General features: G+C 67.0%; 116 protein-coding genes, 1 tRNA gene and 1 pseudogene (2 of these 118 only partly in view). 78 read left to right on the top strand and 40 right to left on the bottom strand.

Annotated features, from left to right (window positions below; all coding sequences use genetic code 11):
- Both ribA and ATO3_RS13235 read left to right on the top strand, forming a co-directional pair.
- A protein-coding gene (gene ribA / locus ATO3_RS13240; protein WP_408630817.1) for a GTP cyclohydrolase II crosses the window boundary here: on the top strand, window positions 1-725 show its 3' portion. It extends 307 nt beyond the left edge of the window; only the last 725 of its 1,032 coding nucleotides appear in the window; its start codon lies off the left edge, out of view; its stop codon occupies window positions 723-725.
- A 10-nt stretch (window positions 726-735) separates the two neighbouring features.
- Window positions 736-1,230: a L,D-transpeptidase family protein gene (locus ATO3_RS13235; protein WP_088650325.1), complete on the top strand. Its 495-nt coding sequence runs from the start codon at window positions 736-738 to the stop codon at window positions 1,228-1,230.
- A 51-nt stretch (window positions 1,231-1,281) separates the two neighbouring features.
- Here ATO3_RS13235 and ATO3_RS13230 read toward each other — a convergent pair whose 3' ends face one another.
- The 3 genes from ATO3_RS13230 to ATO3_RS13220 all read right to left on the bottom strand — a co-directional run bounded on the left by ATO3_RS13230 (window position 1,282) and on the right by ATO3_RS13220 (window position 4,513).
- A complete protein-coding gene (locus ATO3_RS13230; protein WP_088650324.1) occupies window positions 1,282-1,941 on the bottom strand; it encodes a YggS family pyridoxal phosphate-dependent enzyme in 660 nt (219 codons plus the stop codon).
- Window positions 1,942-2,132: 191 nt separating this feature from the next.
- Window positions 2,133-3,086 (bottom strand): porin, encoded by a 954-nt coding sequence (locus ATO3_RS13225; protein WP_088650323.1) that lies wholly within the window; start codon window positions 3,084-3,086, stop codon window positions 2,133-2,135.
- Window positions 3,087-3,574: 488 nt separating this feature from the next.
- Window positions 3,575-4,513, bottom strand: a complete 939-nt coding sequence (locus tag ATO3_RS13220; RefSeq protein ID WP_088650322.1) for a porin — start codon at window positions 4,511-4,513, stop codon at window positions 3,575-3,577.
- Between the two features lie 395 nt (window positions 4,514-4,908).
- On the opposite strand from ATO3_RS13220, the gene ATO3_RS13215 reads away from it, so the two are divergent.
- The 5 genes from ATO3_RS13215 to ATO3_RS13195 all read left to right on the top strand — a co-directional run bounded on the left by ATO3_RS13215 (window position 4,909) and on the right by ATO3_RS13195 (window position 10,283).
- Window positions 4,909-5,388 (top strand): DUF3576 domain-containing protein, encoded by a 480-nt coding sequence (locus tag ATO3_RS13215; protein ID WP_233152128.1) that lies wholly within the window; start codon window positions 4,909-4,911, stop codon window positions 5,386-5,388.
- A gap of 120 nt (window positions 5,389-5,508) precedes the next feature.
- Window positions 5,509-8,076, top strand: a complete 2,568-nt coding sequence (gene leuS / locus ATO3_RS13210) for a leucine--tRNA ligase (protein WP_088650321.1) — start codon at window positions 5,509-5,511, stop codon at window positions 8,074-8,076.
- On the top strand, window positions 8,063-8,596 hold the full coding sequence (gene lptE, locus ATO3_RS13205; RefSeq protein ID WP_088650320.1) for an LPS assembly lipoprotein LptE: 534 nt from the start codon (window positions 8,063-8,065) through the stop codon (window positions 8,594-8,596). The genes leuS and lptE overlap by 14 nt, the downstream gene beginning before the upstream one ends.
- Window positions 8,593-9,621, top strand: a complete 1,029-nt coding sequence (holA, locus tag ATO3_RS13200) for a DNA polymerase III subunit delta (protein WP_088650319.1) — start codon at window positions 8,593-8,595, stop codon at window positions 9,619-9,621. The genes lptE and holA overlap by 4 nt, the downstream gene beginning before the upstream one ends.
- 74 nt (window positions 9,622-9,695) lie before the next feature.
- On the top strand, window positions 9,696-10,283 hold the full coding sequence (locus tag ATO3_RS13195) for a glutathione S-transferase family protein (protein ID WP_088650318.1): 588 nt from the start codon (window positions 9,696-9,698) through the stop codon (window positions 10,281-10,283).
- A 139-nt stretch (window positions 10,284-10,422) separates the two neighbouring features.
- Here the strand turns inward: ATO3_RS13195 and ATO3_RS13190 are convergent, their stop codons facing one another.
- Entirely contained in the window at window positions 10,423-11,625 is a 1,203-nt protein-coding gene (locus ATO3_RS13190) for a TIGR03862 family flavoprotein (protein WP_088650317.1), read from the bottom strand.
- A gap of 75 nt (window positions 11,626-11,700) precedes the next feature.
- Between ATO3_RS13190 and ATO3_RS13185 the strand changes: the two genes are divergently transcribed.
- Complete coding sequence (locus ATO3_RS13185) at window positions 11,701-11,994, top strand: HNH endonuclease (RefSeq protein WP_088650452.1); 294 nt, start codon at window positions 11,701-11,703, stop codon at window positions 11,992-11,994.
- Between the two features lie 4 nt (window positions 11,995-11,998).
- On the opposite strand, the gene ATO3_RS13180 is transcribed toward ATO3_RS13185, so the two are convergent.
- Window positions 11,999-13,414: a pyridoxal phosphate-dependent decarboxylase family protein gene (locus tag ATO3_RS13180; RefSeq protein WP_088650316.1), complete on the bottom strand. Its 1,416-nt coding sequence runs from the start codon at window positions 13,412-13,414 to the stop codon at window positions 11,999-12,001.
- A 95-nt stretch (window positions 13,415-13,509) separates the two neighbouring features.
- On the opposite strand from ATO3_RS13180, the gene ATO3_RS13175 reads away from it, so the two are divergent.
- The 5 genes from ATO3_RS13175 (at window position 13,510) to ATO3_RS13155 (ending at window position 16,573) form a co-directional block, all read left to right on the top strand.
- Window positions 13,510-14,298 (top strand): exodeoxyribonuclease III, encoded by a 789-nt coding sequence (locus ATO3_RS13175; protein WP_088650315.1) that lies wholly within the window; start codon window positions 13,510-13,512, stop codon window positions 14,296-14,298.
- 209 nt (window positions 14,299-14,507) lie between these two features.
- Window positions 14,508-15,164, top strand: a complete 657-nt coding sequence (locus ATO3_RS13170; RefSeq protein WP_088650314.1) for a sensor histidine kinase — start codon at window positions 14,508-14,510, stop codon at window positions 15,162-15,164.
- An 11-nt stretch (window positions 15,165-15,175) separates the two neighbouring features.
- Window positions 15,176-15,904, top strand: coding sequence for a Crp/Fnr family transcriptional regulator (locus ATO3_RS13165; protein WP_088650313.1), 729 nt, complete (start codon window positions 15,176-15,178; stop codon window positions 15,902-15,904).
- A 29-nt stretch (window positions 15,905-15,933) separates the two neighbouring features.
- Entirely contained in the window at window positions 15,934-16,167 is a 234-nt protein-coding gene (locus ATO3_RS13160; protein WP_088650312.1) for a DUF6894 family protein, read from the top strand.
- A 217-nt stretch (window positions 16,168-16,384) separates the two neighbouring features.
- The gene (locus ATO3_RS13155; RefSeq protein WP_088650311.1) at window positions 16,385-16,573 is read left to right on the top strand and encodes a hypothetical protein; all 189 of its coding nucleotides are present in this window, start codon (window positions 16,385-16,387) and stop codon (window positions 16,571-16,573) included.
- A 252-nt stretch (window positions 16,574-16,825) separates the two neighbouring features.
- Here the strand turns inward: ATO3_RS13155 and ATO3_RS13150 are convergent, their stop codons facing one another.
- A complete protein-coding gene (locus ATO3_RS13150) occupies window positions 16,826-18,115 on the bottom strand; it encodes a PQQ-dependent sugar dehydrogenase (protein ID WP_088650310.1) in 1,290 nt (429 codons plus the stop codon).
- 282 nt (window positions 18,116-18,397) lie between these two features.
- On the opposite strand from ATO3_RS13150, the gene trxA reads away from it, so the two are divergent.
- The 3 genes from trxA to ATO3_RS13135 are packed head-to-tail and all read left to right on the top strand — an operon-like array spanning window position 18,398 to window position 20,175.
- Window positions 18,398-19,318, top strand: coding sequence for a thioredoxin (gene trxA, locus ATO3_RS13145; RefSeq protein WP_088650309.1), 921 nt, complete (start codon window positions 18,398-18,400; stop codon window positions 19,316-19,318).
- Between the two features lie 27 nt (window positions 19,319-19,345).
- The gene (locus tag ATO3_RS13140; protein ID WP_088650308.1) at window positions 19,346-19,993 is read left to right on the top strand and encodes an LON peptidase substrate-binding domain-containing protein; all 648 of its coding nucleotides are present in this window, start codon (window positions 19,346-19,348) and stop codon (window positions 19,991-19,993) included.
- The gene (locus ATO3_RS13135) at window positions 19,990-20,175 is read left to right on the top strand and encodes a Trm112 family protein (protein ID WP_088650307.1); all 186 of its coding nucleotides are present in this window, start codon (window positions 19,990-19,992) and stop codon (window positions 20,173-20,175) included. Before ATO3_RS13140 ends, ATO3_RS13135 begins: the two co-directional genes overlap by 4 nt.
- A gap of 175 nt (window positions 20,176-20,350) precedes the next feature.
- On the opposite strand, the gene ATO3_RS13130 is transcribed toward ATO3_RS13135, so the two are convergent.
- On the bottom strand, window positions 20,351-21,577 hold the full coding sequence (locus ATO3_RS13130; RefSeq protein ID WP_088650306.1) for a UbiH/UbiF/VisC/COQ6 family ubiquinone biosynthesis hydroxylase: 1,227 nt from the start codon (window positions 21,575-21,577) through the stop codon (window positions 20,351-20,353).
- 84 nt (window positions 21,578-21,661) lie between these two features.
- Here ATO3_RS13130 and ATO3_RS13125 point away from each other — a divergent pair, with 84 nt between their 5' ends.
- The 4 genes from ATO3_RS13125 (at window position 21,662) to ATO3_RS13110 (ending at window position 28,704) form a co-directional block, all read left to right on the top strand.
- A complete protein-coding gene (locus ATO3_RS13125) occupies window positions 21,662-22,993 on the top strand; it encodes an amidase (RefSeq protein WP_088650305.1) in 1,332 nt (443 codons plus the stop codon).
- A gap of 160 nt (window positions 22,994-23,153) precedes the next feature.
- On the top strand, window positions 23,154-24,335 hold the full coding sequence (locus ATO3_RS13120) for an aminotransferase class I/II-fold pyridoxal phosphate-dependent enzyme (RefSeq protein ID WP_088650451.1): 1,182 nt from the start codon (window positions 23,154-23,156) through the stop codon (window positions 24,333-24,335).
- A 15-nt stretch (window positions 24,336-24,350) separates the two neighbouring features.
- Entirely contained in the window at window positions 24,351-27,692 is a 3,342-nt protein-coding gene (locus ATO3_RS13115; protein ID WP_088650304.1) for a DNA translocase FtsK, read from the top strand.
- 409 nt (window positions 27,693-28,101) lie between these two features.
- Window positions 28,102-28,704: a LolA family protein gene (locus ATO3_RS13110; protein WP_198963269.1), complete on the top strand. Its 603-nt coding sequence runs from the start codon at window positions 28,102-28,104 to the stop codon at window positions 28,702-28,704.
- 74 nt (window positions 28,705-28,778) lie between these two features.
- Here the strand turns inward: ATO3_RS13110 and ATO3_RS13105 are convergent, their stop codons facing one another.
- Window positions 28,779-29,357 (bottom strand): transglycosylase SLT domain-containing protein, encoded by a 579-nt coding sequence (locus ATO3_RS13105; RefSeq protein ID WP_088650303.1) that lies wholly within the window; start codon window positions 29,355-29,357, stop codon window positions 28,779-28,781.
- Window positions 29,358-29,613: 256 nt separating this feature from the next.
- On the opposite strand from ATO3_RS13105, the gene hspQ reads away from it, so the two are divergent.
- Window positions 29,614-29,940 (top strand): heat shock protein HspQ, encoded by a 327-nt coding sequence (gene hspQ, locus ATO3_RS13100; protein ID WP_088650302.1) that lies wholly within the window; start codon window positions 29,614-29,616, stop codon window positions 29,938-29,940.
- A 110-nt stretch (window positions 29,941-30,050) separates the two neighbouring features.
- Here hspQ and ATO3_RS13095 read toward each other — a convergent pair whose 3' ends face one another.
- The 3 genes from ATO3_RS13095 to ATO3_RS13085 form a co-directional block, all read right to left on the bottom strand.
- The gene (locus ATO3_RS13095; RefSeq protein WP_088650301.1) at window positions 30,051-31,625 is read right to left on the bottom strand and encodes a gamma-glutamyltransferase family protein; all 1,575 of its coding nucleotides are present in this window, start codon (window positions 31,623-31,625) and stop codon (window positions 30,051-30,053) included.
- Between the two features lie 568 nt (window positions 31,626-32,193).
- On the bottom strand, window positions 32,194-32,637 hold the full coding sequence (locus ATO3_RS13090) for an ATP-binding protein (protein ID WP_158217956.1): 444 nt from the start codon (window positions 32,635-32,637) through the stop codon (window positions 32,194-32,196).
- 51 nt (window positions 32,638-32,688) lie between these two features.
- Window positions 32,689-33,027, bottom strand: coding sequence for an STAS domain-containing protein (locus ATO3_RS13085; RefSeq protein ID WP_088650299.1), 339 nt, complete (start codon window positions 33,025-33,027; stop codon window positions 32,689-32,691).
- 311 nt (window positions 33,028-33,338) lie between these two features.
- On the opposite strand from ATO3_RS13085, the gene ATO3_RS13080 reads away from it, so the two are divergent.
- From ATO3_RS13080 to ATO3_RS13055, 6 genes are all read left to right on the top strand, one after another.
- On the top strand, window positions 33,339-33,959 hold the full coding sequence (locus ATO3_RS13080; protein ID WP_088650298.1) for a LysE family translocator: 621 nt from the start codon (window positions 33,339-33,341) through the stop codon (window positions 33,957-33,959).
- Between the two features lie 4 nt (window positions 33,960-33,963).
- Window positions 33,964-34,359, top strand: a complete 396-nt coding sequence (locus tag ATO3_RS13075; protein ID WP_088650297.1) for a GFA family protein — start codon at window positions 33,964-33,966, stop codon at window positions 34,357-34,359.
- 27 nt (window positions 34,360-34,386) lie between these two features.
- Window positions 34,387-36,822, top strand: a complete 2,436-nt coding sequence (locus ATO3_RS13070; protein WP_088650296.1) for a GcvT family protein — start codon at window positions 34,387-34,389, stop codon at window positions 36,820-36,822.
- Between the two features lie 76 nt (window positions 36,823-36,898).
- Entirely contained in the window at window positions 36,899-37,885 is a 987-nt protein-coding gene (gene rarD, locus ATO3_RS13065) for an EamA family transporter RarD (protein WP_088650295.1), read from the top strand.
- A 146-nt stretch (window positions 37,886-38,031) separates the two neighbouring features.
- On the top strand, window positions 38,032-39,465 hold the full coding sequence (locus ATO3_RS13060; protein WP_088650294.1) for a M20 family metallopeptidase: 1,434 nt from the start codon (window positions 38,032-38,034) through the stop codon (window positions 39,463-39,465).
- Window positions 39,466-39,627: 162 nt separating this feature from the next.
- Entirely contained in the window at window positions 39,628-40,272 is a 645-nt protein-coding gene (locus ATO3_RS13055; RefSeq protein WP_088650449.1) for an RluA family pseudouridine synthase, read from the top strand.
- 198 nt (window positions 40,273-40,470) lie between these two features.
- On the opposite strand, the gene ATO3_RS13050 is transcribed toward ATO3_RS13055, so the two are convergent.
- Window positions 40,471-41,910 (bottom strand): aldehyde dehydrogenase family protein, encoded by a 1,440-nt coding sequence (locus ATO3_RS13050; RefSeq protein WP_088650293.1) that lies wholly within the window; start codon window positions 41,908-41,910, stop codon window positions 40,471-40,473.
- Window positions 41,911-42,461: 551 nt separating this feature from the next.
- On the opposite strand from ATO3_RS13050, the gene ATO3_RS13045 reads away from it, so the two are divergent.
- Entirely contained in the window at window positions 42,462-43,115 is a 654-nt protein-coding gene (locus tag ATO3_RS13045) for a peroxiredoxin (RefSeq protein ID WP_088650292.1), read from the top strand.
- A gap of 109 nt (window positions 43,116-43,224) precedes the next feature.
- Here the strand turns inward: ATO3_RS13045 and ATO3_RS13040 are convergent, their stop codons facing one another.
- Window positions 43,225-44,115, bottom strand: a complete 891-nt coding sequence (locus tag ATO3_RS13040; protein ID WP_088650291.1) for an alpha/beta fold hydrolase — start codon at window positions 44,113-44,115, stop codon at window positions 43,225-43,227.
- Window positions 44,116-44,228: 113 nt separating this feature from the next.
- Here ATO3_RS13040 and ATO3_RS13035 point away from each other — a divergent pair, with 113 nt between their 5' ends.
- A complete protein-coding gene (locus ATO3_RS13035; RefSeq protein ID WP_088650448.1) occupies window positions 44,229-45,053 on the top strand; it encodes a M90 family metallopeptidase in 825 nt (274 codons plus the stop codon).
- 361 nt (window positions 45,054-45,414) lie between these two features.
- Window positions 45,415-46,569, top strand: coding sequence for an alpha-D-ribose 1-methylphosphonate 5-triphosphate diphosphatase (locus tag ATO3_RS13030; protein WP_088650290.1), 1,155 nt, complete (start codon window positions 45,415-45,417; stop codon window positions 46,567-46,569).
- Window positions 46,570-46,632: 63 nt separating this feature from the next.
- On the opposite strand, the gene ATO3_RS13025 is transcribed toward ATO3_RS13030, so the two are convergent.
- The gene (locus ATO3_RS13025; protein ID WP_088650289.1) at window positions 46,633-47,556 is read right to left on the bottom strand and encodes a PHP domain-containing protein; all 924 of its coding nucleotides are present in this window, start codon (window positions 47,554-47,556) and stop codon (window positions 46,633-46,635) included.
- A 200-nt stretch (window positions 47,557-47,756) separates the two neighbouring features.
- Here ATO3_RS13025 and ATO3_RS13020 point away from each other — a divergent pair, with 200 nt between their 5' ends.
- The 4 genes from ATO3_RS13020 (at window position 47,757) to ATO3_RS13005 (ending at window position 51,619) form a co-directional block, all read left to right on the top strand.
- Window positions 47,757-48,545, top strand: a complete 789-nt coding sequence (locus ATO3_RS13020; RefSeq protein WP_088650288.1) for an HAD-IIB family hydrolase — start codon at window positions 47,757-47,759, stop codon at window positions 48,543-48,545.
- Between the two features lie 41 nt (window positions 48,546-48,586).
- Window positions 48,587-49,825: a glycosyltransferase family protein gene (locus tag ATO3_RS13015; protein ID WP_088650287.1), complete on the top strand. Its 1,239-nt coding sequence runs from the start codon at window positions 48,587-48,589 to the stop codon at window positions 49,823-49,825.
- Window positions 49,826-50,020: 195 nt separating this feature from the next.
- Window positions 50,021-50,824 carry a transglutaminase-like domain-containing protein gene (locus tag ATO3_RS13010; protein ID WP_088650286.1) on the top strand — a complete coding sequence of 268 codons (804 nt, stop codon included), beginning with the start codon at window positions 50,021-50,023 and terminating at the stop codon, window positions 50,822-50,824.
- A 174-nt stretch (window positions 50,825-50,998) separates the two neighbouring features.
- The gene (locus tag ATO3_RS13005; protein ID WP_088650447.1) at window positions 50,999-51,619 is read left to right on the top strand and encodes a 2OG-Fe(II) oxygenase family protein; all 621 of its coding nucleotides are present in this window, start codon (window positions 50,999-51,001) and stop codon (window positions 51,617-51,619) included.
- A 45-nt stretch (window positions 51,620-51,664) separates the two neighbouring features.
- Here ATO3_RS13005 and ATO3_RS13000 read toward each other — a convergent pair whose 3' ends face one another.
- Together ATO3_RS13000 and ATO3_RS12995 are read right to left on the bottom strand one after the other, a co-directional pair.
- A complete protein-coding gene (locus ATO3_RS13000) occupies window positions 51,665-51,880 on the bottom strand; it encodes a hypothetical protein (protein WP_088650285.1) in 216 nt (71 codons plus the stop codon).
- Window positions 51,881-51,889: 9 nt separating this feature from the next.
- Window positions 51,890-52,612, bottom strand: a complete 723-nt coding sequence (locus ATO3_RS12995; RefSeq protein ID WP_088650284.1) for a M10 family metallopeptidase C-terminal domain-containing protein — start codon at window positions 52,610-52,612, stop codon at window positions 51,890-51,892.
- A 151-nt stretch (window positions 52,613-52,763) separates the two neighbouring features.
- Between ATO3_RS12995 and ATO3_RS12990 the strand changes: the two genes are divergently transcribed.
- The 22 genes from ATO3_RS12990 (at window position 52,764) to rplQ (ending at window position 67,240) form a co-directional block, all read left to right on the top strand.
- Window positions 52,764-53,801 (top strand): succinylglutamate desuccinylase/aspartoacylase family protein, encoded by a 1,038-nt coding sequence (locus ATO3_RS12990; protein ID WP_088650283.1) that lies wholly within the window; start codon window positions 52,764-52,766, stop codon window positions 53,799-53,801.
- 130 nt (window positions 53,802-53,931) lie between these two features.
- Window positions 53,932-54,588: a MarC family protein gene (locus ATO3_RS12985; RefSeq protein WP_088650282.1), complete on the top strand. Its 657-nt coding sequence runs from the start codon at window positions 53,932-53,934 to the stop codon at window positions 54,586-54,588.
- Window positions 54,589-55,036: 448 nt separating this feature from the next.
- Complete coding sequence (locus tag ATO3_RS12980) at window positions 55,037-56,578, top strand: phospholipase D family protein (RefSeq protein WP_088650281.1); 1,542 nt, start codon at window positions 55,037-55,039, stop codon at window positions 56,576-56,578.
- A 206-nt stretch (window positions 56,579-56,784) separates the two neighbouring features.
- The gene (gene rpmC / locus ATO3_RS12975; protein WP_088650280.1) at window positions 56,785-56,985 is read left to right on the top strand and encodes a 50S ribosomal protein L29; all 201 of its coding nucleotides are present in this window, start codon (window positions 56,785-56,787) and stop codon (window positions 56,983-56,985) included.
- Between the two features lie 12 nt (window positions 56,986-56,997).
- Window positions 56,998-57,228: a 30S ribosomal protein S17 gene (rpsQ, locus tag ATO3_RS12970; protein ID WP_088650279.1), complete on the top strand. Its 231-nt coding sequence runs from the start codon at window positions 56,998-57,000 to the stop codon at window positions 57,226-57,228.
- 80 nt (window positions 57,229-57,308) lie between these two features.
- The gene (gene rplN, locus ATO3_RS12965) at window positions 57,309-57,677 is read left to right on the top strand and encodes a 50S ribosomal protein L14 (protein WP_088650278.1); all 369 of its coding nucleotides are present in this window, start codon (window positions 57,309-57,311) and stop codon (window positions 57,675-57,677) included.
- A gap of 1 nt (window position 57,678) precedes the next feature.
- On the top strand, window positions 57,679-57,993 hold the full coding sequence (gene rplX / locus ATO3_RS12960; RefSeq protein WP_088650277.1) for a 50S ribosomal protein L24: 315 nt from the start codon (window positions 57,679-57,681) through the stop codon (window positions 57,991-57,993).
- Window positions 57,986-58,549 (top strand): 50S ribosomal protein L5, encoded by a 564-nt coding sequence (gene rplE / locus ATO3_RS12955; RefSeq protein ID WP_088650276.1) that lies wholly within the window; start codon window positions 57,986-57,988, stop codon window positions 58,547-58,549. The genes rplX and rplE overlap by 8 nt, the downstream gene beginning before the upstream one ends.
- A 16-nt stretch (window positions 58,550-58,565) precedes the next feature.
- Window positions 58,566-58,871 carry a 30S ribosomal protein S14 gene (rpsN, locus tag ATO3_RS12950; protein WP_088650275.1) on the top strand — a complete coding sequence of 102 codons (306 nt, stop codon included), beginning with the start codon at window positions 58,566-58,568 and terminating at the stop codon, window positions 58,869-58,871.
- A gap of 15 nt (window positions 58,872-58,886) precedes the next feature.
- Complete coding sequence (gene rpsH, locus ATO3_RS12945) at window positions 58,887-59,279, top strand: 30S ribosomal protein S8 (RefSeq protein WP_088650274.1); 393 nt, start codon at window positions 58,887-58,889, stop codon at window positions 59,277-59,279.
- A 12-nt stretch (window positions 59,280-59,291) separates the two neighbouring features.
- Window positions 59,292-59,825, top strand: a complete 534-nt coding sequence (gene rplF / locus ATO3_RS12940; protein WP_088650273.1) for a 50S ribosomal protein L6 — start codon at window positions 59,292-59,294, stop codon at window positions 59,823-59,825.
- An 11-nt stretch (window positions 59,826-59,836) separates the two neighbouring features.
- Complete coding sequence (gene rplR, locus ATO3_RS12935) at window positions 59,837-60,196, top strand: 50S ribosomal protein L18 (protein WP_088650272.1); 360 nt, start codon at window positions 59,837-59,839, stop codon at window positions 60,194-60,196.
- Between the two features lie 267 nt (window positions 60,197-60,463).
- Window positions 60,464-61,048, top strand: coding sequence for a 30S ribosomal protein S5 (rpsE, locus tag ATO3_RS12930; protein WP_088650271.1), 585 nt, complete (start codon window positions 60,464-60,466; stop codon window positions 61,046-61,048).
- 5 nt (window positions 61,049-61,053) lie between these two features.
- A complete protein-coding gene (gene rpmD / locus ATO3_RS12925; RefSeq protein WP_088650270.1) occupies window positions 61,054-61,245 on the top strand; it encodes a 50S ribosomal protein L30 in 192 nt (63 codons plus the stop codon).
- Window positions 61,246-61,336: 91 nt separating this feature from the next.
- On the top strand, window positions 61,337-61,645 hold the full coding sequence (locus tag ATO3_RS12920; RefSeq protein ID WP_088650269.1) for an antifreeze protein: 309 nt from the start codon (window positions 61,337-61,339) through the stop codon (window positions 61,643-61,645).
- Between the two features lie 294 nt (window positions 61,646-61,939).
- Window positions 61,940-62,419 carry a 50S ribosomal protein L15 gene (gene rplO / locus ATO3_RS12915; RefSeq protein ID WP_088650268.1) on the top strand — a complete coding sequence of 160 codons (480 nt, stop codon included), beginning with the start codon at window positions 61,940-61,942 and terminating at the stop codon, window positions 62,417-62,419.
- Between the two features lie 121 nt (window positions 62,420-62,540).
- On the top strand, window positions 62,541-63,905 hold the full coding sequence (gene secY, locus ATO3_RS12910) for a preprotein translocase subunit SecY (protein ID WP_088650267.1): 1,365 nt from the start codon (window positions 62,541-62,543) through the stop codon (window positions 63,903-63,905).
- Window positions 63,902-64,546: an adenylate kinase gene (locus ATO3_RS12905; RefSeq protein WP_088650266.1), complete on the top strand. Its 645-nt coding sequence runs from the start codon at window positions 63,902-63,904 to the stop codon at window positions 64,544-64,546. Before secY ends, ATO3_RS12905 begins: the two co-directional genes overlap by 4 nt.
- Before the next feature lie 194 nt (window positions 64,547-64,740).
- Window positions 64,741-65,109, top strand: a complete 369-nt coding sequence (rpsM, locus tag ATO3_RS12900) for a 30S ribosomal protein S13 (protein ID WP_088650265.1) — start codon at window positions 64,741-64,743, stop codon at window positions 65,107-65,109.
- Between the two features lie 14 nt (window positions 65,110-65,123).
- Window positions 65,124-65,513 carry a 30S ribosomal protein S11 gene (rpsK, locus tag ATO3_RS12895; RefSeq protein ID WP_088650264.1) on the top strand — a complete coding sequence of 130 codons (390 nt, stop codon included), beginning with the start codon at window positions 65,124-65,126 and terminating at the stop codon, window positions 65,511-65,513.
- A gap of 116 nt (window positions 65,514-65,629) precedes the next feature.
- A complete protein-coding gene (locus tag ATO3_RS12890) occupies window positions 65,630-66,646 on the top strand; it encodes a DNA-directed RNA polymerase subunit alpha (protein WP_088650263.1) in 1,017 nt (338 codons plus the stop codon).
- 174 nt (window positions 66,647-66,820) lie between these two features.
- Window positions 66,821-67,240 (top strand): 50S ribosomal protein L17, encoded by a 420-nt coding sequence (gene rplQ / locus ATO3_RS12885; RefSeq protein WP_088650262.1) that lies wholly within the window; start codon window positions 66,821-66,823, stop codon window positions 67,238-67,240.
- A gap of 74 nt (window positions 67,241-67,314) precedes the next feature.
- Here rplQ and ATO3_RS12880 read toward each other — a convergent pair whose 3' ends face one another.
- From ATO3_RS12880 to ATO3_RS12870, 3 genes are read right to left on the bottom strand one after another with little or no spacing between them, the layout of a single operon-like run.
- The gene (locus ATO3_RS12880) at window positions 67,315-67,716 is read right to left on the bottom strand and encodes a VOC family protein (RefSeq protein ID WP_088650261.1); all 402 of its coding nucleotides are present in this window, start codon (window positions 67,714-67,716) and stop codon (window positions 67,315-67,317) included.
- Window positions 67,717-67,733: 17 nt separating this feature from the next.
- On the bottom strand, window positions 67,734-68,189 hold the full coding sequence (locus ATO3_RS12875; protein WP_088650260.1) for a host attachment family protein: 456 nt from the start codon (window positions 68,187-68,189) through the stop codon (window positions 67,734-67,736).
- Window positions 68,190-68,202: 13 nt separating this feature from the next.
- On the bottom strand, window positions 68,203-68,442 hold the full coding sequence (locus ATO3_RS12870; RefSeq protein ID WP_088650259.1) for a hypothetical protein: 240 nt from the start codon (window positions 68,440-68,442) through the stop codon (window positions 68,203-68,205).
- A gap of 335 nt (window positions 68,443-68,777) precedes the next feature.
- On the opposite strand from ATO3_RS12870, the gene ATO3_RS12865 reads away from it, so the two are divergent.
- The 10 genes from ATO3_RS12865 (at window position 68,778) to ATO3_RS12820 (ending at window position 79,266) form a co-directional block, all read left to right on the top strand.
- The gene (locus ATO3_RS12865; RefSeq protein WP_088650258.1) at window positions 68,778-70,184 is read left to right on the top strand and encodes a trypsin-like peptidase domain-containing protein; all 1,407 of its coding nucleotides are present in this window, start codon (window positions 68,778-68,780) and stop codon (window positions 70,182-70,184) included.
- A gap of 3 nt (window positions 70,185-70,187) precedes the next feature.
- Window positions 70,188-71,513 carry a replication-associated recombination protein A gene (locus ATO3_RS12860; protein ID WP_088650257.1) on the top strand — a complete coding sequence of 442 codons (1,326 nt, stop codon included), beginning with the start codon at window positions 70,188-70,190 and terminating at the stop codon, window positions 71,511-71,513.
- 31 nt (window positions 71,514-71,544) lie between these two features.
- Entirely contained in the window at window positions 71,545-71,925 is a 381-nt protein-coding gene (crcB, locus tag ATO3_RS12855) for a fluoride efflux transporter CrcB (RefSeq protein WP_088650256.1), read from the top strand.
- Window positions 71,922-72,965, top strand: a complete 1,044-nt coding sequence (locus ATO3_RS12850; RefSeq protein ID WP_088650255.1) for an RluA family pseudouridine synthase — start codon at window positions 71,922-71,924, stop codon at window positions 72,963-72,965. Before crcB ends, ATO3_RS12850 begins: the two co-directional genes overlap by 4 nt.
- Window positions 72,962-73,639, top strand: coding sequence for an HAD-IA family hydrolase (locus ATO3_RS12845; protein ID WP_088650254.1), 678 nt, complete (start codon window positions 72,962-72,964; stop codon window positions 73,637-73,639). The genes ATO3_RS12850 and ATO3_RS12845 overlap by 4 nt, the downstream gene beginning before the upstream one ends.
- Window positions 73,636-74,358: an ATP12 family chaperone protein gene (locus tag ATO3_RS12840; protein WP_088650253.1), complete on the top strand. Its 723-nt coding sequence runs from the start codon at window positions 73,636-73,638 to the stop codon at window positions 74,356-74,358. Before ATO3_RS12845 ends, ATO3_RS12840 begins: the two co-directional genes overlap by 4 nt.
- Window positions 74,359-74,819: 461 nt before the next feature.
- On the top strand, window positions 74,820-75,836 hold the full coding sequence (locus ATO3_RS12835; protein ID WP_088650252.1) for an amino acid ABC transporter substrate-binding protein: 1,017 nt from the start codon (window positions 74,820-74,822) through the stop codon (window positions 75,834-75,836).
- 128 nt (window positions 75,837-75,964) lie between these two features.
- Window positions 75,965-77,185 (top strand): amino acid ABC transporter permease, encoded by a 1,221-nt coding sequence (locus ATO3_RS12830; RefSeq protein ID WP_088650251.1) that lies wholly within the window; start codon window positions 75,965-75,967, stop codon window positions 77,183-77,185.
- Between the two features lie 3 nt (window positions 77,186-77,188).
- The gene (locus ATO3_RS12825; RefSeq protein ID WP_088650250.1) at window positions 77,189-78,487 is read left to right on the top strand and encodes an amino acid ABC transporter permease; all 1,299 of its coding nucleotides are present in this window, start codon (window positions 77,189-77,191) and stop codon (window positions 78,485-78,487) included.
- Between the two features lie 11 nt (window positions 78,488-78,498).
- Window positions 78,499-79,266, top strand: coding sequence for an amino acid ABC transporter ATP-binding protein (locus ATO3_RS12820; protein WP_088650249.1), 768 nt, complete (start codon window positions 78,499-78,501; stop codon window positions 79,264-79,266).
- Between the two features lie 170 nt (window positions 79,267-79,436).
- Here ATO3_RS12820 and ATO3_RS12815 read toward each other — a convergent pair whose 3' ends face one another.
- The 12 genes from ATO3_RS12815 to rpmH form a co-directional block, all read right to left on the bottom strand.
- The gene (locus ATO3_RS12815) at window positions 79,437-79,910 is read right to left on the bottom strand and encodes a SixA phosphatase family protein (protein ID WP_332888701.1); all 474 of its coding nucleotides are present in this window, start codon (window positions 79,908-79,910) and stop codon (window positions 79,437-79,439) included.
- A gap of 17 nt (window positions 79,911-79,927) precedes the next feature.
- A complete protein-coding gene (locus ATO3_RS12810) occupies window positions 79,928-80,578 on the bottom strand; it encodes a ferredoxin (protein WP_088650247.1) in 651 nt (216 codons plus the stop codon).
- Between the two features lie 87 nt (window positions 80,579-80,665).
- Window positions 80,666-81,544 carry an acetylglutamate kinase gene (gene argB / locus ATO3_RS12805; RefSeq protein WP_088650246.1) on the bottom strand — a complete coding sequence of 293 codons (879 nt, stop codon included), beginning with the start codon at window positions 81,542-81,544 and terminating at the stop codon, window positions 80,666-80,668.
- A 98-nt stretch (window positions 81,545-81,642) separates the two neighbouring features.
- Window positions 81,643-82,296 carry a ribosome biogenesis GTP-binding protein YihA/YsxC gene (gene yihA, locus ATO3_RS12800; protein WP_088650245.1) on the bottom strand — a complete coding sequence of 218 codons (654 nt, stop codon included), beginning with the start codon at window positions 82,294-82,296 and terminating at the stop codon, window positions 81,643-81,645.
- On the bottom strand, window positions 82,293-83,024 hold the full coding sequence (locus tag ATO3_RS12795; RefSeq protein ID WP_088650244.1) for an MOSC domain-containing protein: 732 nt from the start codon (window positions 83,022-83,024) through the stop codon (window positions 82,293-82,295). The genes yihA and ATO3_RS12795 overlap by 4 nt, the downstream gene beginning before the upstream one ends.
- Window positions 83,021-84,856 carry a membrane protein insertase YidC gene (gene yidC / locus ATO3_RS12790; protein WP_088650243.1) on the bottom strand — a complete coding sequence of 612 codons (1,836 nt, stop codon included), beginning with the start codon at window positions 84,854-84,856 and terminating at the stop codon, window positions 83,021-83,023. The genes ATO3_RS12795 and yidC overlap by 4 nt, the downstream gene beginning before the upstream one ends.
- Window positions 84,857-84,984: 128 nt before the next feature.
- Window positions 84,985-86,532 carry a putative bifunctional diguanylate cyclase/phosphodiesterase gene (locus ATO3_RS12785; protein ID WP_088650242.1) on the bottom strand — a complete coding sequence of 516 codons (1,548 nt, stop codon included), beginning with the start codon at window positions 86,530-86,532 and terminating at the stop codon, window positions 84,985-84,987.
- A 70-nt stretch (window positions 86,533-86,602) separates the two neighbouring features.
- Complete coding sequence (ttcA, locus tag ATO3_RS12780; RefSeq protein WP_088650241.1) at window positions 86,603-87,484, bottom strand: tRNA 2-thiocytidine(32) synthetase TtcA; 882 nt, start codon at window positions 87,482-87,484, stop codon at window positions 86,603-86,605.
- 186 nt (window positions 87,485-87,670) lie between these two features.
- Complete coding sequence (locus ATO3_RS12775; protein WP_088650240.1) at window positions 87,671-87,913, bottom strand: hypothetical protein; 243 nt, start codon at window positions 87,911-87,913, stop codon at window positions 87,671-87,673.
- A 437-nt stretch (window positions 87,914-88,350) separates the two neighbouring features.
- Window positions 88,351-88,596 carry a membrane protein insertion efficiency factor YidD gene (gene yidD / locus ATO3_RS12770; protein WP_088650239.1) on the bottom strand — a complete coding sequence of 82 codons (246 nt, stop codon included), beginning with the start codon at window positions 88,594-88,596 and terminating at the stop codon, window positions 88,351-88,353.
- 21 nt (window positions 88,597-88,617) lie between these two features.
- Window positions 88,618-88,998, bottom strand: coding sequence for a ribonuclease P protein component (rnpA, locus tag ATO3_RS12765; RefSeq protein ID WP_233152127.1), 381 nt, complete (start codon window positions 88,996-88,998; stop codon window positions 88,618-88,620).
- 74 nt (window positions 88,999-89,072) lie between these two features.
- A complete protein-coding gene (rpmH, locus tag ATO3_RS12760; protein WP_012177012.1) occupies window positions 89,073-89,207 on the bottom strand; it encodes a 50S ribosomal protein L34 in 135 nt (44 codons plus the stop codon).
- A 395-nt stretch (window positions 89,208-89,602) separates the two neighbouring features.
- On the opposite strand from rpmH, the gene ATO3_RS12755 reads away from it, so the two are divergent.
- The 4 genes from ATO3_RS12755 (at window position 89,603) to ATO3_RS12740 (ending at window position 93,477) form a co-directional block, all read left to right on the top strand.
- Complete coding sequence (locus tag ATO3_RS12755; protein ID WP_088650237.1) at window positions 89,603-90,337, top strand: TVP38/TMEM64 family protein; 735 nt, start codon at window positions 89,603-89,605, stop codon at window positions 90,335-90,337.
- A 2-nt stretch (window positions 90,338-90,339) separates the two neighbouring features.
- Window positions 90,340-91,800 carry a dihydrolipoyl dehydrogenase family protein gene (locus tag ATO3_RS12750; RefSeq protein ID WP_088650236.1) on the top strand — a complete coding sequence of 487 codons (1,461 nt, stop codon included), beginning with the start codon at window positions 90,340-90,342 and terminating at the stop codon, window positions 91,798-91,800.
- 19 nt (window positions 91,801-91,819) lie between these two features.
- Entirely contained in the window at window positions 91,820-93,205 is a 1,386-nt protein-coding gene (locus ATO3_RS12745; RefSeq protein ID WP_088650235.1) for a sensor histidine kinase, read from the top strand.
- A gap of 195 nt (window positions 93,206-93,400) precedes the next feature.
- A tRNA-Arg gene (locus tag ATO3_RS12740) sits at window positions 93,401-93,477 on the top strand.
- 401 nt (window positions 93,478-93,878) lie between these two features.
- Here the strand turns inward: ATO3_RS12740 and ATO3_RS29575 are convergent.
- A pseudogene (locus ATO3_RS29575) lies at window positions 93,879-93,971 on the bottom strand (LysR family transcriptional regulator); the annotation flags it as partial.
- Between the two features lie 213 nt (window positions 93,972-94,184).
- Here ATO3_RS29575 and ATO3_RS28830 point away from each other — a divergent pair.
- Complete coding sequence (locus ATO3_RS28830; RefSeq protein WP_158217955.1) at window positions 94,185-94,358, top strand: hypothetical protein; 174 nt, start codon at window positions 94,185-94,187, stop codon at window positions 94,356-94,358.
- A gap of 169 nt (window positions 94,359-94,527) precedes the next feature.
- Here the strand turns inward: ATO3_RS28830 and ATO3_RS12735 are convergent, their stop codons facing one another.
- From ATO3_RS12735 to ATO3_RS12725, 3 genes are all read right to left on the bottom strand, one after another.
- Entirely contained in the window at window positions 94,528-95,796 is a 1,269-nt protein-coding gene (locus ATO3_RS12735) for an ABC transporter permease (protein ID WP_088650234.1), read from the bottom strand.
- Complete coding sequence (locus ATO3_RS12730) at window positions 95,793-96,599, bottom strand: ABC transporter ATP-binding protein (RefSeq protein WP_088650233.1); 807 nt, start codon at window positions 96,597-96,599, stop codon at window positions 95,793-95,795. Before ATO3_RS12730 ends, ATO3_RS12735 begins: the two co-directional genes overlap by 4 nt.
- A 108-nt stretch (window positions 96,600-96,707) precedes the next feature.
- Window positions 96,708-97,709: a taurine ABC transporter substrate-binding protein gene (locus ATO3_RS12725; RefSeq protein WP_088650232.1), complete on the bottom strand. Its 1,002-nt coding sequence runs from the start codon at window positions 97,707-97,709 to the stop codon at window positions 96,708-96,710.
- 422 nt (window positions 97,710-98,131) lie between these two features.
- Between ATO3_RS12725 and ATO3_RS12720 the strand changes: the two genes are divergently transcribed.
- Together ATO3_RS12720 and ATO3_RS12715 are read left to right on the top strand one after the other, a co-directional pair.
- Window positions 98,132-99,523, top strand: a complete 1,392-nt coding sequence (locus tag ATO3_RS12720; protein WP_088650231.1) for an aminotransferase family protein — start codon at window positions 98,132-98,134, stop codon at window positions 99,521-99,523.
- Between the two features lie 73 nt (window positions 99,524-99,596).
- Window positions 99,597-100,187, top strand: a complete 591-nt coding sequence (locus ATO3_RS12715) for a GNAT family N-acetyltransferase (RefSeq protein ID WP_088650230.1) — start codon at window positions 99,597-99,599, stop codon at window positions 100,185-100,187.
- Between the two features lie 97 nt (window positions 100,188-100,284).
- Here ATO3_RS12715 and ATO3_RS12710 read toward each other — a convergent pair whose 3' ends face one another.
- Entirely contained in the window at window positions 100,285-101,316 is a 1,032-nt protein-coding gene (locus ATO3_RS12710) for a permease (RefSeq protein ID WP_088650229.1), read from the bottom strand.
- A complete protein-coding gene (locus tag ATO3_RS12705) occupies window positions 101,309-101,620 on the bottom strand; it encodes an ArsR/SmtB family transcription factor (RefSeq protein WP_088650228.1) in 312 nt (103 codons plus the stop codon). Before ATO3_RS12705 ends, ATO3_RS12710 begins: the two co-directional genes overlap by 8 nt.
- Before the next feature lie 124 nt (window positions 101,621-101,744).
- On the opposite strand from ATO3_RS12705, the gene ATO3_RS12700 reads away from it, so the two are divergent.
- On the top strand, window positions 101,745-103,325 hold the full coding sequence (locus ATO3_RS12700) for a GMC family oxidoreductase (RefSeq protein ID WP_088650446.1): 1,581 nt from the start codon (window positions 101,745-101,747) through the stop codon (window positions 103,323-103,325).
- A 23-nt stretch (window positions 103,326-103,348) separates the two neighbouring features.
- Here the strand turns inward: ATO3_RS12700 and ATO3_RS12695 are convergent, their stop codons facing one another.
- Together ATO3_RS12695 and rpsU are read right to left on the bottom strand one after the other, a co-directional pair.
- On the bottom strand, window positions 103,349-104,416 hold the full coding sequence (locus ATO3_RS12695; RefSeq protein ID WP_088650227.1) for a GAF domain-containing protein: 1,068 nt from the start codon (window positions 104,414-104,416) through the stop codon (window positions 103,349-103,351).
- A 478-nt stretch (window positions 104,417-104,894) separates the two neighbouring features.
- Window positions 104,895-105,101 (bottom strand): 30S ribosomal protein S21, encoded by a 207-nt coding sequence (gene rpsU / locus ATO3_RS12690; protein ID WP_005614280.1) that lies wholly within the window; start codon window positions 105,099-105,101, stop codon window positions 104,895-104,897.
- 159 nt (window positions 105,102-105,260) lie between these two features.
- Between rpsU and ATO3_RS12685 the strand changes: the two genes are divergently transcribed.
- Complete coding sequence (locus tag ATO3_RS12685) at window positions 105,261-105,950, top strand: COQ9 family protein (protein ID WP_088650226.1); 690 nt, start codon at window positions 105,261-105,263, stop codon at window positions 105,948-105,950.
- Between the two features lie 66 nt (window positions 105,951-106,016).
- Complete coding sequence (locus ATO3_RS12680) at window positions 106,017-107,003, top strand: NAD(P)H-quinone oxidoreductase (RefSeq protein ID WP_088650225.1); 987 nt, start codon at window positions 106,017-106,019, stop codon at window positions 107,001-107,003.
- 89 nt (window positions 107,004-107,092) lie between these two features.
- On the opposite strand, the gene ATO3_RS12675 is transcribed toward ATO3_RS12680, so the two are convergent.
- Complete coding sequence (locus tag ATO3_RS12675; protein ID WP_088650224.1) at window positions 107,093-107,950, bottom strand: DUF2189 domain-containing protein; 858 nt, start codon at window positions 107,948-107,950, stop codon at window positions 107,093-107,095.
- A 279-nt stretch (window positions 107,951-108,229) separates the two neighbouring features.
- Between ATO3_RS12675 and ATO3_RS12670 the strand changes: the two genes are divergently transcribed.
- Together ATO3_RS12670 and ATO3_RS12665 are read left to right on the top strand one after the other, a co-directional pair.
- The gene (locus ATO3_RS12670) at window positions 108,230-109,204 is read left to right on the top strand and encodes a quinone oxidoreductase family protein (RefSeq protein WP_088650223.1); all 975 of its coding nucleotides are present in this window, start codon (window positions 108,230-108,232) and stop codon (window positions 109,202-109,204) included.
- A 27-nt stretch (window positions 109,205-109,231) separates the two neighbouring features.
- A protein-coding gene (locus ATO3_RS12665; RefSeq protein ID WP_088650222.1) for a hypothetical protein crosses the window boundary here: on the top strand, window positions 109,232-109,561 show its 5' portion. It continues 165 nt past the right edge of the window; only the first 330 of its 495 coding nucleotides appear in the window; it begins with the start codon at window positions 109,232-109,234; its stop codon lies beyond the right edge, outside the window.

Here is a 109,561-nt window from a genome sequence, read left to right as displayed (position 1 = left end):
CCCTGGTCCTGGCGAAATCGGCGCGGCTGCTGCCCGCCTGTGTCGTGGTGCCGGTGGAGGACGGGACGGCGGTGGCCGCCGCCTTCGGGCTGACGGTGATCGACGTGGAGGGCGCGGGCCCTCACCTGCTCGAACGCTCGCCGCTGCATGACGTGGTCTCGGCCCGATTGCCGATGGAGGTGTCGGAGGCCGGGCGGCTGCATGTGTTCCGACCCGAGGACGGCGGCGAGGAGCATTACGCGATCGAGATCGGTCGCCCGGATCGCAAGAAGCCGGTTCTGGCGCGGCTGCATTCGGCCTGTTTCACCGGGGACCTGATGGGCTCGCTCAAATGCGATTGCGGTCCGCAGCTGCGCGGCGCTCTGGCGATGATGGGCGAGGAGGGGCAGGGGATCCTGCTGTATCTCAACCAGGAGGGGCGGGGGATCGGACTTGCCAACAAGATGCGGGCCTATTCGCTGCAGGACCAGGGCTTTGATACGGTGGAGGCCAACCACCGTCTGGGCTTCGAGGATGACGAGCGCGATTTCCGGCTGGGCGCGGATATCCTGAAGGAGCTCGGCTTCTCCTCGGTCCGGCTGCTGACGAACAACCCGGGCAAGATCGCGATGATGGAAAAGACCGGCATCAAGGTGACCGAGCGCGTGCCGCTGAAGGTGGGCGAGACGCATCACAACCGCGCCTATCTCGCCACCAAGGCGGCGAAGTCGGGGCACCTGTTGTGAGCCTTCGGTCATGAGCCCCGCAGACCTTGTCCTGACGCCCATGGGGCTGCGGTTCCTGGGTCGGCGGCTGCCCTGTTCGATCGGGCGCGGCGGGCTGAGCGGTGACAAGCGCGAGGGCGACGGGGCGACACCGCGCGGCGTGCACCGGGTGGTGGGGATGTATTATCGCCCTGACCGGCTGCCGGCCCCGGTCGACTGGGCGGTGCCCATCGGGCCGCGCGATCTGTGGTCCGATGATGTCGACGATCCGGCGTACAACCACCTGGTCCGCGCGCCCTGGCCCTTCAGCCATGAACGGATGCGGCGGGCCGATCCACTGTACGACATCGTGCTGGTGACAGACTGGAACTGGCCCGATGCGGTGCCGGGGCGGGGCTCGGCGATCTTCCTGCACCAGAGGCGGCGGCCGGGTTATCCGACCGAAGGCTGCGTGGCCTTGCGGCGCGACCACCTGCGCTGGGTGGCGGAGCGGCTGACACCGGGAACGCGGCTGATCGTGCGTTAAGATACTGTAATATATCCGGAAAGAGATCCACTTCCGGATATGGCGTTGGGGTCATCCGGCGGGCGGAACTCGGTCTCCGAAGATGGCGGAGCCGACACGCACATGGGTGGCCCCCAGCGCGATGGCGCTTTCGAAATCCGCGCTCATCCCCATCGACAGGCCGTCGAGCCCGTTGCGTTCGGCGATCTTCGCGAGCAGCGCGAAATGCAGCGCGGGTTCCTCGTCCACCGGCGGAATGCACATCAGCCCGTGGATCGGCAGGTCCAGGTCCCGGCATTCGGCGATGAAGGCATCCGCATCGGCGGGCAGGATGCCGGCCTTCTGCTCCTCCTCGCCGGTGTTCACCTGGATGAAAAGGTCGGGGCAGCTGCCCAGCTCCTGCGCGATGCGGGCGATGCCCTTGGCCAGTTTCGGGCGGTCGACGGAATGGATCGCGTCGGCCAGTTCCATCGCCTGGCGGGTCTTGTTGCTTTGCAGCGGGCCGATCAGGTGCAGTTCGATCCCGTCATAGCGGGTGCGGAAATCCGGCCATTTGCCGGCGGCCTCCTGCACCTTGTTCTCGCCGAAGATGCGGTGGCCCTGCTCCAGCACGGCTTCGACCCGGTCGAGCGGCTGAACCTTCGACACGGCGATCAGTTTCACCGATCCGGGCGTGCGCCCGGCGTCGGCCTCGGCCTTTGCGATACGGTTCTGGATGTCCTCAAGCGCCATTGTCGTCTCCTGTGCCGGATTCGCGGGGACAAAACACCGATAGGGCGGAAAAGGGAAGGGGCCGGCCGTTCGGGGCAGGGGCCGTTGAGGAAAGGCGGTGGGGCGTCGCGCAAGGACGGCGGGGCCGTTGGCCCAAAGAAAAAGGGCGCGCTCGCAAGAGCACGCCCCAATTCGGTGGTCAGGTCAACTTATCAGAAGTTGAACAGGACACCCAGGTCGCCGACCATGTAGCTGTCGTCTTTCGGGCCTTCGGCACCGATGCCGCCCTTGAGCGAGACACCGCCGCCCAGGTCGTGCACGAATGCAACGCCGTAGCCTTCGTCGTCGTCATCGCCGGTACCCGTACCGTAGGATGCGAGGATCGAGGTTGCTGCGCCCACGTCGAAGGAGAGCGACAGACCGTAGACGGTGCCGTCGATGTCCGGTGCGCCAGCTGCCAGGTCCAGATCTTCGTCGCCGACGAACAGGGTGCCCGAGAAGCGGTCGAAGTCAGCACCCAGGGTGAAGACGAGCAGGCTCTGGTCGATTTCGTTTTCACCGTAGGTCAGAGCCGCGGTGAAGTTGTTGAAGGTGTACGAACCACCGATATCCCAGCGGTCGTTGTCCAGAAAGGCTTCCTGGTCGTACGATGCGCCGAAGAAGAAGCCGCCTGCGGTGTACGAAGCGTACACGGCGTTCGAGCCGGAACCGGTCGAGGAGTAGGCGAGGAAGTCATAGTCAACACCGGTGTACTGGCCGGTGAAGGCTTCCAGGCCGGGCTCGAAGCCGTAGTAGTTCGGCATGTTGTCGAACGAACCTGCGACGTTGCCGGCGTCGACGCGGAAGCCGCCGTACTGAACCGAGTAGCGTGCGCCGTTCAGGCTTGCGCTGTTCTGCTCGTTGAACGCCGGGGAGTCGTCAGCCTGCAGACGGACACGAGCCGAGAACTCGACGCCGCCGTCGGTGACGGCCATGCCGTCGATGTTCAGACGGAAGCGCGAGACCAGCGACACGTCGGTGTCGGTCACGTCGCCGTTAATGTCGGTGATCTGACGGTCTTCCTGGTAGCCCAGACCAAAACGGCCGTAGCCGCTGAACGACACCTGTGCTGCGGCCGCGCCGGCCAGCAGGACCAGTGCAGTCGAGGTGAAAAGGGTCTTTTTCATGATGTTCCCTCGGTTTAAGATTTCGCGGCCCAAACGAATGCGGACAGGCACCTGCTTGGGTATGAACACCGTGTCGCTCTTTTGGGGGTCGTTGCACAAGGTAGCGCGTCAGAGCAGCGCCCAATCCCCCCGAAATTGGTGCAAGGATGTCACAGTGATGTCGGGGAGGGGGAAAGGGCGCCAAAGCCCGTCCTGGCAAGGCTCTGACCGTCCTTGCGTCAACTGGGCTGCGGCCTCTGTGACCGCCCGGCGCGAGGGTGTTTCCACCCTGCCCACGCCCGTGCCGGTCAATCCTGGCATCGGCCCTGTCCGACAGATGCCGCCGGCGGGCGCGGGATCCGGGGGAATCGGCATCGTGCGAGGGAGCACGACACTGCCGCGAAATTACCCTTTTCCGGACGCGCGCAGCCGTGGCGCGCGTCCGATGGTCTGACCTCTGTCCGGTTGGTCGCGGCGCCCGGCCTGGGCCGGGCGCCGCGACGTCGGGATCAGAAGTTGAACAGCACGCCGAGGTCGCCGACCGTGCTGGACGAGCCGTTGCGCGGGCCTTCGGAACCGATGCCGCCCTTGAGCGCGACGCCGCCGCCGAGATCGTGCACGAAGCCGACCGCGTAGGCTTCGGTGTCGGCGTCGCCGCTGCCCGAACCGTAGGAGGCCACGATCTGCGTCGCTGTGCCAACATCGAAGCCGGCCGACAGACCGTACACGGTGCCGTCGGTGTCTTCTGCGCCCGGCGCCAGGTTCAGGTCTTCGTCGCCGAGGAAGGCGTTGACGGTGAACCGGTCGAAGTCGGCGGTCAGGACACCGATGAGCAGGCTCTGGTCGTTGTCGTTCTCACCGTAGCCGACGTAGAGGGTGTAGGCATCCGCGAAGGTGTATTGCGCGCTGATGTCCCAGCGGTCGTTGCCGGTGACTTCATCGGGGTCGTACGAGCCACCGACCAGGAAGTTCGGGCCGGTGTAGAACGCGGCCACGGCGTTGGCGCCGGATCCGGTGCTCGAATACTCGAGGAAGTCGTAGTCGACAGCCGCGTATTGCCCGGTGAAGGCTTCGAGGCCCGGCTCGAAGCCGAAGTAGGCGTCAGAGGCGTCGAAGGCACCCGACACGTTGCCGACGTCCAGGCGGAAGCCCTGGTAGATCGCCGAGAAGCGTGCACCGTTCAGCGTGGCGCTGTTTTGCTCGTTGATCTCCGGGTCGTCGTCGGCCTGCAGGCGGACACGGGCGGAGAATTGCACGCCGCCGTCGGTGTAGGCATCGGCGTCGATGTTCAGACGGAAGCGCGAGATCAGCGCCGTGTCTTCGCCGCCGGCGTCACCGTTGGCTTCATTGTAGCCAAGGCCGAAGCGGCCGTAGCCGCTGAAGTTCACTTGGGCAGCCGCTGCGCCAGCAACCAGGATCAGGGCGGACGTCGTGAGTAGCGTTCTCATGATGTGCTCACTTCATGTAACGAGATGATTTCGGTTTTCATACATCCAGGCAGTCAGTTGGCAGCGACGGTCGGTCGCTCGTCCCTGACCGGGTGTGGCGCCGATATCTGCTGACAGCATGTAAATCGCAAGGCATCGGAAACGCATTTTCGAAACCGATGTGTCTTCGACGCAGACATGCAACCACGATTTCGCGAGCGGTTCGTGAGCAAAAGTGTAGTCGGAGAGGACATAACGCTGCGTCACCCCTCTCGAGCTTGGCGACATAATCCGCGGTGGCGGCCTCTGCAATCTGCGGGCGATGAAAAACGGCGGACCTGCGGGGGGCTTGTTGAGCCGGGCGCGCTTCTCTAGAGGTATGTCGGAACGGATCTGGCTTTCGGAAGACGCGGATAATGAGCACGACGAAGATCATTGCAGGCCTCGCCGTGATGGCGCTGCTGGCGGCATGCGGGAACAGCGCGACTCAGTCGGCGGCGACAGAGCCGCCCGTTGACCTGTCCATGGACAGTGACGAACGCCGCAACCAGACCGAAAGCACGATCTGGACGCTCTTCGACCGGCCCGACGTCGAGGCCGAGGTTCAGGTGAACCGCTATCTCTGGTTCGCCTCGCTCGACGTGCTGGATTTCCTGCCCGTGCAGACGGTGGATCCCTTCACCGGCCTGATCGTCACCGGCTACGGCACGCCTCCGGGCGGCGGCGGCACCTATCGCGCCACCGTCCATATCTCGGACCCGGCGCTGGACGCACGGTCGCTGTCGGTGTCGCTGCAGACGCGCGGCGGGGCGGTCAACGCCGCCACCACCCGCGCGATCGAGGATGCCATCCTGTCGCGCGCCCGCCAGCTGCGCCAGGCCGACGGCCGGCTCTAGGCCCGGGCCTTTCCGTTTCTCCGGCGTCAGGCCTCTGGCATCGACCGCCGGTTCGCATTATCAGGACGCCGGGCCGCCCGCAGCCCGGCGTTTCTTACGTTATCCGAGGACCAAGACCGCATGTCGCGATATTCCGCAGCCGAGATCGAGGCCAGATGGCAGGAGGCCTGGGACAAGGCCGATGTCTTCAAGGCCGTCCGCCAGGAGGGCAAGCCCAAGTATTACGTGCTCGAGATGTTCCCCTATCCCTCGGGGCGCATCCACATGGGCCATGTGCGCAACTACACGATGGGCGACGTCATCGCGCGCTACAAGCTGGCGACAGGCCATTCGGTGCTGCACCCGATGGGCTGGGACGCCTTCGGCATGCCGGCCGAGAACGCGGCGATGGCCAGCGGCGGCCACCCGAAGGATTGGACCTACGGCAACATCGCCACGATGAAGGACCAGATGAAGCCACTGGGCCTGTCGATCGACTGGTCCCGCGAATTCGCCACCTGCGATCCCGAATATTACGGCCAGCAGCAGGCGCTGTTCCTCGATTTCCTCGAAGCCGGGCTCGTCTACCGCAAGAACGCCGTGGTGAACTGGGACCCGGTCGACATGACCGTGCTGGCCAATGAACAGGTGATCGACGGCAAGGGCTGGCGCTCGGGCGCGGATGTCGAACGCCGCGAGCTGACGCAATGGTTCTTCAACATCTCCTCGATGGCCGAGGAACTGCTGGACGCCATCGACGGGCTGGACAGCTGGCCGGCCAAGGTCAAGCTGATGCAGCAGAACTGGATCGGCAAGTCGCGCGGCCTGCAATTCGCGTTTCAACGCACCGACGGCGGCGAGATCGAGGTCTATACCACCCGCCCCGACACGCTGATGGGAGCGTCCTTCGTCGGCATCTCGCCCGATCACCCGATTGCCAAGCAGCTTGAGGCCGAGAATCCGGAAGTCGCCGACTTCGTTGCGAAATGCCGCCGCGGTGGCACGACCGAAGAGGCGCTGGAAAAGGCCGAGAAGCTGGGCCTGGATAGCGGTCTGAAGGTCAAGCACCCCCTGAACCCCGACTGGGAACTCCCGGTCTGGATCGCGAACTTCATCCTGATGGATTACGGCACCGGCGCCATCTTCGGCTGCCCGGCCCATGACCAGCGCGACCTCGATTTCTGCCGGAAATACGACCTGCCGGTGAAGGACACCTTCTTCGCGCTCGACAACCCGACGCCGGTCGCGACCGAGGCCTTCGTGCCGCCCAAGACCGAAAAGGTGAAGTGGGTCGACCATTTCGCAGGGCTGGACGAGGCGACCGGGCAGGAGGCGATCGACGCCACCATCGACTTTGCCGAGGCGCAGGGCTGGGGCAAGGGCGTGACCAACTTCCGCCTGCGCGACTGGGGCCTCTCGCGGCAGCGCTACTGGGGCTGCCCGATCCCGGTGGTGCATTGCGACACCTGCGGTGTCGTGCCCGAGAAGAAGGAAAACCTGCCCGTCCAGCTGCCCTATGATGAGGGCAACGGCAAGCCGATCGACTTCTCGATCCCGGGCAACCCGCTGGACCGGCACCCGCACTGGCGCGACGTGGCCTGCCCGAAATGCGGCGCCCCGGCGAAGCGCGAGACGGACACGATGGACACCTTCGTCGACAGCTCCTGGTACTACGCCCGCTTCACCGCGCCGCGCGCTGATACGCCGACGAACATGGCGGATGCCGAGTACTGGATGAACGTCGATCAGTACATCGGCGGAATCGAGCACGCGATTCTGCACCTGCTCTATTCCCGCTTCTTCGCCCGCGCGATGAACGTGACCGGCCACCTGCCCGAAAGCGCGCGCGAACCCTTCGACGCGCTCTTCACACAAGGCATGGTGACCCACGCGATCTACCAATCCGTGGGCGACAACGGCCGCCCGGTCTATCACTATCCCGAGGACGTGGACCTGCGCGACGGCAAGGCCTTCCTCAAGGACGGCGGCGCCGAGGTCGAGATCATCCCCTCGGCCAAGATGTCGAAGTCGAAGAACAACGTGGTCGATCCGCTCAACATCATCTCCTCCTTCGGGGCCGACACGGCGCGCTGGTTCGTGCTCTCCGACAGCCCGCCGGAGCGTGACGTGGAATGGACCGCCTCGGGCGCCGAGGCCGCGTCGAAGCACCTGTCGCGCGTCTGGTCCCTGTCGGTGAAGATTGCCGAGACGGACCCGCAAGGGGGCGGCGAGGGCGACGAGGAGCTGATCCGCGCCACCCACAAGGCGATCTTCGACGTGACCCAGGGCGTCGAAAGCTTCGGCTTCAACGCCGCCATCGCCAAGCTCTACGCCTTCACCAACCTGCTGTCGAAATCGAAGGCCGGGAAAGAGGCGCAGCGCTTTGCCATCATGACGCTCGCGCAGCTCATGGCGCCGATGACCCCGCACCTGTCGGAAGCGATCTGGGAAGCGCAGGGCGGCGAGGGCATGATTGTGACCGCACCCTGGCCGGTGGCCGAGGAAAAATACCTGGTCGAGGATACGGTCACCCTGCCGGTGCAGGTCAACGGCAAGCGCCGGGCCGAGATCCAGGTGGCCAAGGATGCCGACAAGGCGGAGGTCGAGGCGATGGCGCTGGAAATGGATGCCGTGCAGAAGGCGCTGGATGGCGGGACGCCCAAGAAGGTCATCGTCGTGCCCGGCCGTATCGTGAATGTGGTGGTCTGATCGCAGAGCCCTGCTGCTGGCCCTGCCGCTTCTGGCGGCGGGCTGCGGCTTCACGCCGGTCTACGGACCGGACGGGATCGGCACCGCGCTGCAGGGGCAAATCCGCGCGGACGAGCCCGACAGCGAAGAGGCCTACATGCTGGTCCGCCGGCTTGAGGAAAAGCTTGGCCGGCCGGCCAACGCGGCCTATCGCCTGAATTACGACATCACCACGATCGAATCGGGCCAGGCGGTGACCGCCTCGGGCGACATCACCCGCTATAACCTTGTCGGGCGGGTCGATTACGTGCTGGTCCGCGCCTCGGACGGCGCCGTGATGGCGGCCGGCAATGTCGAGAACTTCGCCGGCTATTCCGCCTCGGGCTCCACCGTCGACACGCTGTCGGCGGAACGCGACGCCGTGCGCAGGCTGATGGTGATCCTCGCCGATCAGCTGGTGGCCGAGCTTTATACCTCCGTCGACACCGCGCAGCCGCTGCTGCCGCCGGATCCCACCGCAACCGGGGCCAGCGGCTCGTGAAGCTCTCCGCCCGCGACGCCGAGGCCTTCCTGGCCAAACCCGACGCGGACCGCTCCGGCCTGCTGATCTACGGCCAGGACGGAATGCGCGTCGCGCTGAAGCGCCAGCAGGTGCTGAAGGCGCTGCTGGGCCCCAATGCCGAGGAAGAAATGCGCCTGACCCGCATGCCGGGCGCCGAGCTGCGCAAGGATCCGGCCGCGCTGCTGGATGCGGTCAAGGCCACCGGCTTCTTCCCCGGGCCCAGGTGCGTCTTTGTCGAGGAAACGCCGGACAATGCCCATGTCGCCGTGGCGCAGGCGCTTGAAGACTGGGCGCCGGGCGATGCCTTTGTCCTGGTAACCGCCGGCGCGCTGAAACCGGCGTCGAAACTGCGCAAGCTGTTCGAGGGTCACCGCCGCGCGGTGGTCGCCGCGATCTACGACAACCCGCCCACCCGGGCCGAGATCGAGCGCACCCTGGGCGAGGCCGGTCTGCGCGACATCCCCGCAGACAGTGCCGGCGCGCTTGCGAGCCTCGCGCAGGAGCTCAGCCCCGGGGATTTCGCCAAGACGGTGGAGAAGATCGCGCTTTACAAGCTGGGCGATGCCTCGCCGCTGAGCCTTGAGGATATCGAGGCCTGCGCGCCGCGGTCGACCGAGGCCGGGACCGATACGCTGATCGACATGGTGGCCTCGGGGCAGGGGGGCGAGGTCGGGCCGCTGGTGCGGCGCCTGCAGGGGCAGGGGATCAATGCGGTGACGATCTGCATCACCGCGATGCGCCATTTCCGCATGCTTTATACCGCCGCCGCCGATCCCGGCGGGCCTGCCGCCGGCGTCGGCCGCCTGCGCCCGCCGCTTTACGGGCCGCGCCGCGACAAGGTGGTGCGCCAGGCCCAGGACTGGGGGCCGGACAAGCTGCAGACCGCCCTGACCCTGCTTACCGACACCGATCTTGCCCTCAGATCCGCCGGACAGACCGCCCCGGCCATGGCGGTGATGGAACGCGCGCTGATCCGGCTCGCCATGTTGTCGCGGTCGCGCTAAGCCTGTCGGCGCAAGGGATGACCCGGGCGCGCAGACTGCGGATCCCGGGGCGGCCCGCGAACAGGGAGTGACAGATGATCAAGGTTTATGGCCAGGTGGCCTCGCGCGCGTTCCGGGTGTTGTGGGCACTGGAGGAGATCGGCCTGGAATACGAGCTTGTCGATGCCGGGCCGCAAAGCGACACGGTGCGCGCGGTCTCCGGGCTGGGCAAGATCCCGGCGCTTGAGGTCGACGGCGCGATCCTGACCGATTCGGTGGCGATCATGACCTTCCTTGCCGACCGCCACGGCGCCCTGACCTTCGAGGCGGGCACGGTCGAGCGCGGCCGCCAGGACGGGTTCACCGAGCGGGTGAACGACGAATTCGACGCGCTGCTCTGGATGGCGGCGCGGCACGGGCGGATCCTGCCCAAGGCGCATCGCGTGCCCGAGGTGATCCCCTCGCTGAAATGGGAATTCGGCCGCAACATGGAGCGGCTGGCGGCGGAATTCGAGGGCCCCTACCTGATGGGCGAGACGATGACGATCGCCGACATCCTTCTGGGCCATTGCATCGGCTGGGCGACGCTGGCCGAATTCCCGATCGAGAGCGAGAAGATGCAGGCCTACGGCAAGGCCCTGCGGTCGCGCGATGCATACAAGGCGGTCCGCGCGAAGGCGTAAGGCCGGGCGCGCGCGCCGTGCAAAGCCCACCGTGCAAAGCCCGCCCGCGCCCCGTTCCCGAGGACGCTCCCACCCGCCCACCCCGCGCCTCGCTCCGGCGCGCGGGCGGGCTTTGCTGGGAGGGCTTGCACAGGGGTGCTCAGTCCCGCCCTGACAGCCAGTCCAGTGCGCCCTGTGCCGCCCAGCGGCCCGTGGCCAGGCAGCCGGTCAGCAGGTAACCACCCGTCGGGGCCTCCCAGTCCAGCATCTCGCCCGCGGCGAAGGTGCCGGGCCGGGCGCGCAGCATCAGGTGATCGTCCAGCGCGGCGCGGGTGATCCCCCCGGCGGTGGAGATCGCCTCGTCCATCGGGCGCAGGCTCGCGACCGGGACCTTCAGCGCCTTGATCACGCCGGCCAGCGCCTTCGGGTCCTGCGGCAGGGGCCGGGCGCATTCCATCAGCAGGGCGCGTTTCACCGGGTCGAGCTTCAGCACCTTGCGCAGGTGATTGGCCCAGCTTGCCTTGCCCCGCGGCCGGGCCAGCCGCTGCTCAAGCGCCTGTGCGTCGAGGTCCGGCGCCAGGTCCACCAGCAGCGGCGCGCCTTCGCGCAGGCCCCGGCTGACCGCGTAGATCCCGCCGCCTTCCAGCCCGTGTCGCCCCAGGATCGCCTCGCCGCGTGACACATGCGCTCCGGCGCGCCAGGCCACGCCCTTCACCGGCTGGCCCGTCAGCGGCGCCATATGCGCCGACCAGTCCACGCAGGCCGCCGCGTTGGCGGGGGCGAACGGCGCGACCTGCACGCCGTCTTCCGCGACCACCGGCGCCCAGAGACCATCGGCGCCAAGCCGCGCCCAGCTGGCGCCGCCAAGCGCCAGGATCGTGACATCCGCCGTCACGCGCCGCACCGCCTCGGGCGTGTCGAACAGCGCCGCCGCACCGTCCCAGCCGGTCCAGCGCCAGCGGACATGCGCCTTCACCCCCGCCGCGTCCAGCCGCGCGAGCCACGCGCGCAGCAGGGGCGAGGCCTTCATCGCCACCGGGAAGACCCGCCCGCTGGACCCGGTAAAGAGCGGCTGCCCCAGCCCCTCGGCCCAGGCCATGACCTCTTCCGGCCCGAAGGCGTCCAGCATCGGCGCCAGCCAGGGCGTGGCCTCGGCATAGGCGGCGCGGAAGGGCTCTCGCGCCTCGGCCTTGGTCAGGTTCAGCCCGGATTTGCCGGCCATCAGCAGCTTGCGCCCGATCGAGGGCTTGGCCTCGGCCAGGGTCACATGCAGGCCTGCGCCCGACAGCACCTCGGCCGCCATCAGCCCGGCGGGGCCTCCGCCGATCACGAGGGCGGTCCTGGGGGATGTCGGTCGGGTCATGGCTTGCCTTGGCTGCGGAGCCCTTCATCTATGGGGGATGGCGCGACAGGGAAAGACGTGACGGTGAACGACGCGATGGAGGACCCGATCTGCCCGCTTTGCGGCCGCCCGATCCCGGGAGAGGCCAGGCAGAGCCTGCATCACCTGATCCCGAAGCTGAAGGGCGGCAAGGGCGGGCCGGTCGTGTTGTTGCACCATATCTGCCACCTGGAGATCCACGCGACGCTGACCGAGGCCGAGCTGGCGGCGCAGTACAACTCGGTCGAGGCGCTGCGCGGGCATCCGCGGCTGGCCAAGTTCATCGCCTGGGTGCGCAAGCGGCCGCCGGGGTTCCATTCGAAGGTGCCGGGGCGGAGGCGGAAACGATAGGGCCTCAGGCGATGGCGGCGCGGACGGCATCGATGGCGGCACGGATGTCCGCCCCGGTTGTGCGGTGGTTCACGATGGCGGCGCGCAGGCAGGGGCGGTCCGCGACCTTGCCGGTGGAGAAGACCGCCGTGCCCTCGGTCTGCAGCCGCGCCGCGATGTCGGCCGGATCGGCCTTGCCCGGGTAGAAACAGCAGATGTTCGAGATCACAGGGACGGCGAGTTCAAGCTCGGGCGCCTCCTCGACCAGCTGGCCCATCAGCGCGGCCTGGCGGCAATTGTCGGTGATGGCGCGGCCGAAGGCTTCGGTCCCGTGGGCGGCGAAGGCGGCCCAGGCTTTCAGCGCCAGGAATCCGCGCGACAGGTCCATGCCGTAATCGCAGAACCACAGGTCGCCGCCGGCCAGCCCCTCGGCGCCCGAGGCAAGGTAATCGGGGCGGCTGGTGAAGGCGGCGCGGTGCAGGTCGTGATCCGCGATCAGGCAGGCGCCGCAGGAATAGGGCACGCCGATCCACTTGTGCAGATCCAGCGCGATGCTGTCGGCCCGGCCGATGCCCCGGGCAAGGTCGCGCCAGGGCGCCTCGGCCAGCTGGATCCAGAAGCCGAAGGCGGCGTCGATGTGCAGCCAGATATCCTCGGCCGTGGCCAGATCGGCGAGCGCGTCCAGATCGTCGAAGGCACCGATGCCGACCGATCCGGCGGTGCCGACGATGGCCAGCGGTTCGATCCCCCCGGCCCGGTCGGCGGCGATCCGGGCGCGCAGGGCATCCAGGTCCATGCGGTGACCGGCATCGGTGGGGATATGGGTCAGGCTGTCGGTGCCGTGGCCCAGGATCTCCAGCGCCTTGTCGATGCAGGAATGGCCGCCCTCGGCCACGTAGACCCGGACCGGCGGCAGCCCGGCCAGGCCTGTTTGGCGGATCCCGGCGCCAAACAGCTTCGTGCGCGCCGTGGTCAGCGCCAGGATCGTCGCCTGCGAGGTGCCGCCCGTGAGGATGCCGAAGGCGTCCCCGGCCATGCCGGCGGTGTCGCGCAGGAAGTGGAGCACCGCGCGCTCGACCTCGGCCGCGCCCTGCCAGCGGCCGCCGGTATTGGCGTTCATCGTGGCGGCGACAAGCTCTGCGGCCAGGCCCACGGGCAGGCCGGTGCCATGGACCCAGCCCCAGAAACGGGGATGGGTGTTGCCGGTGGCCTGGGCCATGATCGGGCCGGTCATCCGGTCCAGCACCCCGGGCAAGGGCTGCGCCGTGCCGTCGAGCGCGACAGTCTCGGCGAACCCGGGCGGCACGGGTTGCCAGGGCAGGTCGCGGGCGGCCTGCAGCCGGGCGAGGCAGGCGTCGAGCACGCCGTGCATCGCGGTCGCGAAATCGTCCCAGTCGTCGGGGTCGATATGGTGGCCCTCGTGGCGGGTCTTGTCGCTCATGGGGCTGACTGAAACCGGGGCCGGCGATGCCGTCAAGCCGGTTGGATCGGCCGGTCGCATGCGGTAGGGCAGGGGTGCTTTTCCGGAGACATCCCATGCCCTTCACCATCGCCACCTGGAACATCAACTCGGTCCGCCTGCGCGCGGCGCTTGTCACGCATCTGATGCGCGAGGAGGCGCCGGACGTGCTGTGCCTGCAGGAATGCAAGTCGCCGGTCGAGAAGATCCCCTTCGATATCTTCGAGGCACTCGGCTACCGCCACATGGTGGCGCGCGGACAGAAGGGCTACAACGGCGTGGCCATCCTGTCGAAGCTGCCGATGGAAGACGCGGGCGAGAAGGATTTCGCGAAGCTCGGCCATGCCCGCCACGTGGCGGGCAAGCTGGAGAACGGGGTGACGATCCACAATTTCTACGTCCCCGCGGGCGGCGACAAGCCGGACCGAGAGGTGAACGAGAAGTTCGGGCAGAAGCTGGACTACCTGACCGAGATGCGGGACTGGTTCCGCGCGGAGGCGCCGGAGAAGGCGATCCTGGTGGGCGATCTGAACATCGCCCCGCGCGAGGATGACGTGTGGAATCACAAGCAGCTGCTGAAGGTGGTCAGCCACACCCCGATCGAGGTCGAGCACCTGGCCGAGACCCGGGAGGCCGGGAAATGGGTGGATATCACCCGTCAGGACCTGCCGGAGGGGAACCTCTATTCCTGGTGGTCCTACCGGTCGCCGGACTGGGACGCGGCGGACAAGGGACGGCGGCTGGACCATGTCTGGGCGACGCCCGACATTTCGAACGCGGGCCATTCCAGCCGTATCCTGCGCGCCGCGCGGGGCTGGGACAAACCGTCCGATCACGCGCCGGTCTTCGCGATCTTCGACCTGTGAGACATCGGGTGTCCCACGCGTGGGACACTTTCCGGGTCCAACAATAACAATGGGTTGCGAGGGCGCATTTACCGTTTCTTAGGGATTTCCGCCGATACGTTCGGCGGTTCCACGCGCAAGACATGCCGCGATCCATCATATGTGGGGGACAGCGGCCGCGCGAATCTCCATGCTAAGCGTTAACGCACCAAGCATGGAGGCCCATTTTGATGGATACCCCAACATTCAATACGGATCCATTGCGTGTCGCGGAGATCAGTCACCGCATGAGCAATGGGTTCCAGATGATTCAATCCTATACCCGGCGTCAGCTGGCCGAGTGCCAGGACGACGAGGCCCGGCGCCGCCTGGGCGAGGTGCTGGACCAGATCCGCTCGGTCGCGAGCCAGTCCAAGGCGCTGGCGCGTGCGGATCTGGGGGACCTGGGCGGGTTCCTGGACCTGATGGAGCCGCACTGGGTCAGGCTTGGCGTCGCCGAGGGGATCGGCGTTGTCCTGCGCCGGGACCGAAACACGACGATGCCGCCGCAGATCTCGGAATACGCCGCCCGCATCCTTCTGGAAGCGGTGTCCAACAGTCTGGAACATGCCTTCCCGGACAATCGCACCGGCGAGATTCGCATCGAGGCCACCTTGTCCGAGGACCAGACCTGCCGTTTGCGGGTCGAGGACAATGGCGTGGGGCTGCGGCACAGCGCGTCCCGGCCTGGCCACGGCAGCGGAACGGGGATCGTGCGGTCTCTTGCCGGGGAAATTGGCGGTTCGGCCGTCTGGCAGGACCGCACCGACGGCGGAACCGTGTTAATCGTCGAATTTTCAGTTAATATCCCGGAGTCGATTGCGACGTTGAACAACGCAAATGGCTGAATGGATCGCGAATGCCGAATGTGCTGGCCCGAAAACTGAGCAATGCCGGACCGCTTGGACAGGAAGACGTGAAGCGGCTGGCCGAGGTGGTGTCCGACGATTTCCGCATGGGGCCGCGTGAGGATCTGATCCGGCATGGTGAAGACCCGGAATGCGTCAACCTCGTGCTTAGCGGGATGGTCTGCCGGTACAAGCTGCTTCCCGACGGGCGGCGGGCCATCGTGGCCCTGATGCTGCCGGGCGACATCTGCGATCTCAACGTCGCGATCCTGGGGCGGATGGATCACAGCATCGGAACGCTTACCGATTGCCGGCTGGTAAAGATCCCGCGGGAGACGATCGACGACCTGTTGGACAATTTCCCCCGGATCCGCCGGGCCCTGTTCTGGTCGACGCTGGTGGACGAGGCCATCCTGCGGGAATGGCTTGTGAACATGGGGCGCCGCCGGGCCGAACAGAAGATGGCGCATCTGTTCTGCGAGGTCCATTCGCGTCTGCGGGCGGTCGACGAAATGTACGATTCCCTGCTGCCCCTGACCCAGGACGAGCTGGCCGACATCCTGGGAATATCGACGGTCCATGCGCAGCGCGTGTTGTCGCGGCTGCGCAGCGAGGGGCTGATCAACGTACAGGACAGCCGGGTCGCGATCCCGAACTACGACGCCCTGGAGGCATTCGCGGAATTCGAGGGGGATTACCTTCATCTCCCGCCCCCACGGGCGGATGCACCGGGCGCCTGACTTAATAAAACCCGAAAGGAGGGGCCGACATGACGCTCTTCTACTTCGATATCAAGACCGGTGAAGATTATTACGACGAGGTCGGGACCGACCTTGCGAACCGTGCCGAGGCCCGCCAGGAGGCCCTGGCCGTCCTTGCCCCGATTGCCGGGGAGCAAATGCCGGCGGATGCGAATTATTCGGTCTGCGTCACGGTCCGCGATCAGAACAAGCGCCCGATCTTTCATGCCAGCCTGTCTGTCGTGGAGGACTGGATCGAATAGGCTCGCGCGCGGAGGACAATCAACGTGCGCCCGTGGGCGGGGCGATAAATCATGGACGCCCGTGGGCGGGGCGATGCAGCGGCGCGGGAGCGGGCAAAACCCAGCGGGACCGGCTGACAACCGCCGATACACGGCTCCGTGAAGTGAATCCTTTTGGCACTGCCGACTCACGCCCTAGGCTCAGGGGTGTTGGAGCTTCAAACGAGGGAAATTCCGAATGAAAACCGTTTACTTCGCCGTTGCCGCAATGGGCATCACCCTGGCCGCCTGTTCGCAGCCCGAGCCCGAGCCGGTCTATGTCCAGCCGACCTACGACAAGTTCGGCACGCCGAGCTGCAGCGTGGGGTACGACCTGGCGACGCTGGAATCGGGCGCCCTGGTCTGCGCGCCGCTTCCGCCGGCCTGAGCCTGAGCGGATCGCGTCCTGACGTCACCGCGTGACCGGAGCCCCGGTCGCGCGGATGGTTTCTGACGGCCGGGCGCGCCCGCTGCTCCGGAGACGGGACGGCAACGGACCGGCGACGGGGACGGATCATGATTCCCGGCCCGGTCCATCCGTCGGACCCGGAAAGACAAAACCCCCGGACCTGTCCCGGTCCGGGGGCTTTTCATGTCGCACTACCATGTGATGCGGGGCCGAAGCCCCGGCAGGGCCGCGTCACGCTCCGGTCACGCGCCAGATCACGTCGCCCACGTCATCGGCCATCAGCAGCGACTTGCCGTCCGGCCCCACCACGACGCCGACGGGCCGCCCGTACGAGGTCTGCTCGTCCTCCGACAGGAAGCCCCAGAGGATGTCGCGCGGCACGCCCGAAGGCTTGCCGTCCGAGAAGGGCACGAAGATCAGCTTGTAGCCGCTCAGCGTCGACCGGTTCCACGATCCGTGCTGGCCGATCACCATCCCTTCGCCGAAGCCCGGCAGCGTGCCCTCCGGCATCCAGCACAGGCCCAGCGACGCGGTATGCCCGCCAAGCGCGTAATCGGGCTTGATCGCCCGGGCGACCAGCGCTTCGTCCTGCGGCACGCGGTCGTCCACGATCCCGTCCCAGTAGCAATAGGGCCAGCCGTAGAAACCGTCTTCGACCACCGAGGTCAGGTAATCCGGCGGGGTCTCGTCCCCCAGCCCGTCGCGTTCGTTGACCACGGTCCAGAGCGCGCCGGTCGAAGGCTCCCATGCCATGCCGACCGCGTTGCGCAGGCCCGAGGCGAAGATTTTCGACCCGCCGGTCTGCAGGTCCAGCTCCCAGATGCAGGCGCGGCCTTCCTCGGCCTCCATCCCCTCGTCCCCGATGTTCGACAGCGATCCGACCCCGGCATAAAGCTTCGTGCGGTCGGGTGAGAGCAGCAGGCTGCGGGTCCAGTGGCCGTGCGGCTTGAAATCGATGATCTTTTCGCCCGGGCCGGTCAGCTGGGTGGCGCCGTCCTCGTAGGAAAAGGTGACGATGCCGTCGGTGTTGCCGACGTAGAAGGTGCCGTCCTTCAGGGCCATGCCGAAGGGCTGGTTCTGGCCTTCGACGAAGACATGGCGTTCCTCGGCCACGCCGTCGCCGTCCGGATCGCGCCAGAGCGTGATGCGGTTGGCGCTTTCGCCGATGGCGCGGGCGCGGCGCATGGTGGCCTGGCGGACCTTCTCGATGAAGGTGTCGGGCTCGGTGGTGCGGCCAGTGGCCTCGGCGACCAGCACGTCGCCGTTGGGCAGCACCTCGATCCAGCGCGGATGCAGGAGATCGGTGGCGAAGGCGTTGACCTTCAGCCCCTCGGCCGCCGTCGGCACCTGGCCCGGGGCCCAGCCCTTCGCGGTCGGCATCTTCAGTGTCATGATCCCCTGCTTGCGCGCTTCGGGGATCTTCGGCGCCGTGCCGAAGGCGGCGACGCCGGGCTCGGACATGTGGCGCAGCCGGATCATCGCGCCCCCGACAACCTCGGCAACTCGGGCGTAGAAATCCATGATGGTCCTCTCGATCATTCTGGCCGTCGCGTCAGCGCGGCATCGGAGACCTGTTAACAGGAACGCCGGGGCGGCGTCATCCATCCCGTGGGCGCGGGCGGGTGCGAAGACCGCCCTGAGCACAATTGAGTGGCAGCGCGGGGCCGGCGGCAACGGCAAGGTCCGGCCTGCGCGGACCGCGACGGGGGCAGGGGCCGGCTGCGCGCCCTTCTGTCCAACGCGCCCCTTGGTTTCCGCGGCCGTCACCTTCATATAGGGGGCAAGCGCGAAGGAGATACGCTCATGATGGATTTGATGTCCGGCGCCGAGGGCGCCCCCGCGGACGACCTGATCAAGGAAAGCAGCGAAGCCACCTTCATGGCGGACGTGGTGGAACAGTCGCAGAGTGTTCCGGTGATCGTCGATTTCTGGGCCCCCTGGTGCGGGCCGTGCAAGACGCTGGGGCCCATGCTGGAAAAGGCCGTCACCGCCGCGAAGGGCGCGGTGAAAATGGTCAAGGTCAACGTGGACGAGGCGCAGATGCTCGCCGGGCAGTTGCAGATCCAGTCGATCCCGACGGTCTATGCCTTCTGGCAGGGCCAGCCGGTCGACGGGTTCCAGGGCGCGCTGCCTGGGTCCGAGATCGACGCCTTCGTCGACCGGGTGATCGCGGCCGCGGGTGGCGAGGCGCCGGGCGCCGGGCTTGACGATGCGGTCGAGGCGGCCGAGGCGATGCTGACCGAGGGCGCGGCCGTCGACGCGGCCCAGACCTTCGCGGCCGTGCTCGAGGAAGACCCGGCACATGCCGGCGCCTACGGCGGGCTGGTGCGGGCCCATATCGCGATGGACGATCTCGACCAGGCCGAGGCGATCCTCAACGGCGCCCCGGCCGAGATCTCGCATGCCGCCCCGCTGGAGGCGGCCCACGCCCAGCTGGAACTTGCGCGCCAGGCCGCGGGAGCCGGCCCGCTGGCCGATCTGATGGCGGCGGTCGAGGCGGCACCGGAGGATCACCAGGCGCGGTTCGACCTGGCCCTGGCGCTGCATGCCAACGGCAAGGTCGACGAGGCGGTGGACCAGCTGCTGGAGCTGTTCAAGCGCGACCGCGAGTGGAACGAGGGCGCGGCCAAGGCACAGCTTTTCACCATCTTCGACGCGCTCAAGCCCAACGATCCGGTGGTGCTGAACGGGCGTCGGAAACTGAGCTCGATGATATTTGCCTGACGGGACCAGAGGGCTAACTATCCCCACATGATAAAGCCCGCAGATCTGCCCGAGACGCTACCCGTGTTTCCCCTCCCCGGAGCGCTTTTGCTGCCCCGGTCGCGCCTGCCCCTGCACGTGTTCGAACCGCGCTACCTGCAGATGTTCGAGGATGCGCTGAAAACGCGGGAGCGGCTGATCGGCATGGTCCAGCCCAACCATGTGCCGGGGCGCGAAGGCGGGCCGGGGCTTTACGCCATCGGCTGTGCCGGCCGGGTCACGCAATTCTCCGAAACCGAGGACGGGCGTTACCTGATCACGCTGACCGGCGCGTCGCGCTTCCGGATCCGGCAGGAGGTCCAGGGCTTCACCCCCTACCGCCGCTGCGATGTCAGCTGGGAGGGGTTCGGCCGCGACCTCGGCGAGGCCGAGGAGGACCCCGCCTTCGACCGCGCCGCCTTCCTGGCGTTGCTGGAACGGTTCTTCGCGGCGCAGAAACTGTCGACGGACTGGGACACGCTGAAAGAGGCGGAAGACGAACTGCTGGTCAATTCCCTGTCGATGCTTCTGGACTTCAACCCCGAGGACAAGCAGGCCCTGCTCGAGGCGCCCTCGCTGACGACCCGCCGCGAAACGCTGGTGACCCTGATCGAATTCGCGCTGCGCGGCGGTGCTTCGGAGGAAACCCTGCAATGAGCCGGGGCCACGGCGATGCCGACCGCCACATGCTGGAGGCGTTGGTCTGTCCCCTGACGCAGGCCACGTTGAGCTACGATGCCGCGGCGCAGGAGCTGATTTCCAAGCCCGGCAAACTGGCATTCCCGATCCGCAACGGGATCCCGATCATGCTGGTGGACGAGGCGCGCAAACTCGACTGACAGTGCCGGTGGCACGGTCGGATTGAGTATTTTTGCAAAGATGAAGATTGGAAGACGGCGCCAGGGGGCGGCCCGCCGCTCCGTCCATCCTGCGAGAATGCCGGCAGCGGCGCGGCGTCCCCTGTCTTCATCTTTGTACAAATACTCCAAAGCAACGCGTCAACCGGCGCTGGCCTCAGAGGGGGACCCCCTTCAGCAGCAAGGGGACATCTCCGGCGGTGCCGGCCGCTTCCCGGATCAGGCCGCGGCGCAGGGCGGGCAGGGCGTTGACCAGCCCCATGCCGATCCCGCGGCTCGCGCGGAGCAGGGGGTTGTCGTTGGAAAACAGGCGGTTGAAGGCGTCTGTAGCCAGAGCGAGGCTGACCGTGTCGGCGCGGCGCCACAGCGCGTAGCGGTCCAGTACGTCAGGCGCGCCGATGTCTTCGCCGCGGCGCAGGGCCTCGACCAGGACCTGGGCCAGTGCGCCCACGTCGCGAAAGCCCGCGTTCAGACCCTGGCCCGCGATCGGGTGGACGCCATGGGCCGCGTCACCGACCAGCGCCAGGCGGTCGTCGGTCATGCGGCGAGCCAGCGTCAGGTTGAGCGGATAGGTGAACCGGTCTCCGGCCAGGTCCAGGTCGCCCAGCACATCGCCGAAGCGGGGGGCGAGGGCGGTGAGGTAATCGGCGGGCGACATGGCCTGGATCTCGGCGGCCAGGCGGTCTTCCTCGCTCCAGACGATGGAACAGCGGTTGCCGGTAAGCGGCAGGATCGCCAGCGGCCCCTGCGGCAGGAAGATCTGGCGGGCCACGCCGTTGTGGGGTTTTGCGTGCGACAGCGCACAGACCAGAGCGGTCTGGCCATAGCCCCATTCCACCCGTCCGATGCCCGCGCGCCGGGCGGTGCCGGAGCGGCGGCCGTCGGCGCCGACCAGCAGGCGGCCGGTGAGGGTGCTGCCGTCGGAGAGCGTGATCGAGGCGGCGCCGGGGCTGGTGTCCTGCGCGGTGACTGTCACGCCGTTAAGCATGGTGACGCGCGGCTCGGACGCCATGGCCGACAGGAGCGCGCGGCGCACGTGCCGGTCTTCGACCATGTAGCCCATCGGGCCGTCTTCGGTTTCGGCATGGTCGAAGGCAAGGCCGAAGGGCCCGGGGCCCTGGCCGACCTGGCCGTCCGAGACCTCGATATCCAGGATCGGCTGCGATTGATCCGCCATCGCCTCCCAGGTGCCGAGGGCCTTCAGAAGGCGCTGCGATCCCAGCGCCAGCGCGTAGGAGCGCCCGTCGAAGCCCGCATCGGCAAGCACCGGTTCGGGCAGGGCGTCGATCACCGCGCTGCGCAGCCCGGCCTGGGCCAGGGCAAGGGCCAGTGCGGGGCCGGTCAGCCCGCCGCCGACGATCAGGATATCAAAGTCCGTTTTCATGCTCTGCAATATGGACAGAGCTTCGGGATTGTCCACCGGTCGTGCTGTCGCTACCGTCTCTGCAATGCAGCGAACGGAGTGGACATGTCGGACTGGTTGAGCATGAGCGCGGGGGACCTGGGGCGCGGGATCGGCAAGGGCGAGATCGACCCGGTGGAGCTGACCGAGGCGTTCCTTGAGGCGATCGACGCCTCGGAGCTGCGCGACCGGATCTATGCCCGCGTCACCCATGACCGCGCCCGGGCCGAGGCCGGGGCCGCGCGGGCGCGCGCGCAGGCGGGGCAGCGGCGCTCGGTGCTGGACGGGGTGCCGTTCAGCTGGAAGGACCTGTTCGATACCGCGGGCGTGGCGACGGAATCGGGCACCGCCCTGCTGGCCGACCGGATCCCGGCGCGCGATGCTGTTGTGCTGCAGAACGCGACGGCCATGGGCACGGTCTGCCTGGGCAAGACGCATATGTCCGAACTGGCCTTTTCCGGGCTGGGCTACAACCCGGTCACCGAGACGCCGCCGAATGTGAACGACAAGGATGCCGTGCCGGGCGGGTCGTCTTCGGGGGCGGCGGCCTCGGTGGCCTTTGGCCTCGCGCCGCTGGGCGTCGGGTCGGACACCGGCGGGTCGGTGCGGGTGCCGGCGGCCTGGAACGACCTGGTGGGGCTGAAGACCTCTTCGGGCCGGCTGAGCCTGGAAGGGGTCGTGCCGCTTTGCCTGAGGTTCGACACGGTGGGGCCGCTGTGCCGCACGGTGGAGGACGCGGCGCTGGCGATGGCGGCGATGGCAGGGACCGTGGCGCCCGACCTGCGGGGCGCGAGCCTGTCGGGCGCGCGGATCGGGGTGCTGAAGACGGTGGCGCATGACGATCTGCGCGACGGCCCCGCAGAGGCCTTCGAGATGGCGCGCGCCAGGCTGGAAAAGGCGGGCGCGCGGATGATCCCGCTGGATGTGCCCGAGCTTCTGCCGGCGATGGACCTGTCGCCGGTGCTTTACGCGCCCGAGGCCTATGGGCTGTGGCGCGACGTGATCGAAGCCGCGCCGGAGAAGATGTTCCCGCAGATCCTGGCGCGCTTCCGGGCCGGGGCCGAGGTTTCGGCGCCGGACTACGTGGCCGGCTGGGCGGCGCTGCAGCGCTACCGGATCGCCTGGGATGCCGCGACGGCGGCGCTTGATGCGGTGATCGTGCCCTCGGCGCCGAACCTGCCGCCGAACCTGCAGCGGCTGATCGACGACGAGGATTACTACCGGACGGAGAACCTGCTGACCCTGCGCAACACGCGGATCGGCAACCTGATGGGGCTGTGCGGGCTGACCCTGCCGACGGGCGTGCCGTCCTGCGGCGTTACGCTTCTGGGCCCGCCCGAAGGCGAGGAGGCGCTGCTGCGTCTGGGTGTCGCGGCCGAGGCCGCGCTTCGGGGCTAGGCACCGCCCCGGCGGCCGGTGCCGGGCGCTGGCCGCCGGGCCCGCATGGCCCGAATGCCACATTCGCACCGGATTAACCGCGTTTTTGTGGACGGGGGGCCGGGCGCTGGCTATCCTTCGGGGTAACGGGGCGTGAACGACCCCGACCCGAGGCATGCAGATGAATTTTCCTGAGCGGTTTTCGCAACTGCCGGCATACGCGTTCCCGCGTTTGCGGGCCCTTCTTGATCCCCACGCGCCGGGCGGCGACGTGGTGCACATGACGATTGGGGAACCGAAACACAAGTTTCCCCAATGGGTTACCGATGTGATCATGGAAAATGCCGCAGGGTTCAACGACTATCCCGCCAATGACGGCACGCCCGACCTGCTTGAGGCGATCGCCGGCTGGATCGCGCGGCGCTACGACGTGACGGTCGATCCCGCCACCCAGGTCCTGCCGCTGAACGGCACACGCGAAGGGCTGTACAACGCGGCCATGGCGCTGTGTCCCGAGACGAAGGCCGGCGCGAAACCGGTCGTCCTTGCGCCGAATCCCTTCTACCAGGTCTACATGGTGGCCGCGCTTTCGGTGGGGGCAGAGCCGCGTTTCGTGCCCGCCACGGCCGAGAGCGGGCACCTGCCGGATTTCACCGGCGTCGCCCCGGAGGTGCTGGACCGCACGGCCATCGTCTATATCTGCTCGCCGGCCAATCCGCAGGGCGCCATCGCCTCGCGCGCATACTGGACGACGCTTCTGGGGCTGGCGGAGAAGCATGATTTCAAGGTCTTTGCCGACGAATGCTATTGCGAGATCTACCGCGATGCGCCCCCGGTGGGCGCGCTGCAGGTCGCGCAGGAGATCGGCGCCGATCCCGAGCGGGTGCTGTCGTTCCATTCGCTGTCCAAACGGTCGAACCTGCCGGGTCTGCGCTCGGGCTTCGTGGTCAGCGGGCCCGAGAACATGAAGCGGATGAAGCAGTTGCGGGCCTATGCCGGCGCACCGCTGCCGAACCCGCTGCAGGCGGCCGCGGCCCGGGTCTGGGCGGACGAGGCGCACGTGGCCGAGAACCGCGCCCTCTACCAGGAGAAATTCGCCGTCGCGGACGAGATCTTTGGTAACGTGCCGGGTTACGAGAGCCCGCAAGCCGGGTTCTTCCTGTGGCTGCCGGTCGAGGACGGCGAGGCGGCGGCGCTGAAGGCCTGGACCGAGACCGGCGTGCGGGTTCTGCCCGGCGCCTACCTGTCGCAAACCGTCGATGGCGCCAATCCGGGCGCCGGGTATATTCGCGTCGCCATGGTGGCGCCCAAAGATGACATGCAGCGCGGGCTGATCACGCTACGCGACTGCCTTTTTTCATAAGAACCGAGGTCTGGTATGGCATACAACACCCGCAGTCGCGATCCGCTCCTGGACAGCAACATGCAGGCCGCCATCGAACGGCGCGGCAAGGAGCTGATCGGCATCGTGCTTCTGGGCCTCGGGGTCGCCGCCATGGCGATGATCCTGTCCTACACGCCCGATGACCCGAATTGGATGGTTTCGACCGATGCCGCCGTGCAGAACTGGCTGGGCCGGCCGGGCGCGTCGATCGCGGCGCCGCTGTTCATGGTTGTGGGCTGGGGCGCCCTGGGCTTCGGGGCGATCTTTCTGGCCTGGGGACTGCGGTTCCTGCTGCATATCGGCGAAGAGCGCGCGGTGAGCCGCCTGATCTTCGCGCCGATCGCGGTCGGCGTGCTGTCGGTCTATGCCGCGACGCTGGTGCCCGGCGCGGACTGGCGCGCGACGCACAGCTTCGGGCTGGGCGGGCTGTTCGGCGATACGGCGATGGGCGCGCTGCTGACGCTGCTGCCGATCGGGTCGCACCTGGCGGTGAAGCTGACCGGGCTGTGCATGGGGCTGGTGACGCTGGTCCTGGCCTTCTTCGTGATGGGCTTTACCCGGGCCGAGCTGTCGCGGATCCTGCGGCTGTTCGTGCTGGGGATCGTGATGGGCTACAGCGCGATCCTGTCGGTTCTGGGCAAGGGCGCCAGGGGCGCGTCGGACGCCGCGCGGATGCGCGCCCAGATGCGGGCGCAGCGCCGGGCCGAGGCCGAGGCCGAGGCCCAGGCCGGGGCCTTCGCGGCAGAAGCGGCCGCGGCTCCCCGGGTCTCCACTGCGCCCTCGGTGGCAATCAACCGGTCCATCCCCGCGGCGCCGGCCCGGTACGATGACGCCTATTCCGCGCAGGACGAGATGCCCCCCCTCGCCGCTCCGGCCCCCAATGCCGTCCCCCCGGCGCCGGCCGCGCTGCGCGCCACGCAAGAGCCCCGGGTCGAACCGCAGCCCGAGCGTGGCGGCCTGCTGTCGCGGATGCCCTCGCTGATCCGCCGGGCCGAACCGATCGCGGACGAGATGCCCGATCCGGAGCTGGTCGAAACCTATCCGCCGGACTTTGAAGACGACGAGATCTCGGACGACCGGATCCGCGCCCGCATCGCCGACGCGGTGCGCAGCCGCACCCGGCGGGGGCAGCCCGAGCCCGAGGCGCCGGTGGACGATCCGACCAAGCCGCTGACCCGGGGCAGGGGCCGTGGCCCGCAGCCGCTGATCTTCAAGGCGGCGCCGCCGGTCGCGGCGGCCCCGACGGTGGCCCAGGCGATGTCGGCCGGACAGGACGAGATCGCGCTGCCGCCTGAGCCGCCGCTGTCGCGCCACGTGCCGGCCGCCGCCGGGCTGAAGCCCGAACCGCCGCTTCGGGCCCAGGCGCCTGGCGCGCGCCGGGCCGAGCCCGAGCAGATGGTCGCCCCCGGCTTCGAGGGCGCGCGCGAAGACGAGGCCGCGTTCACCGAGGTGCTGGAAGAGGATTACGGCGACTATATCGAATCGAACGTCACCCCCTACCAGCCGCGCCGCGCCGTGGGTCCCGTTGTGGCGCCCTCGCCCGCGCCCACGCCCAAGCCCGCGCCCATGCCCGAAGGCATGGCGGAGCAGGACGATTTCGGCGGCAGCGACGATCACGACGACGTCGATGCCTACGACGACGCCCACGACAGCCTTGATGACGCCGGTCACGACACGGGCCCCCGCGTGATTCCCCGTGCCGCGCCGATCCCGGTGGCGGAGCCGAAGAAGGTTGTCCAGAACCCGACCCGCAAGGCGCCGCAACCGTCCAAACGTGCCCGGGCCGAGGCCCAGCCAAGCCTCTCCTTCGACGAGCAGGAGCAGAAATACGAGCTGCCGCCGCTCAGCCTGCTGATGAGCCCGGACACGATCCAGCGCCACCACCTGAGCGACGAGGCGCTCGAGGAGAACGCGCGGATGCTGGAGAACGTGCTGGACGATTACGGCGTGAAGGGCGAGATCGTCTCCGTCCGCCCCGGCCCGGTGGTCACCATGTACGAGCTGGAGCCGGCGCCGGGCCTGAAGGCCAGCCGCGTGATCGGCCTGGCCGACGATATCGCGCGGTCGATGTCGGCGCTGTCGGCGCGGGTGTCGACGGTGCCGGGGCGGTCGGTGATCGGGATCGAACTGCCCAACGACAAGCGCGAGATGGTCGTGCTGCGCGAGATCCTCGCCAGCCGCGATTTCGGCGACACGAACATGCGCCTGCCGCTGGCCCTGGGCAAGGACATCGGCGGCGAATCCATGGTGGCCAACCTGGCCAAAATGCCCCACCTGCTGATCGCCGGGACGACGGGGTCGGGCAAGTCGGTGGCGATCAACACGATGATCCTGTCGCTGCTCTACCGCCTGACGCCGGACGAATGCCGGCTGATCATGATCGACCCGAAGATGCTGGAACTGTCGGTCTATGACGGCATCCCGCACCTGCTCTCGCCGGTGGTGACCGACCCCAAGAAGGCGGTTGTCGCGCTGAAATGGACCGTGGGCGAGATGGAAGAGCGCTATCGCAAGATGTCCAAGATGGGCGTGCGCAACATCGACGGCTACAACGGCCGGGTCGAGGATGCGCTGTCCAAGGGCGAGACCTTCTCGCGCACCGTGCAGACCGGCTTTGACGACGAAACCGGCGATCCGGTCTTCGAGACAGAGGAGATCATCCCCGAGAAGATGCCCTATATCGTGGTCATCGTCGACGAGATGGCCGACCTGATGATGGTCGCGGGAAAGGAGATCGAGGCCTGCATCCAGCGCCTGGCGCAGATGGCGCGGGCCTCCGGCATCCACCTGATCATGGCCACGCAGCGCCCCTCGGTCGACGTGATCACCGGCACGATCAAGGCGAACTTCCCCACGCGGATCTCGTTCCAGGTGACCTCGAAGGTCGACAGCCGCACGATCCTGGGCGAGATGGGCGCCGAACAGCTGCTGGGCATGGGCGACATGCTCTACATGGCCGGCGGCGCCAAGATCACGCGCTGCCACGGGCCCTTCGTCTCGGACGAAGAGGTCGAGGACCTGGTGAACCACCTCAAGGCCTACGGCCCGCCGGAATACATGGCCAACGTGCTGGAAGGCCCCGACGAGGAACGCGAAAGCGACATCGACGCGGTGCTGGGCCTGGGCGGCAATACCAACGGCGAGGACGCGCTCTACGATCAGGCGGTGCAGATCGTGATCAAGGACCGCAAGTGCTCGACCTCCTACATCCAGCGCAAGCTGGGCATCGGCTACAACAAGGCCGCGCGCCTGGTCGAGCAGATGGAAGAAGAGAGCCTGGTCTCGCCCGCCAACCACGTGGGCAAGCGCGAGATCCTGGTGCCGGAACAGCAATAGGCGTCGCGCGGGATGGCGCGCCGTTCATCGCCGGCTCCCCTCCCGCCCACCCACCCCGGTGCGCCGGCGATGCCCGGCACAGGCCTGCAAGAGCGTTCCCCCAACCGCGGACCATGCCTGGCAGCGCCACGGTCACAGCCTCGCGCCGTCCCCCTGCTTCTTGGACAAAATACTCCGGACCACCCTCTGCGGCCCTCCGTCCATCCGCAGCAGGGCGCCACCCCCCCCTGTCTTCACCTTTGCCCAAATACCTCAAACGCTCCGCCTCGACCGGCCCCACGCCGGCCATGCTGGCGCGCCCGTCCATCCCCGGCCCGGGGAACACCGCGCCCGTCACCGCGTTTCACATTTCCGCTCACGGTGCCGCGCCGGACTTGGGCCGGACGCCGGAACACATTACATGAGACCCATGCTGAAAAGACGCCATTTCCTCGCCGCCGCTGCGGCCCTCTGCGCCGCCGGCCCCGCCGCGGCCGAGAAGATCTCGCTGCCTGCGCTGTCGGCCTATCTCAACGGGGTAAAGACGGCCCGGGCGCCGTTCACGCAGGTCAGCGACGACGGCTCGCTCGCGACCGGCACACTTTACCTGATGCGGCCGGGCCGCGCGCGGTTCGAATACGACCCGCCGAACGACGCGCTGATGGTCGCGGGGGCGGGGGCGGTGGTGATCGTCGACCCGAAATCCAACCAGCCGGCCGAAAGCTATCCGCTGGACCGGACGCCCCTGTCGATCATCCTGGCGCCCCGGGTGGACCTGGGCCGGGCCAACATGGTGGTGGGCCACAGCTACGATGGCACCGCGACGATCGTCACGGCCCAGGACCCGGAGAACCCCGATTACGGCCGCATCGAGATGATGTTCACGGACGACCCGATCGAACTGCGGAAATGGGTCATCCATGACAGCTCGGGCATGGCGACCACGGTCATCCTGGGCGGGATGGAGACGGGGATGTCACTGTCCTCGGGCCTGTTCTCCACCAGCCGGGCCAGGTCCGGGTCGAATCGCTAGCACCGCCCGGCCCGGCGCCGGGCCTGCGCCTCTTCGGGGGCGCGCGGCTGTCCCATGACAGCCCCGTTCCGGGATCAGCGGCAATCGGCCAGTTGCAACCCGTAGACCGTGGCGCGGCTGTCGACCTCGTTGGCCACACGCATCAGCCAGGCCTTGCTGCGATAGGAGCCGCGGGCATAGCCCGAATGGCCCTCGTGGTAGGCCAGGTACTGGCGCTCGGCATCGTCCAGCGGAATGCCGTTGGTCTTGAGCGTACGGTTGAAATACCAGCCCATGAAATCGGTCGCGTCACGGATCCGGTCGCGCTTGGCGCCGCGATTGCCCGTGACCCGGCGGTATTCGTCCCAGGTGCCGTCCAGCGCCTGACCATAGCCATAGGCCGAGGATTGCCGGCCCACCGGCACCACGCCCAGCACGAATTGATGCGGCGTGCGCGCGTTCGAGATGAACTTGCTCTCCTGGTAGATGGTGGCCATCTGCACATGCACCGGCACACCCCACTTGCGTTCCGCCTTGCGGAAGGCGCGCATGTATTCGGGCCGCTGCGCAATGATGCTGCAGGCGTCGTCGAGATTTGCGGGCGCGGTCTTGTAGCCGGTGCTGCAGGACACCAGCAGAAGAACCACGCCGAGGGCGAGGGGAAACCTGATCATGATCGGACTGCTCGGTCTTTGTTATTGGGGTCATTTTACGCGAATTGGCACAAATGTGGAATCACATTTGCATTGTTCACGGAACCATGCAGAAGGTGCCGGATCGGCCCATATTGGCATATCCCCGCTGGCCCCGGTTTTGATCTTGGTTCCCAGGGGGTTGACTGGTTTTCAACCGAGTGTTTCCCGCAGGTCTCGCGACGTGATTGGACAGAATGGCTTGTCCCCGGTAAAAACGGAAGGTAGGGGCAAAGCGATGTTGAAGACAAAAGCCAAATACCATCTCGGCCAGGTCGTGCGGCACCGAAAGCACCCGTTTCGCGGGGTGATCTTCGACGTCGATCCGGAATTCTCGAACACCGAGGAATGGTACGAATCCATCCCCGAGGACAGCCGGCCCCGGAAGGAACAGCCGTTCTACCACCTGCTGGCCGAGAACGATCAGACCTATTACATCGCCTATGTGTCCGAGCAGAACCTCGTGGCCGATTACTCGGGCGAGCCGGTCGATCACCCGGATATCCCCGACATGTTCGGCCCGTTCCAGGACGGATCCTACCCCCTGCATTTCCAGCTGAACTAAGCCGCCGGACGCGGGCGTAGGGTGGGTTTCCAACCCACCGCCAGCCTGGCAACCGGTGCGCAGGGTGCGGTGGGGTGAAACCCCACCCTACAGCTCTTCGCGGACGCCGCTCAGAAGCCGATCGCGCAGCCGTCCTTGCGGGGGTCGCTGGCCCCTTCAAGCACACCGCTGTCGTGGATGCGGATCGCCTGGGCGCCGCCGATGGGCGCATCGGGGATGATCACCTTGTGCCCCATCTCCGCCAGCTCGGCCCGGACGGCGTCGGAATAGCCGCGTTCGACCTTCATCTCGCCGGCATCCGAGAAGCAGCGCGGCGCGTCGAGCGCGTCCTGCGGATCCATGCCGAAATCCACCATGTTCGTCACCACCCGCGCGTGGCCGTTGGGCTGGTAGGCCCCGCCCATCACGCCGAAGGGCATCTCGACCTTGTCGCCGGTCGCCAGCAGGGCCGGGATGATCGTGTGCATCGGACGGTTGCCGCCTTTCAGCTCGTTCGGGTGGCCTTCTTGCAGCGTGAAGCCGGCGCCGCGGTTCTGGAACAGGATGCCGAACTTTTCGGACGCGATGCCCGAGCCGAAACCGTGGAAGATCGAGTAGATCAGCGACACCGCCATCCGGTCGCGGTCGACCACGGTGATGTAGATCGTGTCCTTGTGGACCGCTTCGGTGATCGGCGCGGCCGCCGCCATGGCGCGTTTCGGGTCGATCAGCGCGGCGAGCTTGTCGGCGGTTTCTTCCGAGATCATGTAATCCAGCCGCGTGGTCTGGTCCGGATCGGCCAGGAAACGGTTGCGCGCATCATAGGCAAGCTTCGCGGCCTCGGCCTCGATATGGGCGCGTTGGGCGCCGAAGGGATCCATCCCGGCGATGTCGAAGCGCGACAGGATGTTGAGCATCAGGATCGCCGTGGCGCCCGTGCCGTTGGGCGGATGCTCGATCAGGTCCTTCGACTTGTAGCGGCCCCGGATCGGCGCATCGCTGCGGTGCGAGACGGCGGCGAAATCCTCCAGCGTGTGGACCCCGCCAGCGGCCTGCAGTGCAGTGACCATGTCTTCGGCCACCTCGCCCTGGTAGAAGGCCTTTGCCCCATCCTTGGCTATGCGGCGCAGCACCTCGGCCTGGCCGGGGGCGTTGAAGACCATGCCGGTGGTCGGCGGCTTGCCGTTCACCAGGAAATGCATCCGCGCGGCGCCGGTCAGCTTGGCCGATTCCCCGGGCCAGTCGAAGGCGACGCGCGGGGCAACCGGAATGCCGGCTTCGGCGTAGTGGATCGCGGGGGAGAGCACGGTGTCGAGGCCCAATTTCCCTTCCGTCTCGGACATGTGGCAGAAGGCGTTGACCGCGCCGGGCACGGTGACCGCATGGGGGCTGTAGAGGGGCACCTCGGGCAGCCCCTCGGCCCGCAGCGCGGCGGCCGAGGCGGCGGCGGGCGCCTGGCCCGAACCGTTGATCGCGGTGACGGGCGCGCCCGGGCGCGAGATAAGGGCGAAGCAATCGCCGCCGATGCCGGTCATCTGGGGTTCGGCGATGCCGAGGATCACGGCGCCGCAGATCGCGGCGTCCATGGCGTTGCCGCCCCGGCGCAGGATGTCCAGCGCGGCCTGCGCGGCCACGGGATGCGAGGTGGCGACCATGCCGTCGGTTGCGAAGACGGCCGATCGGCCGGTTTGGTGAAAGTCGCGCATCTGGCCCGGTCCCTTGCTGTTCTGATCGCGCGGAGACTACGAGCGGAGACCGGGAAAGCCAAGTCGTCCCAATGGTGGACAGCGGGGAAGGGGGGATGTGGGGGAAAGCGTCGGGCTGGCTTGGGAAGTCCTCGGCGTCACGCACTGGGTGGGGGCTGTTGATAACGCGACGCCGAGGGAAGCTCAAAGCAGCTACAGTCGTGTATATGGCGCTGGTTCTGGGCGCGAGTTAGGAGCGAATGGGGCGGTTTTGAGGCGCGGGCCCGGGGCGCGCGACAAGGTGGGGGTCTTGGCCCTCGTCAGCGGTGAAGCCGTGGCGCGGGCCCCGTCCGGCGGAAGGGGGAGGACGGGATCAGTACAGGGCGGGACAGGATCTTGTGGGTCGGGCGAGACCGCGGCTTCAGCGCGCGACGGGCCAGGATATTAGATGCCGGACGCGGCCCGGACCCCGAGGCGTCGCGCGTTTTCAAGGACATGGGGCGCCTCGGGCCTGTGTAAGGGCCAGAGGGGAAACGCGACCGAGGACAGTCTGGCGTTTTGCCGGTCGCCTCCTAAGGCTGCAGGTCCGTCAGGTCGCGGGGTCGGCGGGCCGCAGGTCAAAGGCCACGTGCAGCCGGTTGGTGCCGTCGCGCCGGTCATAGCGGATGTCGCTTGCCATCGCGCGGATCAGCAGCCAGCCGAACCCGCCCTCGGGCAGGCTGTCGCGCGGGCAGGTCAGTTCGGACGAGCGGCCGTGCGGCAGGACCCCCCCGGGCAGCGGATCGCCGTCGTCGGTGATGTCGAACTTCAGCGCCGGGCCCTCGACATGCGCCGACAGCCGGATCTCTCCGCCGTCATGGCGCCGGTAGGCATGTTCGACGATGTTGTTGATGATCTCGGCCAGCGCGATCTCCACCATGCCGGCGCGTTCGGGCGAAAGACGCTCGGCCAGGTCGGCGCGCAGCTGCCGCATGATCCGCGACAGCGCGGCGCGCGTTCCGGTCTCCGTCGCCTCGCTTGTCAGGGACAGCATCGGACCGGATCCGCCCATCTCAACCCGTCTTTCCCAGGATTGGGTCATCTGTCACCTCGCCTGTGCGTCCAGCGCCTCTCCCAGCGTGGGGTAGAGGGTGAAGACCGTGTCCATCCGCGTCAGCCGGAAGACCTTGTCGACGGTCGGGGTCAGCCCGGCCAGGTCCAGCCGGCGATCGGGGTCCAGCTGTTTCATCGCGGCGACGATGGCGCCCAGCCCGCTGCTGTCGATGAAGGCGACCTGGCTGAGGTCCAGCACCACCCGGTTCGGCCCGCCCACCGTGGCGGCGCGCATGTCGTCCTTGAACCGGATGGCCAGCGCGGCGTCGATCCTTTCGCTCAGGACGGTCACGATCCTGGTGTCCTCGGCGTCGGATGTGGTCAGCGTCATGCCATGCCTCCGCGGTCGCATGTTCCGGCACGAAGGCTAGAACCGAATCGTTACCATCCTGTATATCTTCCCGCCTTCGCAGCCCGCTTGCACACGCGCCGAAGGCGCGCCTCCCCTGGCCCGCCCCGCAGGGGCGCCTCCCCGGGCGTCCCGCAGGGGCGCAACGACCCGACCGGAGGGAGGGGAAATTTCCTTTGGCATTTCGCAGACCGCACGGCATGGTGCCGCCCTATGCGCAGGACACTTCCCTTTCGCCCAGATTTCACGCCGCCGGGGTCCGCCACCGGCATCAGCCCCGCTGCCCGGACCGCATGAGCTTCGAGGCCTGGACCGTCTTCGCGCTGTTCTGGGTGGTCTTCGTGACCACGCCGGGCCCGAACGCGGTGAACTGCATCCAGAACGGCATGACCCTGGGCTTTCGCCGCGCCTTCGTCGGCGTGCTGGCGATCCTCACCCAGGCCGCGGCCTTCCTGACGCTTTCCGCCCTTGGTGTCACCGCGCTGATCGCCGCCTCGCCCACGGGGTTCTTCATCGCCAAGCTGACAGGCGCCGGGTTCCTGGTCTGGACCGGCATCCGCAACTGGCGCCGCGCGGGCGATCCCGCACCGGTGGATCCGCGCCCGTCGTCCCATGTCTACCTGCATGCGCTCGCCACCGCGACGATCAACCCCAAAAGCGTCGCCGGCTACCTTGCCGCCTTCTCGGCCTTCGTGCAGCCCGACGTGCCCATCCGCGACCAGATGGCGGTGATCGTGCCCACCGCGCTGACGCTGACCACGCTCAGTTATTCCGGCTTCACCCTGCTGGGCGTGCTCATGGGGCGCTCGGCGCTGGCGGCGGTCTTCAATGCCTGGGTGCGGCGGCTCCTGGCGCTTTGTTTCATCGTCTACGGGGTGCTGCTGGGCTTTGCCGCCACCCCCATGAAAGGTTGATTCCATGTCCGACAGCACGATCACCGGCGCCTGCCTCTGCCGCGCCACCACCTTCGAGATCACCGGCGACCTGTCGCCCGGCACGCTGTGCCATTGCGGCCAGTGCCGGCGCCAGACCAGCCATGTCTACAGCTCGACCCATATCCCGCAGGCCAGCCTGCGCCTGACCCGCGACGACCGGCTGGCCTGGTACCAGGCCAGTCCCATGGCGCGGCGCGGCTTCTGTTCGGCCTGCGGATCGGTGCTGTTCTGGGATCCCTTCGACGAGGATCGCATCTCGGTCTCGCTTGGTGCCCTGGACGCGCCGCATCCGGGCCGGGTGGTCAAACATATCTTCACCGCCGACACGGGCGGCTACTACCCGATCGACGACAGCCTGGAGCGTGCCGATGGCGACTGAGATCCGCAGCAGCGGGGGCCCTGCCCGATGACGCTGCCTGCCCATGCCCGTGCGGTCGTCATCGGCGGCGGTGTCGTCGGCTGTTCCGTCGCCTATCACCTGGCCCGGCGCGGCTGGACCGACGTGGTGCTGCTGGAACGCAAACGCCTGACCTCGGGCACCACATGGCATGCGGCCGGCCTGATCGCCCAGCTGCGCGCCAGCGCCAACATGACCCGACTGGCCAAGTACAGCCAGGAGCTTTACGGCAGCCTCGAGGAGGAGACGGGCCTGGCCACCGGCTTCCGCCGCACCGGATCGATCACCGCCGCGCTGACCGATGCGCGGCTGGAAGAGCTGCGCCGCTCTGCCGCCATGGCCCGCGCCTTCGGCGTGGAGGTCGAGGAGATCTCGGTCTCCGACATCGGCGAGCGCTATCCGCACCTGAACCTCGACGGGGTGACCGGCGGGGTCTGGCTGCCGAAGGACGGGCAGGGGGATCCGGCCAATATCGCGCTGGCGCTGGCCAGGGGCGCGCGCCAGCGGGGCGCGGCGATCATCGAACATGCCAAGGTCACGGGCCTCGGCCGCCAGGGCCGCCGCGTGCGCTGGGTCACGGTCGAAACCCCGGACGGCCCCCAGCGCATCACCTGCGATCACGTGATCAACTGCGCCGGCATGTGGGCGCGCGAGGTCGGGCGGATGGCGGGCACCAACGTGCCGCTGCAGGCCTGCGAACATTTCTACGTGGTGACCGAGGCGATCCCCGGCCTGAAGGACCTGCCGGTGCTGCGGGTGCCCGACGAATGCGCCTATTACAAGGAGGACGCGGGCAAGATCCTGCTGGGCGCCTTCGAGCCGGTGGCCAAACCCTGGGGCCCGCCGCCCGAGAGCTTCGAATTCGACCAGCTGCCCGAGGATGTCGACCATTTCGAGCCGATCCTCGAACAGGCCATCAACCGCCTGCCGGTGCTGGCCGAGACCGGGATCCACACCTTCTTCAACGGTCCCGAAAGCTTTACCCCCGACGATGCCTATCACCTGGGCCGCGCGCCCGAGATGGACAATGTCTGGGTCGCGGCCGGGTTCAACTCTGTCGGGATCCAGTCCGCCGGCGGTGCCGGCATGGCGCTGGCCGCCTGGATGGACCTGGGCGAAAAGCCCTTCGACCTGGGCGACGTCGACATCGCGCGGATGGAGCCGTTCCAGGGCAACGCCCGCTACCTCAGGGCCCGCGCGACCGAAACGCTCGGGCTGCTCTATGCCGATCATTTCCCCTACCGGCAGAAGGCCACGGCGCGGGGCGTGCGGCGCTCGCCCCTGCACGGGGCGCTGGCCGAACGCGGCGCGGTCTTCGGCGAATTCGCGGGCTGGGAACGCGCCAACTGGTTCGCCCGGCCGGGGCAGGCGGCGGAATACGACTATGCCTGGGGGCGGCAGAGCTTCTTCGACAACGTCGCGCAGGAGCTTCACGCGGTGCGGACCGGCGTGGGGATGTACGATATGTCCTCCTTCGGCAAGCTGCGGGTCGAGGGCCCGGATGCCGAGGCCTTCCTGAACCGGATCTGCGGCGCCGAGATGACCGTACCCGTGGGTAAGATCGTTTATTCACAAATGCTTAACCATTCCGGCGGGATCGAGGCCGATGTCACCGTCACCCGCCTGTCCCAGACCGCCTTCCTTGTCGTGACCCCGGCGGCCACGCGGCTGGCGGACGAGACGCGGATGCGCCGCCTGCTGGGCGATGCGCGCGTGGTGATCACCGATGTCACCGCCGGCGAGGCTGTGCTGGCGGTCATGGGGCCGGGCGCGCGCGCGTTGCTGCAGGCGGTCTCGCCCAACGACTTTTCCAACGCGGTCAATCCCTTCGGCACGGCGCAGCAGATCGAGATCGGCATGGGGCTGGCCCGCGCGCACCGGGTCTCCTACGTGGGCGAGTTGGGGTGGGAGCTCTATGTCTCCGCCGACATGGCGGCACATGTGTTCGAGGTGCTGATGGAGGCGGGGGCGGATCACGACCTGACGCTTTGCGGGCTGCACATGATGGATTGCGCGCGGCTCGAAAAGGGGTTCCGGCATTTCGGCCACGACATCACCGCCGAGGATCACGTGCTGGAGGCCGGGCTGGGCTTTGCCGTGAAGACCGCCAAGCCCGATTTCATCGGCCGCGACGCGGTGCTGCGCAAGCGCGACGAGGGGCTGAACCGGCGGCTGCTGCAATTCCGCCTGACGGATCCAGAGCCGCTGCTGTATCACAACGAACCGATCCTGCGGGATGGCGAGATCGTCGGCCACCTGACCTCGGGCGCCTATGGCCATACGCTGGGCGGCGCCGTGGGGCTGGGATATGTGCCCTGCCAGGACGAAGACGCGGCGGCGCTGCTGGCCTCGGGCTACGAGATCGATGTGGCGGGCAGCCGGGTCCGGGCCGAGGCGACGCTGAAACCCTTCCTCGATCCCGGCGGAGACCGGTTGCGCGGCTGACCGAAGGGCGTATGACGGGCCCCAGGCTCCGGGCGGCTCAGGCGCGCCTCGGACGAGGGGACGGCGAGCGCGGCGGATGACAGCAGACAGGGCAACGGACCAGGCATTGGATCAGGCGACGGGCGGGGCGTCGGGCCAGGCCGTGGACCAGACGGCGGGCCGGGGCGGAGACCGGACGGGCACCCGGACGGGCGACGCGCCTCTGGGGTTCGTCTATGCCGTTCTGGCCTATCTGTGCTGGGGCGTCCTGCCTTTGTACGTGAAGGCGGTCGAACACATGAGCCCGGCCGAAGTCGTGGCCCATCGCTGCCTCTGGGCGGTGCCTGTCGCGGGCGCGGTGCTGTGGTGGACGGGGCGGACCTCGGATCTCTGGGCGGCGCTGCGGCGGCCAAGGCAGCTTGGCATGGCGGCGGTGACGGCGGCCCTGGTCACCACGAACTGGGGGATCTACGTCTGGGCGGTCTTCGCCGACCGCGCGGTGGATGCGGCGCTGGGTTATTACATCAATCCGCTCTTCAACATCCTTCTTGGCGCCCTGCTGCTGGGCGAACGGCTGACCCGGCTGCAGATCGGGGCCGTCGCGCTGGCCGGGCTGGCGGTGGTGGTGCTGGCCGTCGGGCTGGGCCGGCTGCCGATCGTGCCGCTGGGCATCGTGTTCAGCTGGGGCGCCTATGCCTATTTCAAGAAACAGCTTCCGATCGGCCCGAACCAGGGCTTCCTGCTCGAGGTGCTGCTGATCTCCGGCCCGGCGCTGGCGCTGGTCCTAGTCCTTGCGGCCCGGGGCGAGGGGCATTTCGGCACCAACGTCCCCGACACGCTGCTGCTGATGCTGGGCGGCGTGCTGACGGCGACGCCGCTGATGCTTTATGCCAATGGGGCCAAGCTGCTGCGGCTCTCGACCATCGGGATCCTGCAATACATCACGCCGACGATGATCTTCCTCGTCGCCGTCTTCATCTTCGGCGAACCGGTGGGCACTGCCCGCGCCATCGCCCTGCCGATGATCTGGGTGGCGCTGGCGCTCTACACGACCTCGCTGTTCCGCGAGACGTCGCGGCGCTGAGCGCCCGCGCCTTCCAGCGCCCCCGCCCCCCCGCGGTCCCGCATCGTCGTTGCGTCTGCGACCAGGGTAGCCGTTGCGCCCGCCGCGGCAGGGAGTACTTTGTGGCGATCAACCTCATGACCGCCCCAGAAGAAGGACATTCCGCCATGACCGGACCCGCCAATGAACATGCCATCTGGCCCCTGGTGGAGGCGGCCGCGCCCCGGCTGGTGGACCTGTCGCACCGGGTCTGGGCCACGCCCGAGACCTGCTATGCCGAGCGCCAGTCCGTCGCCGCCCATGCCGAGGAGCTCCGCGCCCAGGGCTTCGAGGTGACCGAGGCCCCCGCCGGCATCCCCACCGCCGTCATCGGCGAGGCCGGCCACGGCGGGCCGGTGATCGCCTTCCTGGGCGAATTCGACGCGCTGGCGGGCCTCAGCCAGCAGGCCGACCTGCCCGAGCAGCGGCCCGTGATCGACGGCGCCAACGGCCATGGCTGCGGGCACAACCTGCTGGGCTCGGCCTCGATGCTGGCCGCCGTCGCCCTGCGCGACTGGCTGGAGCAGACCGGCACACCGGGCACGGTGCGCTACTACGGCTGCCCGGCCGAAGAGGGCGGCGCGGGCAAGACCTTCATGGTGCGCGACGGGCTGTTTTCCGACGTGGACATCGCGATCACATGGCATCCGCATTGCATGCCGGTGGTGCTGCGCGGCTCGTCGCTGGCCAACACGCGGGTGGATTTCACCTTCGAAGGCCGCGCCGCCCATGCCGCGGGCGCCCCGCATCTGGGCCGGTCGGCTCTGGACGCGATGGAGCTGATGAACGTCGGGGTGAACTACCTGCGCGAACACATGCCCGACAGCGCGCGGCTGCATTACGCGATCATCGACGGCGGGGGGATTTCGCCCAACGTGGTGCAGGCGCGGGCCAAGGTGCGGTATGTCGTGCGGTCGGACACGGTGCCCGAGATGATGAGCCTGCTGGACCGCGTCGGCAAGGTGGCGCAGGGCGCGGCGCTGATGACCGAAACGCAGGTCACGCAGGAGGTGCTGGCGGCGGTGTCGAACCTGCTGCCCAACGATCCCCTCTGCGCGGCGATGCAGGCCAACCTCGACGCGCTGGGGCCGGTGCCCTTCGACGCGGCGGATCGCGACTATGCCGCGCGGTTCCAGGCGACGATGTCGCCGGAGGACATCGCCGACAGCTACCGCAGCCTTGGCGTGACCCAGGCGGAGCCCAAGGTGCTGGCCGATTTCGTGGCCGGAGCCGAGACCCCGGTGCGCGACCTGGGCGGGTCGACCGACGTGGCCGATGTCAGCTGGGTCGTGCCGACGGTGCAGCTGATGGATGCGACGGCGGCGATCGGCACGCAGCTGCATTCCTGGCAGATGACCGCCCAGGGCAAGAGCGCACCGGCGGCCAAGGGCATGATCCATGCCGCCCAGGTCATGGCGATGACGGGCATGGACGCGGTGCTGGACCCGGATCTGCGCGCCCGCGCCTGGGCCGACCTGCGCGCGCGCGGCGGGGCCGAAGGCTATGTCTGCCCGCTGACGCCGGATGCCGAGCCGCCGGTCCGGGCGATGGCCGCGGAATGAGGCCCGGGCAGCCGGGCTGATTGCCGGTCGGGTACTCCGCCGAAACGGGGTGCCCCGGTCAGCGATGTCCCCCGCCGCCCCACCGCGACGATCCGACCGCAGGGCGGATCGGCGCAACCGCTGCCCTTGCCCCGCGGGGCGCTGGCCGCTATGGCCGCCGGCATGAGCGACTACAATCCCCCGGACACGCCCCTCGACATCCTGCATGACGATCACGAGCTTCTCGTGGTCGACAAGCCGGAGGGGCTGCTCTCGGTCCCCGGCAAGGGCGAGCACCTGGCCGATTGCCTGTTGTCGCGCGTGCAGGCGGCCTTCCCCGAGGCGCGGCTGGTCCACCGGCTGGATCGCGACACCTCGGGCGTGATGATCTTCGGCCGCACGCCCCATGCGCAACGCCACCTGGGCCTGCAGTTCGAGAAGCGCCAGACGAAGAAGACCTATGTCGCACGGGTCCACGGACGGCTGGAGCCGAAGACCGGCACCGTCGACCTGCCGCTGATCGTCGACTGGCCCAACCGGCCGAAGCAGATGGTCTGCCACGAAACCGGCAAGGCCGCCGTGACCGATTGGCGCGTGCAGCGCTACGGAGACGACGAGACGCGGGTCAAGCTGATGCCCCAGACCGGGCGGTCGCACCAGCTGCGCGTCCACATGCTGGCGATGGGCCATCCGATCCTGGGCGATCCCTTCTATGCCGAGGGTCCGGCGCTGGAGGCGCCGCGCATGATGCTGCATGCCGAGGAGCTGCGGGTGAAACACCCCGACGGAGGCCGCAGCATGAGCTTTCGGGCCAAGGCGCCGTTCTGACGGCTGGTGCCGTCCGGCTGGAGACCGGCCCGCGCCGGGCGTGCCTTCCGTGGCGTTGCCAGTTGGCATTCGGCCGGGCCGCTCACCTTGATATCAGCGCATTAGGGCCGCCGCCATAGGCCGGGGGCAGGCATCGGGGAGGCGGGGGCGGTCGTCTCCGCCCCGGCCTGTCTGTATCTGTGGCGCGGTTTCCCCCCGTTACTCGGCGGCCCAGCCCGAGACGGCCTTGATCTCGAGGAAATCCTCGATCCCGTAGGCGCCGCCCTCGCGGCCGTTGCCCGAGCGTTTCATCCCGCCAAAGGGCGAGCCCGCGCCGCGCGACTTGCCGTTGATCTCGACCATGCCCGAGCGCAGCTGGCGCGCGATCCGGTTGGTGCGGGCGCCGTCGGTGGACTGGATGTAGTTGGTCAGGCCGTAGACCGTGTCATTGGCCATGGCCACGGCCTCTTCCTCGGTCTCGAAGGGGATGATCGACAGGACCGGGCCAAAGATCTCTTCGCGCGCGATGGTCATGTCGTTGGTCACATCGGCAAAGACCGTGGGCTTCACGAAGAACCCCTTGTTCAGCCCGTCGGGCCGCCCGGTGCCGCCGGTGGTCAGCCGCGCACCCTCGTCGATGCCCTTCTGGATCAGGTCCTGGATCTTGCCCCATTGGGTGGCATTGACCACCGGGCCCATGTGGCGGCCCTCCTGCGCGGCGGGGCCCACGGTGATCTTGCTGGCAATCTCGGTCGCGGTCTCGACGGCGGCATCGTAGATGTCGCGCTGGACGAACATCCGCGAGGGCGCGTTGCAGCTTTGGCCCGAGTTGTTCATCATGTGCAGCACGCCGCGCTTCACCGCCGTCTCGTCGGCATCGGCGAAGATCAGGTTGGCGCCCTTGCCGCCCAGCTCCAGGTGGACCTTCTTGACGGTGTCGGCGGCGTTCTTCGAGATCGCGCTGCCCGCCCGGGTGGAGCCGGTGAAGCTGACCATGTCCACGTCGGGATGGCCCGAGAGCCGCGTGCCGACGCCCGCCCCGTCCCCGTTCACCAGGTTGAAGACGCCGGGCGGGAAGCCCGCGTCATGCACCATCTGGGCGAAGAGCATCGCGTTCAGCGGGCTTTCCTCGGAGGGTTTCAGCACCATGGTGCAGCCCGCGACGACGGCGGCGCCGAACTTCAGGGTGATCTGGTTCTCGGGCCAGTTCCAGGGCGTGATCAGGGCGCAGACGCCGACCGCCTCGAAGATGATCCGGTCGTTCGGGTCATGGTCGCCCAGCGGGCGTTCAAAGCTGAAGCCCTTGGCGGCGTTGATGAAATTGGTCAGGTGGCTGACCCCGGCCATCACCTGCTGCTGGCGCGCGAGGTCGATCGGCGCGCCCATCTCCATCGAAGTTGCCTGCGCCAGCTCTTCCAGGCGGCTCTTGTAGACCTCGAGCAGCTTTTCGAGCAGCGCGATGCGCTCGGCCGCGGGGGAGGTCATCCAGCCGGGCAGGGCAGCCCTGGCGGCGGCCACGGCGGCATGCGCATCGGCGTCCCCGCCCAGCGAGATCACCGCGCAGGGCTCTTCGGTCGACGGGTCGATGACCTGGTGATCCCGCCCGGCGACGGGATCGACCCATTGCCCATTGATGTAGAACTGACGCTTCTCGATCATGACTTGCATTCCCCTCAGGTGACAGATCCGGATCCCTGGCTGATGGCTCTGGGCGCCGTCGCGCGCACTCTGTCACCGGCCCGTGCCGGGAACAAGGTGAATGCTGTGCGCGCGGCGGGATGCGGCTTTGCGCCGGAGCGGCGGGGGAGGCGGAGCTGGATTTTATTATGAATTACAGCTGCTTGTGGCATGGCGGGTCGAGGGTCTCCCCCGGGCGTGAGCCGCCGCGGCCGGGAGCGCGTGCCGCGCCGGGGGGCGTGAGTGCGGGGCTGCCCGGGCCAACCCGTGACGGACAGGGCGAGCCGTGTTGCGGTGCCGTCGCGACACCTTGTCGCCCGGCGCCGGGACGGCTGGCTGACCGGGGCACATTCCGTTACCCGAATATCAGGAGAGAGACCCCGCCGCCCCCGGAGACCGCGATCGCCTCTTGTCATTCGAGCCGGGGTGGCGGAAGTCTTCCCTTGTGAACGGACCCGCGGCGGCGCCGGCTGCCTCGGGGCATTGACCCGGGGCGGTTGCGGCCGCCTCTTCGTATCGGAAAGGAGCCTGTGATGGGCCTGCGTATCAACGACACCGTCCCGAATTTCACCGCCGAGACCGACCAGGGCACGATCACCTTCCACGACTGGATCGGTGACAGCTGGGCGATCCTGTTCTCGCATCCGAAGGATTTCACCCCGGTCTGCACCACCGAATTCGGCGCCGTGGCGCAGCTGGCCGACGAATGGGCCAAGCGCGGCACCAAGGTGATCGGCGTATCGGTCGATGGCGTCGAGGAGCACAAGGGCTGGAAGGGCGACATCGCCACCGTGGCCGGGACCGAGGCGGGATTCCCGATCATCGCGGACACCGACCTGGCCGTGTCGAAGGCCTTCGACATGCTTCCCGCGGAAGCCTACCTGCCCGACGGCCGCACCCCGGCGGACACGGCGACGGTGCGCTCGGTCTACATCATCTCGCCGGACAAGAAGCTGCAGCTGACCATGACCTACCCGATGTCGGTGGGCCGGAACTTTGCCGAGGTGCTGCGCGCGCTGGACGGGCTGCAGCGGACCTGGGGCCAGCCGCTGGCGGTGCCGGCGAACTGGGAAACCGGGCAGGACGTGATCGTGGCGCTGTCGCTGGACGACGCCGCGGCCGAGGCGAAATACGGCAAGCTGGACAAGAAGCTGCCCTATCTGCGCTTCGCGAAGAACCCGGGCTGAGGCCCGGCGGACCGCATCGCCAGGGCGATGCGGCCGAGGTGTTTCGGATCGCTGACGCGATCCGACCGGGGCGGGGGGCTGCGCCCCCCCCCCCCCCCCGCCAAAGCGTCTATCCCCGGCGCAGGCCCTGCCGGTCGAGAAAGCCGAGGATCGCACCTGCCATCGGCCCGACCACGCCCGGATCGAGGTGAAAGTGGTGATCGCCCGGCATCTCGATCCGCTCGTAGTCGCGCACCAGCGCCTGGCCCAGCTCTGCCAGCTCGGCCGCGGTGGGACGTCGGGCGAGGATTCCCTCCGCCGCCCAGATGTTCAGCACCGGGCAGCGGATCGCGCGGAGCACGTGTTCGACCTGCGCCCGCGTCAGTTTCACCGCCGAACTTGCAAAGAGCCGGTTGTCGGCGCGCATCCGGACCTCTGCCCCGGTGATGCGCAGGGCACGGTCGGCCAGCGCCTCGGAGGTCTGGCGGGAATTGCCCTGGGCGCAGCGGCGGTCGACATAATCGGCGCGGGTGGGAAAGCGGCGCTGCGGGCGGGTGAGCGCCTTGCGGGTCTGGTCGATGAAGGCCGACAGGGTGCGGACCACGTCGTCGTCCGACGGCTCGGGCACAAGCGAATCGAGAGAGACCAGCGCGCGCACCCGCTCGGGCCGCGCGGCGGCGTAGAGGGCGGAGATATTGGCGCCCCGGGAATGGCCGAGCAGCACCGCGCTGTCCCAGCCGAGCCGGTCGAGCAGCGCGTCGATCTGGGGCAGGTCGTCCCAGATGTTGTAGGTCGCATGGGCGGCTCGGTGGTCACTGTGGCCCTGGCCGGAGAGATCCAGTGCCACCACCCGGCAGCCGTCCAGGCGCGGCGCGAGGGCCGCGAAACTGTCGGCATGATCCATCCAGCCGTGCAGCGCCAGCACGGGCAGCCCGTCCGGAGGCCCCCAGAGCCGCCCCGAATAGGTCAGCCCGTCGAGGGTCCAGCTGTCGTCGCGCGGTGGGATGGGAACGGTCGGCATCTGCTGTTTCTCCGGGGTCTTCGGGACGGGACATAGCGCATCTCGCCCCCGAAGCTGAAGCGGGCTATCGAAGGGGACCGGGAAGACCGACAGCTGCGATGGAGGAGGCCGGCATGGCATATGTGGTACTGGTGCTGGCGGTGGCGGGCGGCCTTTGGCTGGCCTGGCGCGTCCGGCAGAGGCGGCAGCGGCAGGCGGACCTGCTGGCCAGCCCGCTGTCGCAGGCCGAGCGTGAGATCGTGGTCCGCGAGGTGCCCTTGGTGCGGCGCCTGCCGGAGGCGTTGCAGGCGCGGCTGGAGGGGCGGATCAACCGGTTCCTCGACCAGGTGGATTTCGTCGGATGCAACGGGCTGGAGGTGACCGAGGAGATGCGCCTGTCGATCGCCGCGCAGGCCTGCCTGCTGATCGCCAACAATGACCTCTGGTACGACAACCTGACCAGCGTGCTGATCTACCCCGGCGCGTTCAAATCGCGCCAGGCCCGGCGCAGCGGCTATGTCGTGACCGAGCGGGAGGTGGTGCGCAGCGGAGAGAGCTGGATGCGGGGGCCGGTGATCCTGTCCTGGGCGCATGCGCATCTTGGCGCGGCGAACGATCATGACGGGCACAACGTGGTGTTCCATGAATTCGCGCATCAGCTGGATGACCTGTCGGGACGGACCGACGGGGTGCCGGCGCTGGACACGGCGGAGGATGTCATGGCCTGGCGCAGGACATTCGCGGCCGCGCAGGAGCGGCATGCGCGGGCCGTGGGCGCGGGACAGAGGACGGTGATCGATGCGTATGGTGCGGAGGGGCCGCAGGAGTTCTTTGCCGTGGCGGTGGAGGCGTTTCTTGAAACACCGGGGGCTTTGAAGCGGGCGGAGCCGGAGGTCTATGCGCGGCTGGCGGAGCTTCTCGGGCTGGAGCCGGTGGAATGGGCGGCGCAGGGGCGCTAGGACGGCCGGTTGTCGCGCGGGTCGAGGGCGGGGGAGCCTCCGGCGGGAGGTATTTGGGCCAAGAAGAAGACAGGGCGCGGCACGCCTGGGGCGGATCGGGGCGCGGCCTGGAGCGATGGCGGGCGGGCGCGGGAGGATCGGGCCGGGGGTCTTGTGGCGGGGTCGGGAGCCTCCGGCGGGAGGTATTTGGGCAAAGATGAAGACAGGGCGCGGCGCGCCGGCCCAATGTGGTCACGGGGCGGCGCGCGCGGTCCGGCGGTGGTTTCGTGGAGGTTTTGTGACAAGGTGACGGAGCGGCTGGTCAAGACGCGAGGCTTGTGTCAGAGGCCTGGACACCAGGTTCTTGCGGAGCACGAGAGAGATGTTCGACGCCACCGATGCCCCCGAATACCGGCTGACCGATGCGCGGATCGTGACCGCCGATGCGGTGATCCATGGCTCTGTCATCGTGGCCGACGGGCGGATCGCCCGGATCGGCGCGCCGGATGAGCCGGGGATCGGGCTGGGCGGGGATTACCTGATCCCGGGGCTTGTCGACCTGCATACGGATCACGTCGAGACCCATGTCTTTCCGCGCAACGGCGTGACCTGGGCGCCCGAACCGGCGCTGGCCGCCCATGACGGGGTGGTCGTGGCCGGGGGCGTGACCACGGTGTTCGATTCGCTCTGTGTCGGCGCGGCGATGCACAACGCGGCGCGGCGGGAGCTGTTGCTGCCGCTGATCGAGGCGCTGGAGGCGGCCCGCGCCGAGGGGCGGTTCCGGGCCGAGCATCTGCTGCACCTGCGCTGCGAGGTCTGCGATCCGGCGACGGTGGAGCTGGTGGACCGTGTGATCGGATCGCCCTCGGTGCGGCTGGTGTCGGTGATGGACCATGCGCCGGGGGACCGGCAGGTTCTGGACGTGGAGAGCTGGGTGCAGGAGACGGCGCGCGACATGAAGGTGCCGATGGACGAGGCCCGCGCGCTGACCGAGGAGCTGATCGCGCGGTCGAAGCGGGTGAGCCCGGAGGTGCGGGCGCATGTCATGGCGGCGGCAAGGGCGCGGGGCATCCCGGTGATGAGCCATGACGACCGCAGCGAGGCGCACGTGGAAGAGGCGCAGGCGCAGGGTGTGACGGTGTCGGAATTCCCGGTGACGCGCGAGGCGGCCATGAAGGCGCGGGAGCTGGGCCAGGCCGTGGTCATGGGGGCGCCGAACTTCGTGCGGGGCGGGTCGCAATCGGGCAATATCTCGGTGCGCGAGCTGCTGGAGCACGGGCTGGTGGATGCGCTGGCCTCGGATTACGTGCCGGGCAGCCTGCTGACGGCCGCTTTTGCCATCGCCGAGGACGATGGGCTGGGGATCGGGTTGCCGGAGGCGGTTGCCATGGTCTCGCGCCGCCCGGCGGAGATCGCTGGGCTGGAGGATCGGGGGACGATCGCGCGGGAGATGCGGGCCGATCTGGTGCGGGTGCGGCGGTCGGCCGGGCACAACCACGTGGGCGCGGTCTGGCGCGAAGGGCGGCGGGTGTTCTGACGTCCGGGCGGGGGGCGAGAAAATTCGTCGAATTTTCTGGCCGTGTCCCGCCGTCGCGATGGTTCAGCCCGGGTAGACCGGGTTCGTCCAGGCGCGCTTGCCGGCGCGGTCGATCACCGACAGCCGCAGGAAGGGCGAGCCCTGGCAGCGGCCCAGCGGCACCTCGGTCCGGGTCATGCTGTCGCCATGCACCGCCACGGCGGCCGAACCGATCCCCTGCACGATGACCGAGGCCACGGCCGAGCTTTCGACCACCACGCGGCCGTCTTCCCAGCCGACGTTGTGGATCAGCGGCCCCTGGCTGGAATAATGGTGCCCCGCCTTCAGCGCCTCGACCAGCGCGTCGGGGTCGTTTTCCTGCGCCTTCACCATGACCCATCCGCCGAAATGGTCGGGTTCCGAGAAATGCGCATCGTCGGTGGCGCAGAGGTCCAGCCGCCGCCCCTCGGTCAGCAGCTGATCCAGGGTGTAGAACCCGTGCGGCCGGTCGCAGCCCATCGCGCAGCCGTGGTTGTAGACCTCGACCGCATGCGCCGCCTCGATCGAGCGGGCGTCTTCGGTCGTGAGCCCCGACCATTCCGGATGCGCCACGGCGACGAAGGCTCCGGCGGCGCGAGCGCGCGCGGCGATCTCGGGGCCGGTTTCCTGCCCCTCGACCGGGCGGAAACCGGGGGCGTTGCCGGGCGCGAAATCCGCGGGCAGGCCCACGGCCAGGATATGCCAGAGCTCGCCATTCTGCATCGCGCCGGAATGCAGCTCGGCCCCCGGGATCGTGGTGAAGCGGTTGGTCCGGTAGGCTGTCGTATCGGTGATCGGGTAATCGAACTGGCCGATGAAGTGATCCGTCAGAGAGATGAAATCGTAGCCCTCGGCGGCATAGCGGCGGCAGACCTCTTCCGGGGACAGCACGCCGTCGGAGCGGGTCGAATGCGTGTGCAGGTTGCCGCGCCAGAACGTGCCGGGGGCGGCGAACATCGCGTCGGTCATGGGGCTCTCCTTGCTGGTCCGGCCCGACTGATCCGGCCTGTCTTCATCCGGTCAGTCTCTGACCTGCTGCGATGACAGGATCATGACAGGCGCGCCGCTGGCAAGCCGCGACGACGCGGCGGCCCGGGATGGCTTTGCGTTCCGGGCTGGCATGGATAAGCTTTTGCGCAACCGAAGCAAAACAGGCGCCCCGGCCCGACATGACCGTTCCTGCAATGATCTTCACCGACCTCGACGGCACGCTGCTGGATCACGAGACCTATGACTGGTCGCCGGCCGCGCCGTTGCTGGGCCGGCTGACCGCGGCGGGCATCCCGGTCTGCCTGGCCAGTTCCAAGACCGCGGCCGAGATGGTGCCGCTGCGCGCCGCGATGGGGCTGAGCGCCGCGCCGCTGATCTGCGAGAACGGGGCAGGGATCGTACCCGGCGGCGAAGCGACCGCGACCGGGGCGGACCGGTCGGCCTATGCCAGGTTGCGCGCGGCGCTTCAGGCGCTGCCCGTGGAGCTGAGGCAGGGGTTCGAGGGCTTCGGCGACATGGGGCCGGCGCGCATCGCCGAGGTCACGGGGCTGACCCCGCAGGCCGCCGAGGCCGCCGCCACCCGCGCCTTTTCCGAGCCGGGGCTCTGGACGGGAACCCAAGGAGAGCTGGCCGCGTTTCTCGATCTGCTGGCCGGGCAGGGTGTCACCGGGCGGCGGGGCGGGCGGTTCCTCACGCTCAGCTTCGGCGGCACCAAGGCGGACCGGATGGAGGAGATCGCCATGCACTACGGTCATCCCCCCACCATCGCGCTGGGTGACGCGCCCAACGACCGCGAGATGCTCGAAGCCGCCGGCCATGGCATCGTCATCGCCAACCCGCACGGCGCGCCGCTGCCCGAATTGCGGGGCGAGGCCGAGGGTCGCATTCGCCGCAGCACGGAGACGGGCCCGAACGGTTGGAGCATCGAGGTCTCTCGCCTAGTGTCGGACCTGGACATCGCGATCTGACAGACCGCATTCCCTAGCACCCCAGATCAAGGATCGCGCCCGTGGCAGACTTTCACCAGAACGGCAACATCGCCACGCTTCACAACCTGCGCTCCGTCAGCTCCGAGGCGATGACGCAGGAGCTGACCAATTTCGCCCGGACGCGGCGGATCTCGCTGATCCTGCCCTCGCTCTATTCCGAGCTGGAGGCCGACGCGCTGAACAACATCGTCGAGGAGCTGGCGCAGGTGCCCTATCTGCACCGGATCATCATCGGGCTCGATCGGGCGAACCGCGACCAATATGCCTATGCGCTGGAGTATTTCTCGCGCCTGCCGCAGGAGCATGTGGTCATCTGGAACGACAGCCCGCGACAAAAGGCGATCATGGGGCGGCTGGAGGCGATGGGGCTGAACCCGGCGGAGCCGGGCAAGGGCAAGAACGTCTGGACCTGCATGGGCTACCTGATGGCCTGCCAGGACAGCGCGGTGATGGCCATTCATGATTGCGACATCGTCACCTATCACCGGGACATGCTGGCCCGGCTGGTCTATCCGGTGACGAACCCGAATTTCCCCTACCAGCTGTCCAAGGGGTATTACCCGCGCATCGGCGGCGGAAAGCTGAACGGGCGGGTCACGCGGCTGCTGGTCAGCCCGCTGCTGATCGCGCTGCAGAAGGTGATAGGCAGCCGCGATTACATCGACTACCTGCGCAGCTTCCGCTACCCGCTGTCGGGCGAATTCGCGATGCGGACCACGGTGCTGCCCGATCTGCGGATCCCCTCGGACTGGGGGCTGGAGATCGGCGTATTGTCCGAGGCCTGGCGCAACCTGGCGCGGAAATCGGTCTGCCAGGTGGAGATCTCGGACGCCTATGACCACAAGCACCAGGAGCTGAGCCAGGAGGATGCGGCCGCCGGCCTCAACCGGATGTCGACGGATATCTGCAAGGCGATCTTCCGCAAGCTGGCCGCCGATGGCACGGTCTTTACGCCGAACGTGTTCCGCACGCTGAAGGCCACCTATTACCGCTCTGCGCTGGACCTGCTGGAAAGCTATTACAACGACGCCGCGATGAACGGGCTGAACATCGACAGGCACAAGGAAGAGCAGTCGATCGAGCTGTTCGCCGACAACATCATCAAGGCCGGCGATACTTTCCTGACCTTTCCCTCGGAAACCCCCTTCATCGCCACGTGGAGCCGGGTGCATGCCGCCGATCCCGACCTGATGCGCGACATGCTGATGGCGGTGGCGGCGGATTACGAGGATATCACCGGCGGACCGTCCAAGGGCTGAGGCGCCGCCGGGTCCGGAGCCGGGCCGGCACCGGTCCGGCGACGGGGCCCCGCGCCGGAAAACCCGGCATCCGGCGATGCGCAGCGCGCACATCCGGAATTTCCGGCCCGGTGCAGGGACTCCGCCGGCCTGCCGTGCTACGCAGGGGCGCGCGGCTGGCCGATTCCGGCCCCGCGAGACGGAAGGCAGCGCGCCATGCGATTGCGACTGGGCTGCCGGATGCGGTTCCGACTGCCGGCGGACACCCCGATGATCCTGATGCTGAGGGTCCACCCGTCGCGCGACGGCGACGTGGTCCTGGCCGACGATCTCGCCACCCGGCCCGCCGTGCCGGTGGAGCCCTATGTCGACGGCTACGGCAACCGCTGTGCCCGGGTGCTGGCGCCCGCCGGGCGGTTCGAGGTCGCGACCTTCGGTCTTTTCCACGACGCGGGCCTCTCCGACCCGGTCGGCCGGGACGCCCGGCAGCAGCCCGTGCAGGACCTGCCGTCAGAGGTGCTGACCTATCTCCTGCCCAGCCGCTATTGCGAGACGGAGCTGGTCTCGGACTTTGCCTGGGCGCATTTCGACGCGCTTCCTCCGGGCTGGGACAGGGTGCAGGGGATCTGCGATTTCGTGCATGATCACATCACCTTCGGCTACCGGCATTCCCGCGCCACCCGCACCGCCGCCGAGGCCCTGGCCGAGGGTGTCGGCGTCTGTCGCGATTACACGCATCTGGCCATCGCGCTCTGCCGCAGCCTGAACATCCCGGCGCGCTACTGCACCGGCTACATCAGCGACGTGGGCCAGCCGCCGCCCTATCCGCCGATGGATTTCGCGGCCTGGATGGAGGTCTGGCTGGGCGACCGCTGGTGGGTGTTCGATCCGCGCAACAACGACACGCGCTTCGGCCGGGTGCTGATCGCCCGGGGGCGCGACGCGGCCGATGTGCCGCTGACCCATTCCTTCGGGCAGCATGAGCTGACGGATTTCCTTGTCTGGATCTCGGAAGGCTGAGGGCAGCGAGCGGTGGGGTGAAACCCCACCCTACGGGGCCATTGCGGCGGTGGCTTTGGGGGCCGAAAGGCCGCGCTGGCGGCCTGCGGGGCGTGGTGGGGCAAGCCCCACCCTACGGGGCGGCCGATACGCATCATGCTGGCGCCAGCCTGCGGACCGCGCTATGCCGCGCCCATGTCCCAGATCGAATCCCTCTTCGCCACCCGCCTCTACCGCGCCGCGCTGTCCGAGCACGGCACGCCCATCGATCCGTCCGAGCTTGAGAACTCCTGCCTGGTCATCGCCGAGGATGACGAGGCCGGACAGGAATGGTGCGAGGGAAACGGCTACCCCGGCTACACCTCCTATGCCTCGCTGACCGACCTGCCCTGGCGCTTCCCGATCTTCGCCGAGCTGGTGAAGGTCCTGGACGCCCATGTCGCCGCCTTCGCCGAGGACCTGGAATTCGACCTCGACGGGCGCGAGCTGAAGCTGGAGGACATCTGGATCAACATCCTGCCCGAGGGCGGGATCCACACCAGCCACATCCACCCGCATTCGGTGATCTCGGGCACCACCTATGTCGCGATGCCCGAAGGCGCCAGCGCGCTGAAGCTGGAAGACCCGCGCAGCCAGATGATGATGGCCGCCCCGGTCCGCAAGAAGGACGCCCGGCGCGAGCTGCAGAGCTTCGTCTATGTCCGGCCCAGGGTCGGCGACGTGCTGCTCTGGGAAAGCTGGCTGCGCCACGAGGTGCCGATGAACATGTCCGAGGACGAACGGATCTCGGTCAGCTTCAACTACAGCTGGAGCTGAGCCCGGCAGGCGGACGGCGCGCCGGACCCGGCGCGCCACCCGGGATCAGGCGAAGACGATATCGTCGATAAACATGACGGCCCCGCTGCCGTTGTCGTCGGGATCGGCGTCGGTTCCGCCCGAGGCGAAGAACAACACCTCGTCCACGTCGCCGAAGATCTCCTGGTCCAGCTCGATGAATTGCCGCGTGGCGTGCTGGGTGACATAGCTGCTTGACCCCACCAGCTCGCCCTCGTCATAGGCCTCGATCCGCACGGTCATGTCGTCGTTCTACGCCGAGCCGATATAGAGCGAGTCGATCCCGAAATTGGTGTCGCGCGAAATGCCGGGATTTCCGGTGATATAGCCATAGATCACGTTGTCGCCGGATTGCGGGACAAAGCTGTGGTCCGGGAAATAGTCCGCAAACTCATCCGTCTCCATCAACCAGAAGTCGGTCCAGGTGTAGCCAAGGTAACCCTCGGGCAGCGGATCGGAGTGATTGACGGGATCAAGCTCGGTCGGGGCGTTCTCCAGCTCTTCGAAATCCACCACCACGACGGGTTCGGGCGGTTCTTCGGCGAAGATGAAATCCCCGGCCGTGATCTGGCCCCTGGTCACGTAGTCCAGGGTCAGCTCGTGCCCGTCGGCCAGGATCATGACGCTCCCGGATTGCTGCAGGACCGTGATCCCCTCAATCGATGTGATGCCAAGTGCGGAGACGTCGATCCGGTCGGCGCCGATCTCGAAATCGCGCACCACGGTGTTGCTTGAAAACGTGTCGGTAATCTCGATCACGTCATTGCCGCGGCCGGTGAACAAGATGTTCGTGCTTTGCGGATCGAGCACCGAAATCGTGTCGTCGCCGCGGCCGGCGAAGACGCGGTTGACGCCGCCGGTCAGTTCGATCCGGTCGTTGCCGAAAAATCCGAAGACGTAGTCGTTGAAGGATGTGCCGGTGATGAAATCCGCGCCGAAACTGCCTAGGCGAAGGGGCGTGCTGGTTACTCTCATATGAAAATTCAATCCGCGAGGAATGGCATTTATGAAAGGGTTTCTCAAGTAAGGGATATTTTCACTTTCTCCGGACATCTTGCAGCCCATCCCGGGCAGACCTATTCAGATGCGCGACCCTTGTCCGAGCATGCCCCCAGGAGCTCAGCCCATGTCGACCCGCCCCGCCTTTCAGATCGGTTCCACCCGGGTCCCCCCCGGCAGCCAGCGCACCGTGGAACTGCCGGTCAGCATGTTTTCCGACCACACGCCGGTGACCATGTCGGTCCACGTGGTCCATGGCCGGTCGCCGGGGCCGACGATGTTCGTCAGCGCCGCGATCCACGGGGACGAGATCATCGGCGTCGAGATCGCGCGCCGCCTGTTGCGCAGCCCGCAGCTGGACCGGATCGCCGGTACGCTGATGGTGGTGCCGATCGTCAACACCTTCGGGTTCCTCAACCATTCCCGCTACCTGCCTGACCGGCGCGACCTGAACCGCTGCTTCCCGGGCTCTGAAACCGGGTCCCTGGCCGGGCGGCTGGCACATATCTTCATGACCGAGATCGTGGCGCGCGCCGATCTCGGCATCGACCTGCATTCCGCCGCCATCCACCGCGAGAACATGCCCCAGATCCGCGTCTCGCCCGGCAAGCCCGGGACGATGGTCCATGCCGATGCCTTCGGCGCCCCGGTCGTCATCCGCTCGAAGCTGCGCGACGGCTCGCTCCGGAAGGAGGCGCAGCGCCATGGCGTCGACATCCTGCTGTACGAGGCGGGCGAGGGGCTGCGGTTCGACGAACAATCCGCGCGGGTCGGCGTGGCCGGGATCCTGCGGGTAATGCATTCGCTGGGGATGATCCCCCAGGACGGCGTGCCGCTGGCCGAGGCGGTGCCGGTCAAGGCCTCCGTGACCGCCTGGGAACGCTCGCCCGCCGGCGGGCTGCTGCGCGCCTTCAAGGCAACCGGCGAGATGGTCGAGCAGGGCGAGTTGCTGGCGATGATCTCGGACCCCTTCGGCGAGGTCGAGGAAGAGGTCCGCGCCGAGGAATCCGGGCTGATCATCGGCCGCACCAACCTGCCGCTGGTCAACGAGGGCGACGCGCTGTTCCACATCGCCCAGATTTCGGCCGAGGAGGAAAGCCGCATCGAGAGCCTCACCAACCAGCTCGACGGGGCGTCGATGTTCGACGAGGACGAGATCATCTGAGGCGCTCCCGCCGCGCCGGGCCGCGAAGGCGGGGCCCGGGCGGATTTGGCCTTGAAACACGGGCGGCCGGGCCCTCAGGGTGGCGCGACGGGCCCCCGGCCGGGCCGGGACCAAAAGACAGGAGCAACCGATGGAACTGACGACGCTTTGGCGGGACTTCATCACCATGTTCGTGGTGATCGACCCGATCGGGTCGATCCCGGTCTTCCTCTTCGCCGCCGCCTCGGTGCCGCAGCACCTGCACCGGAAATTCGCGATCCGCGGGGTGCTGATCGCGGGGCTCGTGCTGATGGCCTTCCTGGTCGGCGGGCAGTTTCTGCTCGAAGGGCTGGGCCTGCGCCTGGGGGCGTTCCAGGTGGCGGGGGGCCTTGTGCTCTTCCTGTTCGCGATGACGATGATCTTCGGCGAAAGCAAACCCGAGGTCGAGATCGCCGAGGCCGAGCGCGAGGAGGCCGAGAAGACCATCGGCACCGGCGTCATGGCGCTTGCCGTCTTCCCGCTGGCGATGCCTTCGATCGCCTCGCCGGGCGCGATGCTGGCGGTGGTGATCCTGACCGACAACCACCACGTCTCGGTCCCGCAGCAGGCGCTGACGGCGGCGCTTCTGGTGCTGGTGCTCTGCATCACCCTGGGCTTCCTGCTGGCGGCCTCGAAGATCCAGAGAATGATCGGCGAAGGCGGGGTCAGCGTGATCAGCCGGGTCATGGGGATGATCCTCGCCACGATCGCCGTGGATTCGGTCCTCACGGGCCTCGACGTGCTGGGCGTGCTGACGATGATGGAATGATGTCCCACGCGTGGGACACCCTCCGCCCCCAGCAAGATCAAGGACTTGCAGAGACGGATTAACCAATCCGAAAGCTTTGCCCGCCCTGCCATCCAGGCCGGCACACCCTCTCGCGCTCGCCTCTCTCGCGGTCCCCCGGTCTTCTTCTTGGCCCAAATACCTCCCGCCGGAGGCTCCCGCCCTCTCCGCCGCCGCCACGGCCGGACCGGCTCGCCCCTCCGGCCCCGCCAGGGCGGCACCACCTTCGCCCCCGGCGCGCCACGCCCCTGTCTTCACCTTTGTCCAAATACTCCTGCCCCACGCCCACGGCCCGCATCGCCTCCGGGACAGGGCGCCATTTCCCTCGAAGGGCTTGGAGACCCGCCCCGGATGTGGTGAACTCCGCTCAAACCCGCCGGATCCCGGGCCCGCCCGCACGGTGGGCGACCTGGCGTGGTGAAGGCTCCCGATGACGTTCCTGAAGACTCTCCTGACGATCCTGGTGCTCTGCGCGGTGATCGTGTTCGGCTTGAAACTCCTGTTTCCCCTGCCCGAGGAGACCTTCGCCGAGGCCACCGAGCGCCTGCCCGCCGCGCCCGACAGTCCGCTGGGCCGCGCCATCCTGCCCGCGCTGGAGCGTCACCCGGACCAGAGCGGGATCCGACCGCTGGCCGACGGGCGCGCGGCCTTTGCCGCCCGGGTGATCCTGGCGCGGCAGGCGGTGTCCTCGATCGACGCGCAATATTACATCTGGCAGGACGACACGACCGGGCTGATGCTGCTGGAGGAGCTGCGCGCCGCGGCGGAGCGGGGCGTGCGCGTGCGGCTTCTGGTGGATGACAACGGCATCCCGGGCATGGACGCTCTGATGGCCGAGCTCGATGCCCTGCCCACGGCCCAGGTACGGATCTTCAACCCGTTCACCCTGCGCAGCCCCAAGCTTGCCTCTTATGCCTTCGACTTCCGCCGCCTGAACCGGCGGATGCACAACAAGTCGATGACCGTGGACGGCGTGGCCACGGTGCTGGGCGGGCGCAACATCGGGGACATCTACTTCGCCTACGGCGAGGGGACGCATTACTTCGACGTCGATGCCATTGCGGTCGGGCCGGTGGTCGACGACGTGGCGGACAGCTTCGACGATTACTGGAACAGCGGATCCGCCTATGCCGCCGGGAAGATCCTCGCGCCCGCGGGCGTGCCGCAGATCGCGCAGCTGGCCGGGCTGGCGCGGGACTCGGCGCTGGGCGCGGGCTATCGCGAGGCGATCCGCGAGGCGGTGCTGACCCGGCAGATCGAGGATCACTCCCTGATCTTCGAATGGGGCGACGCGGTGCTTTACGTTGACGATCCCGCCAAGGGGCTGGGCCAGGCGAGCGACGACGACCTGGTGGTCGAGGACCTGATCGCCATGGCGGAGGCGACGGAGACCTCGCTGGACCTGGTGTCGGCCTATTTCATCCCCGGCCCGCGCGGCGCCGAGGTGCTGGAGGGACTGGCGGAGAGTGGCGTCCGGGTCCGGGTGCTGACCAACTCGCTGGAGGCGACGGACGTGATGCCGGTCCATGCCGGCTACATGAAATACCGGCAGGGGCTGGCGGACAGCGGCGTGGAGCTGCTGGAGCTGCGGGCGATGCGGGAGGAGGCTGTGGAGCGCTCGCTGCCGGAGATCCTGGCCGGCTCGGCCTCGGGGCTGCATGCGAAGGTCTTCGGCTTCGACGGCGCGCGGGTCTTCATCGGGTCCTACAACCTCGACCCGCGCTCGGCCCGGCTGAACACCGAGATGGGCGTGCTGGTGGACAGCCCCGAGATGGCGGCCTCGCTTTCGGACCAGCTGGAGCGGATGGAGATGTATTACCGGGTGGAGCCGGACGGGGACGGCGGGCTGGTCTGGATCGAGGAGACGGAGGGCGGGGAGACCGTCACCTACGACGACGATCCGAAGACCAGCGGGTTCCAGCGGTTCATGGCCCGGGTGGTCGGCTGGCTGCCGGTGGAATGGATGCTCTAGGATATGCCGCGGGGTGCAGGGTCGTTACGACGCCCTGTCACGCCCCGTCACGCCCCTGAACCCCCGTCATCCCGCCGGAAACGGCCATTCGGGGTTGCCATGCGGTCCCCGGGCGCGTAAAGGGGCCGCTCATCCACGAACTCCACGGGAATCAGGGTGACCCAATGCTTTGGGGCCTGCCCGTGATGTTGAAAGGAACATAGGCGATGAACGCCCAGGAACTGCGTAACAAGACGCCGGATCAGCTTCGTGAGGATCTGGTGAATCTCAAGAAAGAGGCCTTCAACCTGCGTTTCCAGCAGGCGACCGGCCAGCTCGAGACCACGGCCCGCATCCGCACCGTCAAGCGTGACGTTGCCCGCGTGCTGACGATCTTGAACGAAAAAGCCAAAGAAGCAGCGGAATAAGGAGCCGACCTGATGCCCAAACGTATCCTGCGCGGCACCGTGACCAGCGACGCCAACGAACAGACCGTCACCGTTTCCGTCGAACGCCGCTTCACGCACCCGGTTCTGAAAAAGACCATCCGTAAGTCCAAGAAGTACCGGGCTCACGACGAGAAGAACACCTTCAAGAAGGGTGACACGGTCCGCATCATCGAATGCGCGCCGAAGTCGAAGACCAAACGCTGGGAAGTGATCGAGGCGTAAACCGTCTCGGGCACAGCCCGGTTTGAACGAAACCCTGGGGGACTTAACCAGAACAGCCCCCACAGGTCGGGAGAAACCAAATGATCCAGATGCAGACCAATCTGGATGTTGCTGACAATTCCGGTGCCCGGAAAGTTCAGTGCATCAAGGTCTTGGGCGGATCCAAGCGGAAGTATGCCTCTGTTGGCGACATCATCGTGGTGTCCGTCAAGGAGGCCATTCCGCGTGGCCGTGTGAAGAAAGGTGACGTCCGAAAGGCCGTCGTCGTTCGCACCGCCAAGGAAGTCCGCCGTGAGGACGGCACCGCGATCCGCTTCGATCGCAACGCCGCCGTCATCCTCAACAACAACAACGAGCCCGTCGGCACCCGTATCTTCGGGCCGGTGGTTCGTGAGCTGCGCGCGAAGAACTTCATGAAGATCATCTCGCTCGCTCCGGAGGTGCTCTGATATGGCAGCCAAGCTGAAGAAGGGCGACAAGGTCGTCGTGCTCGCCGGCAAGGACAAGGGCAAGGAAGGCACCATCACTTCCGTTGACCCCAAGGCCGGCAAGGCCGTTGTCGACGGCATCAACATCGCCATCCGCCACACCCGTCAGTCGCAGACAAGCCAGGGCGGTCGCATCCCCCAGGCGACGCCGATCGATCTGTCGAACCTGGCATTCCTGGACGCCAACGGCAAACCCACCCGCGTCGGTTTCAAGACCACCGACGACGGCAAGAAGGTGCGGTTCGCCAAGACCACCGGAGACGTGATCGATGCTTGATACCGCCGGTTACACCCCCCGCCTGCGTTCCGTCTACGCCGACACGATCCGTCCGGCGATGAAGGAAGAATTCGGCTACAAGAACGACATGATGATCCCCAGGCTGGAGAAGATCGTTCTGAACATCGGCTGTGGCGCCGAAGCCGTGAAGGACAGCAAGAAGGCCAAGTCGGCTCAGGATGACCTGACGCTGATCGCCGGTCAGAAGGCCGTTGTCACCAAGGCCAAGAAGTCGATCGCCGGCTTCCGTGTCCGCGAGGACATGCCGCTGGGTGCGAAGGTTACCCTGCGCGGCGACCGGATGTACGAATTCCTCGATCGTCTGATCACCATCGCGCTGCCGCGCGTCCGCGACTTCCGCGGCGTGTCGGGCAAGAGCTTCGATGGCCGCGGGAACTATGCGATGGGCATGAAAGAGCACATCGTGTTCCCCGAGATCGATTTCGACAAGGTCGACGAGACCTGGGGCCTCGACATCGTGATCGCCACCACCGCGAAGACCGACGCAGAAGCCAAGGCGCTGTTGAAGCATTTCAACATGCCCTTCAACAGCTGAGCCAGGGAGAGACATCATGGCTAAGAAAAGCATGATCGAACGCGAGAAGAAGCGTCAGCACCTGGTGGAGAAGTACGCCGCCAAGCGTGCCGAGCTGAAAGAGGTCGCGAACGATGAATCCAAGCCGATGGAAGAGCGCTTCAAGGCGCGTCTGAAGCTTGCAAAACTGCCGCGCAACAGCTCGCCCACCCGGCTGCACAACCGCTGCCAGCTGACGGGCCGTCCGCACGCATATTACCGTAAACTCAAGATCAGCCGGATCGCGCTGCGGGAACTGGGCTCCTTTGGCCAGATCCCCGGTCTGGTGAAATCGAGCTGGTAAGGAGGGTTTAGGAACATGAACGATCCTATCGGCGATATGCTCACCCGGATCCGGAACGCACAGATGCGCCGCCGGTCGACGGTGATGACGCCCGCGTCCAAGCTGCGGGCCTGGGTCCTCGACGTGCTCAAGGACGAAGGCTACATCCGTGGCTACGAGAAGGTGACCGGCGAGAACGGCCACCCGGCAATTGAAATCAGCCTGAAGTACTACGAAGGCGAACCGGTGATCCGCGAACTTCAGCGCGTGTCCAAGCCGGGTCGTCGCGTGTACCTGGGTGTCAGCGACGTTCCGCAGGTCCGCCAGGGCCTCGGTATTTCCGTCGTGTCGACCTCCAAGGGCGTGATGTCGGATGCAAACGCACGCGCGGCCAATGTTGGCGGCGAAGTGCTTTGCACCGTATTCTAAGGAGGCTTCAACATGTCTCGTATTGGTAAGAGGCCCGTCGAACTGCCCAGCGGCGTGGAAGCCAAGGTCAGCGGCCAGACCATCGAAGTGAAGGGCCCCAAGGGCACCCGCAGCTTCACCGCCACGGATGACGTGGCGCTGGTCGTGGACGAGGGCGCCGTCAAGGTGGAGCCGCGCGGCAAGTCCAAGCGCGCCCGCCAGCAGTGGGGCATGTCGCGCACCATGGTTCAGAACCTGGTGACCGGCGTGACCGACGGCTTCAAGAAAGAGCTCGAGATCAACGGCGTGGGTTACCGCGCCGCGATGCAGGGCACCACGCTGAAGCTGAACCTCGGCCTGTCGCACGACGTGGATTATCAGGCGCCCGAAGGCGTCACGATTGCCGCGCCGAAGCCGACCGAGATCGTGATCGAAGGCATTGATGAACAACGTGTTGGTCAGGTTGCCGCCGAGATCCGCGCCTGGCGCGCGCCCGAGCCCTACAAGGGCAAAGGGATCAAGTACAAGGACGAGTATATCTTCCGCAAGGAAGGCAAGAAGAAGTAAGGACGCGAGAAATGGCAAACAGCAAACGGACCCTGTTCCTGAAGCGCCGTCTGCGCGTTCGGAACAAGCTGCGCAAGACCAACGCCGGACGGCTGCGGTTGAGCGTGCACCGGTCGAACAAGAACATCAGCGTGCAGCTGATCGACGACGTCGCCGGCAAGACCCTGGCCGCAGCCTCGACCCTGGAAAAGGATCTTGGGCTGATCGGCAAGAACAACGTCGAAGCGGCCACCAAGGTCGGCTCCCTGATCGCCGAGCGCGCGAAGGCGGCTGGCGTGGCGGAAGCGTATTTCGACCGCGGTGGCTTCCTGTACCACGGCAAGGTGAAGGCTCTGGCCGACGCCGCGCGTGAAGGTGGCCTGAAGATCTGAGGCAGCGGTGGGTTGAAAAACCCACCCTACCCGGACCCCCGGCGCCGGGGCTACGTTCCGCCGCCGACACAGATGTAGGGTGGGTTTCCAACCCACCGTCACGACCTCGGCCGCCGGCCCCGGCATCGGGATCCGGCGGAAGATGTGAAGACGGGACCGGCCCCATTGGGCGACCGACCCGTCTCGATGACCGGGGCGCCCTGTCGCAAGGCGGCGCACTGCGGTCGGATCACTTGGCGCCCGGGCGCCGGCTTGAAAGGATGCCTAATGGCAGAACATAACGAACGTCGCGGCCGTGGCCGCAACCGTGACCGGGACGAAGCCCCGGAATTCGCCGATCGCCTGGTCGCGATCAACCGCGTGTCGAAGACCGTCAAGGGCGGTAAGCGCTTCGGTTTCGCCGCGCTCGTCGTCGTCGGCGACCAGAAGGGCCGCGTCGGCTTTGGCAAGGGCAAGGCCAAGGAGGTCCCCGAGGCCATCCGCAAGGCCACCGAGCAGGCCAAGCGCAACATGATCCGCGTGCCGCTGCGCGAAGGCCGCACGCTGCACCATGACATGTACGGCCGCTGGGGCGCCGGCAAGGTGACCATGCGCACCGCACCGGAAGGGACCGGGATCATCGCAGGTGGTCCGATGCGTGCCGTCTTCGAAATGCTCGGCGTCAAGGACGTCGTGTCGAAGTCGTTGGGCTCGCAGAACCCCTACAACATGATCCGCGCCACGCTGGACGGCCTCAAGAAAGAGCAGTCGCCCCGCAACGTGGCCGCCCGCCGCGGCAAGAAGGTTTCGGACATCCTGCCGAAGCGTGACGAAGCCCCGGCCGAGCAAAGCCAAGTCGCCGAGGAGGCCTGAACCACATGGCAAAGACCATCGTCGTCAAGCAGGTCGGTTCGCCGATCCGCCGCCCCGCCAAGCAGCGCCAGACGCTGATCGGCCTCGGGCTGAACAAGATGCACAAGACCCGCGAGCTGGAAGACACGCCGTCCATCCGCGGCATGGTGAATTCGATCCCGCACCTCGTGGAGATCGTGGAAGAGCGTGACGCGTAACCGCGTTACGCAACGTCTTCCTTAACTTCGAGAAACGTCCCGCCTATCACGGCGGGACGTTTTTTTTATTTCAAACCAGGATATTGCCACGATGATCGGAATGCTTCCCATGATGTTCGCCGTCCAGGCCTGGCAGGACACCGCCTTTGCCTACGGCCGCATGTACCTTTCCGCCCAGGAGGTCATTCATCGCCGTACCATGCAGATGGCCTTTGGCCGGATGGGCCCGGAGGAAGCCGCAAGGATGGTGTTCGAAAAGCCCGCCGCCCTTGCCGCCTCCTTCGAGCGCGCCGCCCGCGCCACCGCCGCCGGGCGCGATCCGCTGAGCGTGGCCCTGGCCGCGGTGCAGCCGATCGGCGCCAAGACCGTGGCCAACGCGCGGCGCCTGCGCAAAACCTGATCCACAGGACCTGACGTCCCCCCGCAGGACCTGATGCAAGGTGCCCGGGCCGATCGGCGCAGGCACGGGGCGTCACCGGCCAGACGCCGACGGCCCAGAGGGCCGCGCGCGCGGGGGAGGGGCCGGGGATCGTCCTTCGTCCACCGGAGGAACGCGGCGGGTTCCCTTGCAAAGCCTGCCCGCAGGGTCTATACGCGCGCGGTGGTCTCGTACGAGATCCGGAATCATAAACCAAGAAACGCCGTGGCTGGCCCCAGATCGCTTCGGGGGTCACATCCGGCAAGGAGAAGCGACATGAAACTTAACGATCTGCGCGACAATCCCGGCGCAACCAAATCCCGCAAGCGCATCGGTCGTGGCCCCGGTTCGGGCTACGGCAAGACCGGTGGCCGCGGCATCAAGGGTCAGAAATCGCGTTCGGGTGTGGCCATTAACGGCTACGAGGGCGGCCAGATGCCGATCTACCAGCGTCTGCCCAAGCGCGGCTTCACCAAGCCGAACCGCAAGCAGTTCGCCGTCGTCAACCTGGGCCTGATCCAGAAATTCGTCGACGCAGGCAAGATCGACGCCGGTTCGCCGGTGACCGAGGACGTGCTGGTCGACTCCGGCCTCGTCCGCCGCAAGCTGGACGGTGTCCGCGTCCTGGCAAAGGGCGATTTCACGGCCAAGCTGGACCTGCAGGTGACCGGCGCATCGAAATCGGCCGTTTCGGCCGTTGAAGGTGCCGGCGGATCGATCACCGTTGCGGCAGCCCCGGCCCCCGCGGCCGAGTAAGCGCCAAGTAACGGGTTGTGAGCGGCCCGGGCGCCGCTTACATCTGCGCATGACCTTTTGACGCCGCCCGGGCCCAGATGTGCCCTCGGGGCGGCGTCCCCACTTAAGAAAGAGCCGGTTCATGGTATCAGCAGCGGAACAGATGGCGGCCAACACGAGCTGGGCCGCGCTTGGCAAAGCCACCGACCTGCGAAACCGCATCCTCTTCACGCTCGGTCTTCTGATCGTCTACCGCCTTGGCACCTATATTCCCGTTCCCGGCATCGACGGTGCCGCGCTGCGCGAATTCATGGAAAGCGCCGGGCAGGGGATCGGCGGCATGGTCTCCATGTTCACCGGCGGCGCGCTGGGACGGATGGGGATCTTCGCCCTGGGCATCATGCCCTACATTTCGGCCTCGATCATCGTGCAGCTTCTGGCCTCGATGGTGCCCCAGCTGGAACAGCTGAAGAAAGAGGGCGAGCAGGGCCGCAAGAAGATCAACCAGTACACCCGTTACGGCACCGTGGCCCTGGCCATTGCGCAGGCCTATGGCCTGGCGGTCTCGCTGGAAAGCGGCGACATGGTGACCGATCCGGGGCTGTATTTCCGGCTGGCCTGTGTGATCACTCTGGTTGGCGGCACCATGTTCCTGATGTGGCTGGGCGAACAGATCACGGCGCGCGGCGTCGGCAACGGCATCTCGCTGATCATCTTCGTCGGCATCATCGCGGAAATCCCGGCCGCCTTGGCGCAATTCCTGGCCTCGGGCCGGTCGGGCGCGATCAGCCCGGCGGTCATCATCGGCGCCATCATCATGGTTGTCGTGACGATCATGCTGGTGGTGTTCCTGGAACGCGCTTTGCGCAAGATCCACATCCAGTACCCGCGCCGCCAGGTCGGCATGAAGGTCTATGACGGCGGGTCCTCGCACCTGCCGATCAAGGTGAACCCGGCGGGCGTCATCCCGGCGATCTTCGCCAGCTCGCTGCTGCTGCTTCCCGTGACCATCTCGACCTTCAGCCAGGGCGCGGCGCAGGGCCCGATGATGTCCTGGCTGCTGGCCAACTTCGGCCCGGGTCGTCCGCTCTATCTGGCGTTCTTCACGGTGATGATCGTGTTCTTCGCCTATTTCTACACGTTCAACGTGTCGTTCAAGACGGATGACGTGGCGGAGAACCTGAAGAACCAGAACGGCTTTGTCCCCGGTATCCGCCCCGGCAAGAAGACCGAGGAATACCTGGATTACGTGGTGACCCGCATTCTCGTGCTCGGCTCCGGCTACCTGGCCGCGATCTGTCTTCTGCCCGAGATCCTGCGCGGACAGTTCGCCATTCCGTTCTATTTCGGGGGGACGTCGGTCCTGATCGTCGTGACCGTCACGATGGACACGATCCAGCAGGTCCAGAGCCACCTGCTTGCGCATCAGTACGAGGGACTGATCGAGAAATCGCAGCTGCGTGGCAAATCGAAGAAACGTGGCAAGCGGAGCCCGGCACGTAAATGAATATCATCCTTCTCGGCCCCCCGGGGGCCGGCAAGGGGACGCAGGCGCGTCACCTTGTCGAAACGCGCGACATGATCCAGCTGTCCACGGGCGACATGCTGCGGGACGCCAAGGAAAGCGGTACCGAGATGGGCCAGCGCGTGGCCGAGGTCATGGCCCGCGGCGAGCTGGTGACAGACGAGATCGTGATCGGCCTGATCCACGAGAAGATCATCGCCGGCGGCGGCACCGGTTTCATCTTCGACGGTTTCCCCCGGACGCTGGCCCAGGCCGACGCCCTGGGCGAGCTGCTGGAGGCGACCGGCCAGGAGCTGACCGCCGTGATCGAGATGGCGGTGGACGACGATGCCCTGGTGGCGCGGATCACCGCGCGGTCGACCTGTGCGAATTGCGGTGAGGTCTACAACGACAACACCAAGCCTGTTCCCGCGGATGGCAAATGCGCCAAATGCGGCGGGACCGAGTTCAAGCGCCGGGCCGACGACAACGAGGAAAGCCTACGCACGCGGCTGATGGAATATTACAAGAAGACCTCGCCCCTGATCGGCTATTACTACGCCAAGGGCGACCTGACCCGGATCGACGGACTGGGCGATATCGACACTGTAAAGACGGCGATCGCGAATATTCTTGACAAATAGTTCAGGCAAGGGTTGACCCGTTTCCCGAATGCCCCTATCCACCACCGTCGCTTCATGGAATCGACGACAGGAGACGGTATTCCCAACTCCTGACCACCTCGACAAAATGCCAGGCCAGGACCGAACGGTCCGTGGCCTTGCGTTGTGAAAAAAGGGCCTGGAGCTACGGGCTCGCAACGAAAGGACATATACACGTGGCACGTATTGCCGGCGTCAACATCCCGACTGCAAAGCGGGTGCCTATCGCCCTCACCTACATCACCGGAATCGGCAACACCTCGGCCAAGGCCATTTGTGAAGCCGTCGGCATCGACCCCACCCGCCGGGTGAACGAGCTGTCGGATGCCGAGGTTCTGCAGATCCGCGAACATATCGACGCCAACTTCACCGTCGAAGGCGATCTGCGCCGCGAAGTTCAGATGAACATCAAGCGCCTGATGGACCTGGGCTGCTACCGTGGTCTGCGCCATCGCCGCAACCTCCCCGTGCGCGGTCAGCGCACCCATACGAACGCACGCACGCGCAAGGGCCCTGCCAAGCCCATCGCCGGCAAGAAGAAGTAAGGGGAGGCTGAGCAATGGCACGCGATAAAACCCGCGGGAAGCGCAAGGTTTCCAAGAACATCGCCGCAGGCGTGGCGCATGTGAACTCGTCGTTCAACAACACCAAGATCCTGATCTCGGACGTGCAGGGCAACGCCATTTCGTGGTCGTCGGCCGGCACCATGGGCTTCAAGGGGTCGCGGAAGTCGACCCCCTACGCCGCGCAGATGGCCGCCGAAGACGCCGGCCGCAAGGCTCAGGAACACGGCGTGAAGACGCTTGAAGTCGAAGTCCAGGGCCCCGGTTCGGGCCGTGAGTCGGCGCTGCGCGCGCTGGCCGCCGTCGGCTTCAACATCACGTCCATCCGCGACGTGACGCCGATCGCACACAACGGCTGCCGCCCTCCGAAGCGTCGCCGCGTCTGATCGCAGCAGGTTAACGACTGGGGGCCGGGCCATAGCTCGGCCCCCGTCAGTCATTCGTAATCCTCGGGACGCTCGCCACATCGGGTCAGGCAGGCGAGCAAGCATGGAGGGACTGCATGATCCATAAGAATTGGGCCGAATTGATCAAGCCGACGCAGCTTGACGTCAAGCCGGGCAACGATCCGGCGCGCCGCGCCACCGTCGTCGCCGAACCGCTGGAGCGCGGCTTTGGCCTGACGCTGGGCAACGCATTGCGCCGCATCCTGCTGTCCTCGCTGCAGGGCGGGGCCATCACCTCGGTGCAGATCGACAACGTGCTGCACGAATTCTCGTCGGTGGCCGGTGTCCGCGAAGATGTGACCGATATCGTGCTGAACCTCAAGGGTGTGGCACTGCGCATGGAAGTCGAAGGGCCCAAGCGCCTGTCGATCTCCGCCAAGGGGCCGATGGTCGTGACCGCCGGCCAGATTTCGGAAAGTGCCGGGATCGAGGTGCTGAACCCGTCCCACGTGATCTGCCACCTGGACGACGGTGCCGACCTGTACATGGAACTGACGGTCAACACCGGCAAGGGCTATGTGTCGGCCGACAAGAACAAGCCGGAAGACGCGCCCATCGGGCTGATTCCGATCGACGCGATCTATTCGCCGGTCAAGAAGGTGTCGTATGACGTGCAGCCGACCCGCGAGGGCCAGGTGCTGGATTACGACAAGCTGACGATGAAGATCGAAACCGACGGCTCGATCACGCCGGATGACGCCGTGGCCTTCGCCGCGCGGATCCTGCAGGACCAGCTGTCGATCTTCGTGAACTTCGACGAGCCGGAATCGGCTGGCCGCCAGGACGAGGACGACGGGCTGGAATTCAACCCGCTGCTCCTGAAAAAGGTGGACGAGCTGGAACTGTCGGTGCGGTCGGCGAACTGCCTGAAGAACGACAACATCGTTTATATCGGCGACCTGATCCAGAAGACCGAAGCCGAGATGCTGCGCACCCCGAACTTCGGCCGCAAGTCGCTGAACGAGATCAAGGAAGTGCTGTCCGGCATGGGCCTGCACCTTGGCATGGATGTCGAGGACTGGCCGCCCGACAACATCGAGGATCTTGCCAAGAAATACGAAGACGCATTCTGAGGTAGTGGTGGGGTAGAACCCCACCCTACACCAGCTGCGTAGCGTGGGTTTTCAACCCACCGCTTCGGAGAAATGCCCGGATCATGCCGGGGACAACAGGGCGCACAGCCCCAAGGAGAGGGCCCCGCAACGCATGGGGCTCCGGACAAAGCATAAACCGTAAGGAGAAACGACATGCGTCACGCCCGCGGATACCGCCGCCTCAACCGCACGCACGAGCACCGCAAGGCGCTCTTTTCGAACATGGCCGGCTCGCTGATCGAGCACGAGCAGATCAAGACGACCCTGCCGAAAGCCAAGGAACTGCGCCCGATCGTGGAAAAGCTCATCACGCTCGCCAAGCGCGGTGATGTGCATGCCCGCCGCCAGGCGGCCGCGCAGCTGAAGCAGGACAAGGACGTCGCGAAGCTCTTCGAGATCCTCGGCCCCCGCTACAAGGACCGCGCCGGTGGCTACTGCCGCGTCCTGAAGGCCGGCTTCCGTTATGGTGACATGGCCCCGATGGCGATCATCGAATTCGTCGACCGCGACGTCGATGCCAAGGGTGCCGCCGACAAGGCGCGCGAAGTCGAGGCCGAAGGCGCCGACGACTGATCCCGGATCACCGGACCAGATACAAAAAAACCCCCGCTCAGGCGGGGGTTTTTCGTTTTTGGGGGGTGGGAGGCTCAGGCCGCGCGGCTTTCCACGGCTTCATGTTCCGTCACATGCAGCAGGCTGCCGTCGGGATCGCGAAGGAACATCCGGCGCTGGCCCCAGCTTTCGGTGCGCGGCGGCTGTATCACGTCCGCGCCCAGGGCGACCGCCCGGGCATAGACCGAATCCACGTTCTCAACCTCGATCGTCTGGTCGCCGATCCCGGCGCCCATGTCATCCCCGGCATCAAGCTGCGCCATCGGCGCGCAGCCCGGCTCGAGCGTGACGACCCAACCCGTATCCAAAGCGCAGTCCAGCCCGAACAGCGCCTCGTAGAAGGCCGTTCTTTCGGGCCTCAACGCGGCCCCTCCGCAGAGCGGGGTGGTGTCGAGCGGCGATGCCGCGGTCACGGGGGTTTGGATGGGGTTGGTCATGGTCAGTCTCCTCGCGGTCAGGCGGCTTCGAGTTCTGCCTTGATGATGGATTCGATCTTGTCGATCGGATGGTTGGTCAGGGTCTTGGGAATCTCGGCGATCACCCGGTCGGCGACTTCCTTGTGCAGGTCATCCCGCAGGGCCCCCAGAACCTGGGGCGAGGCCACGAGGATCAGCCGGTCAAAGGCGCCCTTGTGGGCCAGCGCGTAAAGCTTGTCGGACAGGTCCTTGGCGAACCGTTCCTTGGCCAGTTCGTGCCAGTCGGTGTCGTCCATGGCCGAGCGCTGGTTCACGCCGGTGTCGTTCATGCGCCCGGGGCGATTCGCGGATTGCTCGCGGTCCGACGGGTTTTCCTGTTCCTCTTCATCGAAGACGTCGAGGTTGGGATTGTCGTGGTCGGTGAGGTTCTTGAGGAACAGCGCCTTTTCGCTGTCCGTCACCACCACCCAGGTGCCGTGCTTGATGCGTGTCATCGCTCTCCCCTTCTCAGGATCCGCTTTTGTCGCCGGTGCCGTGCAAACCACCCAGGTTGCCTTCGCCCTTCTCGTCGGACTTGGTCACCCGGGTCGATCCGTCGCCCTTCTCGGCGCGCTTGAGCAGATCGCGGGTGCCGACCTTGCGTTCGAGGTTGCCGCCGGCCCGTCCCTGCTGCGAGGGGGTGTCCGCATCGTCGAGGAATTCGCGCGTTTCCTTCACGCCGTCCTTGGATCTTAAACGCTCGGCCATAAGAGCCTCCTTCGTCGTTTCTTGACGGGTCAACGCATCGATCGGGGCCGCTGTTCCATCCGGGCCGGTCACGGCGGGGTGATGCTGTGGGAAAAGTCAAGAGAAAGACGCACGTCCCCGAGATTTCGGGGAGAGTGTGGGCGGCTTGCAATTGGGCGCCGCGGGAAACATATCTCGGCCATGACCCGCTCCCCGATCCGTGCTCAGATCCTCGCCCCGGACCCCGTGCCGAGCCCTGTCGGGGACTGCGCCGGGTCGTCCGCAGCGGCGCGCGGCCATCCGGCGGGTCCCGCCATCACCAGACCACTTCAGAGCAGTAATTCGAGCCTCGTCCCATGATCCGATCCCGCCTGTCCCGCCTTGCCGGTCTTTCCCTTGCCGCCCTTGTCCTGGCTTTTCCGGGGGCGGGCGGCGCCGAAACCAGGGTGCCGGTCTCGCAGGCCGAGATTTCGCTGGGCTTCGCGCCGGTGGTGAAACAGGCGGCGCCGGCGGTGGTGAACATCTATGCGCGGATCGTCACGCAAGGATCGGCCAGCCCGTTCCGCGGCGATCCCTTCTTCGAGGATTTCTTTCGCGGCTTCGGCCAGTCGCGGCCCAGGGTGCAGAATTCCCTGGGGTCCGGCGTGATCCTGTCCGACGACGGGATCGTCGTGTCGAACTACCACGTGGTGGGCCAGGCGACCGAGATCCGCGTCGTGCTGAACGACCGGCGGGAATTCAGCGCACGCGTCCTGCTGGGCGACCGCGAATCGGACATCGCTATCCTGAAGCTGGACGGGGTGGAGGACCTGCCCTCGCTAAGCCTGCGCGACAGCGACCATGTCGAGGTCGGCGAGCTGGTGCTGGCCATCGGCAACCCCTTCGGCGTGGGCCAGACCGTCAGCAGCGGCATCGTCTCGGGGCTGGCCCGTTCGGGGACGGCCACGGGCAATGCGCGGGGCTATTTCATCCAGACCGATGCGCCGATCAACCCGGGCAATTCCGGCGGCGCGCTGATCGACGTGAACGGCGACCTGATCGGGATCAACACGTCGATCCTGACGCGCTCGGGCGGGTCCAATGGGATCGGCTTTGCCATTCCGGCCAATCTCGTGCGGGAATTCGTGCATCAGGCGCGGGCCGGCAACGACAGTTTCGAACAGCCCTGGGCCGGGGTCTCGGGTCAGGACGTGGACGGCGATCTTGCGGCTTCGCTGGGTCTGGACGTGCCCGAAGGCATCCTGATCGCCGATCTGCATCCGAAAAGCCCGCTGGCCGAGGCCGGGCTTGAGGTCGGCGACGTGATCACCGACGTGGACGGGCAGCCGGTGAATTCAGGGCAGGAGATGCTGTTTCGCATGTCCGTGACCGGCATCGGCGAGCGGGCCGAGGTGACCGCCTGGCAGGGCGGCAAGGAGCGCCGTTTCGACGTCGCCCTGATCCCCGCGCCCGAGGATCCGCCGCGCGAGGCACAGGTGCTGGACGAGCGCACCGTGCTGCCTGGGCTGCAGGTGGCGCGGGCCAACCCGGCGGTGATCGCGGAACACGGGCTGTCGCTGAACACCGAGGGTATCGTTGTGACGGACCCGGGGCAAAGCGGGCTGCGCGCCGGGCTGCGGCAGGGCGACGTTCTGCTTGCCGTCAACGGTGTCGAGATGGAGGCGCCCGCGGACGTGGCCGCGATGCTGGCCGATCCGGGCCGACGGCTGGTGATCGACCTGGGGCGCGAGGGGCGGCGCCTGACCCTGCGGTTCCGGTTGTAGCCCGTGGCCGATCTGTTCTCGCGCAATGAGGGCGACGGCCCGCCGCGGCCCGAACCGCACCGCCCTCTGGCCGACCGGCTGCGGCCGCAGGCCCTGGGCGAGGTGATCGGGCAGGAACAGGTGCTGGGCCCCGACGCGCCGCTGGGCGTGATGCTGGCGGCCGGATCGCTGTCGTCGTTGATCTTCTGGGGGCCGCCGGGGGTGGGCAAGACCACCATCGCGCGGCTGCTGGCCGAACAGACGGACATGCATTTCGTCCAGATCTCGGCGATCTTCTCGGGCGTGCCCGAGCTGCGGAAGGTGTTCGACCAGGCCAGGATCCGGCGCGGCAACGGCAAGGGGACGCTGCTGTTCGTCGACGAGATCCACCGCTTCAACAAGGCGCAGCAGGACGGGTTCCTGCCACATATGGAGGACGGGACGATCCTGCTGGTCGGGGCCACGACCGAGAACCCGTCTTTCGAGCTGAACGCCGCGTTGCTGTCCCGGGCGCAGGTGCTGATCCTGACGCGGCTGACCGACGATGATCTTCAAAGGCTGATCGAACGGGCCGAGGCCGAGATGGGCCGGCAATTGCCGCTGGACCAACGCGCGCGCGAGTCCTTGCGCGAGATGGCCGATGGCGACGGGCGCGCTCTGCTGAACCTGGTGGAGCAGATCGCCGCCTGGGAGGTGGATGCGCCGCTGACGCCCGAGCAGCTGTCCGCGCGTCTGATGCGGCGGGCGGCGCAATACGACAAGTCGGGCGACGCGCATTACAACCTGATCTCGGCGCTGCACAAGGCGGTGCGCGGGTCGGACCCGGATGCCGCCATGTACTGGCTGGCGCGGATGCTGACGGGGGGCGAGGATCCGCGCTACCTGGCCCGGCGCATCGTGCGCATGGCCTGGGAGGATATCGGCCTGGCCGATCCGCAGGCCTTTACCGTGACGCTGCAGGCGTGGGAGACCTATGAACGCATGGGCTCGCCCGAGGGCGAGCTGGCGCTGGGGCAGGCGGTGGCCTATCTGGCGCTCGCGCCGAAATCCAACGCCGGGTACAAGGCGTTCAAGGCGGCGATGGCCCACGCCAAGAAGACCGGTTCGGCCCCGCCGCCGATGCATATCCTGAACGCGCCCACCGACCTGATGCGGCAGCAGGGCTATGGCGCGGGCTACGACTATGATCACGATGCCGAAGATGGCTTTTCGGGGCAGGATTACTTTCCCGAGGGCATGGACCGGCCGGCGTTCTACAAGCCGGTCGAACGCGGCTTCGAGAGGGAGTTGGGCAAGCGGCTGGAGTATTTCGAGAAGCTGCGGGCGAAGCGGCAGCAGGGGAGCGGTTGACTCCGCCCCGCTTAGGCGCAAGGGAAGCGCCATGATCGGAACAGTTCTTCAGGTAGCCCTTGGCGGGGCCATCGGCGCGTCGGCGCGGTATCTGACAGGGGTCGCCATCTTCAAGGCGATGGGCCCCATGGCGATGCCGCTTGGCGTGCTGACGGTGAATATCGTCGGCTCGGCGCTGATGGGCGTCTTCGCGGCGCTCGCGGCGATGCGCGGGCTTACCCATCTTGGCCCCTTCGTGATGACGGGAATCCTGGGCGGGTTCACCACCTTCTCGGCCTTCTCGCTTGAGACGATCACCCTGATCGAACGCGGGCAGACGGGGACGGCGGCGCTATATGTGACGCTGTCGGTGGTCTGCTCCGTCGGGGGGCTGTTCCTGGCAATGAGCGCGGCACGGATGGTATTGTCATGAGCGGTGTGCAGAACGTGACCGTCGAGGCGGGCGAAGGCGACCAGCGGCTGGACCGCTGGCTGAAGCGGCGGTTTCCGCAGGTCAGCCAGGGCCGGATCGAGAAGATGTGCCGCAAGGGCGAACTGCGCGTGGATGGCGGGCGGGTGAAGGCCTCGACCCGGGTGGAAGAGGGCCAGCAGGTCCGCATCCCGCCGCTGCCCGAGGGGCAGGCGCCGCCACCGGACACGGGGCCGAAGATTTCGGATGCGGATGCGAAGATGATGCAGGCGGCGGTGATCTACCGCGACGACCACATCATCGCGCTGAACAAGCCGCCGGGGCTGGCGGTGCAGGGCGGGTCGGGCACGGTGCGGCACGTGGACGGTTTGGCCGGCGCGCTGCGCTTCGGCTATGACGAGGATCCGCGGCTGGTGCACCGGCTGGACAAGGATACCTCGGGCGTCCTGATCATGGCGCGCACGCGGGCGGTGGCGGCGGGGCTGACCGCCGCCTTCCGGCATCGCGAAACGCGCAAGATCTACTGGGCCGTCGTGGCCGGCGTGCCGCATCCCCGGATGGGCACGATCAAGACCGGCCTGGTGAAGGCCGGCGGTCACGGCCCGAAGGGCGAGGGCGAGAAGATGCGCGTCGTCCTGCCCGACGAGATCCACGACACGCCCGGTGCCAAGCGGTCGATCACCGATTACGCCGTGCTGGAGAATGCCGCGCAGCGCGCCGCCTGGGTGGCGCTGGTGCCGATCACCGGGCGCACGCACCAGCTGCGCGCGCATATGGCCGAGATCGGGCATCCGATCGTGGGCGATGGAAAATATGGCGGGTCGGGGCAGGAGAACCTTGGCGATGGCTGGGGCGCGCAGCTGGGCGGGGATATCTCGCGCAAGCTGCACCTGCATGCCCGCGCGCTGGTGCTGGAGCATCCGGTGACCAAGCGGAGGCTGCACCTGGTGGCGCAGCTGCCCGAGCACATGGCGCGGACCTGGACCACCTTCCAGTGGGACCCGGCCGAGGTGCCGGAGGACCCGTTCGAGGACGAGGCATGAGCGACCTGAAACTGGTGATCTTCGATGTCGACGGCACGCTCGTCGACAGCCAGGCGGCGATCGTCGGCGCCATGCACGCAGCCTTCGAGGCGGTGAACCTGCCCGCGCCGGAACGCGCGGTGCTGCTGTCGATCGTGGGCCTCTCGCTGGATCAAGCGATGAGCCGGCTGGCGCCCGCGCTGGATCCGGCCGGCCACGCGCGGATGGTCGAGGCCTACAAGGACGCCTATCACAGCCATCGCGTGGCGACGGGGGCGGCGTCTATGCCTCTGTATCCCGGCGCGCTGGAGGTGCTGCAGGAGTTGACCGCGATCGACGAGGTGCTGCTGGGCGTGGCCACGGGCAAATCGCGGCGGGGCCTGGATGCGATGATCGAGGTGCACGGGCTGGAGCGGTATTTCGTGACCCGGCAGGTGGCGGATGACCATCCCAGCAAACCGCATCCTTCGATGATCCTGACTGCCATGGCGGACACCGGCGTCGACCGCGACGCCACGGTGATGGTCGGCGATACCGAGTTCGACATGGAGATGGCCGCCGCCGCCGGGGTGACCGGGCTGGGCGTCAGCTGGGGCTATCACCCGCCGCACCTGCTGACGGCGGCGCACACGGTGCTGGACCGGTTCGATCAGCTTCCGGCCCGGCTGCGGACGATCTGGAAGGAGCCGGCATGAGCGAATGGGCGATGAAACGCTTCTGGACCAATGTGACGGTCGAAGGGGCAAAGGACGGGCACCGGGTGCTGCTGGACGGGCGGCGCGTGAAGACGCCGGCGAAGACGGACCTGGTGCTGCCCACCGAAGGCCTGGCGCAGGCGGTGGCCGGCGAATGGGCCGCACAGGAGGGCAAGGTGGACCCGATGTCCATGCCCTGCACGCGTTCGGCCAATTCGGCGATCGACCGGGTCGCGCCGCAGCGGACGGAGGTGGCCGCGATGCTGGCGGCCTATGGCGACAGCGATCTGCTGTGCTACCGCGCCGATGCCCCCGAGGAGCTGATCGCGCGGCAGGCCGGGCACTGGGACCCGGTGCTGGACTGGGCCGAAGAGGCTCTGGACGCCCGGCTGGAGACCCGCACCGGCGTGATGCACGTCCCGCAGGACGGCACCGCGCTGGCGGCGCTGGAGCGTCGGGTGCACGATTTCGGGCCGTTTCACCTCGCGGCGTTTCACGATCTCGTTGGTCTGACGGGGTCCCTGGTGCTGGGGTTCGCCGCCGCATCGGATTGGCGCCGGGCGGAAGAGATCTGGACCCTGTCGCGGGTCGACGAGGACTGGCAGGCCGAGCAATGGGGCGTCGACGAGGAAGCCGCCGAGCTGGCCGAGCGCAAGCGGCAGGAGTTCCTGCATGCCAAGCGGTTCTTCGATCTGGCCGGTCCCTCGGGCGTGATCTGAGCGCCGCTGCCGCTGCCGCCGTGCTCCTGGCCATGGGCCGCCCGGCCTGACAGGCAAAGGACTATTCCAGTTTTCCCGCCCGGCAGGCCGCGGGACGGGGCCGCGCGCCGGACCGGGCATGGCACGTTCTCAGGGCACCGCCCGGGGCGGGGGCATGACGGGGCCTGCGGCGTCGCCATCCCGCGTTCCCGCCCTGTTCCAATCTGCCATTTTCAGCCCCGCGCCAACGACCCCTGTCAGCGGGCAAGCGTCCGGGAAAGGTGCAAAAAGCTTCATCTTACGCATGGGCAGGTGCCTTCTAACTAGGCGGATGGGCTTGATCCGCCCTTGACCTGCCAGCTTGAATCCGAACACACTTGCCTCGCCGATAGGCTAAATCCTGCCTGTCGCACGACCGCCGGCTGCTTGAAGCAGCTGGACTGCACGCCCATGAATGGGCGGCTCATCAGGAAGAGGTAAAGATGAAAAAAACCGTATTCTTTGGCGCGCTGACCGTCGCCGGCATCGCAGCCGGCGCAGCTTCGGCCGCGACGCTGGATGACGTTAAGGCACGCGGCACGCTGAACTGCGGCGTCACGACCGGCCTGGTCGGTTTCGCGGCCCCCGACGCCAACGGCGAATGGCAGGGTTTTGATGTTGCTGTCTGCCGCGCTGTCGCAGCAGCGGTCCTTGGCGATGGCAGTGCCGTCGAATTTGTCCCCACCACCGGCAAGACCCGCTTCACCGCACTTGCGTCCGGCGAGATCGACATGCTGGCCCGGAACACCACCTGGACCTTCTCGCGCGATGTCGACCTGAAGTTCGAATTCACCGGCGTGAACTATTACGACGGTCAGGGCTTCATGATCCCGAAAGAGCTGGGCGTAAGCTCGGCCAAGGATCTGGACGGGGCCACCGTCTGCATCCAGACCGGCACCACGACCGAGCTGAACCTGGCCGATTTCTTCCGGTCCAACAACATCGGCTACGAACCCGTGCCGATCGAAACCAACGCGGAAGCGCAGCAGCAGTACCTGGCCGGTGCCTGTGACGTCTACACCACCGACGCATCGGGCCTTGCCGCCACGCGCGCCACGTTCGAAGCGCCCGGCGATCACGTGATCCTGCCGGAAATCATCTCGAAAGAGCCGCTGGGCCCGCTGGTTCGCCATGGCGACCCGGAATGGGGTGACATCGTCCGCTGGACCCTCAACGCGCTGATCGCCGCGGAAGAGCTGGGTATCTCCTCGACCAACATCGAAGAGCTGGCAGCCGGCACCAACAACCCGGAAATCAACCGGATCCTCGGCACCGAGGGCACCCTGGGCGAGATGATGGGCCTGGACGCCGACTGGGCCAAGCGCGCCATCGCCGTGGGCGGCAACTACGGCGAGATCTTCGCCAAGAACATCGGCGAGTCGACCCCGATCGGGCTGGCGCGCGGTCTGAACGCACAGTGGACCGAGGGCGGGCTGCTCTACTCGCCGCCGTTCCGGTAACACTCTGACAGCGAAGGGCGCAGAAAAATCTGCGCCCTTTTGCTTTGTGACCAAATAGATCCGGATCGCGTGGAGCAGGGACAAACCTTGCCCGAGGGGAAATCCGGATTGCCACGGGGACATCCAAAATGACAACTATTACTGATCCGCCGAAGGAGCAGTTTCGTCTATCGATGCTGCTCAGCGACACGCGGTATCGTTCACTTACATTCCAGGGCATCGCGCTGCTTCTGCTGATCGTCGCGATCGCCTACCTGTCCAGCAACCTGATCCGCAATCTCGAGGCGGCGGGGCTGAACATTTCCTACGAATTCCTCGGCAACCCGTCGGGCTATGACATCAACCAGACGCTGATTCCCTATGACAGCCAGTCGCCGCACATGCGCGCGGCCTGGGTCGGGATCCTGAACACGCTGCTGGTGTCCTTCCTGGCCTGTGCCACCGCGACGATCTTCGGCGTCGTTGCCGGTGTTCTGCGGCTGTCGAACAACTGGCTGATCAGCAAGCTGATGGCCGTCTATGTCGAGATCTTCCGGAACATTCCGGTGCTGATCTGGATCATCATCATCTTCACCATCATGACGGCCGTGCTGCCCGGCGCGCGGTCCTACCTGGGTGAGGACCCCGAGGCGAAGATGCTTCTGGGCATGTTCGCATTCACGAACCGCGGCATCTATGTCCCCGCGCCGATCTGGGGGCCCGGGTCGATGGTGGTGGTGGTCGTGTTCCTGGCGTCGGTCGTGGGCGTCTTCGCCTATCGCCGCTATGCTACCAAGCTGCTTTACGCGACGGGCAAGCTGCTGCCGACGGGCTGGCCTTCGCTGCTGATCCTGATCGTGCCGACGGTTCTGATGTTCTTCATCATGGGGCGGCCGATCACGCTGGACATGCCGGACCCGCTGGCCAACCGTTTCAACCTGCGCGGCGGCCTGCAGATCGGCGCGCCGCTGATCGCGCTGTGGTTCGCGCTGGCGATCTATACCGGTGCCTTCATCGCGGAAAACGTCCGCGCCGGGATCCAGGCGATCTCTCGCGGGCAGAGCGAGGCGGCCGCCTCGCTGGGCCTGCGTCCGGGGCGGATCATGAACCTGGTCATCCTGCCTCAGGCGCTGCGGATCATCATCCCGCCGCTGATCTCGAACTACCTCAACATCACCAAGAACAGCTCGCTCGCCATTGCCGTCGGCTATGCCGATATCACGGCCACGCTGGGCGGCATCACGCTGAACCAGACCGGCCGCGCGATCGAATGTGTGCTGCTGATGATGCTGTTCTACCTGACGATCTCGCTGGCGATCTCGGCCGTCATGAACGTCTACAACAATTCCGTCAAACTGAAGGAGCGCTGAGCCATGTCCGATGCACACGCACACAGCATTGCCTTCGTCCGGATGGAGACGCTCCCGGAATCGCCGCCGCCGGCGCGCCAGACCGGGATGCCGAAATGGCTGCGCGACAACCTGTTCTCGGGCTGGGCCAACACGTTGCTGACCCTTGTCGGGATCTGGGCGATCTACACGATCCTCTCGGGCGTCCTGCCGTGGATCCTGAACGGTGTCTGGAACGCCTCCAGCCTGACGGAATGCCGCGAGATCCTGGCCGGCCAGACCGGCGCCTGCTTTGCGGTTCTGAAGGACCGCTGGCACCAGCTGCTGTTCGGGTTCCAGTACCCGTCCGAGCTGTACTGGCGTCCGATCCTGGCCTTCTTCATGATGCTGGTGGCCATCGCTCCGGTGCTGTTCTTCGATCTGCCGCGCAAGCTGCTGATCTTCACCGCGCTGTTTCCCTTCATCGCCTACTACCTGATCTGGGGCGGGCCGCTGGCCACGCCGCTGGTGGCGCTGGCAGGCTGCGCAGCGGCCTACGTGGTCTTTGACCGCTACGGCAAGGAAAGCTTTGCCGCCGGGTTCCTCGGCGGGGTGGCCGTGGCGCTGGTGGTCTGGATCATCGGCGGGATCGTCGTGGGGATGGTCGCGTCCGAGACACCATGGATGACCGCCGTGCCTTCGCGCGATCTGGGCGGCTTCATGCTGAACATGATGCTGGGGGTGACCTGCGTGTCGCTGTCGATCCCGCTGGGCATCGTGCTGGCGCTGGGGCGCCAGTCGGACATGCCGCTGATCAAGGGGATCTGCGTCGTTTTCATCGAGTTCATCCGCGGCGTGCCGCTGATCACGCTGCTGTTCGTGGCCTCGGTGATGCTGGCGTATTTCTTCCCCCCCGACAGCACCGTCGACCTGTTCCTGCGGGTGGTGATCATGATCACCATGTTCTCCTCGGCCTATATCGCCGAGGTGATCCGGGGCGGGCTCGCCGCGCTGCCGAAGGGCCAGTACGAGGCGGCCGACAGCCTTGGTCTGGATTACCCGCAGGCGATGCGGCTGATCATCCTGCCGCAGGCGCTGAAGATCTCGATCCCGGGCATCGTCAACGTCGCCGTCGGGCTCTTCAAGGACACCACGCTGGTCTCGGTCATCTCGATGTTCGACCTGATCGGCATGATCCGCGGCCCGATCCTGGCCTCGACCGAATGGAACGGCGTCTACTGGGAGCTCCTGGGCTTCGCCGCCTGCCTGTTCTTCGTCGTCTGTTACGGTATTTCTCAATATTCCCAGTGGCTTGAGCGTCGCCTCGCCACGGATCACCGGTAAGGAGACCGGATATGGCAAACGCACCTCAACTGCAGGTCTCGGACGAAATCGCCATCGAGATCAGCAAAATGAACAAGTGGTACGGGACCTTCCACGTGCTGCGCGACATCGACCTGACGGTCTACCGAGGCGAGCGGATCGTCATCGCGGGCCCGTCGGGCTCGGGCAAGTCGACCCTGATCCGCTGCATCAACCGGCTGGAGGAACACCAGCAGGGGCGGATCATGGTGGACGGGACCGAACTGTCGTCGGATCTGAAGAACATCGACAAGATCCGGTCCGAGGTTGGCATGGTGTTCCAGCACTTCAACCTGTTCCCGCATCTGACGATCCTGGAAAACTGCACGCTGGCCCCGATCTGGGTGCGCAAGACGCCCAAGCGCGAGGCCGAGGAAACGGCGATGCATTTCCTGGAGAAGGTGAAGATCCCCGAGCAGGCCAACAAGTATCCCGGCCAGCTCTCGGGCGGTCAGCAGCAGCGGGTGGCGATCGCGCGCTCGCTCTGCATGAAGCCGCGGATCATGCTGTTTGATGAACCGACCTCGGCCCTGGATCCGGAGATGATCAAGGAGGTGCTCGACACCATGGTGTCGCTGGCCGAGGAGGGGATGACCATGATCTGCGTGACCCACGAGATGGGCTTTGCGCGGCAGGTGGCGAACCGTGTGATCTTCATGGACCAGGGGCAGATCGTGGAACAGAACGAGCCAGAGGAGTTCTTCAACAACCCGAAATCCCCGCGGACGCAGCTGTTCCTCAGCCAGATCCTGGGGCACTGATCCTTCGGGATTTTTCCTGCCTATCAACGAGCGGCCGGGCCTTTTGGTCCGGCCGTTTGCGTTTGCGGATGGGGCGGGCCGTGCCTGCCCTAACCTCCCGCCCGTCGCCATTGTCGCTCGGACCAATGGCGCGATAATGGCGACCCCCGCGTCGGGCAGGCACGCGGCGCTCAGTCCGTCAGTTCGCGCGGGATGACGAAATCGATGACCTGGCCCGTGTTCCAGGCCACGTCGGCCCAGCCGGGCACGTCGAAGCTGGCGACCAGCGTGGCGCCGGTGGGATAATCGCCGAAGCGGTCGTGATCCGGCGCGGTCTGCACCAGCCGGTCGGCGAACTCTGCGATGCCGGGATTGTGCCCGATCATCAGCACGCAGCGCCCGGTGGCCTTCTGCAGCACCTGCAGCATCGCGCCCGGCTCGGCATGATAAAGCGCGGGCACCGCCGGTGCGGGCAGCCCCAGTTCGAGCCCCTGGCAGGTCAGCTGCGCGCGGGTGGCGGACGAGCAGAGGATCTGGTCGGGCACGTGGTCATGGCCGCGCAGCCAGTCGCCCAGGGCGCGGGCCGAGCGTTTGCCGCGCTTGTTCAGCGGGCGGTTGTGATCGGCCATGGCCGGTTCGGCCCAGCTTGATTTTGCGTGACGCATGAGGATGAGAATGCAGGTCATGTGGGATGGAAGGCGGCCATGTGATGAGCGGATTGGGCGGGGTCGCGGCCGAAGGCCTGGCTGACCGGGCAGGCCCGGCGGGCGATGCAACCCCGGGTGAGGCAGTCCTGCCCGGCTTCGCTGTCGAGAAAGCCGTGGCAGGCGGGAACGTCGTAAGGCCGGTCCGCCGACAGCGCGCCAACCGGGCAGGCGGTGGCACAGGGCTGATCGGGGCAGGTGAGGCAGGGGCTTTGACCGAGCGCGGCGGGCACGGGGATATGCCCGGGCAGCGTCAGCGCGCCGCGGTAGGAGATCATCAGCCCCGCCGTGTCATGCACGAGCATCCCCGTCGGGCTGGGCCAGGCGCGGCCCGAGGCCCTGGCCCAGGCGATGAAGGGCGCGTAGGGCGGCCCTCCGAACGGGAAATCGGCGGTTGCGCCGAAACGGCTGGCCAGCGCGGTCATCACGCGGGTCGAATAGCGGTCGACCGGGTCGGGGGCGCCGTCGCGCCCTTCCGGTGCCTGTCGCAGGATGTCCCAGAAGGCGGGGCCGGTGCCCAGCAGGATGCGGGTGGCCGGCGCGTCAGGCGGCGCGTCGGCGATATGCTCCGCGCCCATGACCATCAGGCCCAGGCCCTCGGCCGCGGTTTCGATCGCGGCGTAGCTCATCGGGCCGTGTCCGGCCCGGGGCAGGGAAGTGGCGGGGCGAGGGTGTCCGTAGCCATGACGCAACGCTTACCCGCGGCCCGCCGAAACTCAAGCCTGCGCGGGGCGGACCGGGCGAATGAGCGTGCCGGCCCCGTGTTCCGTGAAGAGTTCCAGCAACACCGCGTTGGGCGCGCGCCCGTCCAAGATCACGACCGCGCGCACCCCGCCCGCGATCGCGTCCAGAGCGGTCTCGGTCTTGGGGATCATGCCGCCGGCGATGACGCCGTCGCGGGTGAGCTTGCCGATCTCTTCGGGGGTGAGTTCCGTGATCACGGTGCCCGAGCCGTCCTTGACGCCCGACACGTCGGTCAGCAGCAGCAGGCGGTCGGCGTTCAGCGCGGCGGCCACGGCACCGGCGGCGGTGTCGCCGTTGATGTTGAAGGTTTCGCCCTCGCGCCCCGCGCCCAGCGGCGCGATCACGGGGATCATGTTCTGGGCGAAGAGCGTGGTCAGCACCTTGGTGTTCAACTCGGCCGGTTCGCCGACAAAGCCCAGCACGGGATCGGCCGGATCGCAGGTGATCAGGTTGGCATCCTTGCCCGAAAGGCCCACGGCCATGCCGCCCTGCCGGTTGATCGCCTGCACGATGCGCTTGTTGACGACACCGGCGAGCACCATCTCGACCACCTTGATCGTCTCGGCATCGGTGACCCGCTTGCCGTTGACGAATTCAGAGGTCACCCCCAGCTTGCCCAGCATCTCGTTGATCATCGGGCCGCCGCCATGGACGATCACCGGGTTCACGCCGACCTGGCTGAGCAGCACGACATCGCGGGCAAAGCTTTCCATCGCCTCGTCGCTTCCCATGGCGTGGCCGCCCAGCTTGATGACGACGGTCGCGTTCTCGTAGCGCTGCAGGTAGGGCAGCGCGTTCGACAGCGTGCGGGCGGTGGCGATCCAGTCGCCGGTCTGGGGTTGTGTCTTCATGGGGCGGTCCTCCGCCGGAGGTTATCGGGAAAGCTGCGCGGGCGCGCAAGCCGGTATCATGGGAATGCCCCGGGGGGCGTGGCCTAAGGGGGCCGGGATCATTCGAGCGTGGCGATGATCGATCGGAGCGTCGAGATGCCTTCGCCCTTTTCCGAGCTGGTCAGCACCAGTTCGGGATAGGCGGCGGGATGCGGCGACAGCTTTTGCCGAACCTGGGCGAGGGTCCGCTCGTGATCCCAGGCCTTCACCTTGTCGGCCTTGGTCAGCACCACCTGGAAGGGCACGGCGGCCTTGTCCAGCAGGGTCATGATCTCTTCGTCGACGGCCTTGATACCATGCCGGAAGTCGATCAGCACGAAGGCCCGGCGCAGGGTCTGGCGGCCCGAGAGATAGGATTTCAGCAGGCGCTGCCATTTCTCGACGACCGGCAGCGGCGCGTTTGCAAAGCCGTAGCCGGGCAGGTCGACAAGATAGATGTCGGGCCCTTGGGTGAAATAGTTGATTTCCTGCGTGCGGCCCGGCGTGTTCGAGGCGCGCGCGAGCCCCTTGGTCCCGGTCAGCGCGTTGATCAGCGAGGATTTCCCGACGTTCGAGCGCCCGGCAAAGCAGACCTCGACCCGGTCGGCGGGCGGCAGGCCGTCCATGGCGACGACGCCTTTGACGAATTCGGATTCGCCGGCAAACAGCTTGCGCGCGCGTTCGGCGGTGGCGGGATCGGGATCCTCGGCCATGGGGAAGGGCAGGGTGGTCATGACAGCGGGTCTCCGACCGAAACGGTGCCGGGGGTGGCGACCTTGAAGTAGACACCGAAATCGCGCGTCGACCAATGGTCGCCGAGCAGCTTCAGCATGGCCACGTCGCGTTCGCCGGTCGCCGGGTTGGCGTCGGGCGCGCGGCAGCGTCCGATGGGCTCCACCGGGATCAGCCGGGCGCTGCCCAGGGTGATGTCGCCGTCCAGCAGGTCGCGCTCGGCCCAGGGATCGAGCCCGTCGAGCCAGAGGTTGATGCGGAAGCGGCGCATGTCGATCTCCTGGCCGGCGGCCTTGCTCAGTTCGCGGAGCGAGGCGAGGTTGCCGATGGAGACCGAGGGGAAATCCATGTCCGTCATGCCCTGCCGCGGCGCGCGCACCAGCCGGGCAGGGCCGGGGCGGTTGTCGGGCCAGAGATCGCCCAGCCAGGCGGAGAGCTCGGGGCCACCTGAAACAGGGTCCAGTGCCAGCGGCGGACGGTCGGGATGTGAAAGGTCGATGAGGGAACCGTTGGTGCGGGCTGATACCGCCGCCAGGCGCGGGCCGGAGGCCACCTGCAGGAAGTTCCGGCGCGGCTGCCAGGCGTCGGTGTCTTCGGCCGCGTCGTTCAGAAAGGCCCAGGCGCGGTCACCTTCGACCGCGCCCTCGGGGCTCAGCTCGACCGACTGGCAGGCTTCCGATCCGATTCCCTTGATCGGATGCCGCCAGATATGGGCGAGCCGCGCCGTCACTTGGTTTCGTCGGATTTGGGCGTTTTCTTGAAGCCCGACTTGATGTTGCCGAACACGTCCGGTGTGTACCCCTGGCTGCGCATGATCAGGTACTGTTGGGTGAAGGTGATCATGTTGTTCGAGATCCAGTAGATCACCAGCCCGCTCGCGAAGGAGCCCAGCATGAACATGAAGACCCAGGGCATCCAGGCGAAGATCATCTGTTGCGTCGGGTCGGCCGGGGCCGGGTTCAGCTTCTGCTGAAGCCACATCGAGACACCCAGGCAGAGCGGCAGGATGCCGATCAGGATGGTCGCCATCAGCGTCCCTGCCTCGGGGCCCGCCCAGGGCATCAGCCCGAACAGGTTCATGATCGAGGTCGGATCCGGCGCCGACAGGTCGCGGAACGGTCCGAACCAGGGCTGCTGGCGCAGTTCGATCGTGACGAAGATCACCTTGTAGAGCGAGAAGAAGATCGGGATCTGCAGAAGGATCGGCAGGCAGCCCGCGGCGGGGTTCACCTTTTCCTTCTTGTAGAGTTCCATCATGCCCTGCTGCAGTTTCTGACGGTCGTCGCCGGCGGCTTCCTTCAGCTTCTCCATCTCGGGCTGCAGTTCCTTCATCTTCGCCATCGAGATGTAGGACTTGTAGGCCAGCGGGAAGAGAAGCGCCTTGAGCAGCAGCGTCAGGCCGATGATCGACCAGCCCATGTTGCCGATCAGGTTGTGGATGTTGTGCAGCAGCCAGAAGATCGGCTTTGTCAGGAAGAAGAACCAGCCCCAGTCGATCGAGTCGATGAACCGGTCGATGCCCTGTTCCTGGTAGCCGCGGATGGTTTCCCATTCCTTCGCGCCCGAGAACAGCTGCGTGGTGACGCCGGTGCTTTGGCCGTCGGACAGGGTCTGCGTCGGCAGCACGGTTTCGGTCTGGTAGATGTCGCGGCGGCCGTCGTACTTGGCCACCGACTTGAAGGCGCTGCCCGGTTCGGGGATCAGCGTCGACATCCAGTAGTGGTCGGTGAAGCCGATCCAGCCGTTTTCGGTCACGCGGGTGACCTCGGCCTGGGCGCCTTCTGCGGGATCGACCTCGAAATCGGGCATGTCGTCATAGTCGATTTCGGTCAGCTCGCCATCGGCCATCGAGATGACGCCCTCGTGGACGATCCAGAAATTCTTGAGGTTCTGCGGCTCGCCATGACGCGCGAGCACGCCGAAGGGGGCGAGGCTGACGGTGCCGGCGCCGGTGTTCTCGACCTCCTGGGAGACCGTGAACATGTAGTGGTCGTCGACCTCGATGATGCGGCGGAAGGTCAGGCCGTTGCCGTTGTCCCACACAAGCGTGATCGGGCTTTCGGTCGTCAGCTCATCGCCGCTTTCCAGCGTCCATTCGGTGTTGGCGCCGGGCACGTCGTCCAGGGTCAGACCCTGGCCCGGGGCCCAGCCGTACAGCGCGTAATAGGGCGCGGGCGTGCCGACGGGCGACAGGACGGTGACCTTCTCGGGATCGTCCAGAGAGACCTGATAATCCTTCAGCTGCAGCGCGTCGATGCGCCCGCCCAGCAGCGAAATGCTGCCTTCCAGCCGGGGCGTATCGATCTGGACGCGCGGGGCGTCGGCGATCGCGGTTGCCGTTTCGGCCGCAGTGGTTCCGGCGGGTGTGCCGGTGGCATCGGGCGCCACAGAGGGCGCCGTTGCGACGCCGTCACCGGCGTCGAGAGGGCGGGTATCGCTGGTCTCGGGCGCCTCGGCGACCTGCTCTTCAGGCGGCGGTGGCGGGAACAGCAAAAACCACACCAGGATCACCACGAAGCTCAGGCCCGTGGCCAGAAGCAGGTTCTTGTTCTGATCGTCCATGAGGGACCGGCACCTTTCCTGCGGAAAACGACAGGGCAGGTTCAACAGAGTGCGGCCTGAAAGGTCAAGGCGAAACCGGGCGAAACCGGGCGCGATGGCGCGCGGAATCTGGTCACATCCGGCGTGAGTCAGCCGGTATGCCGGCCGATCTGGGGCGTATCCTGCAGCTTGGCGGCATGGGCTGCGATCCAGTCCAGCGTCTGGTCGAAGGGCATCGGCCGCGCGATCCCGTAGCCCTGGACGTGGTCACAGCCCAGCTGTGCCAGCAGCGCGTGCTCGCCCACCGTCTCGACCCCCTCGGCCAGGGTTTCCAGCCGGAGACGTTCGGCCATGGTCAGGATCGCGGCGATCATCTGTTGCTGCTTGGGGTCGCGATCGGCCTTGGCCACGAAGCTGCGGTCGATCTTGATGCAGGAGACCTGGAACCGGCGCAGCGACGAGATCGAGGCATGGCCGGTGCCGAAATCGTCCAGGTCGATGCGGCAGCCGATGCTGGAAAGCCCTGCGATATTTCGCGAAATCACGTCGTCGAGCGTATCGGAGACGACGGTTTCCAGGATCTCGATGCTCAGCCGCTCCGGCGTCAGGTCGAAGCGGTCGAGCTCCCACCGGATCTTGTCGACGAGGCGGGGATTGCGCAGTTCGGAGTGGCTGGCGTTGATGCCGACGCGCGGGATGTCACAGCCGGCGGCGTCCCAGGCCTTCAGCGCAGTGAGCGCGTTGAAGAGCATCACCTCGCCCAGGCGTTCGAGAAGGCCGGCCTCTTCGAGGACGGGCAGGAAGGTATTGGGCGCGATCGTGCCGTGCAACGGGTGCAGCCAGCGGGCCAGCGCCTCGAACCCGGTGATCCTGCCGGTGTCGGTGGAAATCTGCGGCTGGAACCACGGCTGGATCTGGCCGTTCTCCAGCGCTGCCGCGGCTTCTTCGCGCAGATCGCTGCGGGTCTGGTTGCGGCGGTGCATGTCCGCCGAATAGGCGCGAATCGTCGAGGGGCCGACGCCCTGCGCCTCGATCAGGGCGGCGGCGGCGGCGCCCTGCCATTCGCCCGCGCGGCCCGAGGGCGCCCGGCTGCGCGGGCAGAAACCGACGCAGGCGGTCATCTGAAGCCCGGTGCCATCCACGGCGATAGGTTCCTCGACCGCCGATTGCAGGCGCCCGGCCAGCTGTATGCAAAGTTCGAGGTCAAGCTGGCGCACCGGGGACAGGCAGATCGCGAAGCGGCTGTCGCCCAGCCGGGCCACGGTGTCGCCGTTGCGCAGGGTGGCCACCAGCCGTTCGCCGGTGCGCGCCATCACCAGGTCGCCGGTGGCCTGACCGTTGCGTTCCACCACCTGGCGGTAATCGTCGATTTCGATCATGTAGCAGGCCGAGCGCAGGCCGGTGACTTCGGTTTCCTCGTGGATCTGTTCGAGAATCGCCTCGAACCCGTCGCGCAGGGGCAGGCCGGTGACCCCGTCGCGGGCCGAGCCGGCACGCCCGGACCAGGAGCCGACAACGCCGGTCATGGCATAGAGAACCGGCAGGCCGAGCGCCACGAGGATCAGCGCGGTTTCCCCGGCGATCCAGTAGGCTGCCAGCGTGACCGCGGGCAGGAAGGCCAGGATCGGCGGGCCTGTCACGACAGACAGGAATCGCCCGCGATACGTGTCGAACGGTTTCGTGTCCCGGAGTGCCATGGCCGCCCTTTGCTTCGTCGTGCCGTTGTTCGTCTCGGCACAGGCTAGGGCGTAATTTGGTAGTGACAGGTTAACGCAAGCGCGGAACTTGCACCGAATTTTCGGAATCCTGCGTGGGTTGTGGCGAAAGGTCGCGGCTTAACCCCATGAAATCGAAGAGCTTCGGATCCAGCAGATGCGAGGGCCGTGCATTCATCAGCGAGCGGAACATCACCTGGCGGCGGCCGGGGCTGTTCTTTTCCCATCCGTCGAGGATCTGCTTGACCTGCTGGCGCTGCAGCCCGTCCTGGCTGCCGCAGAGGTCGCAGGGGATGATCGGGTAGTCCATCGCGCGCGCGAATTTCTCGCAATCGGCCTCGGCCACGAAGGCCAGCGGGCGATAGACGAAAAGGTCGCCTTCCTCGTTCAGCAGCTTCGGCGGCATGGTCGCGAGGCGCCCGCCGTGGAAGAGGTTCATGAAGAAGGTCTCGAGGATATCGTCGCGATGATGGCCCAGCACCACGGCGGAGCAGCCCTCTTCCCGCGCGATGCGGTAGAGATTGCCGCGGCGCAGGCGCGAGCAGAGCGCGCAGAAGGTGCGGCCCTGCGGGATCTTGTCCATGACGACGGAATAGGTGTCCTGGTATTCGATCCGGTGCGGGACCTGCATCTTTTCCAGGAATTCGGGCAGGACCGTCGCCGGGAAGCCGGGCTGGCCCTGGTCGAGGTTGCAGGCCAGGATCTCGACCGGCAGCAGACCGCGCCATTGCAGTTCATGCAGGGCGGCCAGCAGGGTATAGCTGTCCTTGCCCCCCGAGAGGCAGACCAGCCATTTGGCGCCGCGTTCGATCATGCCGTATTGCTCGATCGCCTCGCGGGTCTGGCGGACGATGCGCTTGCGCAGCTTCTTGAACTCCGTCGAGGAGGGCGCGCCGGCAAACAGCGGATGGATATCGTCGGGGGTGTCGAACATGGGTCGCGTTTACGCCTTTGCCGGCGCTCCGGCAAGCGTCGGCGCGTGTGTGCAGGCGCCTGGGCGGGCCGCGGCGGACGGGATCGCCCCCGGAGCCGCTCCCGCCCACCCACCCCGCGTCTCCGGGGGCGATCCGCGGGCGGTGGCATGGAGAGGCCCGGCCGGGGTGACCGGCCGGGCCCAGGGTCAGCGAAAGCGGGCGAAATGGCTGGGCGGCGTGCGCACCGGGGGCAGTCCGATGTCACGCCGCAAATGGTTGCTCAGCCCCTTCGGCTCGGGCCGCCGCCGCCGCGGCGTCCGCCCAGGTGGCGCGTTCAGTCGCGCACCGATGGCGGCCAGCAGCACACGGGCCAGCCCGTGGGTGCGGATGATGGCGGCCAGCGCCTTGTCGAGGTCTTCTGCGGGCGTGAAATTCTGCGTATGGGTCATGTGTTCGTCCGGCCGCGCAAAGACGGACCGGTCCCTATGATCAGAGATGGAATGGAGACAGCCGAAGACACGCGCGCAAACGCGCGGAGGCAACGGACATGTCGGGTTGAGATGGTCGGGTTCTGCTATCCGGACGGATCGGGAGACAGCGCGTCAGGCGACCGTCCGGTCGGGGGTCGGATGATTACGAGGCTGAATAGCCGCAGGTCATCGATCGCACCCCGGGGCGTGTTTGACGGTAGAATACGTTCATGCAGCCCCTCCCTTCATTGCAGATGTGGTGCGATGGGACGCGCAATAGCTCAAGTTGACGTTACTGCCAAGCAAGGATTTCCGGACCCGTAGGAAATTGCACATATGTGCCGATCGGTCGGGCCGTGCCGAACGACTGTTCAGGCAGGACAGGTGCCGGGCCCGGGTTGCCGGACGGCGCCGGGTCAGCGCCGGGGCCGGTCGTCCTTCGGCGCGGGCACCGGATCGTAGCCCGATCCGCCGAAGGGGTGGCAGCGGGCGATCCGGCGGAATGCAAGCCAGCTGCCGCGCAGGGCGCCGTGCCGTTCCAGCGCCTCCATCGCATAGGCCGAGCAGGTCGGCTGGTACCGGCAGTTGAAGCCGACCCAGGGCGAGAGCAGCAGGCGGTAGGCCCGGACAGGGAGGGAGATCACGAAGGCGGCGGGGCTCATGACCGGTTCACCCTTGGCGGATCATGGCTGATGCGGCGGTTTGCGGGTCGCGTGGATGCGGCGCAACGCCTCGGAGAGGTCGGATGTCAGGGCCTCGAAGGGGCGGTCGGCGGTGACGCCCGCGCGGCCCACGAGCACGTAATCCCAGCCCGGAAGGCCCTCGGCGGGCAGTAGGGCGCGCGCGATCTCGCGCAGGCGGCGCTTGGCGCGGTTGCGGGCGACGGCGTTGCCGACCTTCTTGGAACAGGTGAAGCCCACGCGAATGCCCTCCGCTTCGCCGGGGGCGCGGCGGCGGGCCTGCAGGTGAAAGCCGGGCATGGCTTGCCGGCGGGCACGGGCGGCCCGCAGGAAATCGGCGCGCTTGTTCAGCACGCTGAGCTTTTCAGAAGTCCGGGTGGTCATGGTGTCCGCAGGCGCTGCCCCGGGACCTGCAAGGTCGTCGGGACGCTGCGCGGCCGCGGACATGACCCCGCGCCTTACGCGCTGAGCGACTTGCGGCCGCGGGCGCGGCGTGCGTTCAGGATCTTGCGGCCGGCCTTGGTGGCCATGCGGGCGCGGAAACCGTGGCGCCGCTTGCGGACCAGGTTCGAGGGTTGAAAGGTGCGTTTCATCGCTCCGTCTCTCCGTTGTCACTTGTACGGTCGGGTACGGGGCGCGAGTCGCCCTCCCGTCTGTTCATCGAAGACCGCGCTTTAAAAGGGCTTGGCGCCGAAGTCAAACCCGAAGAAGAGGGGTCGTGGCGGAAAAACACCCCCGTCCCGGGTGGGGCGCGGCCGGAAAGACACGGTTCCGCCGCCTCACGCCGGGCGAGCCGGGGCCGCTTGATTGCGGTTTTGCACCGATCCCGGGGCGTTCGCCAGCCGGACGTCGCCGCCCAAGGCGCCAGCGGGCGGGGGCCGTGTCCAGTCACCGGACATCAAGGCCGCGTGATTTCGCTGTTCGGCACCGCGCGGCCGCCGCATGTTTGCCGGGAACGAAGCCGAGGTCGCAAGGGGCGGACAGACGCATGGCACAGGCAACACGCGGCACGGCGCGCCACCGCAAACATCTTCTTCCCCTGGTCGTGCTGGCGGCCATGGCGGTGGCTGGATGGGCGCTGCTGGGCGATGCGCTGACATTCGATACCCTGCGCGACAACCGCGACTGGCTGCTGGCCTTCCGGGACGAGAATTACCTGGGGCTCGCGCTGGCCTTCGTGGGGATCTATGTCGCCATCGTCACCTTCTCGCTGCCCGGCGCTTCGGTGGCCTCGGTCACCGGTGGGTTCCTGTTCGGCCTTGCCGCCGGCACGGCGCTGAACGTCACGGCGGCGACGATCGGCGCCTCGCTTCTGTTCCTGGCGGTGCGCTGGGGATTTGGCGCGGCGCTGACCGCGCGGATCGATGCCTCCGAGGGGCGGATCCGGTCGCTCCGCGAGGAGCTGAAGGTCAACGAATGGAGCGTGATGTTCCTGCTGCGTCTCGTGCCGGCGGTGCCGTTTTTCGTGGCCAACCTGTTGCCGGCGCTGGTGGGCGTTCAATTCCGGACCTTTTTCGTCGCCACCGCGTTAGGCATCATTCCCGGCGCGCTCGTTTACACCTGGATCGGCGTCGGGCTGGGCGAGGTGTTCGACCGGGGCGAAGACCCGGATCTGTCGCTGTTGTGGGAGCCGCATGTCATCGGCCCGATCCTGGGGCTGGCCGTGCTGGCGGCGCTGCCGATGGGGGTGCGCGCGGTCCGGGGTAGAAGGAGAAAGACATGAGCATGGACCGGATCGAGACGGATATTCTGGTGATCGGCGCGGGCTCGGGCGGGCTGTCGGTGGCGGCGGGCGCGGTGCAAATGGGCGCGCGGGTCGTGCTGGTCGAGGGCGGCGAGATGGGCGGCGATTGCCTGAACGCGGGCTGCGTGCCGTCGAAGGCGCTGATCGCGGCGGCCGGGGCCGCCTGGGCCCCGAGCAGGGCCGGGGCCTTCGGGGTCACGGCGCAGGTGCCACAGGTCGATTACGCCGCGGTAATGGCCCATGTGCAAGATGTGATCTCGACCATCGCGCCGGTCGACAGCCAGGACCGGTTCGAGGGGCTGGGCGTGCGGGTGATCCGCGCCTGGGCCCGGTTCACCGGCCCGCGCGAGGTCGAGGCGGGCGGTCACGTGATCCGGGCGCGGCGGATCGTCATCGCCACCGGAAGCCGGCCCGTGGTGCCGCCGATCCCCGGGCTGGACGATGTGGACTATCTGACGAACGAGACGCTGTGGGACCTGAGGGAGCGGCCGGGGCACCTGATGATCGTCGGCGGCGGGCCGATCGGGATCGAGATGGCGCAGGCGCATCGGCGGCTGGGCTGCGAGGTCACGGTGGTCGACGGCTCGCGGGCGCTGGGGCGCGAGGATCCGGAGATGTCGGAGCTGGTGCTGGCACGCCTGCGCGAGGAGGGCGTCGTGCTGCGCGAGGGCGTCTCTGTCAGCCGAGTGGCGCGCTCTCAGGCCTCGGGCGAGGCCGGCTCGCAAGGGCCGGACGAGCCGGGCCGCGGGATTACCCTGACGCTGGACGACGGCAGCACTGTCACCGGAACGCATCTGCTGATCGCCACGGGGCGCAAGGTGGTGACCGACGGGCTCGGGCTTGAGGCCGCGGGCGTGCGCACGGGTGAAACCGGGATCGTGACCGATGCCGCCCTGCGCACCAGCAACCGCCGCGTCTATGCCATCGGCGATGCGGCCGGCGGGGCGCAGTTCACCCATCTTGCCGGCTACCACGGGGCGACGATCATCCGGCCGATGCTGTTCGGCCTGCCCGCCAAGGCCCGCACCGATCATATCCCGCGGGTCACCTATGCCGATCCCGAACTGGCCCAGGTCGGCCTGACCGAGGCCGAGGCGCGCGAGATCCACGGCAGCCGGCTGGAGGTCGCGCGGTTCGACTTTGCCGACAACGACAGGGCGATCGCCAGCCGTCGTCCGGAGGGGCTGATCAAGGCCATGGTGGTGCGCGGCAGGCCCGTCGGCGTGTCCATCGTGGGGGCCGATGCGGGGGAACATGCCAACCTCTGGGCGCTGGTCCTTGCCAACCGCCTGAAGATGAGCCAGATTTCCGCGATGGTTTCGCCCTATCCGACAGTCGGAGAGGTTTCAAAACGCGTGGCGGGGGCCTATTTCTCCCCGAAGCTGTTTGACAGCGATATCGTGAAACGCGTGGTGGGGCTGGTCCAGCGATGGGTGCCCTGACGCAATCTGGACGGACGGCATGCTCAACACCCTCTCGGGACGGTTCCTGGCGCTGACCACGATCTTCGTGATGTTGGCCGAGGTGCTGATCTTCGTGCCCTCGGTGGCGCGGTTCCGGGTGGATTACCTGACCGACCGTCTGGAACGCGCGCAGATCGCCTCGCTGGCGCTGCTGGCCGACGACATGCTGTCGACCGAGCTTGAACGTGAGCTGCTGGAGAACGCCGAGGTCTACAACGTTGTCCTGCGCCGGGACGAGGTGCGCCAGCTGGTGCTGTCCTCGCCCATCCCCGAGCCGATCAGCGCCACCTACGACATGCGCGAGACCAGCGCCGTGGTGCTGATCCGGGACGCGCTGTCGCGGCTTTTCACGACGGGCAGCCAGGTGATCCGCGTGATCGGCGCGCCGGTGCGCGATGCCGGGCTGCTGATCGAGGTCACGATGGAAACCGGGCCGCTGCGAGATGCGATGCTGGAGTTCGGGCTGCGGATCCTGATCCTGTCGGCGGTGATCTCGGCGTTCACGGCGCTGCTGCTGTTCGGTGCCGTCCGCGTCGTGCTGGTCCGCCCGATCGAGGGTGTCGTGGACTACATGCGGCGCTATGCTGCCGCGCCCGAGGACGCGCGCGGCATCATCACGCCCCGTGCCAAGGTGCGGGAGCTGCGCGAGGCCGAGGAGGCGCTACAGAAGATGCAGACCGAGCTGACCCACGCGCTGCGCCAGAAGGAGCGGCTGGCCCAGCTGGGCGCGGCGGTGGCGAAGGTGAGCCATGACCTCCGCAACATCCTGGCCAGCGCGCAGCTGTTCACCGACCGGATCGAGATGTCGGAAGACCCCGTGGTGACGCGCATGGCGCCGAAGCTGGTCGGCTCGATCACGCGGGCGGTGTCGCTGTGCGAAAGCACGCTGGCCTTCGGCCGCGCCGAAGAGCCGGCGCCGACGCTGAACATGATCGCCCTGGCCGACGTGGTCGACGACGTGGTGGCAAGCGAGACGCTGGCCGCAGAAGAGGCCGAGATCACCTTCGAAAACGACGTGCCGCCGGCGCTGCGGGTGCGGGCGGATCCGGAACAGCTTTACCGGGTGCTGCTGAACATCGCGCGCAATTCGTGGCAGGCGATCGCGGCGACACGGGTGCCGGGTGTGGTGCGGATTTCGGCCGCCGAGGACGACCGGAGCTGGCGAATCGAGGTGTCGGACACCGGTCCGGGGCTGCCGCCGAAGGCCAGGGATCACCTGTTCACGCCGTTCCAGGGCGGGGCGCGCAAGGGCGGTTCGGGCCTGGGCCTGGCCATCGCGGCCGAGCTGGTGCGCGGCCATGGCGGCGCTCTGTCGCTGGTCTCCACCGGGCCCGAGGGCACGGTCTTCTTGATTTCCCTGCCGAAGGGCGACGGCGGCCTCTGACGCGCGTCCCCTGACCGCGCGCCCGCCATGCCGCCCGGCCCGCGCTGGTCTGTCCTCGGGGCCGGCGCAGGGCTTTGAAATGGGAAAAACCCTTTCTGTTTAGAGGCTTGAGATGCGGCGGGGTGGGTGGCTAAAGTTTTTTCACCTTTTCGGCTTGCAATGCCCCGCCACCAAAGATAGATCGCACCCCACAGTGGTCCGATAGCTCAGCTGGATAGAGTACTTGACTACGAATCAAGGGGTCGGGGGTTCGAATCCTCCTCGGACCGCCACTGTGCCTTCAAATAGCTAGATAGTTTTGAGGTCTGGGTAGCTTACCCGCCTTTGGTGCCGCCATGTTGCTCGCGCTTGGACGCGACGCGGCGATCACGGCGACACAAGCATTCTACAGCAGGACGCTGCAGGTTTTTCCGCCTTGGTGTGGGTGGATCACCGACCGGGCCCAATGCTGGCGTTCTCTTCGTGCTTTGTTTTCGTCGCGAAGGGGGCAGCGGGGGGCATTCACGGTGTTTCGGCAGGATGCCTCCCATGCGGAACCTGCTGCCGTTTCGAGCCTGTCCCGACCGTCTGATTCCGGTACGCCTGGGCGTTAGCCATGCGAATACTTTTCGATAGCGGATCGGTCCGCCTCGGCAACCTGGAAGGCCCATGATCGAAATGCTTCGACCTTCGGCACGTGGAGTTCGTCGCTCGCACCTACGAAGCCATGGTGACGCGCTGCGGCTTCAAAGGCCCTTAGGGCATTGAGAGGTGGCAGTCTTGGCATGTCCAAGGCTCATTTTTCCTGACCCTATGGGTGCAAAAGCTTGGTTTGCCCGGAAGTCTTTGCTCGCGGTATCACTCCGTCAAGTCAGCAAACGTGGGAAAACGGCTATGTTGACCGGCCTGCTTGAGAATAATCTGTCGGTCAGGCGAATGTTGGACGCGTTGGCGCCGCGCAGAAAACTCGTCCATCGGTCCGGGGGGGGGGAAGCCTGACGTGCAGCTTCGAAATGACCTGGAGCGTCTTGCGCTATGCGCCCCGCACCTGCTGTCCGATATCGGGTTTGAGCGCGACGCGAAGGCTTGTTCGGGCGAAAAGGTGGTGTGGTGCCGGGGCACGCTTCGCGTGATCATCTTCGTGACCAGCCACACGGCCTCCGTTCAGCTCTGAACTTTCTTCAAGCATGGGACGGCGAGAGGTAACTTGTCTCCACATTCCGTCTTCTCGTGGCCTTCAAAGACCCGACATTCGGAGACACTGCGCAGCATCGGTCGATATGGGCTCTGCGCCGTCATGCGGCGGCGCGGCAGAAGGCGCTGGCGCGGGTCACGCCACGGGATCAGCCCTTGCCTTTCCAGGGGACCAGCAGCCGCTCGGCCCACCGCATCAGGATGTCGATGCCGAAGCCGATGACACCGATGAGGATGATGCCCATCAGCACGATGTCGGTGTTCTGGAACTTCGAGGCGACCATGATCATCATGCCCGCGCCCTTCTCGGCGGCGACCAGTTCGGCGGCCACGACGGTGCCCCAGCAGACGCCCATGGCGACCCGCGCGCCGGTAAAGATCTCGGGCAGTGAATTCGGCACGATGACGTAGCGCATGATCTGCGCCTTGCTGGCTCCCAGCGAATAAGCGGCATGGACCTTCGAGATCTTCACGCCCGACACGCCGGCGCGGGCGGCGATGGCCATGATCCAGAGCGCGGCCAGGAACAGCAGGATGATCTTGCCGCCTTCGCCGATCCCGGCCCAGATGATCACCAGCGGGATCAGCGCCAGCGGCGGAACGGGGCGCATGAATTCCACGATCGGATCGAACCAGCCGCGGAACCAGTCGGACAGGCCCATGGCATAGCCCAGCGGAATCCCCACCAGCGCGCCGCAGACAAAGCCCAGCACGACACGCATCAGAGAATAGCCCAGGTGTTCCCACAGGGTGGAGCCGCGAAAGCCCTCCCTGGCGATCTCGACGATCCGGTCGACGACGGCCTCGGGCGGCGGCAGCCAGATCGGCTCCATCTGCCAGCCCTTCTTTGGCTCGAAGTTCAGCGTGCCCTTGGGAGACATGCCGACCCGGCCATAAGGGGTTTCGACACTGGTTCCGGGCGAGATCGGCTCGCCGTTGACCGCGACGACCACAGCGCCCTCGTCGCGGCCCAGCTCGTCATTGCGGTCCACCCGGATCAGGCCCGACCGCCAGACGCCCACCGTGGCGGCGTCGTTCCTGGCCCAGCCCTCGCCGGGCTCGACCTGCGGCTCATCGACCTCCTGATCGATCGGGTGGACGAGGACCGTGACCGTGGCGGTATCGCTTTGCCCGTCCGGTGTTTCGGCCGTGTAGTCAAAGGTGGCGACGCCCTCGAACGGCCCCGGCGCATGCATGAACCGCGGCAGCCAGTCGGACCCGGTGAAGGCGGCCCAGAGGACGAAGATCGTGACGACGGAAATGACGCTCGCCGCGCGGTCCGGCCGCACGGTGCTTTCGTCGCCGAAGGTCACCGTCTTGAGCGAGGTATAATCGCTCTGGATGGCGCGCTTGCGGATCTGGTGGACGATGACATAGGCGCCGACGAAGATCGCGACGTAGATCAGCAGGGGGATCATGCGCCGGCCTCCGTGCGGCCCATGATTTCCTCTTCCATGTCCCAGATCATGTTCAGGATCTCTTCGCGGCGGGGGCCGAATTCGGGGTGCGTCTTGACCTCGCGCAGGTCGGCGCCGACGCCGAGATCGGCAAAGGGCAGGCGGTATTCGCGGTGGATCCGGCCCGGGCGCGGGGCCATGACCAGCAGGCGTTCGCCCAGCAGCAGGGCTTCCTCGACCGAGTGGGTGATCAGGATGATGGTCTTGCCGGTCTCCTTCCAGAGCTTCAGCACCAGCGCCTGCATCTTCTCGCGGGTCAGAGCGTCCAGCGCGCCCAGCGGTTCGTCCATCAGGATGACATCGGGATCGTTGGCCAGGCAGCGCGCCAGGGCCACGCGCTGCTGCATGCCGCCGGACAGTTCATAGACCGCCTTTTCCTTGAAATCGCCCAGCCCCACGACCTCCAGCAGGTGATCGACGATCTGTGCCTTCTCGGCCCGGGGCATGTGCTTCATCGAGGGGCCGAAGCCCACGTTTTCGCGCACCGACATCCATTCGAACAAGGCGCCCTGCTGGAACACCATGCCCCGTTCGGCGGCAGGCCCCGTGACCCGGTGGCCGTTCATGACGATCTGCCCCTCGGTCGGCGCAAGGAAGCCGGCCACGATGTTGAGAAGCGTGGTCTTGCCGCAGCCCGAGGGACCGAGCACGCTGAGCAGCTCTCCGGCCTGCAACTCGAGCGAGACATCCTTCAGTGCCTGCACCGCGCCGCCGTTGGGGAGGTTGAACCGCATGGAGAGGTTTTCGATGCTGAGCCCGTTCATCACGTCCCCAAAACTTTTGAAGAAAGTTTTGCCAAAAGTCTCAATGAGACTTTTGACGCCGGTGGGGGCCGGAGCGCGATGGCCCGGCCCCCGTCCAGTCCCGTCCAGTCACATGCCGTGCGCGGACGTCAGCGGCCCCGTGTTCACGGCATTCTCGTAGCTGCCCAGGGCGGAATCGATCGACCCGGCCTCGACAAAGACTTCGGCCACGCCCTTCATGAAATCCTGGCTGCCGCCGCCAAGCCATTTGTCCGACAGCTGCGTGTCGACGTCGGGGAAGACGAAGGTCGAGATCGTTTCGGATGTCGCATCCTCGTCCATGCCGGCGTCCTTGGCGATCACGGGCAGCATCTCGGCCTCGTGCTCGCCGGAATTCCACATCGCGTTGGCATCCGCCGTCACCTTCAGGAAGCTCGCCACCAGGTCGCTGTTCTCGGCCACCCATCCGGCGGGGCCCGAGGTCACGTCGAAGACGAGGATCCCCAGCTCTTCCTTCTCGGCGCCGGTCAGCAGCACGTTGCCGTGTTCCTTCATGCGGCGCAGCGATCCGCCCCAGCCGCAGGCCATGTCGACCGAGCCCTGCGCGATCGCGGCGGCACCGTCGGGCGGCGCCATGTCGACGATTTCAAGGCTGTCGAGCGGCACGCCGAAATGGTCCATCTGCTTGAGAAAGCCGTAATGCGCCGCGGTGCCCAGCGGCACGGCGACCTTCTTGCCTTCCAGCTCGTCGGCGCTGCTCTTGTCGATTTCCAGATCCGAGCGCACGACGCAATTGTCATTGTCGGAATAGCTGACGGCCACGTCCAGCACCTGCAGGTCCTGGCCCGCGCTGGCGGCCACCACAAAGGGCGGCACGCCCTGGCTGACCGACAGCTGCACGTCGCCCGAAGCCATCGCCGCGCTCATCGCGGTGCCGGTATCAAAGCTGACCCAGTTGACGGTCACGCCCATCTCTTCGTCGTAGGTGCCCATCTGCTTGGCGTATTGGAACGGCATCGGCCATTCGAGGAAATAGCCCACCGTGATTTCATCGGCGGCGAAGGCCGGGCTGGCCCCGGCCAGAAGTGCGAGGGCCGCTGCGGCGCCCTTGAGGCTGCGCGTCGTGCTCAATGTTCTTCTCCCGTGTTGTCCGCCGTGTTCGGCAGGTGTTGTGGGCGGCCGCGGCGCCGGGGCGCCCGTCCGCGAGGCGGGGGCCGGACCCCCAATTCGGACCGATCCGAGCCGATATTGCCTAATGGATCAACAATTTTTCTGCCGGTTTTTGGGCGGTGGCCACGGCGCCAGGGTCCTTGCTTCTGGTGGTCCCGCGCCGCGGTGGCGCCGAGGGTGCCCTGTAAGTCTTTGTGATGTATTTGTTTTGCAGAAAGATCCTGTGTTGGGCGCCGACCCATCCCCATCATCTGGACCTAGCGGAGCCTGTCGACTGGCCCTATATGTCGCCGAAAAAACAGGATCCATCTGACATCTGTATTACACTCGCGCAGGCGGGCGTTTGGCCTGCGGCCATTTTCAGCACAATGAGGATAAGCGCCATGGACGGCAAGTTTACGGAAAACGACATTTCCCACATCGTGTCGGCCGACAAGGCCCATGTCTGGCATCACCTGAGCCAGCACAAACCCTACGAGACGAACGATCCGCGCATCATCGTCGAAGGCCGCGGCATGTCCGTGTGGGATCATGCGGGGCGCGAGTTCCTCGACGCCGTGTCGGGCGCGGTCTGGACAGTGAATGTGGGCTATGGCCGCGAGCGGATCGCCGATGCGGTGCGCGACCAGATCCTGAAGATGAACTATTTCGCGGGCTCCATGGGCACCGTGCCCGGCGCTGTCTTCTCGGAAATGCTGATCGACAAGATGCCGGGGATGAACCGCGTCTACTACTGCAACTCCGGGTCCGAGGCCAACGAGAAGGCCTTCAAGATGATCCGGCAGATCGCGCACAAGAAATACGGTGGCACCAAGCACAAGATCCTCTACCGCGAGCGCGATTACCACGGCACCACCATCGGCGCCCTGTCGGCCGGCGGCCAGGACGAGCGCAACGCGCAATACGGCCCCTTCGCGCCCGGCTTTGTCCGCGTGCCCCATTGCCTCGAATACCGCCGCCACGAACAGGAGGGCGCCCCGGTCGAGAATTACGGTCTCTGGGCGGCCGAGCAGATCGAGAAGGTGATCCTGGCCGAGGGCCCCGACACCGTCGGCGGCCTCTGCCTTGAACCGGTGACCGCCGGTGGCGGCGTGATCACCCCGCCGGAGGGCTACTGGCAGAAGGTGCAGGAGATCTGCGACAAGTACGGCGTGCTGCTGCATATCGACGAGGTCGTCTGCGGCGTGGGCCGGACCGGCGAATGGTTCGGTTACCAGCATTACGGTGTGAAGCCCGATTTCGTGACCATGGCCAAGGGCCTGGCCTCGGGCTATGCCGCCATCGCCGCGCTGGTCACCACCGAGGAGGTCTTTGATGCTTTCAAGGACAATGCCGACGATCCGCTGAACTACTTCCGCGATATCTCCACTTTCGGCGGCTGCACGGCCGGCCCGGCGGCGGCGATCGAGAACATGAACATCATCATCGAGGAAGACCTGCTGGCCAACACCACGGCCATGGGCGCCCGGATGATGGAGAACCTCGCCGCGCTGCAGGAGAAGCACGCGGTGATCGGCGACGTGCGCGGCAAGGGCCTGTTCTGCGGCGCCGAGCTGGTGGCGGATCGTACCACCAAGGAGCCGGTGGCCGAGAAGCTGGCCCAGGCGGTGACGGCAGATTGCATGGCCAACGGCGTGATCATCGGCGTGACCAACCGCTCGGTGCCGGGCTACAACAACACGCTGTGCTTCTCGCCTGCGCTGATCGCCACGGCGGACGACATCGACCGGATCACCGACGCGGTCGATGGCGCGCTGGGGCGGGTCTTCGGGTAGGGGGCTCTGCCCCCGTCCTCCTGCGGAGGACTCCCCCGGAGGTATTTTGACCAAGAAGAAGCAGGGGGCGTGGATGTTTGCTGAACCTGTCACGCTGAAGGGGCGGAGCGTTGCCTTGGTGCCGCTCGCGATGTCCCACGCGGAAGAGCTGGCCGAGGCGGCGGCGGATGGCGAACTGCACCGGCTTTGGTATACCGCCGTGCCCTCGCCGGAGGGGGTTCCGGCCGAGATCGAGCGGCGCCTGGGGTTGATGGCGAAGGAGAGCATGGCGCCCTTTGCGATCCTCGACGCCGATGGCCGGGCGGTGGGCATGACCACCTACATGAATATCGATGCGGTGAACAGGCGGGTCGAGATCGGTTCCACCTGGTACCGCAAGAGCGTGCAGCGGTCGCCACTGAATACCGAGTGCAAGCGGATGCTGCTGGGCCATGCCTTCGAGGTGTTGAACTGCATCGCGGTGGAGTTCCGGACCCATCGCATGAATGTCCAGAGCCGGCGGGCCATCGAGCGGCTGGGCGCGCAGCTGGACGGGGTCCTGAGGGCGCATTCGGTGCTGCCCAATGGCACGATCCGGGACACGGCGGTCTACTCGATCACGGCGGCGGAATGGCCGACGGTGCGCGCCCATCTCGACTGGCAGCTTGAGAAACCCAGGGCCTGAGGTGCAACCGGCACGCGCGCCCTGGCGCGCGTGCCGGGCCCAACGGGACGCCCCGCATCTGGGATGCGGGGCGGACGGGCGGGAGTATTCGGGCCGGTCAGATCACCAGCGAGAACAGGATCCCCGACAGGATCGCGCCCAGGATGCCAAGCCCGAGGTAGGCCGCGAAGACCCGCGGTTTGACCAGCGACCAGACCGCCGCCATAGCCGGGATCGAGCTGACCGCGCCGGCCACCATGAAGGCCATGGCGGACCCCGCGCTCATCCCCTGTTCCATCAGCCCGGCCAGAAGCGGCGGCGCCACGTAGGAGTTCAGGTAGGCGGGCATGCCCACCAACGCCGCGATGCCGATCGGCACGATGCCCTCGCCACCGACCACGCCGGCGATCAGCTCGGCCGGCACGTAATGCACCAGCAGCGCCTCCAGCGTGTAGGCGAAGGCCAGCCACTTCAGCAGGAACAGCCCGTTGGTCAGCAGCTCGCTCCGAAACGTCTCGCGCCGTTTCACCTCGGTCCAGAAGGACCAGACCGGCTTGCCGTTCAGCTTCGGCCCGCCGCAGCAGCCCGAGCGCTGGTAGACTTTCAGCGGGGACTCGAAGGCCCCGGCGCCCAGCATCGCCTTCACCGCGAAGCCGCCGAACAGGCCCAGCCCCACCGCGGCCACCGCCTTGGCGATGGCAAAGGGCCACCCCAAGGCCGCCGCCGTGATCAGCAGCGTCGGCGGGTCGATCAGCGGCGACGACAGCCAGAAAGCCATGACCGCCGACAGCGGCGCGCCAAGCGCCAGCAGACCGGCGATGAAGGGGATCACCTGGCAGGAACAGAAGGGCGCCAGCCCGCCGAACACCGCGGCCAGGAAGATCATACGCGTCTCTCGCCCCTCGAAGGCGCGCGCCACCATGACCTCGGCCCCCGTGGCCTTCAGGTAGGCCAGCAGCAGCACGGCCACCACGATATAGGGCAGGGTGTCCAGCAGCGCCCGGGCCGCGAAACCGGCGGTAAAGCCCAGGTTGCCGGGATCCAGCACCGCCACCCCGGCGAGGATGTAGAGGATGAACGCCCAGGGGGACTTCACGAAATCCGTGACCGCGCGCCACGGGACCCCCGGGCTTTGTGTCGTGTCAGACATCGTTTGCCGCCTTTCGTGTCATGTCGGCGCAGCATTCGCTGAGAATGAACCGCGCCAACTGGTCCAGGGTGTCAAGTTTCGCCCGGTTGATCGTCGTCCGGCCCGCCTTCTCCTGGCTCACCACCCCGCCCGCGGCGAGGAACTTCAGGTGATGCGCCAGCGTCGAGGGCGCCATGCCCGTACGCTCCTGGATCTCGCCCACGCTCAGCCCCGGGGCGCCGGCGCGCACCAGCGTGCGCAGCACCTGCAATCGCGCCTCGGACCCCATGGCCGAAAAGCCCTGGGCCGCTTCTTCCCATTCCATGCGACTCACCTTGCAATAAACTATAAAACTAGTTTTATGGATTCAAGCCGCGCCGCGCAAGCAAAATTGCCATATTGTGCCCCCGGTTCGCCTTGCTACGCTCGCCCCGAGCGGAGGGATGGACATGGAATACGACTATATCATCGTCGGTGCGGGCAGCGCCGGCTGCGTGCTGGCCAAGCGGCTGGGCGAGGCCGGGCACAGCGTGCTGCTGCTCGAGGCCGGCAAGCGCGACAATTACCACTGGATCCACATCCCCGTCGGCTACCTCTACTGCATCGGCAATCCCCGCACCGACTGGCTGTTCAGGACCGAGGCGGAGGCCGGTCTGAACGGCCGCTCGCTGCTATATCCGCGGGGCAAGACGCTGGGCGGCTGTTCCTCGATCAATGGCATGCTTTACCTGCGCGGACAGGCTGCGGATTACGACGGCTGGCGGCAGATGGGCCTGCCCGGCTGGGGCTGGGACGACGTGCTGCCCTATTTCAAACGGTCCGAGGATTACGTCGACGGCGCCTCCGAGATGCACGGCGCGGGCGGCGAATGGCGGGTGGAGAACCAGCGCCTGCACTGGGACGTGCTCGATCACTGGTCCGAGGCGGCGCAGGCCTGGGGGCTGCCGGCCACGACCGATTTCAACACCGGCGACAACGAGGGCGTGGGATATTTCCGCGTGAACCAGCGCAACGGCTGGCGGATGAACACCGCCAAGGCCTTTCTGCGCACCAGCAAGGCCGCAAGGCTGAAGGTCGAGACCGAGGCGCAGGTGCACCGGCTGATCCTGGATGGCGCCCGCGCGGTGGGCGTGGCCTATGACCTGGGCGGCACGAAGAAAGAGGCGCGGGCGCGGGCCGAGGTGATCCTGTCGGCCGGGGCCATCGGCACGCCGCAGATCCTGCAGCTGTCGGGGATCGGCCCGGGGGACCTGCTGCAGCGCCACGGGATCGGGGTCGCGCGCGACATGCCCGCCATCGGCGCCAACCTGCAGGATCACCTGCAACTGCGCTGCGCCTGGAAGCTGACCGGCGTGAAGACGCTGAATACCCTGGCCGGCACGCTGTTCGGCAAGGCGAAGATCGGCCTGGAATACGCGCTGACCCGGTCGGGGCCGATGTCGATGTCGCCCTCGCAGCTGGGCGCCTTTTCGAAATCCCGGCCGGACCTGGCAACGCCGGACCTTGAGTATCACGTGCAGCCGCTGTCGCTCGATGCCTTCGGCGGAGAGCTCGACCGCTTCGACGCGATCACCGCCAGTGTCTGCAACCTGCGCCCCGAAAGCCGCGGCGTGGTCGAGATCGCCTCGCCCGATCCGAAGGCTGCGCCGCGCATCGCGCCGAACTACCTGTCGACCGAGGGCGACCGCCAGGTGGCCGTGGCCGCGATCCGGCAGGCGCGGGCGATCATGGCCCAGGCCCCGATGGCCCGTTACGCGCCGGAAGAAACCAAGCCGGGCATCGCCTCGGACGACGCGAAGGACCTGGTGAAGGCCGCCGGCGACGTGGGCACGACGATCTTCCACCCCGTCGGCACCGTGCGCATGGGCCCCGGGGACGACGCGCCGCTGGATGCGCAGCTGCGGATGCGCGGGGTGCAGGGGCTGCGGGTTGTGGATGCCTCGATCATGCCGTTGATCACCAGCGGGAACACCAATTCTCCGACGATCATGATCGCCGAGCGCGCCGCCGACATGATCCTGCAGGGTTGAGAGGCCCGAGGGTCAGACCCGGATCAGATCGCCGCCCGCGCCGTCGGAATGAAGACATCCGCCTGCTGCGGATCGGTCCGGGCGCAGAGGTAGCCGTTGATCGCAATCGCCATCATGCTCAGCACCGAGCCATAGGACGGATCCGAGCGTTTCGAGATCGGGCTCGTCGCGGTGAATTCAAGTGTGCCGAAAGTCAGCCCGTTGGTCACGATCGGCGCGCCGAAATAGGCCAGCGGCGGCCGGCCAAAGAGATCCCGGCGCAGGGGTTCGCAGCTCATTGCCGTGTCGGGCATGCAGATCTGGCGGTCCGTGGCGAGAATGTCCGCAGTGTAGCGCTGGCTGATCTCGATATCTGCCAACGGCTCGTTTGTGGGCGCCGACTTGCTGGCCGCGATGACCCGTGCCCGCCCGCCGGAGACCTGGGTCAGGATGCCGTAATCGACCTTCAGCGCCGCGCAGCCCGCATTCAGCACCGACCGGAACCGGGCCGAGGGCGACAGTCCGGGCGTCGCCATCGCCTGAAAGATCGCCTCGCGCTGGAAATTGTGAAGCCGCTCGCGCTCCAGCCGCAGGCGCAGCATCGACAATTCCGCGGATTGATCGCTGACCAGCAGCCTCTGCCGCATCTCGCGCGAGATCAGCGTGGCATAATCCTTCAGCGCCTCGATGTCCCCCTCGGACCAGTCGAAGGGCGTCTTGTTCGCCACGCAGAGCACCCCGATCATCCGCGAATCGGCGCTTAGCACCGGGACGCAGAGAAAGGCGAGGCACTGGCTGTTCTGCACCAGAGGCAGCGCGCCAAGCTCGGTCTGCATCCGCGAATCCGACAGCACAAGCGGCCGCTGGCTGCGCCGGAGGGCATCCATCAGATGCGCGCCGAAAGCGATCGTTTCCTCGTAGGTTTCGGGGTTGGGCAGGCCATGGGTGCTGATCGAATTCTGCCCGGGCCTCTGCAGGTCGGGCAACACCAGGATCGCCACCGGCATCTGCATCCGTCGGGCCACCAGGGCCACCAGATCGTCGAACATCACGGCCTGCGTGTCCTTCGGCCGGGCGCCGCGGCCCGGGGTCAGTATCGTGGACTGCTGCATGGGCCGTGGGTCCTCTACCAAGGGTCCGATCTATTAACCAAATAGGCGAAACTGGTTAGCAATGTGTTAACGGTGCCTCGACGTCAGTCGTCGCCGGGCCAGGGTCCCGACACCTGCGACAGCCTCGACGCCGCAGTATCGCAAGGTCCGGCGGTCAGCGGACCATGTGGGACTGTCGGATTTCGCTCAGTGTACAGATGTTTGTGGGATTCGGTCACGCGAAATCGGCGGGATTTCTCGTTTGGGTTGATCTGGCCGAATGGGGCGGGACCGGTTTGCGCGGGGCGCTCGCCCGCGCGATGCGATCCGGCCGGGCGGGGCCGGGGACGCGAAGCGCCCGGTTTCCTGAAGAAGACGCGGACCCCCGGATACGACAAACCCCCGTGGCTTGCGCCCGGGGGTCGTCAACTTCGGTGTCGGACAATCCGACCGTGGCGTCATCAAGACGTGCCAGGAAGTGGCTTCGAAGGAAGAGGCCTCAGAGGAGCCCTTCGCGCTGCGCCTTCTTACGCGCGAGCTTGCGCGCACGGCGGATCGCTTCTGCCTTCTCGCGCGCTTTCTTCTCGGACGGTTTCTCGAAATGTTGCTTGAGCTTCATCTCGCGGAACACGCCTTCGCGCTGAAGTTTCTTCTTCAGGGCACGGAGCGCCTGGTCGACATTGTTGTCGCGAACACTGACCTGCATGTGGTTGTCACCACCTTTCTGGTAAAAGTTGCAAGGAAGAATTGCAGGAGGCTGCGCTATAGCAAACCCTCACCCCGCTTGTCCACCCCCCGGCAGGGATTGGGACAAACGCGGCAGATGCCCTATATTGAGATACGACACTCACATCGGAGAGCGCCCATGACAACGCCTTATGACGACATCAAGTCGAAAATCCTGGACGCCGCCCTGATCCACGTGGCCTTTGACGGCTGGACCGATGCCACGTTCCGGGCGGCCGTGGCCGATGCGGGGGTGGAGCCCGCTCTGGCCCGTGCCGTGCTGCCGCGCGGCCCCGTCGATCTGGCCCTGGCCTATCACCAGCGCGGCGACCAGCAGATGCTGCAGAAGATTCGCGCCATGGACCTGAGCGAGATGAAGTTCCGCGACAAGGTCATCGCCGCCGTCCGCGCCCGGATCGAGGTCGGCGACAAGGAGGCCGTGCGCCGGGGCATGACGCTGTTCGCGCTGCCGCAACATGCCGCCGACGGGGCCAAGGCGCTTTGGGCGACGGCGGACCTGATCTGGGACACGCTGGGCGACACGTCGGAAGACGTGAACTGGTACACCAAGCGCGCCTCGCTGTCGGCGGTGCTGTCCTCGACGGTGCTGTACTGGCTGGGCGATGACAGCGAAGGCTATGAAAAGACGTGGGATTTCCTGGATCGTCGCATCAACGACGTGATGCAGGTCGAAAAGCTGAAGGCCCAGATCAACGACAATCCGCTGCTGAAGCCGCTGATGACCGGGCCGAACTGGCTGGGCAAGCAGATCCGCGCGCCCATGCGCAAGCCGCGGACCGACTGGCCGATGGGGGCAAGCGGATCCTGAGCCTTTCGGCTTGCGCTTCGGCGCCCCGGCGGCGACAGCTGTGCCCAGCCGAACCAGGAGAACCCAATGACTGAAACGATGCGCGCCGTCGAGATATCCGCACCCGGCGGGCCCGAGGTGCTGCAGCTGACCGACCGGCCCGTGCCACGGCCCGGGCATGGCCAGGTGGTGATCAAGGTCGCCTATGCCGGGGTGAACCGCCCCGATGCGCTGCAACGCGCCGGATCCTACAATCCGCCTCCGGGCGCCAGCGATCTGCCGGGGCTCGAAGCCTCGGGCGAGGTCGTGGCGCTGGGTGACGGCGTGACCGAGGTGGCGATCGGCGACCAGGTCTGCGCCCTGCTGCCCGGCGGCGGATACGCGGAATACGTGGCGACACCGGCGGCCCATTGCCTGCCCGTGCCCGAGGGGCTTGGCCTGAAAGAGGCCGCCTGCCTGCCCGAGACCTTCTTTACCGTCTGGTCCAACGTCTTCTCGCGCGGGGGGCTGCGCGCAGGCGAGCGGTTTCTCGTCCATGGCGGGTCGTCGGGCATCGGCACGACGGCAATACAGCTGGCCAGGATCTTCGGCGCGCGGGTCTTCGCCACCGCCGGTTCGGCCGAAAAGTGCAAGGCCTGCATGGCGCTTGGCGCGGAACGGGCGATCAACTACCGCGACGAGGATTTCGTCGAGGTCCTGCGCGCCGAGGGCGGCGCGGACCTGATCCTGGACATGGTCGGCGGCGACTACCTGCCCCGCAACGTCAAGGCGCTGGCCGACGAGGGGCGCCTGGTTCAGATCGCCTTCCTTCAGGGTCCGAAGGTGGAGCTGAACTTTGCGCAGGTGATGATGCGGCGGCTGACGATCACCGGATCGACCCTGCGTCCGCAAAGCGATCTGGCCAAGGCCCGCATCGCCGAGGACCTGCGCGCCCATGTCTGGCCGTTGCTCGATTCCGGGCGCATCGCCCCCGTGATGGACAGCGAGTTCCCCTTCGCCGAAGCCGCGAAGGCGCACGAGCGCATGGAAGGCTCGGGCCATATCGGCAAGATCGTCCTGAACGTGGCGGGTTGACGACCGGCGCGGCCCGCGCAACACCCCACCCTGCACAAGAAAGGGCCGCATCCCCGGATGCGGCCCTTTTTCCGTTCGGTCCCGGCAGGTTACCCCACGGCCCGGCGATAGAGGTGCCAGGTGGAATGCCCCAGCAGCGGCAGCACCACCACCAGCCCCAGCAGGAAGGGGATCGAGCCCAGAACCAGCAGGGTGATCACGATGGCGCCCCAACCCAGGATCACGCCCGGGTTCTGCTGCGTCACCCGGATCGAGGTCACGACCGCCACCGGCAGACCGACCTTCCGGTCCAGCAGCAGCGGGAAGGAGACCACGCTGATCGCCAGAACGACGAAGGCCAGGACCGCGCCCGCGACCACGCCGATCACGACCATCTTCCACCCGGCCCATGTGGTGAAGGCGGCGGTCAGGAAGGCGCCGATCGAGGCCGGCGGCTCGGGCCCCAGCGTTGCGCCGTAGATCTGGGCCGCCAGCAGCATCCAGACCAGCATCGTCCCGGCAAGGTAAAGCCCCAGGACCGCGATCGCCCCGAAGGAGGGTGCGCGCATCACGGCAAAGGCGTCGCTCCACCGCGGGTCCAGGCCCTGTTCGCGCCGCCGGCTCATCTCTTCCAGCCCGACGGCGGCCACCGGCCCCAGCAGGGCAAAGCCGGTGATCAGCGGCACGATCAGCGGGATCAGCCCGGCGTTGAAGCTCATGGCGATCAGCGTGATCCCGATCAGCGGATAGACCGCCACCAGGGTCAGCGCATCCGCCCGAAGCGCGGTCATGTCCTCCCATCCCGCCTGCAACGCATGCCGGATGTCGTCCCGCGTCAGCAGCTGCACCCGGGGCGGGCTGTCGTCGAGATGGCCGCCAAGCTCGCCGGCCGTGTCAGCCAGGTGCGATCCGGTGGCGCCGACAGCCTGGGCGGTCCAGCTAAGCGGGTTTCCGATTGTATTGGTCATGTCCTCCCCCTTTCCGCCGAAGTGCTTCGACCCGACGATAAAGATCGTCGCGGCAGGGGTTCGGTCGCCGGTCAGAACACCGTACCGGGGCCGAACCGCCCCGCGACACTGCCTAAATCATACCATGGATCTCGCCACATGGCTCTCACGATCTGCTGAGACGGGTCATGGACTATCGGCCGGATATGCGCATGATCGGGCCGGACAGGGACCGGCGAGGGGGCGGCATCCGCCCCGCGGCCGGACCGGCAGCAAAAACCAAGGCAACGGAGGCGAGACATGGCCCTGACCGCGATCATCGAAGAGCACGGCGGCTCGGACAAGCTGAAGCTGGTGGATCTCGAGGTGGGAGAGCCCGGCCCGGGCGAGATCCGCATCGCGCACAAGGCCTGCGGGCTGAACTTCATCGACATCTACCAGCGCTCCGGCCTTTACCCGATGGAATTGCCCCATGCGCTGGGGATGGAGGCCGCGGGCGTGATCGAGGCGGTGGGCGAGGGTGTGACACACCTCAGGCCCGGCGACCGCGCCGCCTATGCCGCCATGCCGCCCGGCGCCTATACCGAAGCCCGGGTGATGCCCGCAGCCCAGCTCTGCCCGCTGCCCGAGGCGATCTCGTTCGACGAGGGCGCGGCGATGATGCTGCAGGGGATGACGGTGGAATACCTCTTCCACCGCACCACGCCGCTGAAGGCCGGGGACACGGTGCTGTTCCACGCCGCCGCCGGCGGTGTCGGGCTGATCGCCTGCCAATGGGCGAAATCCGAAGGCATCCACTTGATCGGCACCGCCGGCAGCGACGAGAAATGCCAGCTCGCGCTCGATCACGGGGCCGAGCATTGCATCAACTATTCGACCGAGGATTTCACCGCCCGGGTGAAGGAGCTGACGGATGGCAAGGGCGTCGACGTGGTGATGGATTCGGTGGGCAAGGACACCTTCATGGGCTCTCTGGACTGCCTGAAGCCGCTGGGGATGATGATCTCATTCGGCAATGCCACGGGGCCGGTCGATGCCTTCAACCTCGGGATCCTGGCGCAGAAGGGCTCGATCAAGGTCACGCGGCCGACGCTGTTCGCCCATACCGCCGATCCGGCCACCTGTCAGGAGATGGCAAGGCACCTGTTCGACAAGGTCGCCTCGGGTGCGGTGAAGATCCGCATCGACCAGCGCTTCCCGCTGGCCGAGGTGGCCAAGGCGCATGACGCGCTGGAAGCCCGCAAGACCACCGGCTCGACGATCCTCGAACTGTGAAGGCCCCGAATTTGTGAAGGAAAGCGCATGAGACATCTCGCATTCGGCGCGGCGCTGCTCGCCCTCGGGCTTGCGGCCCTGCCCGCAAAGGCCGACCTGGTCGATCAGGGCTATTGCAATGGCTGGAACGTCATGGTGGACACGGACCTGGGCAATGGCTGCCTGATCCAGACCGCACGCGACGGCAAGTCGCTGACCCGGATCGGCTATGACGCGGTGAAAAAGCAGGGCTACATCGCCGTGTTCGAACCCGATTGGACACGCCTGCGCGAAGGCCAGGCCTATCCGCTGGTCTTCGACCTCGACGGTACGCGCTACCCGGCGGTGGCCACTGGGCTGCAGCTGGGGCGGGTGCAT

The organism is Marinibacterium profundimaris (assembly GCF_002210095.1).
In the GTDB taxonomy this organism is placed as follows: domain Bacteria; phylum Pseudomonadota; class Alphaproteobacteria; order Rhodobacterales; family Rhodobacteraceae; genus Marinibacterium; species Marinibacterium profundimaris.
Note: the sequence above shows the minus strand (reverse complement) of the source record. Positions and strands in the feature narration are given on the sequence as shown.

Excerpts from the sequence above, each read along its gene's own strand:
- ATO3_RS13230 (WP_088650324.1), bottom strand. The coding sequence starts at position 1,941 with ATGGCGCTTGAGGACATCCAGAACCGTATCGCAAAGGCCGAGGCCGAC.
- rplF (WP_088650273.1), top strand. The coding sequence starts at position 59,292 with ATGTCTCGTATTGGTAAGAGGCCCGTCGAACTGCCCAGCGGCGTGGAA.
- ttcA (WP_088650241.1), bottom strand. The coding sequence starts at position 87,484 with ATGTTCGACACCCCCGACGATATCCATCCGCTGTTTGCCGGCGCGCCC.
- rpmC (WP_088650280.1), top strand. The coding sequence starts at position 56,785 with ATGAACGCCCAGGAACTGCGTAACAAGACGCCGGATCAGCTTCGTGAG.
- argB (WP_088650246.1), bottom strand. The coding sequence starts at position 81,544 with ATGAAGACACAACCCCAGACCGGCGACTGGATCGCCACCGCCCGCACG.
- ATO3_RS12845 (WP_088650254.1), top strand. The coding sequence starts at position 72,962 with ATGAGCGACCTGAAACTGGTGATCTTCGATGTCGACGGCACGCTCGTC.
- ATO3_RS12755 (WP_088650237.1), top strand. The coding sequence starts at position 89,603 with ATGGCACAGGCAACACGCGGCACGGCGCGCCACCGCAAACATCTTCTT.
- ATO3_RS12875 (WP_088650260.1), bottom strand. The coding sequence starts at position 68,189 with ATGACACGCATCAAGCACGGCACCTGGGTGGTGGTGACGGACAGCGAA.
- ATO3_RS13000 (WP_088650285.1), bottom strand. The coding sequence starts at position 51,880 with ATGACCGTGCGGATCGAGGCCTATGACGAGGGCGAGCTGGTGGGGTCA.
- ATO3_RS13105 (WP_088650303.1), bottom strand. The coding sequence starts at position 29,357 with ATGATCAGGTTTCCCCTCGCCCTCGGCGTGGTTCTTCTGCTGGTGTCC.
- ATO3_RS13030 (WP_088650290.1), top strand. The coding sequence starts at position 45,415 with ATGTTCGACGCCACCGATGCCCCCGAATACCGGCTGACCGATGCGCGG.
- ATO3_RS13085 (WP_088650299.1), bottom strand. The coding sequence starts at position 33,027 with ATGACGCTGACCACATCCGACGCCGAGGACACCAGGATCGTGACCGTC.
- ATO3_RS12745 (WP_088650235.1), top strand. The coding sequence starts at position 91,820 with ATGCTCAACACCCTCTCGGGACGGTTCCTGGCGCTGACCACGATCTTC.
- ATO3_RS12705 (WP_088650228.1), bottom strand. The coding sequence starts at position 101,620 with ATGGAATGGGAAGAAGCGGCCCAGGGCTTTTCGGCCATGGGGTCCGAG.
- ATO3_RS13165 (WP_088650313.1), top strand. The coding sequence starts at position 15,176 with ATGCCGAATGTGCTGGCCCGAAAACTGAGCAATGCCGGACCGCTTGGA.
- rpsK (WP_088650264.1), top strand. The coding sequence starts at position 65,124 with ATGGCACGCGATAAAACCCGCGGGAAGCGCAAGGTTTCCAAGAACATC.
- rpsH (WP_088650274.1), top strand. The coding sequence starts at position 58,887 with ATGAACGATCCTATCGGCGATATGCTCACCCGGATCCGGAACGCACAG.
- ATO3_RS13235 (WP_088650325.1), top strand. The coding sequence starts at position 736 with ATGAGCCCCGCAGACCTTGTCCTGACGCCCATGGGGCTGCGGTTCCTG.
- ATO3_RS13225 (WP_088650323.1), bottom strand. The coding sequence starts at position 3,086 with ATGAAAAAGACCCTTTTCACCTCGACTGCACTGGTCCTGCTGGCCGGC.
- ATO3_RS13150 (WP_088650310.1), bottom strand. The coding sequence starts at position 18,115 with ATGGATTTCTACGCCCGAGTTGCCGAGGTTGTCGGGGGCGCGATGATC.
- ATO3_RS12840 (WP_088650253.1), top strand. The coding sequence starts at position 73,636 with ATGAGCGAATGGGCGATGAAACGCTTCTGGACCAATGTGACGGTCGAA.
- lptE (WP_088650320.1), top strand. The coding sequence starts at position 8,063 with ATGTGGTGGTCTGATCGCAGAGCCCTGCTGCTGGCCCTGCCGCTTCTG.
- rplE (WP_088650276.1), top strand. The coding sequence starts at position 57,986 with ATGCTTGATACCGCCGGTTACACCCCCCGCCTGCGTTCCGTCTACGCC.
- ATO3_RS12890 (WP_088650263.1), top strand. The coding sequence starts at position 65,630 with ATGATCCATAAGAATTGGGCCGAATTGATCAAGCCGACGCAGCTTGAC.
- rpsE (WP_088650271.1), top strand. The coding sequence starts at position 60,464 with ATGGCAGAACATAACGAACGTCGCGGCCGTGGCCGCAACCGTGACCGG.
- ATO3_RS12710 (WP_088650229.1), bottom strand. The coding sequence starts at position 101,316 with ATGTCTGACACGACACAAAGCCCGGGGGTCCCGTGGCGCGCGGTCACG.
- crcB (WP_088650256.1), top strand. The coding sequence starts at position 71,545 with ATGATCGGAACAGTTCTTCAGGTAGCCCTTGGCGGGGCCATCGGCGCG.
- yihA (WP_088650245.1), bottom strand. The coding sequence starts at position 82,296 with ATGACCACCCTGCCCTTCCCCATGGCCGAGGATCCCGATCCCGCCACC.
- rpsU (WP_005614280.1), bottom strand. The coding sequence starts at position 105,101 with ATGCAGGTCAGTGTTCGCGACAACAATGTCGACCAGGCGCTCCGTGCC.
- rplX (WP_088650277.1), top strand. The coding sequence starts at position 57,679 with ATGGCAGCCAAGCTGAAGAAGGGCGACAAGGTCGTCGTGCTCGCCGGC.
- rnpA (WP_233152127.1), bottom strand. The coding sequence starts at position 88,998 with ATGACCACCCGGACTTCTGAAAAGCTCAGCGTGCTGAACAAGCGCGCC.
- ATO3_RS12995 (WP_088650284.1), bottom strand. The coding sequence starts at position 52,612 with ATGAGAGTAACCAGCACGCCCCTTCGCCTAGGCAGTTTCGGCGCGGAT.
- ATO3_RS12720 (WP_088650231.1), top strand. The coding sequence starts at position 98,132 with ATGGACGGCAAGTTTACGGAAAACGACATTTCCCACATCGTGTCGGCC.
- ATO3_RS12835 (WP_088650252.1), top strand. The coding sequence starts at position 74,820 with ATGAAAAAAACCGTATTCTTTGGCGCGCTGACCGTCGCCGGCATCGCA.
- ATO3_RS13020 (WP_088650288.1), top strand. The coding sequence starts at position 47,757 with ATGACCGTTCCTGCAATGATCTTCACCGACCTCGACGGCACGCTGCTG.
- hspQ (WP_088650302.1), top strand. The coding sequence starts at position 29,614 with ATGTTGAAGACAAAAGCCAAATACCATCTCGGCCAGGTCGTGCGGCAC.
- ATO3_RS13185 (WP_088650452.1), top strand. The coding sequence starts at position 11,701 with ATGGAGGACCCGATCTGCCCGCTTTGCGGCCGCCCGATCCCGGGAGAG.
- ATO3_RS13140 (WP_088650308.1), top strand. The coding sequence starts at position 19,346 with ATGATAAAGCCCGCAGATCTGCCCGAGACGCTACCCGTGTTTCCCCTC.
- rplR (WP_088650272.1), top strand. The coding sequence starts at position 59,837 with ATGGCAAACAGCAAACGGACCCTGTTCCTGAAGCGCCGTCTGCGCGTT.
- ATO3_RS12865 (WP_088650258.1), top strand. The coding sequence starts at position 68,778 with ATGATCCGATCCCGCCTGTCCCGCCTTGCCGGTCTTTCCCTTGCCGCC.
- ATO3_RS12685 (WP_088650226.1), top strand. The coding sequence starts at position 105,261 with ATGACAACGCCTTATGACGACATCAAGTCGAAAATCCTGGACGCCGCC.
- yidC (WP_088650243.1), bottom strand. The coding sequence starts at position 84,856 with ATGGACGATCAGAACAAGAACCTGCTTCTGGCCACGGGCCTGAGCTTC.
- ATO3_RS12675 (WP_088650224.1), bottom strand. The coding sequence starts at position 107,950 with ATGACCAATACAATCGGAAACCCGCTTAGCTGGACCGCCCAGGCTGTC.
- ATO3_RS13175 (WP_088650315.1), top strand. The coding sequence starts at position 13,510 with ATGCCCTTCACCATCGCCACCTGGAACATCAACTCGGTCCGCCTGCGC.
- ATO3_RS12715 (WP_088650230.1), top strand. The coding sequence starts at position 99,597 with ATGTTTGCTGAACCTGTCACGCTGAAGGGGCGGAGCGTTGCCTTGGTG.
- ATO3_RS12730 (WP_088650233.1), bottom strand. The coding sequence starts at position 96,599 with ATGAACGGGCTCAGCATCGAAAACCTCTCCATGCGGTTCAACCTCCCC.
- ATO3_RS12870 (WP_088650259.1), bottom strand. The coding sequence starts at position 68,442 with ATGGCCGAGCGTTTAAGATCCAAGGACGGCGTGAAGGAAACGCGCGAA.
- ATO3_RS12820 (WP_088650249.1), top strand. The coding sequence starts at position 78,499 with ATGGCAAACGCACCTCAACTGCAGGTCTCGGACGAAATCGCCATCGAG.
- ATO3_RS13130 (WP_088650306.1), bottom strand. The coding sequence starts at position 21,577 with ATGAAAACGGACTTTGATATCCTGATCGTCGGCGGCGGGCTGACCGGC.
- ATO3_RS13095 (WP_088650301.1), bottom strand. The coding sequence starts at position 31,625 with ATGCGCGACTTTCACCAAACCGGCCGATCGGCCGTCTTCGCAACCGAC.
- ATO3_RS12825 (WP_088650250.1), top strand. The coding sequence starts at position 77,189 with ATGTCCGATGCACACGCACACAGCATTGCCTTCGTCCGGATGGAGACG.
- ATO3_RS13110 (WP_198963269.1), top strand. The coding sequence starts at position 28,102 with ATGCTGAAAAGACGCCATTTCCTCGCCGCCGCTGCGGCCCTCTGCGCC.
- ATO3_RS13075 (WP_088650297.1), top strand. The coding sequence starts at position 33,964 with ATGTCCGACAGCACGATCACCGGCGCCTGCCTCTGCCGCGCCACCACC.
- ATO3_RS13155 (WP_088650311.1), top strand. The coding sequence starts at position 16,385 with ATGAAAACCGTTTACTTCGCCGTTGCCGCAATGGGCATCACCCTGGCC.
- ATO3_RS13005 (WP_088650447.1), top strand. The coding sequence starts at position 50,999 with ATGTCCCAGATCGAATCCCTCTTCGCCACCCGCCTCTACCGCGCCGCG.
- ATO3_RS12830 (WP_088650251.1), top strand. The coding sequence starts at position 75,965 with ATGACAACTATTACTGATCCGCCGAAGGAGCAGTTTCGTCTATCGATG.
- ATO3_RS13180 (WP_088650316.1), bottom strand. The coding sequence starts at position 13,414 with ATGAGCGACAAGACCCGCCACGAGGGCCACCATATCGACCCCGACGAC.
- ATO3_RS12700 (WP_088650446.1), top strand. The coding sequence starts at position 101,745 with ATGGAATACGACTATATCATCGTCGGTGCGGGCAGCGCCGGCTGCGTG.
- ATO3_RS12850 (WP_088650255.1), top strand. The coding sequence starts at position 71,922 with ATGAGCGGTGTGCAGAACGTGACCGTCGAGGCGGGCGAAGGCGACCAG.
- ATO3_RS13070 (WP_088650296.1), top strand. The coding sequence starts at position 34,387 with ATGACGCTGCCTGCCCATGCCCGTGCGGTCGTCATCGGCGGCGGTGTC.
- ATO3_RS13045 (WP_088650292.1), top strand. The coding sequence starts at position 42,462 with ATGGGCCTGCGTATCAACGACACCGTCCCGAATTTCACCGCCGAGACC.
- ATO3_RS13080 (WP_088650298.1), top strand. The coding sequence starts at position 33,339 with ATGAGCTTCGAGGCCTGGACCGTCTTCGCGCTGTTCTGGGTGGTCTTC.
- ATO3_RS13060 (WP_088650294.1), top strand. The coding sequence starts at position 38,032 with ATGACCGGACCCGCCAATGAACATGCCATCTGGCCCCTGGTGGAGGCG.
- rarD (WP_088650295.1), top strand. The coding sequence starts at position 36,899 with ATGACAGCAGACAGGGCAACGGACCAGGCATTGGATCAGGCGACGGGC.
- ATO3_RS13195 (WP_088650318.1), top strand. The coding sequence starts at position 9,696 with ATGATCAAGGTTTATGGCCAGGTGGCCTCGCGCGCGTTCCGGGTGTTG.
- ATO3_RS13040 (WP_088650291.1), bottom strand. The coding sequence starts at position 44,115 with ATGCCGACCGTTCCCATCCCACCGCGCGACGACAGCTGGACCCTCGAC.
- ATO3_RS13115 (WP_088650304.1), top strand. The coding sequence starts at position 24,351 with ATGGCATACAACACCCGCAGTCGCGATCCGCTCCTGGACAGCAACATG.
- rpmH (WP_012177012.1), bottom strand. The coding sequence starts at position 89,207 with ATGAAACGCACCTTTCAACCCTCGAACCTGGTCCGCAAGCGGCGCCAC.
- rplN (WP_088650278.1), top strand. The coding sequence starts at position 57,309 with ATGATCCAGATGCAGACCAATCTGGATGTTGCTGACAATTCCGGTGCC.
- leuS (WP_088650321.1), top strand. The coding sequence starts at position 5,509 with ATGTCGCGATATTCCGCAGCCGAGATCGAGGCCAGATGGCAGGAGGCC.
- ATO3_RS13025 (WP_088650289.1), bottom strand. The coding sequence starts at position 47,556 with ATGACCGACGCGATGTTCGCCGCCCCCGGCACGTTCTGGCGCGGCAAC.
- rpsN (WP_088650275.1), top strand. The coding sequence starts at position 58,566 with ATGGCTAAGAAAAGCATGATCGAACGCGAGAAGAAGCGTCAGCACCTG.
- ATO3_RS12735 (WP_088650234.1), bottom strand. The coding sequence starts at position 95,796 with ATGATCCCCCTGCTGATCTACGTCGCGATCTTCGTCGGCGCCTATGTC.
- ATO3_RS12750 (WP_088650236.1), top strand. The coding sequence starts at position 90,340 with ATGGACCGGATCGAGACGGATATTCTGGTGATCGGCGCGGGCTCGGGC.
- ATO3_RS12990 (WP_088650283.1), top strand. The coding sequence starts at position 52,764 with ATGTCGACCCGCCCCGCCTTTCAGATCGGTTCCACCCGGGTCCCCCCC.
- ATO3_RS13220 (WP_088650322.1), bottom strand. The coding sequence starts at position 4,513 with ATGAGAACGCTACTCACGACGTCCGCCCTGATCCTGGTTGCTGGCGCA.
- rplQ (WP_088650262.1), top strand. The coding sequence starts at position 66,821 with ATGCGTCACGCCCGCGGATACCGCCGCCTCAACCGCACGCACGAGCAC.
- ATO3_RS13090 (WP_158217956.1), bottom strand. The coding sequence starts at position 32,637 with ATGCTGTCCCTGACAAGCGAGGCGACGGAGACCGGAACGCGCGCCGCG.
- ATO3_RS12920 (WP_088650269.1), top strand. The coding sequence starts at position 61,337 with ATGATCGGAATGCTTCCCATGATGTTCGCCGTCCAGGCCTGGCAGGAC.
- ATO3_RS12670 (WP_088650223.1), top strand. The coding sequence starts at position 108,230 with ATGGCCCTGACCGCGATCATCGAAGAGCACGGCGGCTCGGACAAGCTG.
- rplO (WP_088650268.1), top strand. The coding sequence starts at position 61,940 with ATGAAACTTAACGATCTGCGCGACAATCCCGGCGCAACCAAATCCCGC.
- ATO3_RS12680 (WP_088650225.1), top strand. The coding sequence starts at position 106,017 with ATGACTGAAACGATGCGCGCCGTCGAGATATCCGCACCCGGCGGGCCC.
- yidD (WP_088650239.1), bottom strand. The coding sequence starts at position 88,596 with ATGAGCCCCGCCGCCTTCGTGATCTCCCTCCCTGTCCGGGCCTACCGC.
- ATO3_RS13170 (WP_088650314.1), top strand. The coding sequence starts at position 14,508 with ATGGATACCCCAACATTCAATACGGATCCATTGCGTGTCGCGGAGATC.
- ATO3_RS13215 (WP_233152128.1), top strand. The coding sequence starts at position 4,909 with ATGAGCACGACGAAGATCATTGCAGGCCTCGCCGTGATGGCGCTGCTG.
- ATO3_RS13120 (WP_088650451.1), top strand. The coding sequence starts at position 23,154 with ATGAATTTTCCTGAGCGGTTTTCGCAACTGCCGGCATACGCGTTCCCG.
- rpmD (WP_088650270.1), top strand. The coding sequence starts at position 61,054 with ATGGCAAAGACCATCGTCGTCAAGCAGGTCGGTTCGCCGATCCGCCGC.
- ATO3_RS12810 (WP_088650247.1), bottom strand. The coding sequence starts at position 80,578 with ATGAGCTACGCCGCGATCGAAACCGCGGCCGAGGGCCTGGGCCTGATG.
- ATO3_RS13135 (WP_088650307.1), top strand. The coding sequence starts at position 19,990 with ATGAGCCGGGGCCACGGCGATGCCGACCGCCACATGCTGGAGGCGTTG.
- trxA (WP_088650309.1), top strand. The coding sequence starts at position 18,398 with ATGATGGATTTGATGTCCGGCGCCGAGGGCGCCCCCGCGGACGACCTG.
- ATO3_RS13010 (WP_088650286.1), top strand. The coding sequence starts at position 50,021 with ATGCGATTGCGACTGGGCTGCCGGATGCGGTTCCGACTGCCGGCGGAC.
- ATO3_RS13035 (WP_088650448.1), top strand. The coding sequence starts at position 44,229 with ATGGCATATGTGGTACTGGTGCTGGCGGTGGCGGGCGGCCTTTGGCTG.
- ATO3_RS12695 (WP_088650227.1), bottom strand. The coding sequence starts at position 104,416 with ATGCAGCAGTCCACGATACTGACCCCGGGCCGCGGCGCCCGGCCGAAG.
- ATO3_RS12985 (WP_088650282.1), top strand. The coding sequence starts at position 53,932 with ATGGAACTGACGACGCTTTGGCGGGACTTCATCACCATGTTCGTGGTG.
- ATO3_RS13125 (WP_088650305.1), top strand. The coding sequence starts at position 21,662 with ATGTCGGACTGGTTGAGCATGAGCGCGGGGGACCTGGGGCGCGGGATC.
- ATO3_RS12815 (WP_332888701.1), bottom strand. The coding sequence starts at position 79,910 with ATGCGTCACGCAAAATCAAGCTGGGCCGAACCGGCCATGGCCGATCAC.
- ATO3_RS13190 (WP_088650317.1), bottom strand. The coding sequence starts at position 11,625 with ATGACCCGACCGACATCCCCCAGGACCGCCCTCGTGATCGGCGGAGGC.
- ATO3_RS13160 (WP_088650312.1), top strand. The coding sequence starts at position 15,934 with ATGACGCTCTTCTACTTCGATATCAAGACCGGTGAAGATTATTACGAC.
- ATO3_RS12905 (WP_088650266.1), top strand. The coding sequence starts at position 63,902 with ATGAATATCATCCTTCTCGGCCCCCCGGGGGCCGGCAAGGGGACGCAG.
- ATO3_RS12785 (WP_088650242.1), bottom strand. The coding sequence starts at position 86,532 with ATGGCACTCCGGGACACGAAACCGTTCGACACGTATCGCGGGCGATTC.
- ATO3_RS13055 (WP_088650449.1), top strand. The coding sequence starts at position 39,628 with ATGAGCGACTACAATCCCCCGGACACGCCCCTCGACATCCTGCATGAC.
- ATO3_RS12980 (WP_088650281.1), top strand. The coding sequence starts at position 55,037 with ATGACGTTCCTGAAGACTCTCCTGACGATCCTGGTGCTCTGCGCGGTG.
- rpsQ (WP_088650279.1), top strand. The coding sequence starts at position 56,998 with ATGCCCAAACGTATCCTGCGCGGCACCGTGACCAGCGACGCCAACGAA.
- secY (WP_088650267.1), top strand. The coding sequence starts at position 62,541 with ATGGTATCAGCAGCGGAACAGATGGCGGCCAACACGAGCTGGGCCGCG.
- ATO3_RS12880 (WP_088650261.1), bottom strand. The coding sequence starts at position 67,716 with ATGACCAACCCCATCCAAACCCCCGTGACCGCGGCATCGCCGCTCGAC.
- ATO3_RS12775 (WP_088650240.1), bottom strand. The coding sequence starts at position 87,913 with ATGACCCATACGCAGAATTTCACGCCCGCAGAAGACCTCGACAAGGCG.
- ATO3_RS13050 (WP_088650293.1), bottom strand. The coding sequence starts at position 41,910 with ATGATCGAGAAGCGTCAGTTCTACATCAATGGGCAATGGGTCGATCCC.